100 protein-coding genes and 1 rRNA gene are annotated in these 109,922 nt (G+C 46.2%); 45 read left to right on the top strand and 56 right to left on the bottom strand.

Features of this window, described 5'->3' with window-relative positions:
- Positions 1 to 107 precede the first annotated feature (107 nt).
- Positions 108 to 1,073 carry a DMT family transporter gene (locus MSP8886_RS17340; RefSeq protein WP_067018785.1) on the bottom strand — a complete coding sequence of 322 codons (966 nt, stop codon included), beginning with the start codon at positions 1,071 to 1,073 and terminating at the stop codon, positions 108 to 110.
- 135 nt (positions 1,074 to 1,208) lie between these two features.
- On the opposite strand from MSP8886_RS17340, the gene MSP8886_RS17345 reads away from it, so the two are divergent.
- Genes MSP8886_RS17345 through MSP8886_RS17360 form a run of 4 tightly spaced genes read left to right on the top strand, consistent with a single transcriptional unit; the run spans position 1,209 to position 5,758 of the window.
- Positions 1,209 to 1,685: an Lrp/AsnC family transcriptional regulator gene (locus MSP8886_RS17345; RefSeq protein WP_067018787.1), complete on the top strand. Its 477-nt coding sequence runs from the start codon at positions 1,209 to 1,211 to the stop codon at positions 1,683 to 1,685.
- A gap of 45 nt (positions 1,686 to 1,730) precedes the next feature.
- Entirely contained in the window at positions 1,731 to 2,984 is a 1,254-nt protein-coding gene (gene codA / locus MSP8886_RS17350; RefSeq protein ID WP_067018789.1) for a cytosine deaminase, read from the top strand.
- A complete protein-coding gene (locus MSP8886_RS17355) occupies positions 2,985 to 4,394 on the top strand; it encodes a DUF2868 domain-containing protein (protein ID WP_067018791.1) in 1,410 nt (469 codons plus the stop codon).
- 2 nt (positions 4,395 to 4,396) lie between these two features.
- Positions 4,397 to 5,758, top strand: a complete 1,362-nt coding sequence (locus tag MSP8886_RS17360) for a DUF3482 domain-containing protein (protein ID WP_067018793.1) — start codon at positions 4,397 to 4,399, stop codon at positions 5,756 to 5,758.
- Here the strand turns inward: MSP8886_RS17360 and MSP8886_RS17365 are convergent.
- Positions 5,755 to 6,474 carry a 1-acylglycerol-3-phosphate O-acyltransferase gene (locus MSP8886_RS17365; RefSeq protein WP_067018795.1) on the bottom strand — a complete coding sequence of 240 codons (720 nt, stop codon included), beginning with the start codon at positions 6,472 to 6,474 and terminating at the stop codon, positions 5,755 to 5,757. The two genes, MSP8886_RS17360 and MSP8886_RS17365, sit on opposite strands and share 4 nt — an antisense overlap.
- Before the next feature lie 225 nt (positions 6,475 to 6,699).
- Between MSP8886_RS17365 and MSP8886_RS17370 the strand changes: the two genes are divergently transcribed.
- Positions 6,700 to 7,776 carry a PfkB family carbohydrate kinase gene (locus MSP8886_RS17370; RefSeq protein ID WP_067019006.1) on the top strand — a complete coding sequence of 359 codons (1,077 nt, stop codon included), beginning with the start codon at positions 6,700 to 6,702 and terminating at the stop codon, positions 7,774 to 7,776.
- Entirely contained in the window at positions 7,773 to 8,690 is a 918-nt protein-coding gene (locus MSP8886_RS17375) for a pseudouridine-5'-phosphate glycosidase (RefSeq protein ID WP_067018797.1), read from the top strand. Before MSP8886_RS17370 ends, MSP8886_RS17375 begins: the two co-directional genes overlap by 4 nt.
- Positions 8,691 to 8,720: 30 nt before the next feature.
- Here MSP8886_RS17375 and rlmF read toward each other — a convergent pair whose 3' ends face one another.
- Both rlmF and MSP8886_RS17385 read right to left on the bottom strand, forming a co-directional pair.
- Positions 8,721 to 9,707: a 23S rRNA (adenine(1618)-N(6))-methyltransferase RlmF gene (rlmF, locus tag MSP8886_RS17380; RefSeq protein WP_067018798.1), complete on the bottom strand. Its 987-nt coding sequence runs from the start codon at positions 9,705 to 9,707 to the stop codon at positions 8,721 to 8,723.
- A 66-nt stretch (positions 9,708 to 9,773) separates the two neighbouring features.
- Positions 9,774 to 10,727, bottom strand: coding sequence for a LysR family transcriptional regulator (locus tag MSP8886_RS17385; protein ID WP_067018800.1), 954 nt, complete (start codon positions 10,725 to 10,727; stop codon positions 9,774 to 9,776).
- A 120-nt stretch (positions 10,728 to 10,847) separates the two neighbouring features.
- On the opposite strand from MSP8886_RS17385, the gene MSP8886_RS17390 reads away from it, so the two are divergent.
- Positions 10,848 to 11,798 carry a DMT family transporter gene (locus MSP8886_RS17390; protein WP_067018802.1) on the top strand — a complete coding sequence of 317 codons (951 nt, stop codon included), beginning with the start codon at positions 10,848 to 10,850 and terminating at the stop codon, positions 11,796 to 11,798.
- Between the two features lie 129 nt (positions 11,799 to 11,927).
- A complete protein-coding gene (locus tag MSP8886_RS17395) occupies positions 11,928 to 12,344 on the top strand; it encodes a CBS domain-containing protein (protein WP_067018805.1) in 417 nt (138 codons plus the stop codon).
- A 59-nt stretch (positions 12,345 to 12,403) separates the two neighbouring features.
- Here the strand turns inward: MSP8886_RS17395 and MSP8886_RS17400 are convergent, their stop codons facing one another.
- From MSP8886_RS17400 to MSP8886_RS17440, 9 genes are all read right to left on the bottom strand, one after another.
- The gene (locus MSP8886_RS17400; RefSeq protein ID WP_067018807.1) at positions 12,404 to 12,757 is read right to left on the bottom strand and encodes a DUF6164 family protein; all 354 of its coding nucleotides are present in this window, start codon (positions 12,755 to 12,757) and stop codon (positions 12,404 to 12,406) included.
- Between the two features lie 443 nt (positions 12,758 to 13,200).
- On the bottom strand, positions 13,201 to 13,776 hold the full coding sequence (locus MSP8886_RS17405; protein ID WP_245659130.1) for a DUF3833 domain-containing protein: 576 nt from the start codon (positions 13,774 to 13,776) through the stop codon (positions 13,201 to 13,203).
- Between the two features lie 43 nt (positions 13,777 to 13,819).
- Complete coding sequence (locus MSP8886_RS17410; RefSeq protein ID WP_139063175.1) at positions 13,820 to 14,578, bottom strand: hypothetical protein; 759 nt, start codon at positions 14,576 to 14,578, stop codon at positions 13,820 to 13,822.
- Positions 14,571 to 15,101: a DUF2878 domain-containing protein gene (locus tag MSP8886_RS17415; protein WP_245659131.1), complete on the bottom strand. Its 531-nt coding sequence runs from the start codon at positions 15,099 to 15,101 to the stop codon at positions 14,571 to 14,573. Before MSP8886_RS17415 ends, MSP8886_RS17410 begins: the two co-directional genes overlap by 8 nt.
- Before the next feature lie 5 nt (positions 15,102 to 15,106).
- Complete coding sequence (locus MSP8886_RS17420; protein WP_067018814.1) at positions 15,107 to 16,375, bottom strand: SAM-dependent methyltransferase; 1,269 nt, start codon at positions 16,373 to 16,375, stop codon at positions 15,107 to 15,109.
- 43 nt (positions 16,376 to 16,418) lie between these two features.
- Positions 16,419 to 17,207, bottom strand: a complete 789-nt coding sequence (locus tag MSP8886_RS17425; protein ID WP_067018815.1) for a DUF1365 domain-containing protein — start codon at positions 17,205 to 17,207, stop codon at positions 16,419 to 16,421.
- Positions 17,198 to 18,451, bottom strand: a complete 1,254-nt coding sequence (locus tag MSP8886_RS17430) for an NAD(P)/FAD-dependent oxidoreductase (protein ID WP_067018818.1) — start codon at positions 18,449 to 18,451, stop codon at positions 17,198 to 17,200. The genes MSP8886_RS17425 and MSP8886_RS17430 overlap by 10 nt, the downstream gene beginning before the upstream one ends.
- A 48-nt stretch (positions 18,452 to 18,499) precedes the next feature.
- Entirely contained in the window at positions 18,500 to 19,240 is a 741-nt protein-coding gene (locus tag MSP8886_RS17435) for an SDR family NAD(P)-dependent oxidoreductase (RefSeq protein WP_067018820.1), read from the bottom strand.
- Positions 19,241 to 19,269: 29 nt separating this feature from the next.
- Positions 19,270 to 19,704, bottom strand: a complete 435-nt coding sequence (locus MSP8886_RS17440; protein ID WP_067018822.1) for a nuclear transport factor 2 family protein — start codon at positions 19,702 to 19,704, stop codon at positions 19,270 to 19,272.
- Between the two features lie 231 nt (positions 19,705 to 19,935).
- On the opposite strand from MSP8886_RS17440, the gene MSP8886_RS17445 reads away from it, so the two are divergent.
- The 5 genes from MSP8886_RS17445 (at position 19,936) to olsF (ending at position 23,807) form a co-directional block, all read left to right on the top strand.
- Positions 19,936 to 20,511, top strand: coding sequence for a sigma-70 family RNA polymerase sigma factor (locus MSP8886_RS17445; protein ID WP_067018824.1), 576 nt, complete (start codon positions 19,936 to 19,938; stop codon positions 20,509 to 20,511).
- 2 nt (positions 20,512 to 20,513) lie between these two features.
- Positions 20,514 to 21,254, top strand: a complete 741-nt coding sequence (locus MSP8886_RS17450) for a ChrR family anti-sigma-E factor (protein WP_067018826.1) — start codon at positions 20,514 to 20,516, stop codon at positions 21,252 to 21,254.
- A 117-nt stretch (positions 21,255 to 21,371) separates the two neighbouring features.
- Positions 21,372 to 21,554, top strand: coding sequence for a PFL_1563 family small protein (locus MSP8886_RS17455; protein WP_067018828.1), 183 nt, complete (start codon positions 21,372 to 21,374; stop codon positions 21,552 to 21,554).
- Positions 21,555 to 21,714: 160 nt separating this feature from the next.
- Positions 21,715 to 21,906 carry a hypothetical protein gene (locus tag MSP8886_RS17460; protein ID WP_139063176.1) on the top strand — a complete coding sequence of 64 codons (192 nt, stop codon included), beginning with the start codon at positions 21,715 to 21,717 and terminating at the stop codon, positions 21,904 to 21,906.
- 188 nt (positions 21,907 to 22,094) lie between these two features.
- On the top strand, positions 22,095 to 23,807 hold the full coding sequence (gene olsF / locus MSP8886_RS17465; RefSeq protein WP_067018832.1) for a bifunctional ornithine lipid synthase OlsF: 1,713 nt from the start codon (positions 22,095 to 22,097) through the stop codon (positions 23,805 to 23,807).
- Between the two features lie 24 nt (positions 23,808 to 23,831).
- On the opposite strand, the gene MSP8886_RS22370 is transcribed toward olsF, so the two are convergent.
- On the bottom strand, positions 23,832 to 23,972 hold the full coding sequence (locus tag MSP8886_RS22370) for a hypothetical protein (protein WP_175365322.1): 141 nt from the start codon (positions 23,970 to 23,972) through the stop codon (positions 23,832 to 23,834).
- A 321-nt stretch (positions 23,973 to 24,293) separates the two neighbouring features.
- On the opposite strand from MSP8886_RS22370, the gene MSP8886_RS17470 reads away from it, so the two are divergent.
- The 3 genes from MSP8886_RS17470 to betA all read left to right on the top strand — a co-directional run bounded on the left by MSP8886_RS17470 (position 24,294) and on the right by betA (position 28,140).
- Positions 24,294 to 24,599: an isoamylase early set domain-containing protein gene (locus MSP8886_RS17470; RefSeq protein ID WP_067018837.1), complete on the top strand. Its 306-nt coding sequence runs from the start codon at positions 24,294 to 24,296 to the stop codon at positions 24,597 to 24,599.
- A 403-nt stretch (positions 24,600 to 25,002) separates the two neighbouring features.
- Positions 25,003 to 26,460, top strand: coding sequence for a betaine-aldehyde dehydrogenase (gene betB, locus MSP8886_RS17475; protein ID WP_067018839.1), 1,458 nt, complete (start codon positions 25,003 to 25,005; stop codon positions 26,458 to 26,460).
- A gap of 12 nt (positions 26,461 to 26,472) precedes the next feature.
- Positions 26,473 to 28,140: a choline dehydrogenase gene (gene betA, locus MSP8886_RS17480; protein ID WP_067018841.1), complete on the top strand. Its 1,668-nt coding sequence runs from the start codon at positions 26,473 to 26,475 to the stop codon at positions 28,138 to 28,140.
- A gap of 78 nt (positions 28,141 to 28,218) precedes the next feature.
- On the opposite strand, the gene MSP8886_RS17485 is transcribed toward betA, so the two are convergent.
- On the bottom strand, positions 28,219 to 30,471 hold the full coding sequence (locus tag MSP8886_RS17485; RefSeq protein ID WP_067018843.1) for a methyl-accepting chemotaxis protein: 2,253 nt from the start codon (positions 30,469 to 30,471) through the stop codon (positions 28,219 to 28,221).
- 272 nt (positions 30,472 to 30,743) lie between these two features.
- Here MSP8886_RS17485 and MSP8886_RS17490 point away from each other — a divergent pair, with 272 nt between their 5' ends.
- Positions 30,744 to 31,322, top strand: coding sequence for a DNA-J related domain-containing protein (locus MSP8886_RS17490; protein WP_067018844.1), 579 nt, complete (start codon positions 30,744 to 30,746; stop codon positions 31,320 to 31,322).
- A 312-nt stretch (positions 31,323 to 31,634) separates the two neighbouring features.
- On the top strand, positions 31,635 to 32,894 hold the full coding sequence (mltA, locus tag MSP8886_RS17495; protein ID WP_083201013.1) for a murein transglycosylase A: 1,260 nt from the start codon (positions 31,635 to 31,637) through the stop codon (positions 32,892 to 32,894).
- A gap of 54 nt (positions 32,895 to 32,948) precedes the next feature.
- Here mltA and MSP8886_RS17500 read toward each other — a convergent pair whose 3' ends face one another.
- Entirely contained in the window at positions 32,949 to 34,073 is a 1,125-nt protein-coding gene (locus MSP8886_RS17500) for an ROK family transcriptional regulator (RefSeq protein ID WP_067018852.1), read from the bottom strand.
- A 180-nt stretch (positions 34,074 to 34,253) separates the two neighbouring features.
- On the opposite strand from MSP8886_RS17500, the gene MSP8886_RS17505 reads away from it, so the two are divergent.
- The 5 genes from MSP8886_RS17505 to MSP8886_RS17525 all read left to right on the top strand — a co-directional run bounded on the left by MSP8886_RS17505 (position 34,254) and on the right by MSP8886_RS17525 (position 39,181).
- Positions 34,254 to 35,369 carry an ABC transporter ATP-binding protein gene (locus MSP8886_RS17505; protein ID WP_067018861.1) on the top strand — a complete coding sequence of 372 codons (1,116 nt, stop codon included), beginning with the start codon at positions 34,254 to 34,256 and terminating at the stop codon, positions 35,367 to 35,369.
- Positions 35,370 to 35,371: 2 nt separating this feature from the next.
- Entirely contained in the window at positions 35,372 to 36,232 is an 861-nt protein-coding gene (locus MSP8886_RS17510) for an ABC transporter permease (protein ID WP_067018863.1), read from the top strand.
- Positions 36,229 to 37,053 carry an ABC transporter permease gene (locus tag MSP8886_RS17515; protein WP_217491361.1) on the top strand — a complete coding sequence of 275 codons (825 nt, stop codon included), beginning with the start codon at positions 36,229 to 36,231 and terminating at the stop codon, positions 37,051 to 37,053. The genes MSP8886_RS17510 and MSP8886_RS17515 overlap by 4 nt, the downstream gene beginning before the upstream one ends.
- Before the next feature lie 44 nt (positions 37,054 to 37,097).
- On the top strand, positions 37,098 to 38,210 hold the full coding sequence (locus tag MSP8886_RS17520; protein ID WP_067019010.1) for an extracellular solute-binding protein: 1,113 nt from the start codon (positions 37,098 to 37,100) through the stop codon (positions 38,208 to 38,210).
- A 134-nt stretch (positions 38,211 to 38,344) separates the two neighbouring features.
- Complete coding sequence (locus MSP8886_RS17525) at positions 38,345 to 39,181, top strand: glycerophosphodiester phosphodiesterase family protein (RefSeq protein ID WP_067018868.1); 837 nt, start codon at positions 38,345 to 38,347, stop codon at positions 39,179 to 39,181.
- A gap of 117 nt (positions 39,182 to 39,298) precedes the next feature.
- Here the strand turns inward: MSP8886_RS17525 and MSP8886_RS17530 are convergent, their stop codons facing one another.
- The 7 genes from MSP8886_RS17530 to MSP8886_RS17560 form a co-directional block, all read right to left on the bottom strand.
- Complete coding sequence (locus tag MSP8886_RS17530) at positions 39,299 to 40,318, bottom strand: energy transducer TonB (protein WP_245659132.1); 1,020 nt, start codon at positions 40,316 to 40,318, stop codon at positions 39,299 to 39,301.
- The gene (locus tag MSP8886_RS17535; protein WP_067018872.1) at positions 40,315 to 40,743 is read right to left on the bottom strand and encodes an ExbD/TolR family protein; all 429 of its coding nucleotides are present in this window, start codon (positions 40,741 to 40,743) and stop codon (positions 40,315 to 40,317) included. The genes MSP8886_RS17530 and MSP8886_RS17535 overlap by 4 nt, the downstream gene beginning before the upstream one ends.
- A complete protein-coding gene (locus MSP8886_RS17540; protein WP_067018873.1) occupies positions 40,740 to 41,162 on the bottom strand; it encodes an ExbD/TolR family protein in 423 nt (140 codons plus the stop codon). Before MSP8886_RS17540 ends, MSP8886_RS17535 begins: the two co-directional genes overlap by 4 nt.
- Entirely contained in the window at positions 41,152 to 41,919 is a 768-nt protein-coding gene (locus MSP8886_RS17545; RefSeq protein ID WP_245659133.1) for a MotA/TolQ/ExbB proton channel family protein, read from the bottom strand. The genes MSP8886_RS17540 and MSP8886_RS17545 overlap by 11 nt, the downstream gene beginning before the upstream one ends.
- A 116-nt stretch (positions 41,920 to 42,035) precedes the next feature.
- Positions 42,036 to 42,620 carry a LysE family translocator gene (locus MSP8886_RS17550; RefSeq protein WP_067018874.1) on the bottom strand — a complete coding sequence of 195 codons (585 nt, stop codon included), beginning with the start codon at positions 42,618 to 42,620 and terminating at the stop codon, positions 42,036 to 42,038.
- Positions 42,621 to 42,694: 74 nt separating this feature from the next.
- Complete coding sequence (locus MSP8886_RS17555; protein WP_067018875.1) at positions 42,695 to 43,522, bottom strand: AraC family transcriptional regulator; 828 nt, start codon at positions 43,520 to 43,522, stop codon at positions 42,695 to 42,697.
- Positions 43,523 to 43,612: 90 nt separating this feature from the next.
- Positions 43,613 to 44,584: a DMT family transporter gene (locus MSP8886_RS17560; protein ID WP_067018877.1), complete on the bottom strand. Its 972-nt coding sequence runs from the start codon at positions 44,582 to 44,584 to the stop codon at positions 43,613 to 43,615.
- Between the two features lie 117 nt (positions 44,585 to 44,701).
- Here MSP8886_RS17560 and MSP8886_RS17565 point away from each other — a divergent pair, with 117 nt between their 5' ends.
- On the top strand, positions 44,702 to 45,571 hold the full coding sequence (locus tag MSP8886_RS17565) for a LysR family transcriptional regulator (RefSeq protein WP_067018878.1): 870 nt from the start codon (positions 44,702 to 44,704) through the stop codon (positions 45,569 to 45,571).
- Between the two features lie 140 nt (positions 45,572 to 45,711).
- Here the strand turns inward: MSP8886_RS17565 and MSP8886_RS17570 are convergent, their stop codons facing one another.
- From MSP8886_RS17570 to MSP8886_RS17585, 4 genes are all read right to left on the bottom strand, one after another.
- Positions 45,712 to 46,095, bottom strand: coding sequence for a response regulator (locus MSP8886_RS17570; protein ID WP_067018881.1), 384 nt, complete (start codon positions 46,093 to 46,095; stop codon positions 45,712 to 45,714).
- 543 nt (positions 46,096 to 46,638) lie between these two features.
- Complete coding sequence (locus MSP8886_RS17575; RefSeq protein WP_067018886.1) at positions 46,639 to 47,955, bottom strand: MATE family efflux transporter; 1,317 nt, start codon at positions 47,953 to 47,955, stop codon at positions 46,639 to 46,641.
- A gap of 63 nt (positions 47,956 to 48,018) precedes the next feature.
- On the bottom strand, positions 48,019 to 49,269 hold the full coding sequence (locus MSP8886_RS17580) for a multidrug effflux MFS transporter (RefSeq protein WP_245659134.1): 1,251 nt from the start codon (positions 49,267 to 49,269) through the stop codon (positions 48,019 to 48,021).
- Positions 49,270 to 49,397: 128 nt separating this feature from the next.
- Positions 49,398 to 50,645, bottom strand: coding sequence for a multidrug effflux MFS transporter (locus MSP8886_RS17585; protein ID WP_067018889.1), 1,248 nt, complete (start codon positions 50,643 to 50,645; stop codon positions 49,398 to 49,400).
- A gap of 95 nt (positions 50,646 to 50,740) precedes the next feature.
- On the opposite strand from MSP8886_RS17585, the gene MSP8886_RS17590 reads away from it, so the two are divergent.
- The 4 genes from MSP8886_RS17590 to MSP8886_RS17605 all read left to right on the top strand — a co-directional run bounded on the left by MSP8886_RS17590 (position 50,741) and on the right by MSP8886_RS17605 (position 55,180).
- Positions 50,741 to 51,685, top strand: a complete 945-nt coding sequence (locus MSP8886_RS17590; protein WP_067018891.1) for a LysR family transcriptional regulator — start codon at positions 50,741 to 50,743, stop codon at positions 51,683 to 51,685.
- A gap of 222 nt (positions 51,686 to 51,907) precedes the next feature.
- The gene (locus MSP8886_RS17595) at positions 51,908 to 54,274 is read left to right on the top strand and encodes a TonB-dependent siderophore receptor (RefSeq protein WP_083201016.1); all 2,367 of its coding nucleotides are present in this window, start codon (positions 51,908 to 51,910) and stop codon (positions 54,272 to 54,274) included.
- A gap of 56 nt (positions 54,275 to 54,330) precedes the next feature.
- Positions 54,331 to 54,786 (top strand): hypothetical protein, encoded by a 456-nt coding sequence (locus MSP8886_RS17600; RefSeq protein ID WP_067019016.1) that lies wholly within the window; start codon positions 54,331 to 54,333, stop codon positions 54,784 to 54,786.
- Complete coding sequence (locus MSP8886_RS17605; RefSeq protein WP_067018892.1) at positions 54,773 to 55,180, top strand: hypothetical protein; 408 nt, start codon at positions 54,773 to 54,775, stop codon at positions 55,178 to 55,180. Before MSP8886_RS17600 ends, MSP8886_RS17605 begins: the two co-directional genes overlap by 14 nt.
- 105 nt (positions 55,181 to 55,285) lie before the next feature.
- Here MSP8886_RS17605 and MSP8886_RS17610 read toward each other — a convergent pair whose 3' ends face one another.
- The 7 genes from MSP8886_RS17610 to chvE all read right to left on the bottom strand — a co-directional run bounded on the left by MSP8886_RS17610 (position 55,286) and on the right by chvE (position 64,274).
- Positions 55,286 to 56,791, bottom strand: coding sequence for an aldehyde dehydrogenase (NADP(+)) (locus MSP8886_RS17610; RefSeq protein WP_067018893.1), 1,506 nt, complete (start codon positions 56,789 to 56,791; stop codon positions 55,286 to 55,288).
- Between the two features lie 84 nt (positions 56,792 to 56,875).
- On the bottom strand, positions 56,876 to 58,636 hold the full coding sequence (gene araD, locus MSP8886_RS17615) for an L-arabinonate dehydratase (RefSeq protein WP_067018894.1): 1,761 nt from the start codon (positions 58,634 to 58,636) through the stop codon (positions 56,876 to 56,878).
- Positions 58,633 to 59,403 (bottom strand): SDR family NAD(P)-dependent oxidoreductase, encoded by a 771-nt coding sequence (locus MSP8886_RS17620; protein ID WP_067018895.1) that lies wholly within the window; start codon positions 59,401 to 59,403, stop codon positions 58,633 to 58,635. Before MSP8886_RS17620 ends, araD begins: the two co-directional genes overlap by 4 nt.
- The gene (gene araD1 / locus MSP8886_RS17625) at positions 59,400 to 60,380 is read right to left on the bottom strand and encodes an AraD1 family protein (protein ID WP_083201017.1); all 981 of its coding nucleotides are present in this window, start codon (positions 60,378 to 60,380) and stop codon (positions 59,400 to 59,402) included. Before araD1 ends, MSP8886_RS17620 begins: the two co-directional genes overlap by 4 nt.
- A 15-nt stretch (positions 60,381 to 60,395) precedes the next feature.
- A complete protein-coding gene (mmsB, locus tag MSP8886_RS17630; RefSeq protein ID WP_067018897.1) occupies positions 60,396 to 61,601 on the bottom strand; it encodes a multiple monosaccharide ABC transporter permease in 1,206 nt (401 codons plus the stop codon).
- Between the two features lie 13 nt (positions 61,602 to 61,614).
- Entirely contained in the window at positions 61,615 to 63,138 is a 1,524-nt protein-coding gene (gene mmsA, locus MSP8886_RS17635) for a multiple monosaccharide ABC transporter ATP-binding protein (protein WP_067018899.1), read from the bottom strand.
- A 74-nt stretch (positions 63,139 to 63,212) separates the two neighbouring features.
- Positions 63,213 to 64,274: a multiple monosaccharide ABC transporter substrate-binding protein gene (gene chvE / locus MSP8886_RS17640; protein ID WP_067018901.1), complete on the bottom strand. Its 1,062-nt coding sequence runs from the start codon at positions 64,272 to 64,274 to the stop codon at positions 63,213 to 63,215.
- Positions 64,275 to 64,617: 343 nt separating this feature from the next.
- Between chvE and MSP8886_RS17645 the strand changes: the two genes are divergently transcribed.
- The 3 genes from MSP8886_RS17645 (at position 64,618) to MSP8886_RS17655 (ending at position 68,092) form a co-directional block, all read left to right on the top strand.
- Complete coding sequence (locus MSP8886_RS17645) at positions 64,618 to 66,201, top strand: cation:proton antiporter domain-containing protein (RefSeq protein ID WP_067018903.1); 1,584 nt, start codon at positions 64,618 to 64,620, stop codon at positions 66,199 to 66,201.
- 223 nt (positions 66,202 to 66,424) lie between these two features.
- Positions 66,425 to 67,279, top strand: coding sequence for a helix-turn-helix domain-containing protein (locus tag MSP8886_RS17650; RefSeq protein ID WP_067018905.1), 855 nt, complete (start codon positions 66,425 to 66,427; stop codon positions 67,277 to 67,279).
- 78 nt (positions 67,280 to 67,357) lie between these two features.
- Positions 67,358 to 68,092, top strand: a complete 735-nt coding sequence (locus MSP8886_RS17655) for an SDR family oxidoreductase (protein WP_067018909.1) — start codon at positions 67,358 to 67,360, stop codon at positions 68,090 to 68,092.
- Between the two features lie 101 nt (positions 68,093 to 68,193).
- Here MSP8886_RS17655 and MSP8886_RS22165 read toward each other — a convergent pair whose 3' ends face one another.
- Both MSP8886_RS22165 and MSP8886_RS17660 read right to left on the bottom strand, forming a co-directional pair.
- Positions 68,194 to 68,364 carry a DUF6435 family protein gene (locus MSP8886_RS22165; RefSeq protein WP_139063177.1) on the bottom strand — a complete coding sequence of 57 codons (171 nt, stop codon included), beginning with the start codon at positions 68,362 to 68,364 and terminating at the stop codon, positions 68,194 to 68,196.
- A gap of 39 nt (positions 68,365 to 68,403) precedes the next feature.
- A complete protein-coding gene (locus MSP8886_RS17660) occupies positions 68,404 to 68,616 on the bottom strand; it encodes a DUF1289 domain-containing protein (protein ID WP_067018912.1) in 213 nt (70 codons plus the stop codon).
- 158 nt (positions 68,617 to 68,774) lie between these two features.
- Here MSP8886_RS17660 and MSP8886_RS17665 point away from each other — a divergent pair, with 158 nt between their 5' ends.
- The 5 genes from MSP8886_RS17665 to MSP8886_RS17685 are packed head-to-tail and all read left to right on the top strand — an operon-like array spanning position 68,775 to position 74,525.
- Positions 68,775 to 69,659, top strand: coding sequence for a carbohydrate ABC transporter permease (locus MSP8886_RS17665; protein WP_067018915.1), 885 nt, complete (start codon positions 68,775 to 68,777; stop codon positions 69,657 to 69,659).
- Between the two features lie 11 nt (positions 69,660 to 69,670).
- Positions 69,671 to 70,564 (top strand): carbohydrate ABC transporter permease, encoded by an 894-nt coding sequence (locus tag MSP8886_RS17670; protein WP_067019019.1) that lies wholly within the window; start codon positions 69,671 to 69,673, stop codon positions 70,562 to 70,564.
- 5 nt (positions 70,565 to 70,569) lie between these two features.
- Positions 70,570 to 71,856 carry an extracellular solute-binding protein gene (locus MSP8886_RS17675; protein WP_067018919.1) on the top strand — a complete coding sequence of 429 codons (1,287 nt, stop codon included), beginning with the start codon at positions 70,570 to 70,572 and terminating at the stop codon, positions 71,854 to 71,856.
- Positions 71,857 to 71,902: 46 nt separating this feature from the next.
- Positions 71,903 to 73,339 carry a CehA/McbA family metallohydrolase gene (locus tag MSP8886_RS17680; RefSeq protein ID WP_067018922.1) on the top strand — a complete coding sequence of 479 codons (1,437 nt, stop codon included), beginning with the start codon at positions 71,903 to 71,905 and terminating at the stop codon, positions 73,337 to 73,339.
- 55 nt (positions 73,340 to 73,394) lie between these two features.
- On the top strand, positions 73,395 to 74,525 hold the full coding sequence (locus MSP8886_RS17685; RefSeq protein WP_067018925.1) for an ABC transporter ATP-binding protein: 1,131 nt from the start codon (positions 73,395 to 73,397) through the stop codon (positions 74,523 to 74,525).
- A gap of 81 nt (positions 74,526 to 74,606) precedes the next feature.
- On the opposite strand, the gene MSP8886_RS17690 is transcribed toward MSP8886_RS17685, so the two are convergent.
- From MSP8886_RS17690 to MSP8886_RS17725, 8 genes are all read right to left on the bottom strand, one after another.
- Positions 74,607 to 76,028 carry a glutamate synthase small subunit GltD family protein gene (locus MSP8886_RS17690; protein ID WP_067018928.1) on the bottom strand — a complete coding sequence of 474 codons (1,422 nt, stop codon included), beginning with the start codon at positions 76,026 to 76,028 and terminating at the stop codon, positions 74,607 to 74,609.
- A gap of 106 nt (positions 76,029 to 76,134) precedes the next feature.
- Complete coding sequence (gltB, locus tag MSP8886_RS17695) at positions 76,135 to 80,586, bottom strand: glutamate synthase large subunit (protein ID WP_067018931.1); 4,452 nt, start codon at positions 80,584 to 80,586, stop codon at positions 76,135 to 76,137.
- Between the two features lie 472 nt (positions 80,587 to 81,058).
- Positions 81,059 to 82,627 (bottom strand): SPOR domain-containing protein, encoded by a 1,569-nt coding sequence (locus MSP8886_RS17700; RefSeq protein WP_067018933.1) that lies wholly within the window; start codon positions 82,625 to 82,627, stop codon positions 81,059 to 81,061.
- A gap of 26 nt (positions 82,628 to 82,653) precedes the next feature.
- A complete protein-coding gene (gene aroB / locus MSP8886_RS17705; RefSeq protein ID WP_067018935.1) occupies positions 82,654 to 83,745 on the bottom strand; it encodes a 3-dehydroquinate synthase in 1,092 nt (363 codons plus the stop codon).
- Positions 83,726 to 84,295, bottom strand: a complete 570-nt coding sequence (locus MSP8886_RS17710) for a shikimate kinase (RefSeq protein ID WP_067018938.1) — start codon at positions 84,293 to 84,295, stop codon at positions 83,726 to 83,728. Before MSP8886_RS17710 ends, aroB begins: the two co-directional genes overlap by 20 nt.
- Before the next feature lie 41 nt (positions 84,296 to 84,336).
- Positions 84,337 to 85,506 (bottom strand): secretin GspD/PilQ domain-containing protein, encoded by a 1,170-nt coding sequence (locus tag MSP8886_RS17715; RefSeq protein ID WP_067018941.1) that lies wholly within the window; start codon positions 85,504 to 85,506, stop codon positions 84,337 to 84,339.
- Positions 85,499 to 86,212 carry a hypothetical protein gene (locus MSP8886_RS17720; RefSeq protein ID WP_067018943.1) on the bottom strand — a complete coding sequence of 238 codons (714 nt, stop codon included), beginning with the start codon at positions 86,210 to 86,212 and terminating at the stop codon, positions 85,499 to 85,501. The genes MSP8886_RS17715 and MSP8886_RS17720 overlap by 8 nt, the downstream gene beginning before the upstream one ends.
- Positions 86,184 to 87,158 (bottom strand): hypothetical protein, encoded by a 975-nt coding sequence (locus MSP8886_RS17725; protein WP_067018946.1) that lies wholly within the window; start codon positions 87,156 to 87,158, stop codon positions 86,184 to 86,186. Before MSP8886_RS17725 ends, MSP8886_RS17720 begins: the two co-directional genes overlap by 29 nt.
- Before the next feature lie 149 nt (positions 87,159 to 87,307).
- Between MSP8886_RS17725 and MSP8886_RS17730 the strand changes: the two genes are divergently transcribed.
- On the top strand, positions 87,308 to 89,764 hold the full coding sequence (locus MSP8886_RS17730) for a penicillin-binding protein 1A (RefSeq protein WP_067018951.1): 2,457 nt from the start codon (positions 87,308 to 87,310) through the stop codon (positions 89,762 to 89,764).
- 125 nt (positions 89,765 to 89,889) lie between these two features.
- On the opposite strand, the gene MSP8886_RS17735 is transcribed toward MSP8886_RS17730, so the two are convergent.
- The 4 genes from MSP8886_RS17735 to rpmE all read right to left on the bottom strand — a co-directional run bounded on the left by MSP8886_RS17735 (position 89,890) and on the right by rpmE (position 93,007).
- Positions 89,890 to 90,450, bottom strand: coding sequence for an LOG family protein (locus MSP8886_RS17735; RefSeq protein ID WP_067018954.1), 561 nt, complete (start codon positions 90,448 to 90,450; stop codon positions 89,890 to 89,892).
- Between the two features lie 145 nt (positions 90,451 to 90,595).
- Complete coding sequence (locus MSP8886_RS17740; protein WP_067018957.1) at positions 90,596 to 91,864, bottom strand: malic enzyme-like NAD(P)-binding protein; 1,269 nt, start codon at positions 91,862 to 91,864, stop codon at positions 90,596 to 90,598.
- Between the two features lie 124 nt (positions 91,865 to 91,988).
- Entirely contained in the window at positions 91,989 to 92,783 is a 795-nt protein-coding gene (locus MSP8886_RS17745; RefSeq protein ID WP_067018960.1) for a thermonuclease family protein, read from the bottom strand.
- Between the two features lie 8 nt (positions 92,784 to 92,791).
- Positions 92,792 to 93,007, bottom strand: coding sequence for a 50S ribosomal protein L31 (gene rpmE / locus MSP8886_RS21975; RefSeq protein WP_083201018.1), 216 nt, complete (start codon positions 93,005 to 93,007; stop codon positions 92,792 to 92,794).
- A gap of 283 nt (positions 93,008 to 93,290) precedes the next feature.
- On the opposite strand from rpmE, the gene MSP8886_RS17750 reads away from it, so the two are divergent.
- The 6 genes from MSP8886_RS17750 (at position 93,291) to MSP8886_RS17775 (ending at position 99,494) form a co-directional block, all read left to right on the top strand.
- Positions 93,291 to 95,525 (top strand): primosomal protein N', encoded by a 2,235-nt coding sequence (locus MSP8886_RS17750; protein ID WP_067018963.1) that lies wholly within the window; start codon positions 93,291 to 93,293, stop codon positions 95,523 to 95,525.
- Positions 95,526 to 95,627: 102 nt separating this feature from the next.
- The gene (locus MSP8886_RS17755) at positions 95,628 to 96,266 is read left to right on the top strand and encodes an SPOR domain-containing protein (RefSeq protein WP_067018966.1); all 639 of its coding nucleotides are present in this window, start codon (positions 95,628 to 95,630) and stop codon (positions 96,264 to 96,266) included.
- Positions 96,267 to 96,505: 239 nt separating this feature from the next.
- Positions 96,506 to 97,096, top strand: a complete 591-nt coding sequence (gene hslV / locus MSP8886_RS17760; protein WP_067018970.1) for an ATP-dependent protease subunit HslV — start codon at positions 96,506 to 96,508, stop codon at positions 97,094 to 97,096.
- 10 nt (positions 97,097 to 97,106) lie between these two features.
- Positions 97,107 to 98,429 (top strand): ATP-dependent protease ATPase subunit HslU, encoded by a 1,323-nt coding sequence (gene hslU / locus MSP8886_RS17765; protein ID WP_067018973.1) that lies wholly within the window; start codon positions 97,107 to 97,109, stop codon positions 98,427 to 98,429.
- A 24-nt stretch (positions 98,430 to 98,453) separates the two neighbouring features.
- Entirely contained in the window at positions 98,454 to 98,840 is a 387-nt protein-coding gene (locus tag MSP8886_RS17770) for a gamma-butyrobetaine hydroxylase family protein (RefSeq protein WP_067018976.1), read from the top strand.
- A 30-nt stretch (positions 98,841 to 98,870) separates the two neighbouring features.
- Positions 98,871 to 99,494, top strand: coding sequence for a ubiquinone biosynthesis accessory factor UbiJ (locus tag MSP8886_RS17775; protein ID WP_067018979.1), 624 nt, complete (start codon positions 98,871 to 98,873; stop codon positions 99,492 to 99,494).
- Between the two features lie 95 nt (positions 99,495 to 99,589).
- On the opposite strand, the gene MSP8886_RS17780 is transcribed toward MSP8886_RS17775, so the two are convergent.
- The 4 genes from MSP8886_RS17780 to ilvA all read right to left on the bottom strand — a co-directional run bounded on the left by MSP8886_RS17780 (position 99,590) and on the right by ilvA (position 105,055).
- Entirely contained in the window at positions 99,590 to 100,453 is an 864-nt protein-coding gene (locus MSP8886_RS17780; protein ID WP_067018982.1) for a DMT family transporter, read from the bottom strand.
- A 118-nt stretch (positions 100,454 to 100,571) separates the two neighbouring features.
- Positions 100,572 to 101,537 carry an asparaginase gene (locus MSP8886_RS17785; protein WP_067018985.1) on the bottom strand — a complete coding sequence of 322 codons (966 nt, stop codon included), beginning with the start codon at positions 101,535 to 101,537 and terminating at the stop codon, positions 100,572 to 100,574.
- A 141-nt stretch (positions 101,538 to 101,678) separates the two neighbouring features.
- A complete protein-coding gene (argS, locus tag MSP8886_RS17790; RefSeq protein ID WP_067018988.1) occupies positions 101,679 to 103,412 on the bottom strand; it encodes an arginine--tRNA ligase in 1,734 nt (577 codons plus the stop codon).
- 134 nt (positions 103,413 to 103,546) lie between these two features.
- The gene (gene ilvA / locus MSP8886_RS17795) at positions 103,547 to 105,055 is read right to left on the bottom strand and encodes a threonine ammonia-lyase, biosynthetic (protein ID WP_067018991.1); all 1,509 of its coding nucleotides are present in this window, start codon (positions 105,053 to 105,055) and stop codon (positions 103,547 to 103,549) included.
- 329 nt (positions 105,056 to 105,384) lie between these two features.
- Between ilvA and rpiA the strand changes: the two genes are divergently transcribed.
- Entirely contained in the window at positions 105,385 to 106,056 is a 672-nt protein-coding gene (rpiA, locus tag MSP8886_RS17800) for a ribose-5-phosphate isomerase RpiA (RefSeq protein WP_067018994.1), read from the top strand.
- Positions 106,057 to 106,119: 63 nt separating this feature from the next.
- Here rpiA and MSP8886_RS17805 read toward each other — a convergent pair whose 3' ends face one another.
- On the bottom strand, positions 106,120 to 107,088 hold the full coding sequence (locus MSP8886_RS17805) for a zinc transporter ZntB (protein WP_067018997.1): 969 nt from the start codon (positions 107,086 to 107,088) through the stop codon (positions 106,120 to 106,122).
- Between the two features lie 163 nt (positions 107,089 to 107,251).
- Here MSP8886_RS17805 and MSP8886_RS17810 point away from each other — a divergent pair, with 163 nt between their 5' ends.
- The gene (locus tag MSP8886_RS17810; protein WP_067018999.1) at positions 107,252 to 108,211 is read left to right on the top strand and encodes a class 1 fructose-bisphosphatase; all 960 of its coding nucleotides are present in this window, start codon (positions 107,252 to 107,254) and stop codon (positions 108,209 to 108,211) included.
- Between the two features lie 126 nt (positions 108,212 to 108,337).
- Here the strand turns inward: MSP8886_RS17810 and MSP8886_RS17815 are convergent, their stop codons facing one another.
- From MSP8886_RS17815 to rrf, 3 genes are all read right to left on the bottom strand, one after another.
- Positions 108,338 to 109,024, bottom strand: coding sequence for a DUF4336 domain-containing protein (locus tag MSP8886_RS17815; RefSeq protein WP_067019002.1), 687 nt, complete (start codon positions 109,022 to 109,024; stop codon positions 108,338 to 108,340).
- Positions 109,025 to 109,420: 396 nt separating this feature from the next.
- Entirely contained in the window at positions 109,421 to 109,606 is a 186-nt protein-coding gene (locus MSP8886_RS22170; protein WP_139063178.1) for a hypothetical protein, read from the bottom strand.
- Positions 109,607 to 109,845: 239 nt separating this feature from the next.
- Positions 109,846 to 109,922: ribosomal RNA gene (gene rrf / locus MSP8886_RS22860) — 5S ribosomal RNA — on the bottom strand; the annotation flags it as partial.

Here is a 109,922-nt window from a genome sequence, read left to right on the forward strand (position 1 = left end):
CCCTGCAAAAGACGTGGCCGACTTAACTCCAAGGCGCTGGAAGCACCTGTTCGCAGACAAGCCGTTGAAATCGCCATTGCTCTGAGTCAGTGGCTGTCAATGACTCCCTAGAATGAACGCTTACTTTTCAATATTCCGCTGGCGATGACAACGCCGATACTGACAAGTACCAGACCAACAATGGAATAGCCTTCTAGGCGTTCACCCAGCACAGGAATAGCGATCAATGCCGCGAGGACAGGAGTAAAGGCACCGATGGCCGCCATATTTTCTGCCCCCAATTTATGGATAGCGTAACCATAGGTGAAGCCTGTTAATAACCCCACTAATAGACTTTGCACAACCAGTTGACCCGCCAACATGTCCCAAGAAGCATCAGCCAAGCCGCTTGAAGCCAGTCCCGTAGCCCATAAGAAAGCCAACACAATTAATGAAACCAAGCCCATCAGCGCAGTGGATACCAAAGGCGGCAATCCCGCAATCCGTAAGCTTACGGTATACACCGCCCAAAAAAAGCTCGCGGCAAGCAGTAACAAATCGCCTTTCCATGTATTTTCTGAGGCAGTGAGTAATGACAAGCTGAGTAAGACCAATACACCAATGCTGACCAAGCTCAAACCTATCTTGCGCTCACGGCTGACTTTTTCTTGATAGAAAAGTACGGCTAACATGGTGACGAAGAAGGGAAAAGCCCCAAGAATCAACAAACCAGCATGGGACGCTGGCGCGTATTTCAAGCCTGTGGCGCTTAGGTAGAAAAACGGCAAACCTGCACCGCAGACAATACCCAATAATAGTATAGGTGATACGGCTTTGACTTGCGCTCTAGCGCGCCACAAAAAAGGAAACAGCAACAGAGCGGGCGGCGAGTATCGTAAAAGTCCAAGATCGAACGCCGTCAAAGTGTTGGTCATACCAGCACGCATGCTCACCAGCCAAGAGGCCCAAATAAAGATGCTCACCAAGGCGGCGACCAACCCAAAGCGAAAGCCCCAGCCTGTGGCGTATTGTTTGTATTTGGGTGGCTCTTGAGCCACATTTGATGACGTGTTGTGTGTGACGACCTGAGACATATCCACCTCGCTAAACTGAGTTAACGTATTATCAAGGTAGATGGGGGAGCATGTCCTTGCTATTCACACTCCAAAAAGTAAGATTTTTAGCATAAGATGCCTATATCTAATAGATAAAATACTAAGTGTGCCAAAATGGATAAAACTGACTTAGAAATACTCTCTCATCTGCAATCCGATGGACGGCTAACCAACGTGGCGTTGGCTGAGGAAATTCATCTTTCCCCCTCCCCTTGTTTGCGCCGTGTGAAGCAACTAGAAGACGCCGGTGTCATCAAGGGCTACCATGCTCGTATTGATCGGCAGAAAGCGGGCTTTTCCATGACGGTATTTGTCGAAGTACGCTTAAAAAGCCATGCGGACGACAAACACATTGCCTTTGAAAACGCGATTTTAGCAATGGACGACATTATCAGCGCACATTTAGTGTCTGGTATAGCAGATTATCGTTTGGAAGTGGTGGCAGTGGATTTACAAGATTACGAGCGCATTTTAAAAGCCTTGCAATCGTTACCCCATGTAAAAGACATTCAAAGTCATTTTGCCATTCGCTCAGTAAAAACAGCCGCCCCTTTGCCTTTAGCAAAAGCATCAGGTAAAACAAAAGCCTAGGCGACTAGGGTTACTAACAGTAACGATGTATCAGGAGAGTGGAAAGTGAAGATCATCAATGCACGCTTAAGACAGCAAACAGCACTTTATACCATCATAGTCGAAAACGGTCTGTTTGCTTCAATTCAACAACAAGACCAGCCCGTCGTTTTAGACGCCTCCACTGCTGGCGACGATATTGACGCCCAAGGTAAGCTGTTTTGTGCGCCTTTTGTTGAGCCCCATATCCATCTCGATGCCGCTCTGACGGCGGGGGAACCAGAATGGAACCGCAGCGGTACCTTGTTCGAGGGCATCGAACGTTGGTCGCAACGTAAACCCATGCTAAGCCCCGACGACATCCGTCGCCGCGTGAAAGACACCTTAGCCATGCTGATTGACAATGGCGTGCAGCATATTCGCACTCATATCGACACCACAGATCCCTCTTTGGTTGCCATGAGCACCCTGTGCGAACTGCGTGACGAACTAAAAGATGTGCTCGATATTCAGGTGGTCGCGTTTCCGCAGGAAGGCATCCATTCCTACCCCAATGGCGAAGCCTTGATGACAGAAGCCATGGAAATCGGTGCGGATGTGGTTGGTGGCATTCCGCATTTTGAATACACCCGCGAACTGGGCGAAAAATCTGTAAAAACCCTGATTCAACTCGCGCTCAAATACGATCGTTTGGTGGATGTGCATTGCGATGAAATCGATGATCCAAACTCGCGTTTCCTAGAATTTTTAGCCCATGAAGCCATGCAAGCAGGCATAGGCGACCGCGTGACGGCCAGCCACACTACCGCCATGCATTCTTACGATAATGCCTACTGCTCCAAACTGTTCCGCTTGTTAAAGCATTCCAGCATTCACTTTGTTTCCTGTCCAACGGAAAGCATTCACTTGCAAGGCCGCTTTGATTCCTACCCGAAACGCCGTGGTTTAACCCGTGTCAAAGAACTTACCGCCGCTGGCATGAATGTGGGCTTCGCACAGGATTCCATCTTCGACCCTTGGTATTCTCTGGGTAACGGCAAGTTATTACGCTCCTTGGATTTTGGACTGCATATCTGTCAAATGATGGGCTATGACGATTTCGTTCATGCATTAGATTTTATTACCGACAACAGTGCTAAACTGATGCAATTGAAAAGTTACGGTGTGAAAGAAGGTCATCCTGCCAACGGCATTTTACTCAGTGGGGAAGACGATTACAGCGTCCTACGCAATCAAGGAGAGGTATTATTCAATATGCGTCACGGTAAGATTTTGATGCAACGACAACCGTCTACTGTGATCCAACGAGTATCTTTGTAAATGGCTTTGTCTACACGTGGAAAGCTGTCTATCGCGGCTTGGTTAGAAAGTCACACCGACTTTCGCTTACCCAGTCGTGCAGCCAATCTTGAGGGTGCCTTAAGTAAACTGGATGATCCGCAAACGAAAAGCGCTCGTCCCTTTGGCAAGAACGTACAAGCAGAGACGAAGCCGACCAAAAGCTACTTGGCACAATGCGAACAACTACAACGCTATTTTAAACTGGGCCTTTATTTTCTGTTCGCTGTGACGTTTCTTTTGGGCCTATTGGCCGTTCCCCCAGCCTTCGCTGTGTCATCTTCTGGCAAGGTGAATATCTTTTGGTTATTGATCGTGATGCTGGGGTTTCATGGTCTTAACCTAATCATTTGGTTGATTGGCATGTTAGCACTGGGTAACAACACCAGACAGTCAAAAGGCGTGTTACTGACCAGCTTAATCTTCATTAATAATAAGGTCAGCAAGCACTCCAATATCAACACAGATGCCAGTTCGGCTTTTTGGCATTGGCAGTGTCCTGCTCATTCTAATAAATGGCTATTAAGTTCTATTTCACACATTGCTTGGTTCAGCTATTTACTGGCTGGTTTTTTAATGACCTTGCTGCTCCTGCTCACGAATCAAGTCAATTTTGTTTGGGAGACGACTCTATTAGGCGACCAGCAATTTCTCTGGATCACTCAGCAACTGAGCGCGCTACCTCATTGGCTTGGCATTAGCGTTCCCAACCAACTGGACATACTGGCCAGCCGTGTGGACATGGTGTCACAAGCCGCCAGCACTCGTCAGCATTGGGCGACATTGTTGCTTGCCAGTATCATGCTTTATGGTGTTCTACCTCGCCTTTTATTGAGTATTTTAAGTATCGTTATGTATCGAATAAAACGCTTAACCCTCCCTAAGAACAGCCAAGAACAAGCCATTGAACGACGCTATAAAGAACAAAGCGAAGCACGTGTGGTTGATAAAGAGAGAGCGGTTCCATCTCCTGCTTCAGTAAACAAGGCAACCCACTCTGAAAACCCGGTCATTCAGCCATTAGACGCCCATGCCCTTGGGCAAATTTGGGGCCTATTTGAATGGAGCCAAGCCATCCCAGAAAGCCTTTATGGGGCGGAAGAACAGATGGTATTGAACGATGCCACGCAGCAACAGGTCTTTTTACAGGCCACTTACCACAAGCCGCTTTATCTTTTGGTTGATGGTACACACAGCCCAGACCGAGGCTCACGACGCTTTCTTTCTCAAGCGGTCAGCGCGCACCCTAACGTGTCTCTGGTAATTCGCGAACACGCAGATGAAGGGGATGAAGGGAAAAGTACGTCACTGTTTGTCGACGCTTGGTTACGCACTGGATTAGAAGCAGGCATTCACCCTGATTCTATCTTTCGTTTCGCTGAGGAGGAATAGCCATGTCGATTTCACTGTTAGTCGTTGGTCACGCGAATACAGGCAAAACCTCGCTGATTCGAACCTTGCTACGCCAACAGAATTTTGGCGAAATCAGTAATCAAGCTGGCACCACACGCCATGTGGAAAGCGTCGCTATCAAGGTGAATAACAAAACCTTATTGACCTTAATTGATACCCCCGGCTTTGAAGACTCGATTGGCTTATGGGAAGCGCGCCAACAAGCCCCCTTTGATCAATACCCAGGGAACCGTTGGATCGCCCCCTTCTGTCAAAGTCATTTAGCAGAAGACCACTTCGAACAAGAAGCCAAGATTCTTAAACAGCTCAACCAATGCGATATCATCCTCTACGTGATCGACATTCGCCAAGCACCGCTGGGGAAATATCTTGACGAACTCACCCTACTCGCCAGCGCCAGTAAACCCATTGTGCCCATTTTAAACTTTAGCGCCTCCGATAGCGTGCACTTAGCATCATGGCGACAAGTATTAGCAGAGCGCCACCTTCATGCGGTTGTGCGTTACGATTCTGTCGCCTTTTATTTTGAAGATGAAAAACGCCTTTATCAGAGTTTACAAAGCTTGATGCCAGACCACTATGATGACATAGAAACACTGCTCATCAGCCGAGAAGAAGCCGCACGTTCACGCAAAACCTTCGCCATCGACAACCTTGCCAATTTACTGATTCAGGCCGCTAGTAGTCGCAAAGTATGTGACCGATACCCACCAGCACCAGACGATGCCACAGCCTTTGAACAACAGATTCGCCAACTAGAAAGTCAATTTATCCATTCATTATTAACTCTCTATGAGTTTCGTGAAGAGGATGTCATGCCAGCGGCATTCTCTGTGCAAAGTGGCCAGTGGCAACAGGATATCTTTGCGCTCGATACACTCAAAGCATGGGGCGTGAGCACGGGGGCTAGCGCCATGACGGGGGCCGCCATTGGCGCGGGGGTGGATGTGATGACCGGCGGCTTATCCCTTGGTGCCGCCACTTCCTTAGGGGCGATCCTTGGTGCCTCATGGCAAACGGGACGACACTATAAAGACACACTGAAAAGCAAGTTTACCAAGCGCCATTATTTGTGTGCAGACAGTGCTACATTGAGCCTCTTGTGTTTACGCGGCCTAGCCTTAATTGCTCATTTAGACCAACGGGGTCATGCCTCACAACGCGCCTTTACGCTCAATAAGCAAGACGATAACGACACCAACAAAACCATTATTAACGCGATAAAACCGCTGTGGAAAAAAGCGCGTCAACATCCAGAATGGGCGACACAAAGCTTACCAGCGAATCACGCTCTCAAAGCCGCCATGACGGAACAGCTTCTAGAGATAGCAAAAAACCACTAACGCTTGGCGAGCTCCTCGTCCAAACGCGCTTTTGTTTCATGCATTTGTGACTCACATTGCTTCATGAGCTTCACCACATCGGTTTCCTTTAATCCCTCCGTGCTAATAGGTGGCAGCATCTCAACAATCACTTTCCCATTATGCCAACGGTTTAGTTTCACCTGTTCATGGGTATTACTGCACACCACAGGGATAACAGGCACGCCCGCTTGAACCGCCGCATGAAAAGCACCACGTTTAAAAGGCAACCAGCCACGCCCTCGACTACGGGAGCCTTCTGGAAACATCCAGATAGACAATCCAGTCGATTTCATACTGTCCACTACTTGATCAATTGTTTTGATGGCTTTTTTGCGGTTATTACGGTTAATAAGAATATTGCCACTCGCCCAATACAAGGCTCCAAAGAAAGGAATCCAACGCAGGCTAGTTTTCCCTACCGTCACCGTACCTTTAGGAAAAACCGCAGCCACAGTGAACAGGTCAAAGTTATTCTGGTGGTTGGCAATATACACAGCTTGCGAAACGACTTCAGCTTCTGGTGCTACTCGCCCCTCTACGGATAAGCCAAACAAGGTCGCCACTTTAGAGAATATCTTACCTAAACGATACACCCTATCTTTTGAGGTTAAGGTACACAGGCACATAATAATACCGCCCAGTGTCACCCCAAGAATTAGTAGGCATAATAAAAATATCCGTATTAGAAACAACATAATAACGTTTACCTTACCCTAAAATAATAATGAATCTGATTTTATCCTGTAGGCGTCTGAAAGCAACCCAAGTCTAGGGAAGGTTTCTATCGTAATGGATACTTTTCAACCACAGCAGAACCCCTTCCACTATCATAAAACGGGTTATTTTTTATTCTTTTTACTTGACCTTAATAGAGATATTAACTTATGTTTAAATCAATAACATTAGTTAATGGTGCTAATATGACTGAAATAGAGTCTCGCGTTTTTGATGCCGTAAAGCGTCACCCCATGGCGTCTCAACAACAGCTCGCCGATATGCTTGGCATGAGTCGAGAGTCCATTGCTGGCCACATTATGCGTCTGACTCGACAAGGGCTCATTTTGGGAAAAGGCTATATAGTGCCGGAGCAAGACAATATCGTGGTTGTCGGCGGGAGTAATCTGGATATTCATGGTAAAAGCGCCACGACACTCCTACCACACGATTCCAACCCAGGAAGTGTGTCGCAAAGTCCAGGTGGTGTGGGGCGCAATATTGCAGAAAACTTGGCAAGGCTTGGACTCAATGCCTCCCTCGTGTCTATAGCTGGCTTAGATGCCTCTGGTGATTGGATGCTGGAGCAAACACGACTTTCCGGCGTCAATACTCAACATGTGATTCGTCACCCCGATTATCCCACCAGCACCTATTTGGCCGTGAATGATCACCAAGGTCAATTGGTTGCTGCTATCGCCGATATGCATATTATTGATGCCCTCGACGAACCGTTACTCAGCAGCAAGTCCCCTCTTTTTCACGCCTCCCAATACATTCTGATCGAAGCCAATTTAAGCCTCAGTGCCATTGAATGGTTCAGCGAGCAAGACTTTCAAGCCTTTTTGATTGCCGATGCGGTATCCGCAACCAAAGCGCCACGGCTCCGGTCTGTGTTATCAAAACTCGACTTGCTCAAGGTCAATCAAGACGAAGCACGTGCCATTTTAGAAAGTTCGGAAGACGATCCTAAAAATCTTGCTCAAGCCCTGCAAGCCAAAGGAGTCAGCGCCGTGTTACTCAGCTTAGGTAGTCAGGGACTGCTCTATCAAGATGCCGAGCAAAGTCTTCTAGTACCTTGCTATAGCACGTCACCGATTAGTGATACAGGTGCCGGCGATGCCCTGTTAGCAGGCTTTATGTACGCTCAAAGCCAAAGCTGGCCACGCCAACAACAGCTGGAATTCAGCCTTGCCTGTGCAGGTATAACCTTGGAATCTCAGCACGCTAACCACCCCCATTTTACCCCACATAACATACAAGAATGGATTAAAACGCGATGAATACGTATTTAGACATTAGCCCTGAAGTGGCTCACGCACTTGCTAACAACCTGCCCGTCGTGGCTTTGGAAAGTACTATTATCTCCCATGGTATGCCATGGCCTGAGAACGCCCAAACGGCGAAACAAGTGGAGCAAATCATTCGCGACAACGGCGCCGTTCCCGCCACCATTGCGATTATTGATGGCCGTTTAAAGGCGGGGTTAAGCGAAGCGGAAATTGATGTATTAGGCCAAGCAGGTTTATCGGTAACCAAATGCTCACGCCGCGACTTGCCTTATGTGGTCGCCACGAAACAACATGGCGCCACCACCGTCGCTGCTACCATGATTATCGCCGCCATGGCGGGCATTAAGGTCTTTGCAACCGGAGGCATTGGTGGCGTGCACCGTGGCGCTCAGCAAACTTTCGATATTTCCGCTGACTTGCAAGAACTGGCACAAACCAATGTGGCTGTGGTGTGTGCAGGGGCAAAATCCATTTTGGATCTGGCGTTAACACGGGAATATTTGGAAACCCATGGTGTGCCCGTATTGGGTTATCAAACCGAATCCCTACCTGCGTTTTACACACGCGAAAGTGACCAAACAGTCGACTTTACGATGCCTACACCGGAAAGCATTGGGGAATTCCTGCAGGCAAAATGGAGCATGAATCTGCATGGAGGAGCGGTCATTGCCAACCCGATTCCAGAAGAATTCGCCATGGACAAAACGACCATCGACAAGGCCGTTAATCAGGCACTGAGCGAACTAGACGAACAAGGGATTTCTGGCAAGGATTCCACCCCTTTTTTATTGGCTCGGGTGGCAGAGTTAACCGGTGGGAACAGTTTAGCGAGCAATATTCGCCTTGTGTTTAATAACGCGCAACTGGCCACTAAGGTTGCTAAAAAACTTTGCGCTTATCACTAAACACGCCCATTTATCGACTCGGCAAGACCATTAGCTTTTCCAGTAGTTGTCTTGCCAATACGCCATTTGATTCTCATCCAAAAAGCTCCAGGCGACAAACCGACTGACTTTTTGACCCTGTGCCATCTTAATGGTGCGTACTTGTGTCGCGCCAACGTCTTTTAACACCCGATAAATTGTCTCTAGATGACTCTGCCGTGCTACCAAGGAGGTAAACCAAAAACAGCGATCAGCGTATTGCACACTTTCTTTGACCATACGTGAGACAAAACCCGCCTCACCGCCTTCACACCATAATTCAGCCGCTGTACCACCAAAATTCAACACAGGCTTTTCCGTTTTGGAAGCGTCACCTTTCACTCCACGCCATTTGCGTTTGGTTTCCCCTACCATCGCCGATTCACTGGTATGAAATGGTGGATTACAAAGCACAAGATCAAAGCGCTCTTTGCCTTGCCAAATACCATCAAATAATTTACTTGGTTGGGATTGCAGACGGATGCTGACCACGCCTTTTAAACAAGAGTTGGATTTTACGATGGTTTCCGAGGTGACAACGGCCACAGGGTTCACATCGGAGCCGACAAATTGCCAGCCGTATTCTTGATGGCCAATAATGGGGTACACACAATTGGCGCCCACTCCCACATCCAACACCTTGACGCCCTTCCCTCGTGGTACCACACCGTTATTACTGGCTGCCAGCAAATCAGCCAAGTAATGAATATAATCTGCTCGCCCAGGAATCGGCGGGCAAAGATACCCTGGTGGAATATCCCAGAACGACACCCCGTAAAAGTGACTCAACAGAGCCCGATTGAGCATTTTGACCGCCTCGGGATTAGCAAAATCGATGGACTCATTACCATATTGATTCACCCGAACAAAAGGGGCTAACTCAGGGCATGAGTCGGCCAGTAGCGCAAAGTTATAACGCGCTTGATGGGGATTGCGAGGGTGCAGTTCTAACTTATTCGAACGTTTACCCGATAAGGATTTGTTTTTCGAAAACGCCATAATACCGTCAATACTGGAGCAAAAAATCAGTATACCCGAAATTACCCCGTACAGTGAAAGACGGCCTTAAATCTCTCCTTCATCTCTCACGGATTCAGGATAAGGAATCAAGCTGGTTGCCACCTCTCTCACCAGCTGACGGAACCAAGTAGCCGCAGGGTCTTGCGAGACAAATTTTGACCAACCAATAAAATAGCGAATATCGGGAAACGCAACGGGCAAAGGCTTCATAACCAAGCCAAACTGTTCTTGAAAACGTTCAGGTAACAGGCCGCTGGTACTCATCAGTAGCTGTGTCCTGCCAACGGTTTCTAACGCGGCCAGAAAATAAGGCGTACGCAAAGCAAAACGTCGTTCTTGAGCGCGCTCCCCTAGCACACTGTCACTGATCACCCATCCAGAGCCACCCATGGTGACCAGTATGTGCGAATACGCCAAATAGTCGTCCATACTAATGCTGTCCTGCCTTGCCAACGGGTGATCTTTTGCCATCAAACAGCGAAACGTTTCATAACCCAGTAGCTTGGTTTCAAAATACGTCGGCACTTGCACATATTCACTGCACAACACCACATCCACACGGGGTTGTGCTGGGCTTAATAAGCTCGCTTCTGTGAGGGTACTGGTTTCTAATATGGCATGGGGCGCGGCTTGATAAAAACGCTCGGCAATCGCAGGGACATAAGCTTGAGCCTGATAATGGGTGGTTTGCAGACGAAACACTCGCTCACTGGAATGGGGGGAAAACGCATAGCTTTCGTCTAAGCTGGCTATTTTTTGTAGCATTTGCCTGATCGGCGTCTCTAACGTCATCGCCTTAGCGGTGGGCACCATGGCTTGAGCGGTGCGAATAAACAAAGGATCGTCAAATGCTTCTCGTAACCGATTCAATAAGCGACTCATCGCCGATTGACTCAGATTAAGCCGGGCGGCGGCTCGACCAACATGCCGTTCCTCCAACAAATACAACAGCCCAGTCAGTGTTTTTAAATCCAATTGTTGTAAGGCGTTCGATAACATTGAGCAAAACCCGATTTATGCATAATAGTTAGCATGATTATGCATTGGATTTCATCAATAAAGAAAGTCATGATGGTGATAAGAAAACATGACTGACACTTTTCTGACCAAGGATTCCCAATGCAAACGCCAAAACAGCTTTTTTTATATGGACTTTTTTTCAGCGTTATTACCATTCTATTTTGGGGCATGTTGGCGATTGCACTCAAGCTCACCTCTGGGTTTGCTGATCCCATTACCTTGACTTGGCTGCGCTTTTTCGTGGCGGGAATTATTCTTGGCCTATGGCAATGGCAACGGGGTAAACTGTCTGAGTTTCGCCACTTAACACGTCGTGATTACGGCAGACTCATCGCCACAGGCAGTTTTTTAATCATCAATTACACCAGCTTCGCTTGGAGCTTGCGGTATTTACTGCCTGGTTCGGCACAACTGAGTTTTCAGTTCGCCCCCTTGTTTCTCGCACTGGGCGGTCTTTTCTTTCTCAAAGAAAAAGTCAGTGGGTTACAGTGGCTGTGTTTTCTTACCTTAGGCATCGGCATGCTGACCTTCTTCCACCCTGTTTTTGGGACACAACAGGCCGATACCATTTGGGTGGGCTTTGCGATCATACAGGTCTCCGCCATGGCTTGGTCCATCTACGCCTTGCTCCAAAAATCGTTATTTAGCCGCTTATCCCCTTCCAATATTTTATTGGGGGTCTATGTCTATGCCGCCATTGTGATGCTGCCATTTACCTCACCAAGCCAGTTTTCTGGCATTTCGCTAAGCGATTGGCTGGTAACAGGGTTTTGCTGTCTCAACACCTTGATTGCCTATGGCGCATTCGCCCAGGCATTACGCTACTGGCAAACGGTACAGGTGAGTGCCGCTATCGCCCTCACTCCTGTTACGGCGTTTGTGTTAACGGAATTGTGTGTGTTACTCGGCTGGTGGCCTTCTCTTATCACCTCATCCCATGCGGATGCACTGAGCCTATTCGGGATGTTAATGGTCGTGGCCAGCGCCATCAGTGTACAGTTTTTAAGCGTGTCCATGGCACGACGCAAACGCACACTCGCCACCAGTTAACAAAGACAACAAAATGTTAAAGAAAAACAACAATTTTTATCTCGATGAACAGAGCGGGATAAAGCATCTACCACTAGACTGAAAGGAGCAGCAAAATCGTTTGGTGTTGAGTCAACTGGAGAGAGCCATATGAAGGGGAAAACACTGTTAGTCAAAGACGTGATGTCAAAAGACGCTTTCTTTGTGCATCCAGAAACCAGCATTACACAGTGTGTATTAGGGCTGGCTCAACATAAGTTATCTGGCGCCCCCGTGGCTGATAACTACGGGCAATTAATCGGTTTTGTCTCGGAGCAAGATATGCTTCCCGCCCTAGTACAAAGTGTGTATTACTGTGACGAGCCTAGGCGGGTCGGTGATGTCATGCAAAGCGAGGTGCTAACAGTCAACCCAAACGAACATGTATTACAGGTGGCAAAATTAATGCTTGAAGCCAAGCCAAAAGTCTATCCGGTAATAGAAGATAATCGCTTAATTGGCATCATAACCCGTCGACAAGTCACCACCGCACTGATTCACAGTCAGGAAAAATGTGTGCCTGTCTAAATGACTCAGCAGATAACACTTTCACAACACAGGAAAGATCGATAAAGCCCCTTAGATGATTATTTGAGTAACGCCCAAAAAGGCAAAATCGTCAGCGCAAGCACCAAAATAACACTGATCAAAGTAACAAGGCTTTCTGCGGGGTTTTGCCGAGCGTGTTGGCAATAACCTAAAATCCACTCCCACATAGTCGGTGGCGGTCGATTACTCATGCGCTTGATCTGATCTTCCCGTATCAACGCCAAGGCTTTCTGTGCTTGCTCTTTATCTCTCACCCAAATCCCTGCTAAAGAGATCTGCCAGCGTCCTGCCGAGGTTTCATAAAATGGAATATCGTGCTCTGCTAGCAGCTGACGAATATCATCCGCTTCTTCTTCAGGCACAAATTTAAGTCGAAACACAAGAGTGGCCATTACACGCCTTTCATCAGAAAAAATAGAAACATTAGACACAACGCAGCAAGGATAAGAAAAGGCAGAGGTAAATACAACTTACAAACAACTTTTACAAGCAGCAACGCACCAATAAAAAACCACCCAAAGGGACAATGCCACTCTTTTACAGAGAGTGCCCTAGCCCTAGGGGTGGCCTTTTATTATACATTGCAAGGCTTTCAAATAACTAACGTCAGAACAAAACATCGCGCTACTTTGTTTTGACAACATCCATTTTCTTAGATAGTGCGAATGAAGCTGAATGCAAAATTAGCCATCATCAAACCGCCAGTGATAATTGTTGGTAATCACTTACACTCTTCCTTGAGTGCTAAATTAACTATAGCGCCAGCACAACAAAAGGAAAAATAGATTAATATAATAAAACCAATAGTTAGCTTTTAATAAGTTGGTTATTCGCCCTAGGATTCCGGTGACGTTCTTTTCTCAATGACTAGAGTAAGATAACCGACATCAAAGCCAAACTTACTTAATACGGATTCGTTAATCACCACATTTGGATTCACCATATACATGCGATCATCCACATTGACATTGATTACGTCACCATCATATGGCACCTGCAGAACGTATTTCATAAAGAGCGCATTACCAGCCATGTTTAGCGACCCTTTTCCAACAACATCACCGGCAGTCGATTCGTATTGACCATTTTTTGTGGGAGTGAGCGTCCAAGTGCGTTGCTGTTTTTCCCCATCATTAAAGAGGAAATGCTCCTTTAACGTCCCCACACCATTTTTCCATGAACCAACAAGATCGGCATTGAAATAACGGATCACCTCACCACTGCGGTTTTTGACAATGCCATGGGCCGTTAAAGGCCCATTAAAGAACTGTTGTAATTTGAATTCTGGTTTATTTTTCGCGTAAAGCTCTACATTTGGGCTAGAGCAAGCACTCAACGTCCCCAAGGCCAATAGCCAAAAGCAAACTCGCCATTTTTTGTCTATTAGGGTTCTGGCCATCACTTTCACCATGTCTATCTCCTTATTGGGTTGGTCGAATATTTATCACCACCTCCTAAGACGTGACCTTTTGACCACTGTCTTTTACTGGGGCTTTTAAATATTGATATTGGATATCCACATCTGGATAGTCACCATTTTTATTCGCTACATTGCCACGGCCGGTATAGCGTAATAAGCGCTTATCACTTGGATCATAGGCAACGACAATCGGATCAACTAACAATTTCACCCACCACGCCCGAGGCGTCATGGAAAAGCACTCAGCCCCTTTTTGCGTCCCAGGTTTACATTGGCTGCGGGCAATCGTGAAACCAATATCTGTCTGACGACTCGGCACAATGAACTTCACATCCATCTTGGTACCGTTACTCAATGCCTGCCAATATTCTTTTATGAAATTATTAAAACCAGCGTCAACCACCATACCTTGCTCAAATTGTAAGCTAGTCACTTCTGGCTGTGATTCACGATTCTTTTGATATGAAATAGTGATCTTCTGCGGATTAGAGACCACTTTTACAATTTCTCCATTGCGTTCATTCACTTGAGTATAACTAGGCGCTGTTTTCGACTGACTGTAGTCAATCTTCTTATGACCGAACACTTGGCCATCTGGCTCGGAATATTCCACATTCTGAATTTCATTATTCAGGGTATGTGTTTCACGGTACAAAAGTGCTCCTGTTTTTAGGTCATAGGCTTTGCCTACGACTCGATCCACAGATGCATCCGCTAATACCCACTGACTACTTGTCAGCCCTAATAAAAGAGCAATAACAAACCGAAAACGACCAGCGTATAACCTAATCATGAATACGACCTTCATTAGAATATAATCCCCATTGATCACACAAAAAGACACCCAACGGCAAAATAAGCGACCACACAGCACCTATGCTGACCAGCGTTATCCACAAAGGCTTTGCTAGTTCAATATCAGACATATTCGATCCTGTTAAGTAGCTTAATACTGGCCCAACAAATCCCAAGCCAGCACTCAACCAATATCGCCCTTGTAAAAAAGACAAGCTATGAGCAAACAAGGTCGCCACACAAATCCACAAACATAATAGCCATAGCGGTGGAAGCACCGCTAATTCGGTCTCTTTATGAGCGGATAAAAAGACATGGAAGTGGAAAAACAAGCCGTCGACAATGACACCCAGGGTGAAAAACAATAGCATCAATTGCCATTCTTTACGTTTCTTTAAAAAGTAATGATCATGTAAAAATAAATACAATAAAGTCGCTAACACCCCATAAACACTGCCACCAAGTACACAAGCAAACCAGGTTGCTTGAAACAAAATGGCTTGCCACAAGGTTTTCATCATGCCCTCTATTCACTCATATTCGCTAGGGCAACACGGTAGTTTGGCTTAGCAAACACAAACTGCCCCGTACTGATAGCTCTTTCTTTAAACCCGCCTTCACAATAGGCAAAGTAAAAGTCCCACATACGGAAAAAGACATCATCAAAGCCCATGTCCATCACCTCTCGTCGAGCGGCGTGGAAACGTTCACGCCAATCCGCCAAGGTTTTCGCGTAATGCTCTGTGATATCCTCTAGGGCAATGATTTGCATATCGGTCTTTTGTGCAATTTTATGGGCAATGACTTGGTTAGAAGGTAAACAACCTCCAGGAAAAATATACCGTTGAATGAAATCCACGGAGCGGCGTGCGTAGTCATAGCGCTGATCAGCAATGGTGATCGCCTGAATCACCATCACACCGTTCGGCTTTAATAAATCACTGCATTTAGTGAAATAGCTGTCGTAGTATTCGTGACCAACGGCTTCAATCATTTCAATGGAAACCAGCTTATCGTATTGACCGGTGAGTTCACGGTAGTCTTTTAGTAATAAGGTAATTTGACCGCTTAGGCCTTCCGCTTCGACTCGTGCTTTAGCAAAGTCATACTGTTCTTGGGAAATGGTTGTGGTGGTCACGTTACAGCCATAATATTTGGCGGCATGAATCGCCATGCCTCCCCAGCCAGTCCCAATTTCTAACAGATGATCTTGCTCACTCAAGTGCAGCTTCTGACAAATCCGATCCAGCTTGTGCGTGGCAGCGTCTTCCAAGGAGGCGTCACGATCTGGATAGACTGCAGCCGAATACATCATGGTAGGGTCTAAAAATAAGGAGAAAAAATCGTTGCCAAGATCATAATGAGCTGAAATATTTTTCTTTGAGCCCCGCTGGGTATTGGCATTAAGCTTATGGGCGATTTTAGCAGCAAGTCGGCTCCAAATGGGGCGTTTGGCATCCATTTGATTGATTAAACTTAAATTTGCAACCATCAAGCGAATCACGCTCACAATATCAGGGCTGCTCCACCAGCCTTTCATGTAGGCTTCACCCGAACCAATGCTGCTATTTAAACAAATATCACGATATGCACCATTATCATGTACTTTTATATGCGCAATGTAATCAGCGTTGTCTTTTATTTGCCCAAACTCATATAGCTCACCTTCCTCTTCAAGCGTTAGGTGGCCAACTTCCAATTTATTTAACATGGCAAACACCATGCGTCTTGCAACACCGTCAAACCAAGTAGGACGACGCTTTACTTTTTGGTTACTCATACTCACTGTACTCATTCACCATGCCTCTTGTTAAATGCCATTTCTTTGCTGGGCGTTTCTATTTCGGAGCCTTCTCCGACGGAGCGCCTGGATGGGAGTAAAAAGGCACCCGTTTCCACCATAGTTTAGCGGCTTGCCAATAAATACCTGCGGCGACTTTCATCGTCATCATGGGGTAGTGAAACAACACTCGAGCCAATGATGAAGTTGTCACAGGGATGCGCTTTAACGATAAGGTCGCATCAAACACACAGCGCTGTTTTTCGCTTTGTTCTTTATTTTGCATGTGGATCGCCAATTTTTTATCGGGGGTCGAACTACGCCAATCATAGAAATGATTCATCGGATGAAATGGCGACACATGCATCTGCTTGTTAAATTGAATACGTTGCGTATTGCAACTCGGATCACAAGATAAGACATACGCAATACGTTCTCCCCAAGGCGTATTCGTTACTTCTACTAACATGGCATTTAATTGCTCATATTCATCAAAGCAGTAGTAGATAGTGATGGGATTAATAATGAACCCGAAATAGCGGCAGTTGGTGAGCATGCGCACCGCTCCCTGTAAGCTCGTCCCTAGCGTCTCATTCACTTTCTCTAACACACAGGCTTTCAGTGGTCGCTGTTCATCACCAAAATAATCGGCTCGGTTAAAACGCGCCAAATGCCAAGGTTTCGCAGACCACCAAGGGCTCAAGGACAATACACTGTCTAACTCATCCAGATCCAAATACATCATGAACACTTGATAACGAAATTCATGATGGCGGGGGGAGAAACGACGGTGACGCACCATCCCTTGATAAATGCCACTGTGCTGAATAAGCGAAGTTACGTCCATTCGACCCCCAAGCCTTGCGCAACGCGAACCCCACTCCAACATCCATCTTCGTGGAAACCATTGCGCCAATAAGCACCACAAAACCAAGTACGATTGACACCGTTGATTTCTTGCCAGCGATTTTGAGCCTTAATACCTTCCAAGGTGAAAGTGGGATGCGCGTAATGAAAACGCCCTAGAATTTTACTGGCATCGATCAGGTCGGTTTGATTTAAACTCACAATGTAGGTGGTATCGCTGGCAAAGCGCTGCAATATATTCATGTTGTAGCTTAATGTTGCGGGTTTGCCTTGTTCGTGACCTAGGTAGTAATTCCAACTGGACCATGCCAACTTTTTCTTAGGCAATAGTTGCGTGTCAGAGTGCAATATCACTTCGTTATTTCGATATGGGATAGCCGATAGGATCGCCGTTTCATCTTGGCTTGGGTCTGCCAGTAAAGCCAAGGCCTCATCACTGTGACAAGCAAAAATCACTTGATCAAAGGTTTGCGCCTCGCCCTGCTCAAAATGCACAACCACTCTGTCTGAGAGGCGTTCAACTTGGCGAATTCTCGCATTGAGAACAATCTTATCGTTAAAGGCCGCCACTAAGGGGGTTAGATAAGCCGAAGAACCACCCTTGATCACCCGCCACTGAGGGCGATGATTGACACTCAATAATCCATGATTTTTGAAAAAACGGACAAAGAATAACAACGGAAAATCCATCATCTCCTCTAAGGTAGACGACCAAATCGCACTCCCCATGGGAATCAAATAATGACTGGCAAACAGGTCGCCATAGCCTTTTTCCTTCAGATATTCCCCTAACGTCACACTTTCTTCTAAACGATGACTTTCCAGATCGGCAATGGCTTCCTTATTAAAACGCATGATGTCTTTTAGCATCCCCAAATAGGGCAGATTAAAAAGATTACGACGCTGAGCAAACAAAGTATTGAGATTATTTCCGCCGTATTCCAATCCGGTTCTTTGGCAGCTCACACTAAAGCTCATTTCGGTGGGAATAGACTCGACACCTAACTCATCCATCAGGCGAATAAAATTTGGATAAGTCCAGTCATTAAAGACAATAAAACCCGTGTCGATATGCCGTGTTGTATTACCCTCTTTCACCTGAACCGTTGCGGTATGGCCACCAATACGTTCTGCCGACTCAAATACGGTCACCTCGTGCTCTTGCTGCAGTAAGTAAGCACTGGTTAAACCAGAGATCCCCGAACCAATTATGGCAATTTTCACTCATTCTCTCCTCATACACTTTCCAATCAGTGAAAGTGCAATCAATCATTATTCTTTAGGGGCCGTTAACGCCGACCAAAGTTTTGGGAAGTGTCGTCCAAGCCAAAGCATGACACTTAAACGTTTAGGAAACGCGTATTCGTATGGACGTCGCTCTATGGCACGTTCAATGCGAGCGGCCGCTTGCTCTGCTGGCATCAAAAACGGCATTGGAAAGGTGTTTTTTTGCGTTAATGGGGTATCGACGAAGCCGGGTAAAATGCAAGTTACGTCGATATTTTCTTTTTTCAAATCGATACGCAACGACGATAAAAAATAGCGAATAGCCGCTTTGCTGGCACCATAGGCCTGAGTTTTAGTAAACGCCGCTTGCACCGCTTGGGAACTGACCCCCACAATATGCGGATTCGCTGCTTTACGTAATAATGGCAAGCAGGTTTCAACACAATGCACCAAACCCAAATAGTTCACTGACATAATGCGCTGCATCATGTCCCAGTCTGGCGAATCAATTTCAAAATATTCGCAGGTGCCCGCGTTAAGAATGACACAATCTAAATGATCAGTATGAGATAACAATGTCTCACGAACAGACTCGATCTGTGTGTTATCAGACACATCAAACGGAATAAAAGTTAACTCGTCATTTTGTTCAAGTAAGGGCGCCAGTTCCCCTTTATGGCGAGCGCTGACAATCACCCGATAGCCATTATAGAGATAGCGCTTTGCCAGCGATAAACCGATACCGGAACTCGCCCCGGTAATCCAAACCACACCTTTGCTACTCATCCTATCCTCCTTATTATCCGAGTTAACGTTTAGGATGGCATCGCTAAGCGTTTTTTAAGTCCTTTTACCGCACGCCCCAATAAAGGAATGTGCTCGTACAACATAGAGCCTAGGTCATAAACGTCTTCATGGTAATAAATCCGATCATGAAACTCGATCTGACTCATACCTCGTACCGTGAGCGTCTGATTACCAAGTTTAGGATGCTTAAAGTGCATATTCCATTTTATATAGGCCTTATTTTCACTAGCCTGTTGATCTAGATACTCAAAACGGCCACTTTGAACACTCAAACATAAATCAGACATGTAGGCATGCAACTTCTCGATACCACGAACCTCTTGTACCGGATCTTTAAAAATCACATCATTGGCGTATAGCTCACCGATATCCGCCAAAGGAACCTGTTTAATATCCAAATAAAATGCTTTAAATCGATTCATTAATGCCTGTTGAGATTCCATTGGAGCATCCGCCCTTATCTGTTAATCGGTCCACAGTGGGTCGAATCACTATGGTGTTATCTATATAACGTAGCGCATAAAAAGCTGGATCACTTTTTAGCTAAAACAACAAAAAGAAAAAAGCATCAACAATGTGATCCCTTTTTAAAACGAGCGCGTACAATGGTAATAAGCGCGATGCTTGTTTAAGCAACGGCATCAACCTCAACTTCAATAGACTGGGAGTAATGAATGGACACCGTCAAGCAGATTGACTCTGATGACCACATGGTTCAAGACATGCTCGCCATTTCGCAAAACCGCGACCAAGAGGCGCTGAATCGGCTGTTCGATCACTATGTTCCTAAAATCAGGGCATTTTGTTTAGCCGCTCAGCCCGGTGCTAACCTGATGGCTGATGACATAGCGCAGGAAGTGATGATTCGGGTTTGGCGAAAAGCACATACCTATAAACCAGAAACGGCGTCACTCAATACATGGATTTTCACCTTGGCACGTAATGCTCGTATCGACTATTTGCGCAAAAACAGTCGCCATCAATCGAATATTGACCCGGAATATCTGTGGCGCGATGTAATAGATGAGAATGCAGATCCGTTCAAAGACGCCCAGCAAAAACGCGATCAAGAACGTATCCAGATTGGGCTAGCAAAATTGCCACAGGATCAACAACAGGTACTCGCTAAAGTGTATTTAGAAGGTAAAACGCACAAAGAAGCAGCGGAAGAACTTTCTCTGCCTCTAGGCACCATTAAGTCTCGTGTACGCTTAGCGCTTCACAAACTGACGATTTATATTAAGAGGTAGTTATGACGATTCACTACCACCCAAGCATTGAAATGCTGACGGATTATGCTGCGGGCTCATTGAGTCTGACTCACTCTATGTCCATTGCAACACATATCGAGCAATGCCAAGAGTGCCAACAACAAATACGCAAGCTCACCACGCTTGGCGGGCAACTATTTACTCAGACGACCACAGAAGACGCCAATATCGTCGATCTGAAAGCGTCATTTTTTGACAAATTGCGTGAACAAGACCGTTCTGAGAGCATGAGTTCGACAGTAAAAGAGCAAGGGCGTCGAGATCAGTCAACAGACCACATGACGAGCGAAGAGACACTCCTCTCATGGGAACAAGACTACCAAGTCCCGAAAAGCCTTCGCCAGTTTGTTCCCTTTGGCTATGACAAACTCAAGTGGATGCCGTTATCCCCTTCGGTCAAAATCGCCACCTTGTGTCAAGAAGAGGGTGGCGCACAGGTCGCGTTAACTCGAATCAAAGCGGGTGCCAGTATTCCAACCCATACTCACACTGGTGATGAAATCACGCTGGTGTTGGAAGGGGCCTTTTCTGATAAAAGTGGCATTTACCGTCAGGGAGATTTTATTACCCGAGATGCGAGCCACAAGCACAAGCCCATGGTCACCAAAGACGCCGAATGCATTTGCCTCACGGTGCTGGATGCGCCCATTGAGTTCACTGGCTGGCTGACACGCTTATTCAACCCTATTATGCGACGCTATCATCCCCATTCAAACCACTGAGGAGGGCAAAACTAAAAGCCGTAAAATAGCGACACGTTTTCCGACGTTAGGCCATAGCAAGATTTCATTTTTAAAATATGGTATACTCTTTGCTCAACTCATATAAGGATTAGCACTATGGCGACGAAAAAGAAGCAACCCGCTGCATCGGAAACCTCGGAATCCATTGAAAAGCAAATGCAAGAATTTCTTGCTCGTGGTGGACAAATTAACAAAATTGACTCCGGTGTCAGTGGTCAATCCCAGCTAACGGGCCCTCGCCATATTTCCCTTGGTAACAGCAAAGCGAAAAGCCAATAAGCTTTTCGTTTTTCTTTGTTTTACCAACGTTTATTTATGGTTCTCTCCATGTTATTTCCCCCTAGAATCGGCTACTCTTCGTTGCTAGGTACGACTGTCTTTTCATCTACAGTCCGTTGAAATCCCCCCTTCTGTGTCGATGGATAAAGGAGTCTCAATAGTGAACACCTCTGAGTATAATTTTATGCGCCCACTATGGCGCCGTATCGCAGCAACCCTAGTGGCTCTGGGCTGGGCATACATGGAATGGTCTAGCGGCAACTCATTTTGGGGCGTAATCGCATTAGGCTTTATGGGCTACTGTCTATGGAACTATTTCTACCGTTTCAAGCCTGATACAACACCAGAGTAATAGTTTTATCTTTAGCTGCAACACCACTCATCTGAGCTCAGTCATACATTCATCCCTTCTCGCCTCTGTCTTTATGAGATCTTAAAAAAGACGCTAGGATCAGTCGATTACTTTGTCATATTACTGTCACCTGATTAATCTATGCTCAATAGTATTCTCCAAAAATCCTGTTTGAACGGAGCAACACTGTGATAGAAGTCGAGCAATTGATTGCCAATAAATCGCCACAATTTTTTGATAAAAGCCCACTAATTACTCGCCCTACTTTGAGCTTTTTAAAACGCTTATTCCACGAGAGTGAAGTGAATCAGTTTTTAGAAAAAAATAAAGACTCCGTCGGTTTTGAGTTTATTGATCGCGTCTTGGATCACTTCAATTTTAGCTATCAAGTCAGCCAAGTAGATCGCCGTAATATTCCTGCTATTGGTCGTGTCATGATCATCGCCAATCACCCTCTTGGCGCCTTAGATGGTCTGGCTTTATTGCGCTTGATTGGGGAAATACGCCCTGATGTCAAAATCGTCGCCAATGACTTATTGATGAGTCTAGATGGTTTAAAAAGTTTAGTGTTACCAGTGGATAATATGGGTGGTAAAACAGGACGCCAGCAACTAAAAGCCATCATGAACAGCCTACATAACGACGAAGCCGTGATCATTTTTCCGGCTGGTGAAGTCTCTCGTATCTCACCCAGCGGCGTAAAAGACCAGCGCTGGAATGAAAGCTACTTAAAACTTGCGAAAAAGAGCAATAGCCCGATTTTACCCGTACACATTGGTGGTCGTAATTCCATGATGTTTTACACCAGCTCTATTCTGTATCGTCCTCTGTCTACGATTCAATTACCAAATGAAATGTTTCGTCAGCGCAATCGTAAGATTCCAATGCAAGTAGGTCAGGCAATACCAGTTCAAGAATTATCCAAGCTGCCGCTGAGCGATAAAGAGAAGAATAAACTGGTCAAACGCCATTTATACCGTATTGCCAAAGGTAAAAAACCCTTATTAAAAACAGAAAAGACAGTTGAGCACCCACAAAATCGCCAGCTAATTAAAACCGAATTGAAACAAGCGGAGCATCTGGGCTCAACCAAGGACAATAAACAAATCTTCTTAGTGGATTACGACCCGATGTCCGTCACCATGAAAGAAATCGGCCGCTTACGTGAGATCGCGTTTCGCAAGGTCGGAGAAGGCACCGGTGAACGTTCAGATTTAGATAAATATGATCAATACTATCGCCACCTTGTTTTATGGGATGAAGAAGCTCTCGAAATTGTTGGGGCTTATCGCATTGGCGAAGTCGCTCGCTACATGAAAGAAGACAATCAAAACCGAATTTACAGTGCTGAACTCTTCTCTTACTCCTGTGATATGGAAGCCTATTTTGAGCAAGGTATTGAACTAGGTAGAAGCTTTGTACAGCCCAAATACTGGGGCATGCGCAGTCTGGATTACTTATGGTATGGCATTGGTGCTTACTTGAAACGCCATCCTGAAATTCGTTACATGTTTGGCCCAGTGAGCTTAAGTAATAGCTACCCCCAAATAGCGAAAGACTTGATCGTCAGTTTTTATAAAAAATATTTTCCTGACGCAGAGTACCTAGCCCGCTCTTTTAACCCCTACCAAGTGTCCCAAGAGCACCAAGACATCATCTCGGGACTATTGAAAGGCGAGCGCTACGAAGAAGATTTTCGCACACTAAAAGAGCAATTGGGCCATTTAGGCGCCAGCGTTCCGACTTTATTCAAGCAATATTCAGAACTGTGTGAACCCGGTGGCGTTCGCTTCTTAGACTTTGGCGTCGACGTCGACTTCGGCTATTGCATTGATGGGTTGGTGTTAGTCGATCTTACCAAAGTCAAAGAGACCAAACGTAACCGCTACTTGGGCGATTAAGGACAATTGCTTAATGCCTTAGCATCAATGATGACCATGCTTGTGGTGATGTTGATCATGACCATATTTATTATCATGATGATGACGTTTGGCCGCAATCTTATAGGTGATTTTGATCAGCAACATTAAGACTAATACAATGAGGACAATGGCTTCAGGGCTCATGATATGACTCCTCTTACACTAATTGTTTTTTTACTTCTCACATAGTAAGTGTAGTCGAAAAAACGCCCTATATTGTTTATTTTTTGAACTACCATGCACTAAGTCATGGCAAAAACGTTATTTGTTTATAGACTATAAAAGATCTTTGACGAGGTCGCGCGTAAAGGTCTCCTAGGGATGTGGTGCATAATAGTGAGGCCTAAAGCATGATTCTCACTTCTTTATTTCTTAACTTGGCAGTGAATACTATCTGGCGCAGGTCTTGCTAGATTTTGTTCGATACCTTAGCTGTCACTTCAAAAATGGACACAGGAGCTGGAAATGATTGAAAAAACCTATTTAAAGACAAAACCAGAATGTAAAGTAAAATTTGCACTTCCCGCTGACAAAGTAGGCGGAGCAAAGTCCGTCTCAGTGGTCGGTGATTTTAATAACTGGGATAGCAAGGCCAACCCAATGCGCAAACAAAAGTCAGGGCTATTTGCTTCTACCCTAAACTTACAAGTGAATAATGCTTATCAGTTTCGCTATGTCATCGACGATGAAAAATGGCTTAACGATGACATGGCTGACGATTATGTTCCCAGCCCTGTCAGTCTTGATCACAACTGCGTGCTCAGCCTATAAGGCGACAAAATGTATGTTTTTTTTATGCCTTTCTTGTTAACGATACTAAGAGAGGCATAAAGTACTATCCTACTGTTTAAAAAAATGTTTTTTCATTTTTTTTGGACTTTCTTGCGCCTTTTTCTCTATTCCCTCCCTCTCTTCATTAACACCCCCTCACAAAGACGGGCTGCAATTTATAGCTAAAATGTGTACAATTGCTTTTTATTAAACGCGCGTTTAATAAAAAATAACGTGCGATTCTTTTTATAGAAAACAAAGTACCTGTGAGACTAAAGAACAAGGTGTTTATCCTCCAGTACGAGAAAACACTATTAATTTTTTTGAGACCTTTTTCGAGGTAGCCAACGCATCCGTTAGAAAGTCGTCTCTACGATAAACCAAACTACAAGAGAGGTTTACCATGGCACATCAGCAGCAATACATTCACGGTCGCTATTATGCATCCACCAGTGGAGAGCACTTCGATACCCTGAACCCTGCAACGGGTGAAGTGATCGCCACCATAGAGCATGCAGGCCAAGCAGAGCTTGATGCCGCCATTGCATCAGCAAAAGAAGGCCAGAAAGTATGGGCAGCGATGAGCCCTGTTGAACGCGGCCGTATTTTGAAAAGAGCCGCTGAACTACTACGTGAGCACAACGAAGAGCTGGCTCGTTTAGAAGTGCTAGACACGGGTAAACCACTTCAAGAAGCCATTTGTGTTGATATCGAAACCGGAGCGGATGTCATTGAGTATTACGCCGGACTAACCGATAAAATCCAAGGCGAATACCAAGACTTAGGAAACGGTAGCTTCTACTACACACGTAAAGAGCCATTGGGCATCTGTGCGGGAATAGGCGCTTGGAACTACCCTATTCAAATTGCCTGTTGGAAATCTGGCCCAGCCTTGGCGGCGGGCAATGCAATGATCTTTAAACCATCAGAAGAAACCCCATTAACCGCCCTGAAACTGGCCGAAATCTATACGAAAGCAGGTTTGCCCGATGGTGTATTCAATGTCCTCCAAGGGGATGCTCGTACTGGTCAGCTGATCACCAATCATCCTGAGATCGACAAGGTTTCCTTTACGGGGGAAGTCGGCACAGGTAAAAAAGTCATGTCAGCGTCAGCCCAGTCTCTAAAAGACGTGACCATGGAATTAGGCGGAAAGTCGCCGATGATCATCTTCCCAGACATGCCGATCGACCAAGCCGTTTCAGCCGCCATGTTGGCAAATTTTTATACACAAGGTGAAGTCTGCACCAACGGTACTCGAGTGTTTGTCCATGCAGACATACTAGACGCGTTCACCCAAGAGCTGAAAGCCCGAACTGAAGCCATGATCATTGGCAACCCAATGGACATGGAAACCCAAGTGGGCGCGTTGATCTCTAAAGATCACATGAAGAAAGTTCTTGGTTATATCGATGCGGCAAAAGAAGCCGGAGCCACCCTGCTGTGCGGCGGCTACCAAGTCACGGAAAATGGTCTAGAAAACGGAGCATTTGTTGCACCAACCGTCTTCACGGATTGTACCGACGACATGCCACAAGTGCGTGACGAAATTTTTGGCCCTGTGATGTCCGTGCTGAGCTTCACCGATGAAGACGAGGTCATCGCCCGTGCCAATGACACCGAATATGGCTTAGCCGCTGGCGTTTTCACCAAAGATATTGCTCGTGCCCATCGTGTGATTGCACAGATGCAAGCTGGTATCTGCTGGATTAACTCATGGGGTGCCTCTCCTGCAGAAATGCCGGTTGGCGGCTATAAGAGTTCTGGGGTAGGACGTGAAAACGGTATTCAAACTCTATACCACTATACCCAAACCAAGAGTGTCTTTGTGGATTTGAACGACATCCCCAACCCATACTAACCTGGAGGAAAAATGGCAAACGAAATGTATGACTACATCATCGTCGGCGCAGGCTCCGCAGGCTGTGTGCTGGCGGATCGCTTAACCGAAAGCGGCGACAACAAGGTTCTGCTATTGGAAATGGGCGGCTCTGATAAGAGCGTCTTCATCCAAATGCCAACCGCCTTATCGTACCCGATGAATACAGAAAAATACGCTTGGCAATTCCACACAGAAAAAGAACCCGGCCTGGACAACCGTGAGATGCATTGTCCTCGCGGTAAAGTCTTAGGTGGCTCCTCGTCCATTAATGGCATGGTCTATGTTCGAGGTCACGCTTGCGATTTTGACCAATGGGAAGAAAACGGTGCCAAAGGCTGGAATTACCAAGCCTGTCTGCCCTATTTTAAAAAAGCCGAAACTTGGTCCGGTGGAGCGGATTTATACCGTGGTGGCAATGGGCCATTGCATACCAACAACGGCAATGACATGACCTATAATCCGCTTTACCAAGCCTTTATCGAGGCTGGTGCCGAAGCAGGTTATGGCAAAACAGACGATTACAATGGTCAACGCCAAGAAGGCTTTGGCCCCATGCACATGACGGTCAAAAACGGTGTGCGTGCTTCCACCTCAAATGTCTATCTGCGGCGCGCTCTACAACGCCCCAATCTCACGCTAAAAACAGGTGTGTTGAGCCACAAAGTCATCTTTGAAGGCAAACAAGCAGTTGGTATCGAGTACAGTAAAGACGGCAACACTCAACAGGTTCGCGCCAATAAAGAAGTCATCTTGTCAGCGGGTTCCGTTGGTTCTCCGCAATTGTTGCAGCTGTCTGGAGTGGGTCCAAAAGACGTGCTTGAAAAAGCGGGCGTACCATTGGTTCATGAGCTGCCTGGCGTCGGTGAAAACTTGCAAGACCACTTGGAAGTTTATTTCCAGTACTACTGCAAAAAACCGGTAACGCTAAACAGTAAGCTGGGCTTGATCAGCAAAGGGTTGATTGGTACTCGATGGATGCTATTTAAAACTGGGCTTGGGGCGACCAACCACTTTGAATCTTGCGGCTTTATTCGCTCTCGTGCTGGTCTTAAATGGCCAAACATTCAATACCACTTTTTACCAGCGGCCATGCGTTATGACGGCCAAGCAGCGGTAGAGGGCCATGGTTTCCAGGTTCATGTTGGCCCTAATAAACCTGAAAGTCGTGGCAAAGTATGGATTGAGTCTGCTGACCCTGCGGCCAAACCTCGCATCTTGTTCAACTACATCACTACCGAGCAGGACAAACAAGATTGGCGCGATACCATCCGTCTGACCCGTGAAATTCTGCAACAATCTGCCTTGGATGAATATCGTGGCGATGAAATTCAGCCAGGCATACATATTCAGAGCGATGCAGATATCGACCAATGGGTGAAAGAGAACGTGGAAAGCGCCTACCATCCCTCTTGTACCTGCAAAATGGGCGACGCGAATGACCCTATGGCGGTACTGGACGAAGCTTGTCGAGTGCGTGGCTTAGAGAACCTACGTGTGGTGGATTCCTCTATTTTCCCAACCATCACTAACGGTAACCTAAACGCTCCGACGATTATGGTCGCGGAAAAAGCCGCGGATATGATTCTGGGCAGAGAGGCCTTACCCAGTTTGGATGCACCCGTTTGGATTCATCCAGAGTTTGAAAGCAAACAGCGCTAGCGCTTTATTTGTCTAGAGAAAAAGAGGGAAGGTCACGTATGTGCACCTTCCCTCTTTTTGATAGCAAAGACTTACCTGTTAAGATTTAAGCTTAAAGCGCATCACCAAATCATTCAGCTCCGTCGATAACTGAGCAATTTGCTCACTGGACTTAGATATTTCAAGAACCGCTTGTTCATTCTGTGCCGACGCCTCGTTGACGACTTCAAGGTTTTGGCTGATGTCATTTGCTACTTGACTTTGCTGCTGGGAACTACTGGCCACTTGAATGGTCATGTTATCCACTTGATCCACATAGAACACGGCCTGTTGCAGTGTCTCTACGGTTTGCGTTGCTTGCCTTGAAACCACCTCCGCTTGCTCAACATTGTTGTTAAGTACCGTTTGAGACTCACGAGCCCCTTGCTGTAAAGCAGTAATAATAGTAGCGATATGCTCAGTTTGCTCTTGGGTATTTTGAGCCAACGTACGCACTTCATCTGCCACAACCGCAAAACCTCGACCAGATTCCCCTGCTCTGGCGGCTTCGATCGCTGCATTCAGCGCCAGTAAATTTGTCTGATCTGAAATGCCTTGAATACTGGTGATCACAGCGGAGATATCATCCGTACGAAGATTTAACTCATCCATACTTTTTTGTGACACGCGCAACCCTGCCGCCACGTCACTCATTTGTTTGGATGCTTGCTGCACCGCTTCCACACTGTCATTGACATACTGCTTTGCTTGGTGAGTGTTTTGCGCCGCTTCTTGGATTGTGCTATCGACTTGGGTAACGGAAACGGACATTTCACTCATTGCCGTCGCCACTTGTGCCATATTTGAATGTTGGCTTTGGATATTCGCACTGGCTTGCTCAGAAATGGCAGCCAGTTCTTGCGAGGTGGCGGCTTGAGTATCTACCCCATTACGAATCCCCCATACCAACTGATGAAGGTTATGGGACATAGTCCGCATGGCACCATATACACTCTGTGCTTTCACCTTTTCTTGAAACTCTAGTGTTAAGTCCCCATCCGCAATACGTTCAGCAATTCTCTGCATTTCCTTGGGCTCTGCCCCCAGTGGATCTAACACCATTCGCACCATTTTAATGGCAATCAATACCACTACAATAATGAGCGCCCCAATCACCAGAAACACCACTGTCATCAGCTTATTCACATTCGCTAATGCTTCGGCTTTATCCATTTCCGCAATCAAAACCCATTTCAGTCCGTCCATCGTCAAAGGGGTAAAGGCAGATAACACCAAACCACCTGTATAGTCTTTTATCATGGCTATCGCTGTTTCACCCTGTAAGCCACGCTTTACAGCATCCGTCTCCACCAAGCCTTTGTCACCATTTTTAAATGACGCCTCAATGGAGTGATTAATAGGGTCTAAAAAGGAGTCCGAGCGCATACGCCCATCACTGCCCACCAAATAGGTTTCACCCGTTTCCCCCAAACCGGATCGCTGTTTCATTAAGGCATTTAGTTGATCAATCGGAAACTGAGCCACCAACACGCCCAAACGTTGACCATTATCGCCAATAATAGGCGTCGCAATAAATCCTGCGGGGGCATCATAGGAAGGCAAATATAAGGTGAAATCACTAAAGATTCGTGTCCCTTGCGGCGCCTTTAAGGCGGCATTAAATGCAGCGGCTAAACCGCTCGTTTTATATGGTCCTTTGGTTAACGAGGTCGCAAAATCCACTTCCTTATAAACCGTGTAAACAATATCCCCTTGTGGATTGATTAAAAACAAATCATAAAAGCCGAACAGCTTTTGTACATAGGAGTAATAAGGGTGTATTTGAGCATGCAGCTTATCATAGGGAAAATTCGTATCCGGCATGGACATAGCATCTTTTTTCCCCACTGCATTCGGGTTGTTCACAATATAACTGTATTGCATTAATACACTGTTATCAGATAGTTGACTCAAAATAGACGACATGGTCGGGATAGCTGTTTTATTGGAAGCATTTTTCTCAAGGGGGGGTAGGAGATTCTGTTGATAGAAGGCTAAAAGCGCCTGACGAGCCTCGGCAGCAGTAGGTAAACGCCCTGCAGCGGCGGCTTGAAAAGACTCAAACGCCTGACTCAGGCTCGTCATGTATTGATGAGTTTCTGGACTACGAGCCAAAGCAGATACTTCATTTTCTAGCCCATTCAAGTATTCCTGTACGGCTTCTTTTTTCGTATCACGTACAGTAGATAATTGGTTATAGGCCATATTGAGCATGGAGGAAGACGAAATATAAAATGCAATACCAGTCACGATTAACGCAGGAATCAGTCCTACCAACATCAAAATAATAAGAACTTGTTTTTTAAATGTCATATTCGACATCCTTGTTATTGTAAACTGAAATAACCTCTACCGACCTAATCAAACAAAAACAAAGGCCAATTCATCACGCATACAGTTTTAACTTAGACCATTTTTTCGTTTTATAAAGCTAAAATATAATCTTGAATAGCTCTCGCTACGATTATTAAGCGGACTTATACCTACCTTCCTTAACCGAGTGAAACATATTGTTGCATGGTCGGCTTTGACCCACTGCTTAGTCATCACCTACACTGCTAGTATTTGTATGAAAGTGATTTAGTATGAGAAATCCGTTAATAGGCCCGATACTCAGCATATTGCGAGACCATCCCCAAGGGGTTGGCGAGTTTTATATTCTGAAAAACCTTAGAGAGCAGGTACCGGAATTACATCACTTAGCTGACGACCCCAATCTACAGTTGTTCCGTCAACACTTTTTGATCATGAATGCCTTATACCAACTACAAACGAATTTATGGCAAGAAGAGTCATTGACACTGTCGATCAACGCCATGCACATTCGCCTAATGGCAAATCATGATAGGTCCATCTCCTCAAGCCAAGATGTGAGTGATAGCGTCGATGCCAAGCTTGCCGCTTATTACCTTGATTGGAGTGAGTACGAAAAAACCAGTGAAGACGATGTTATGCGCCTTTTGGATAGCTTTTATAATGGTATTAATAACCTAGATAACAAAGCTGCGGCACTAGAAATACTGCATATTGACAATAAAAACCCGACGAAAGAAGAAATCAAAAGACAATATCGAAAGCTAGCCCATCAAGCTCACCCAGATCGTGGTGGCGATACGGAACAGTTTATTTCGTTAAGGCAGGCCTACGAGTGTCTTATCTACTGACAGATATTATGTGAGACCTTTTCATGATGTCACGAGCGACGCCAAAACACGGCAAAAACAGACGAGAAAGCGGAGTTTATCGCGATAAATGAGCATTTTGAGTCTGTTTTTAACAAAGTATTGGCAAGCGCAGTAGTCGTGTAAAAGTCTCTATGTACTGACAAAGTAGCGTTAACTCTCTCTAGCATTCAAAGAGTGTGAGATAAAAGTGTAAACCCTATTGTTTAGATGACTAACAAGCATCAAGATGACCGCTTACTGGTAGCGATCTAAGGAAGCTACGTTTTACTCAAAAATCATAAGATATTGGTTATGCTGTCAATTTTTCCATTATATTTTTCGCTTTACTCAGACGCTGTAAAAACAGTATGCAAAACCCTCGGCATATTTTCCGTCATTACGCTAGCTGGCTGTAGCCAACTTGAAATCGATCAATCCAATGCCTTTGATAATAATGGCCGCGATAAAAATGGCTTAAAACGCGATACGCTCTATTTAAAAGAAAGCTTACCACCTGGCTTACCCTATCCCGATGCCATTTTTGAGAAGGGGCTCAAACAGCAAGAAACCTACTTAGCCCGATTACCTAAAAAGACCGACTATCACTTAGATAACACCACAGTGAGTGTGGATCAGCTGAAAACTGTCACTCAAGAAATCCAACACTGGCTCACCAACCCAAAATACTTTCCCAAACTAGAAGCCTTACAGCTGGCAGGGCAGGATCAACGAGGTAATGTCCAGATAACAGGCTATTATGTGCCCATTATTGAGGTACGCCGCAAGCCAGACAGTCTGTATCGTTACCCCTTATATCGTAAACCACCCAAGACCGATGCCAATGGCCAATTACCCACTCGCGAGCAAATTGATTTTGAAGGGGCTTTAAAAGGTCAGGGTCTAGAAATTGCTTACAGCAAAAGTTTAGTGGATAACTTTTTCCTGCAAGTTCAAGGCTCTGGTGTGGTGGAATTTAAAAATGGCAAACGAGAACTGCTCTCTTGGGGTGGCGTCAATGGGCGCGCCTATCGAAGCCTTGGCAAGGAATTAATCGAGCGCGGAGAAATTGATAAAGCCAAGATCTCCGCACAAAGTATTCGCCAGTGGCTAAAAGCTCACCCTGATCAGGTCCGCGAACTGCTCTCTACCAATGAGAGCTACTTGTTTTTTTCTGAAGGACAACCCGATCCAATTGGTGCTGCCAATGTTCCGTTAACACCGCTTTATTCTGTTGCCGTTGATCCAGCCGTGATTCCACTGGGTTCGATTCTATTGGGAGAGCTGCCTAAATTGGATAAGAAAGGCAACCTCATCGGCCACGAATATCATTTACTGTTAGCGCAAGACAAAGGCGGGGCCATCAAGGGCCCAGGTCATATCGATTGGTATCAAGGTATCGGCAAAGAAGCCCAAATTCACGCAGGGCAACTCAAGCACTTTGGCAAAATATGGCTGTTACTGCCAAGACAGAAAGAAATAATCGAAAAAGCAGCGACAGACACACCCGTTACAAGCCAAGTCGCCACCAACAGCAATACATCCAATCAAGCTACGCCAGTAGTGAAAAAATAGTGCGTAAAAGGGGCGATATCATAGGCCCCTTAGCACTCACATCCGTACACCCCCTTATTTACGAAAAAAGGTTTGCCTCAACGGTTGAAGGGCAGCCCCTAATGTTGCGGAATCGCCTTTTAATTCACTAACGATCATCTGGGGCCAAACAGAAATATCTTGTGATGAGGTCATCCCACACCGCTCCAAAGAGTCCAATAACATATGGGCAAGCGACTTGGGAATTTCTCCACCCAATACAATTGCATCAGGGTCAATCACACCACGTAACGCATTGATAGCACGTAAAAAATACGGCGTGGTTTGTTCAACCCACTCAGCAACCCCAGGCCATGTGGGATCAAACTGCGTCTTCAGTTTCGCCACTGATGGCACATCAATCCCCTGCCGAGCCAGCGCTTTTATCAACATAGACAATGCTGGGCGCTGCGGGGCCTCTTCCGTTGTAAAAATACGGCCAATCTCCCCAGCATTCCCATAGGCGCCAAAAAATGGCTCACCATCAATCACAATACCGCCACCAAAACCAAAGTTAAACGATAAATAGCCAAAGGTCTGATAGGTCAACCCCGCACCGTGAAATGCCTCTCCAATCGCACCAGTCGTCGCATTATTGATCAAAATAACGGGCCACCCCAATAGTGCTTCCAGCTCTGCTTGAAGATCCACCCCAGACCAATCAAACAGTGGATCAGGTGGACGAATGTGCCCTTTTTCTTTGATAAAATACCCCGTCATGGCAAAACCAACCCCAACAATACGACTCTCAATAGAAGGGTTCTGTTGACACCACCGCTCAAGCAAGGCTTTTAACCAGGCTTGTGTCTCAAGACGCTTAACTGGAGCAAAAGGAATGTTTTCCTCCAACAGGGTTTCGCCACAGAAATTCACCAAACTCACCGACATATCATCGGTGTTGAGCGACACACCGATACTAAAAAATGCCTCAGGGTTAAGGCTCACGTGTGGGCTTGGCTGGCCCCGTCCCTGAATAATAGGCTCACCAAGCTGTAAAAACTCAAGCTTAACTAAATGATCAATGATGCGGTGAACCGATTGTTGCGTAAGATTGGTTTGTCCTGCTATGGCAGAGCGTGCAAGGCCTTTCGAGCGACGCACTATGTCTAAAATCATGCGTTCGTTGGCTGATACTGTCTGTTCTTTTTCTATTTCATTCATCTAATAGCGTTTTTCCCTTAGTCATTGTCCTTTTCATAATTTACCGACTTAGTATCGAGAAAACAAATACTAAACTTAGTTTGTAATAATATTGCCACATTAGTACTCTATAAGTGTATTAATAAGGCTTGGTTGAAAATCAACCTGAGCTAAACCAACAAGAAACAATACGAGAATGTCATGACTAGCGTACTAATTGACTCAGTGAACGTCAGGTTTGGTGACTTTGAGGCCCTTCGCAACATTTCTTTAAACATTGATAGCGGTACATTTGTCACCTTGCTTGGACCATCGGGCTGTGGCAAAACCACCTTGCTCAAAACCATTGCAGGCTTTACCCCGTTGTCTTCAGGAAAAATGCTCATCGGGGGCAAAGAAACCCATAACCTGCCACCGGAGAAAAGAGACACAGCCATGTGTTTTCAATCTTACGCCCTCTTTCCCCACCTCTCTGTTGCCAATAATCTACTCTTTGGACCCAAACAAAAAAAGCTTTCAAAGCAAGACCAAGCCACACGACTACAAGACATTGCCTCACAGGTCTCGCTCACCTCTCAACTGGATAAATTCCCTCCGGAATTGTCTGGAGGTCAACAGCAGCGGGTTGCCTTAGGGCGGGCGCTCGCCATTCAGCCTGGCATCATGCTATTCGACGAACCGTTATCAAACCTTGATGCAAAATTACGAGATTCAGTGCGTTTTGAGATCCGCCAATTACAAAAACAACAAGGTTTTACTGCGATCTATGTCACCCATGACCAAGCCGAAGCGTTGGCCATGTCGGACATTGTTGTCGTCATGAACAAGGGTGCCATTGAGCAAATAGGCTCACCAAACGACATTTATCATCGTCCGATTAATCGCTTTGTGGCCGACTTTGTTGGTGCCGCGAACATTCTTCCAGCCCAAGTACTAGAACAACATGGCAACCTTTACCGGGTACAAACAGCACTTGGCCAGTTACAGGTTCAATCGGATCAAGCCCCTATTGCCAAACAAACGTATATCTTCTGGCGACCAGAGGATATGTGCTTTGACGGTGCAAACACCAGTCCTAATGGGCAAGACAATATTTTTGAGTCACGCATTATTGCCAAAACGTTTCTCGGCAATATTACCGAGTGCCTCCTTGACCCACTTCCCCACTCTCACGATGATGCCAACACCGCCCTAACCTGTGATAAAAAACCCAGTATTAGAATTCAAAACCTGGGTTTTCAACGTGCCGAGGAAGGTGAGCAAGTTATTATTAGAGTTCCTTCGTCGAACATTCGATTTCTGGCGGAGGCATTTTAAACATGAATAAGCAAACCTTACTGGCTTATTGTCTGCTACTGCCAGGGCTTGGGCTCATCATCGTTTTTATCTTTGTCATTATTTCGATGGCTCTGGCCCAATCAGTTGGTTATTTTAATTTTTCTGGTAGCAGTAAATTTACCTGGCAGTTCTGGCAACAAATATTGGCAGACAATCAGCTCTCACGGGCTTTTTTCTATTCCTTAAAAATCGCCACCATCAGCGCCATCCTATCCGTCAGTTTTGCTTATCCATTGGCCCTATGGCTTCGCGATCCTTTTCGGGGGGCGCAATTCGTCAGCAGCTTACTCAAGGCCCCGTTACTGGTACATGGGCTTGTAGCAGCCTTTCTGTATGTGAACTTCATTTCTTTCAATGGCTTCTTAAATCAAATATTCGTACACCTAGGCTTGGTTTCCCGCCCTATACGGATGCAAAACGATTCCTATGGTATAGGGGTCATTATTCTACAAGTCTGGAAACAAATGCCCTTCGCTCTATTACTGTTAACTGGGGCAGTGCAATCCATCGGCCATGACATAACCGATGCGGCAAAAGATCTAGGGGCTGGCGCTTGGACTCGTTTTGTCAAAATCATTTTACCGCTCACTCTGAAAGCGTTACAGGCGGCTCTTATTATCATTTTTATTGGGGCTGCGGGCGATTATTCCTTTCAGGTTGTCGCAGGCCCTATCAGCGTCAGTTCACTTTCCCAGCTCATGCTGAGAATACAAGCTAACGATGCAAACGGCTGGAACCTCTCTGCAACGGTTGCCATTCTCCTTATGTTAACAGCATTAATTGGCTCAGCCTTACTGGCACTCATCACCCAACAAGTCATCAAATGGGGAGCGAAACGATGAATAAGCCTTGTACGAACCGCCTTATCATCCTCTTAGTGATAGGCTTTTGTTGCATCAGCCTCGTGCTCCCTTTTTCTCTAGCCATGCTCTGGTCCTTGGTAGACCCAGGCCATCCTTGGTCTTATCCACATATTTTACCACCCGTTTTATCCTTGCAGCGTTGGGTAGACATTTGGACCACAACGTCATTGCCTCAAGCCTTGCTACACAGTTACCTACTAGCCCCTTGTGTCGCTTTATGCTCGGTATTACTGGCGCTTCCCACCGCTTATGCTTTTGGACGTTTAGAATTTCCCGGCAAACAGGCCGCTCAATTAATCTCCCTGTTGCCACTGATTGTGCCCAGTTTTGTTGTGGCACTATTCTTCTCTTCTCTATTAAACGTCTTAGGTATTTACTCTCGCTTTCTGGGCATATTAATAGGTCAAACCGTATTATTTATTCCCTATGCAATTCGTATCCTCAGCGTGTCGTTTTCATTAATTCGTCAAGAGATTATTGATGCCACCAGAGACCTAGGGGGTGGCCCCATCACGGTTTTCAAAACCGCCTATTTACCCGTTCTCAAACCCGGTTTATTAGCCAGCATCATCATGATTTTTATTCTCAGCATTGAAGAGTTTGCCATTGCGTTTGTGGTGGGATCACCCGATTTTGTCACCGTACCGACCATTTTGTATTCCTACCTAGGTTATAACTTTATTCGCTCAAACGCTGCGGTCGTCTCACTTATTCTCGTGGTACCCAATATCTTTTTGATGTTGCTAATGGAGCGTTTCCTAAAAGCAAGAAACACAGCGGTCATCACTGGCAAGGGATGATGTTGTATCAGTTACTTTATTCACTCACTCAAGAGGGCTTTATTATGAAATCGTTACTTTTGTCTTTGACTGTCGCGACATTAACCTTTGCTACCACAGCACAGGCCAGCGATGATTTGTCTAACATGACGTGGCCACAGATTGTTGCTCAAGCCAAAAAAGAAGGAACCGTCGTTTGGTATAACTGGTTTTATCAAGACCGTTTTCGAGGGGAAGTAAAAGACTTTGAAAACCACTACGGCATCAAGGTTATCATTCCTGACGGCAGTCACGATGCCAATATGAACAAGTTTCTCGCCCAATCATCCCGTCCAACAGGCGACATTGACGTGCTCTCTCTAGGAGGCAGTGATCTTGCCAAGTTCAAGCCAGAGAAAATGCTCATTGGCCCCTTATCTAACCTACTGCCACAAAGCAATACACTAAAATATAAAATGGAAGGCGTTGACTCAAAAGGTTATGCCGTCTCCTATTGGGGAAACCAAACTGGCATCGCTTATAACCCAAGTCTAATAAGTCAAAAAGACCTGCCTCAAACCCTGTCTGATTTTTCTGCTTATTTTGCCAAACATCCTGGCATGTTTGGCTTCAACTATGAAAAAGGCGGTTCAGGCCCCGCCTTTTTCCAATCTACTGTCCGCAATGTGGTGCCTGATATTGATTATCAAACGGCACAACCCACAGCCACTACCATGGCAAAACTGACACCTGCTTGGAAATGGTTTAACCAGCGCAGAGGTCAATACATTATCACCGCCTCTAACTCAGACAGTATGACACGTTTAAATGGCGGCGAGTTCGCCATGGTCGCAAGCTGGGAAGACCTCACCGCCTCTTTACAAAAAGAGGGAGATATTTCCAAAGCCATAAAATTCTACATCCCTAAAATGACCATGCCAGGAGGCGGTAATGTTGTGATGATTCCAAAGAATGCGCCACACCCAGCAGCCGCCTTACTATTTATTCACTGGTTAACCAGCGCGAAAACACAAGTAACCTTCAATAAAGACTTCGGCTCTGTACCACAAAACACCGGGTCCAACAGCCACTATGCCTTAGTCAATAAGGCAGAACGTAAAAACAGCAGCCTCTGGCCTGATAAGCCATTATCGGATGCCATAAATAAAGCGTTTATCAATCACGTTATTTTCCATTAGAGACCTTTGCACGATGTCACGAGCAACGCCAAGACGCGGCAAGCGCAGTAGTCGTGCAAAGATCTCATTAATTTATTTTTATGTTGCTCATGATCGTCCATGAGCGACATTCATTACTCTCGATAGGAACCATTATGACAACCCATTCTGAGCTGTTTACTATTTCACGTACCAACCCAAAAATCATGACCATCGCCCATCGGGGCGCTTGGAAAAACGCCCCTGAAAACTCATTATTGGCCGTAGAGCATGCCATCATGGCAGGTGCTGATATGGTCGAGATTGACACGCAAAAGTGTTTAACAGGTGAGTTTGTGGTCATTCATGATGACACCTTGGACAGGACCACAAATGGTAAAGGGCTCGTGTCTGAGACCACACTTGAGCAGATACAAACACTGCACCTTCGCCAAGGTGCTGGCGGTGAAGGCAGTGAAGTAACGACTCAGCCCCTGCCACTATTGTCTGACTTACTGGCCTATGCAAAAGGCAAAATTCTGGTCAACATTGATGCCAAGCACCCAGAAGACTTACCGGATATTATTATCGAAGTTGAACGTCTTAATATGCAAGACATCGCCGTCGTTAAATCACCGTATGATCCCGAGCAGACAGAATGGGCAACACTGACGGATACCGTCAAACACATGCCCATGATGCATGCCCGACGGGGACATTTCCTCGATGATTTACAAACACTCGCCCCAAAACGCCCTATTATGATTGAATTGTCTTTTGATGATTTGAATGAATTACAACAAGCTAAACCCTTATTAGAAAGTATGGACTGTCGTATTTGGATCAACACCTTAGACCCCGTCCATCCTCTCGATATGATGGATTCAACCGCGCTCATTAATCCTGAAAAAGTATGGGGAACGCTCATTGATGCAGGCGTGGGAGCCATTCAAACCGATCTTCCTGAATATCTGGCACAATGGCTTAAACAACGTGATGTTTTCGGAGAATAAAACGTCAAAATGAGACAAGACCATCTGTGATAGATGGCTTGTCTGCCCGCTTTTATACCTGCTAGCCTTTTGCTTAGCGCCATCGGCTTCTCTTTTAAAGATAAAGAGCGGGAGCCATCAGTAGTCACTCAACTTATAAGATACTGGCAGTGTAATCGTTAATGATGACTTGTTCATATCTGGTGAAAACTTAGGCAGAGGGCTTGCCCGTTTTAGCATATCTAACACAGCATCGTCTAAACGACGATAACCTGAGCTCTTAATGATATTCGTATTCGTCACCTGACCATCGGCATGAACAACAAAGGAAACCGTTACCACGCCTTCCTCATGACGACGCCTCGCCGCTCGTGGATAGCGCTTATGCTGAGCCAAAACCGCTGCTAATTTGCTGTAATAGGAGGTTATCGCACCTTTATGCCCTCCCGAAGAAGCGGCATTACCCACGCCTGTTGTGGCTTTTTGACTAGCTTGCGATCTAGCGCCTGAATTTTTCAAATTTTGTGATGTCGACTGTTGCGATATCGGCTTTGAGGCAGTGGTCGATGCCGCTTGTTCTAACGTTTTTTTAGGTTCAGCCTTTTTAGGTTTTAGTTTGGGTATTACTTTCTTTGGCTCAACCTTTTTAACCACTTCTTTTTTGGGCTCTTTTTTAGGTATTTTTTTAGGCTCTTTTTTGGGGACGACAATAGGTGACTTTTGCTTCTCTTTCACCACAGGTTTCGGTTTGATAACAGGCTTTTCTTTCACCACTTTTTTTGGTGTAGGTTTAGGTTCTGGCTTGGGCTCTGTCTTAGGTAATGGGGCTTTTTCAGGCTTAGGAATCGGTTTTTTTTCAACGACAGGTTTGGGCTTTTTTTCTACCTTTTCTTGTTTAGGTTCTGGCTTAACCACCTCTTTTTGCGTCTTTTCTACTTTCGCAACCTGCTTTTTATCTTTGTTATCTGAGTCACTCTGCACACTGTTGGTTTTAGAGGCTCCCATGTCCCCCATCATACCAAGATCGAACTCAATACCTTGCTGACCTGGCGCTTTACTACCTTCGGAAGGCTGATAAAAAAAACCATAAAAAGCCGCCGCATGAAGAGAAACCGCTATCCCTCCAGCCACTAACCAATGACGTTTGGAAATCATCATGACCCTTTTGCTAATTGTGTTGCTAAACTGACTTTTGTTAACCCAGATAAACGAATCTGGCTAAACACAGGGCGTAATGCATCAACAGGGATAGAGCCATCCGCTTTGATTTGTACCCAGAATGTCTCCTTATTAGATGATTGTGCGAACTTCTTCTCTAAATACGGTTTAATCGCATCGATCTTTACCAAGTTGTCATCCAAATAAATACGCTTATCCGTACCAACAACGATCAACACGTTCGGATCCGATTTGGGACGATTCTCATTAATGGAAGTCGGAGGAACAATGGGGATCGGATCAGCTTTACGAATTTGCCCCGCCACCATAAAAAATACCAGCATCAAGAAAACGACATTGATCAAAGGCACCAAACTGTCGTCATCAGACTTGTTTTTTAACGCAAACGTTTGATCTATTTTCATGGCGTAGCCTGACCCGAAAAGGCATTGGCAATGGATACGGTTTTCGCCCCATTGACTTTCAAGCGATCAGCCAAGTTCATTAAACTTTGCAAGCTCACCTCATTGTCGGCCTTAATCGCGAACACGCCCTTTTTATGCTCTTTAATCATCGAGCTTAACCAAGCTGTGTCCGCTAAAGAATGAGCAACACCATTCAGCCAAACTCGCCCATCATTTTGCTTGAGCGTCAGTACCAAAAAGTCATCTTTATCTGGCTTGGCGGTATCATGAGCAGGCACAGAAAGCGGCGTATCCACACTACGCCATGGCACAAAGCTAGACGTCAACATGAAAAACAGTAATAAAATGAACACCACATCAATGAGTGGCGTTAGACTAATCGCCTGCTTACGCTTTGGCTGACTCAGGTTAAGCGGCATGCAAAACCTCTTTGGCGGCTTTCGCAACCAAACGCTCCGCTTCCTTACTGGTGAATACCTGCGTTACGGCATCATTGATATTATGGGCAATACGCTCGATTTTACGTTCAAGCCAACTATGTAAACTCACCACAGGGATCGCTACCGCCAAGCCAACCGCCGTCGTCAACAGGGCCTGCCAGATACCGCCAGACAACACCGAGGGATCAACTTGGTTACCCGCTCCTTGCATTTGCTGGAAGGCCGTAATCATCCCCAGAACCGTTCCGAGCAACCCCAATAAAGGACTCAAACTGGCGATAATCTCTAAAGGACGAAGGTAGGAACGTAGCTGATTTAATTGATTCATCGCCAAGCGCTCGACTTCTTCTCGAATCAAGTTCACATCCATATTGCCCGCCCGTAAGGAGCGCATGGAGAAACCTACCAACGAGTCGATTGGGCGTTTTTCATCAAGCAATTCAAGAGCTTGCTCGCCCTCTTTTTTACGCCAAGCAGCCAACGCTTGATCTACCGTTTTTCGGCTTTCCGCTCGTAATGACGACAGCTGCCATAATTTCAACAGCACAATGGTCAAAGCGATAACGGAAAACCCGATTAGAATCCAAACAACAGGCCCGCCGACCTGCAAAAAATCGATTACTTTCTGCTGTACTGAACTTTCCACGACTGGCTCCGGAGTGATAACAAAACATAACAAATGATATTCATTATCAATATCGTTTTCAATGTTTAATTCTGTAAATACTGAGACCACTCATGGTCGCCATGGGTTTTAGATAAGGTCTTTTTGATAGAAGAAGGTTATCATCAGGGTAAGCCAAATAAACAAGAAGTATTTGTGGTGAACCTAGTTCATAGAAAGTAAATAGCTTACTGAGCGAAGAGGAACCGATAAGCCACATAGAAGAGTAAACAGGCCATCACACGGTTGACCCAAGCCATCACTTTCGGGTTCATTGCCACTCTTTTAAGACGCGCCCCCGCCAACAAATACACACTCGGCGCGCCACAAGCCATAATGGAAAGGCCTAATGACCAAAGTGCTATCTGTCCCCCTTCAATGTGCGCTCGCGGGAACTGTACAGTAACAATGGGCACGATGGCGACCAGCGATTTGGGGTTACAAAGCTGCAATACCAATCCCGTTTTAAAACTCACCGACGTCTCTTGGGCTGTAGACGACTCTTTTTGGAAGCTCGCTTTAAGGATTTTTACACCAAGGTAGGCAATATACATTCCGCCTACAACAGCAATAACCGATTGATATTCTTTAGGAATAATCTCACTACCAAGATAGCCGATCAGTAAAAACAAGATCAACATGGCAAGCCCCACACCAACACAATACAGAAAAGCACGCCAGCCTTGACCATTAATTCCAGCAAAAAGCGCGAGCATATTGGCCGGACCAGGACTGTACATAACCCCAAAGGCGTAGATGATGATTGCGAGCATAGGAATCCCTCAAACAGACATTTGATAAAAATAACGAATAGAAAAAAGAATAAGAGCTAAAGCGAGTATGGCTGCTAGCTACGCAGCAAAGTTCGCCTGAATTGATAAGGTGTGAGCCCAAACATGGGCTTAAAACGTCGATTAAAGTAACTCAAATCGGTAAAGCCAAAAGCAAAGGCCACATCAGCCAATGGAATCCCCAGTTCCAATGCCTCTCTGGCACGGTTAATTCGATAATTCTGCCAATATTGATGGGGTGTCATACCAAAATAATCCCGAAAGCAACGCAACAAATGGTATTTCGACATATGCGCCACTTGGCTTAATTCATCGAGGGAGAACTCCTCACTAACATGGGCATGCAAATAGTCTCGGACTCGCTCAAAAACAGGGTCTTTCACCCGTCGTTTCGCTTCCATCACCACTCCTTTTCGGCGCGCTAAATATTCGGCAAATTCAAACAGCACAGACGAATATTCGAGCGCAGATGACATGTCGTTTTCAACCAAAGCAGCCAAATACAAAATATGATGCTTTAACAAAGGGTCGTTTTGCACCGGATGCTCGATACGAACGTCCTTTGCTCTACGCACGCCAGCACTTTCCAGCATGGGATTTAACTGATCAGGATGAATGTACAACATTTTGTAGTGAAGCGGATCGTCAGCCCCAGAATGACCGTCGTGGGCGTCCTCTGGATTAAACACAATCACATTGCCAGAATAACTTTTATGATGTTCGCCTAAAGCAAAAAAGTCCTGACGCCCCGATAATGTCACCCCAAAAGAAAACTCCTCATGGGCATGAGTACCATAGGAAAAATCGCTCATAGAGGCTTCCAGCAACATCACCTCATCGAGGGCCGCACTTTTAGCAAACTGAAACCGATTTTCTGCCGACATCACAAGCCTCTTTGAATAACCCGAAACAACAGTGACAGATTACCCAATTATCATAGGAAAAGATTGGACAATATTGCGAAATACGCTTTCTTAGCTCACTTTTTGTTTAGCCACGACCACCGCACCATGACGTTCAGAAAGTGCTAAAACAACAACGGATGACATTAAAATAATGACACCAAACACCGCGATAGGCGTCAGTATCTCGCCCAAAAATAGCACGGCAATCAGCGCCGCCGTAACAGGCTCAATAAGAACCATCACCGATGCCGTTGTGGCCCGGACAGAAGAAAGACCCGCATTGAATAGTATATAAGCGGCAGCGGTCGGCACCACACCTAGATAACTGAGAAAAACCACACTCTGAAAAATAGTGCCTGAGCGAGAAGTTAGCCCCTCAAATAAAGCAACTGGCAGCAGACAAAGGGTTCCGATAACGATGCCAAAAAAGGTCACATTAAACCGATCAATATAAGCATGCCTCCCCATCGCTCTGGTAATAAGTGTCACACAGGTGTAACAAATAGAAGATAGGACAGCAAAGGCCAATCCTAATAGTGAATGAGGTCCAATCTCTCCACCCCACGTTAACAAACCGAGGCCAAGAATCGCAAAGGCCATGATCAGTGCCCCCGTCCTGCTAATTCGTTCATTCATTGTTAGGTAAGAACCAATAGCCATCAAAACTGGCCCCAGCCCTAACGTCACTATGGTGGCCACCGCTAAACCGCTGTATTGTACTGCGGCAAAATAAGCCGTCTGGTAAATCGCTAACCCCATACCAATAACTATCATCTGCCCCCAGCGTTCACGAATGAAAGCGCCCATGGCACGTCTTTTCTCTTTCGAGTTCATAATAACTGCCACAATAGCAAGAACGAACATACCAATGGCGAAACGCCAAAACGATACAGCAACTGGCCCAAGCCCATTGCGATAAAGAATAGCCGCGACAGCCCCACCCGTGCCCCACGCAATGGCGGCAAAGCACACATAGAGCAAGCCTCGACTCACCGATAAAGTCGAAGAAATCGCTTTTACACCTGCCGCTTCAGAAACCATGTTAACCCCTCCATTTGTTTATTCCTTTTGTCTTGCGGCAAGCGTCGCTCAGTTATATAAAAGAGTAAAACGCATAATTTACTAATCAATCATTTGAAAAACGAATAGGTGGTATCGATGAATTACCCTGACTTACAAATAAGCTGGTTACGAACCTTTGTCGCGGTGGTCGATACGGGGTCTTTATCCGCCGCCGCGCCTTTAGTTCATCGTTCTCAATCCGCCGTCAGCATGCATATCAAAAAGTTAGAAGACATTATTGGTACGGCTATTTTATCCAGAGGGCCTCGCCATTTAGAGGTCACATCCAAAGGCATTGAATTACTCGCTTACTCACGACGCATGCTCGAATTACAGTCTGAGGCCTATGACGCCCTGTTTGGCACACAATTGACGGGACTAATTCGCATCGGTGTTCCAGATGACTATGCCATGTACCTAGCCCCCATATTGCGCCACTTTACTAGCCGTTATATGGGCGTAGAAATCGAATTAACCTGTGAGCAATCCACCTCTCTTATTCCACGTATCAAGAGCAACGAACTGGATATCGCACTGGTCTCTCGCGACAAACCAGAGCATGGAGAACGGCTTTTTCACGAGCCGCTCGTTTGGGTGGGGGCTTCAAAATACGAAGTGTGGCGGCGCAGCCCTCTACCTATTGCGGTCTACGAAGCAGGCAGCATGGCGCAAATTGAAACATTGTCAGCCTTAAATAAGGCTAACAAAGCGTATCGCATCGTCTATAAAAGCTCTGGGCTTGCAGGCCAGCTTACCGCCGTGGAAAGTGGATTAGCCGTCGCCGCCTTGACTCGTTGCAGTGTGCCTACCGAGTTGCAAGTCTTACAAAACTTACCTGCTGAATATGACTTACCCAAATTGACAGCAATGGACGTGGCCGTCTTTCGTAGCAAGCGATCACAAAAATCGGCTGCAGTGGATGTGATGTACGAGCAAATAGTTCAGGCTTTGAAAGTAGACATTTAGTCTCTCCCAAGGCATTGGAATCAAATCAAAAGACTAGAGGTTTTAGAGTTCCTTATATCATCACATTAGCAGTCGAAAACATTTCTTGCGGAAACCATGAATAAGGCGTTTTTGACCTGTCTCCACACACTAAACTCGACTCACGTACGTTCAAATATTTTTCGCAATTCGGTTTCAAGTTTCTCAGCATTAAAGGGCTTAATAATATAACCATTTGCACCAGCATTAACCGCATGGATTATTGTTTCCCTGTAAAACCCTTTCTCTAGGACAATTAATATCAAGATGTCCTCTAAATTAGGGTCAGATTTTATTGCTTTAATCATATCCATGCCATCCATATCTGGCATAGGCAAACTCATCATCAGGAAATCGACATTACCTTCTTCCACCATTGTTAAGGCCGTCTCCCCGTTATCTGCTTCCTGCACTTTACTGTAACCAATAGATCTCAGTAAATGCTTTGTCATTCGGCGCATTGTTGGATTATCATCAACAACAAGAAATGTCATATTTTTATTCAAAACAACCTCCAGTTTGAGCTTTTAAAACTCGTCTAAATCACAGTCAGTGTTGGAGTCAGCTCAAGAATTTTGATCTAACTCGAAAACTATCGATTTTGATCAGTCCCTATTAGTCTGGCTATGATAGAAACTAGTGTCATGGGATAAATACATTAAATTTCTAACAGCAACGATACAACATCATAAGCAAAGGTGTGCATGGCCAGATTACCCAGAGGTCATTAAAATATAAGGCTTAATCCATTCAAATTGTTACTATTTAGATTGTTACTATTTAGTAAGTGATAAGAATACAATTTACCTGAGACTTCCTTGTCTGTTTTTAAAATCAGAAAAAAACAATCAAAGCAAATAAGCGCCCATTTTAGATGATGCTCAAATACGATCAAGCAATCTATCCTGAGAAAATAGGCACATCAATTACACGGAATAACACCAAATTGGTGATTCAGCTTATCGAAGGGATACCCTAATATTAGGAAAAGATGGAGCGTCATCCATGACGATGGAAAATCAATTTAGAAGAAATAAGAAGAGGAAATATTAAACTCTATTCTCAATTTGAGTCAGCGCTCTTTGGTACATAAACCAAGCACAAATACCCGCAAGAATGTTGCCAATAAGAACTCCGAAGAAAAGACCTTTTAATCCAGCTATTTGTGAGCCGATCCATAAGCAGGGTAAGAAGAAGGCAAACAGGCGTAAGGCTGAAATGGTGAGCGCAGTGTAGGATTTGCCCAATGCATTGGAAATGGAGACCATCAGCATGCAAACACCCAATGCCCCTAAACTCAATGGAATGATCATGAGATGCCAATGTAAAATCCCCGACACCTCTTTATCGCTAGTCATTAAACCAGCTAGCACTCCTGAAACCAAGAAGGTCACCACCGCAATAAACAATTGAAACGCCAATACAAAGCGACATGCTAGGCGCACGATATAACGCACATCACCTAAACGCCCTTCCCCTAATAATCGCCCAACCATTGGCGGCATGGACATCGTCAGCGCTAGCACTGAAACAATGGAGAAAAACTCAAACCTTGAGCCCAACGCCCAAGACGCCACAGCAGCGGTACCAAAGCCCGCAATCAATTTCGTCGCCAACATAGACGAGACGGGAGGCAGTAGCTGACTCACCATGGCAGGCCCCATGATATGACCGATATCAGCCAAGCTTTTGCTGACTTTAAGATCTTGCCAGTCAAAGGTAATCCAACGCTTACGAGCCACTTGGGGGGCAACAATCAATACCCCAATGCCGAAGGCAACGGTGGTCGCGATGGCGGCACCATTAATTCCAAAATGCAATGTAAAGATAAAAATAGGATCCAACGCCAAATTCAATAAACTGGTCACAATCATCATGATGCCAGGCAAGAGTGTATTGCCATTGGATCGACAAATGCTGTAGTAAAAATAAATCAAGGCGCCCACCCAAGCACTGAGTAACCAGTGGGGCCAGTAAGAATCAATCACTGGGTAGACAGAATCGGGGGCACTTAATAAGGTTAAAATGGGATGGCGTAATAGCCAAATCAGTACCGAAAAAAAAGCGATTCCCACGCTTCCCATCATCAGTACTAATCCCCCTAGTTGCTTAGCATAGCGAGTATTTTTCGCTCCTAATGCGCGGGAGATAATCGCCGTGGTTGCGATTCCCAGCCCCACTTGCAAGCCAATCACAATCATTTGGATAGGTAAGGTAAAGCCTTGAGCCGCTAAGGGTAATACCCCCAACTGACCAATAAAGGCACTGTCCACCAGCTGAAAACTCATTAGTGACAACACGCCAAAGAGCATTGGCCAAGTCATATGGAAGAGTTCGCGGGCGAGGGAAGAAAAATGAGAACGCATAGTAAGAGAGTTACCAGATTCGAAAAAAGAAGTAAGGCCCACTATTATACGCGAAAAAAATGACTATTTCGCTTTATCTCGATATATCTCTTCTAACCAATAAGCATGACTGATGGATACGACCGAGCCTTGCTTGGCAACCTTAAGAAACAATAAGGCCAAACTGGTAAACAGGACGAACCCTGCAGCTAACGGCATGACACTAAAGTGATAAAATTGACCAACAAAGGCCGCCGCAACAATCGCGGTGAAACTGGATAATGAAGAAATCATTGACGCCCCTAGTCCTGCTATTTTACCTAATGGCTCCATCGCCATGGCATTCACATTACCGAATACCATTCCAAGGCAGGAAAACATTGCGGCACCTAGCCCCATAAACAACCAAAATGGTGGTTTGCCTGAATAGAACAAAGTCGCGAGAAACAATAAAAAAGACGAACATAACAATACAGATAAAGCACTAACAACACATTTCATCATGCCAATTTTCTGTACAATGCGTCCGTTGAAGAAATTACTCACCCCTGAAAACCCAGCAAGCAAGGCAAAATACCAAGTAAACTTGTTACCTACTTGATACACATCCTGAAAGAGTGACTGAGCAATACTCAGATATAAAAATAACCCACCCAAAATACAACCTGAGACCAAAGTGTAAGCAATCACATCGCGGCGCGATAAAATAAAGCGCGCATCTTTTATCAAGCGCGATCTATCTAGGGGAATCCGACTCCCACAGGGCAAGGTTTCCATTTGACGGCAAAACAACCAAATTGAAGCCATTAAGGCTTGTACGATCAATACCACAAACATCCAGCGCCAACTCGACAGCGACATAATGAATTGCCCAAAAATGGGTGCCAACATAGGCACTAGGATAAACACCATCATCACATAGGATAAAATGCGTGCCATGGCAGCACCGCAATATAAGTCACGAATCAAGGCCCGAGAAACGATTTTTGGCCCTGCCAAGCCAATCCCTTGAATCGCTCGACCAACCAACAACATGGGTAAACTGGTCGAAAACACCACAATAATGGAGCCACTAATAAAAATACCGACACCAAGAAAAATACTGTTCTTACGACCAATAGCATCGGACAGCGGCCCAAACAGAATATCCCCAAATGACATTCCTAAAATCAGAACCGTGATGATCCATTGAGTGTGTTGATGGTTTTGAATGTTCAGATCAGAAGAAATAGAAGAAAAAGCAGGAAGAATGGCATCCATGCTCAATGCGGTCAGTGACATGATTAAAGCAAACAAGGCGACAAACTCTTGTTCTGGCAAACGTCTTATTAGCACAAACTCAACCTCTTCCTTGGTAAGCGTTTATAAAATCAACCGATTAAAAAGTAGTAACCTAGATAACGTTTTTAATCCTTGAAAACTTTATCTTAGTCAATTTTCTCAAGTTATGATAAATATCATGATCACTTAAAGAAACCTTGAAAAACATATTTAACATCATATTTCGCGAAAACCAATAATACCAGCGCAATACTTGCGGACAATGTAAAGCCCGCCGCTAGTGGTATAACGGTGAAATGATAAAACTGCCCCATAAAGACTGAAAAGACAATCGCAACCAAGCTAGAAATAGACGAAATCATCGATGCACCAAGGCCTGCCATATGCCCTAATGGCTCCATTGCCATAGCATTTACATTACCAAAGATCATGCCAAAACAAGAAAACATCAGTATGGCGATGCCCATAAATAAAATAAAAGGCGGCTTGCCAGAATAACTCAAGGCAATCATGAGCAGTAAAAACGATGAAAAAAGTAACACGCTTAACGCCGCCACCAAACAACGCATCATGCCAACACGCTGCACGATTTTGCCATTAAAAAAATTGGTTAAGACAGAGCCTGCAGCAAGCAAAGCAAAATACAAAGGAAAGCGGGTACCAGCCTGATAAATATCTTGAAAAATAGACTGAGCAATACTCAAATACAACATCAAACAGCCAAAGATACCACCCGCGATACAGGTATATGCCATCACTTCTCGTTGCGAGAGAAAAAATCGAGCATCTTTTCTTAAACGAGCCCACTGGAATGGATGCCGCATGGCTGGCGGCAAGGTTTCCGGTTGTCGAATGGCCAACCAAATCACAGCAATCAAAGCTTGAAAAATCAAGACCCCAAACACCCAACGCCAGTTTCCTAGCAACATCACCAACTGCCCAAACGCTGGCGCTAACATAGGCACTAAAATAATAATCATCATGGTGTAAGACATAATGCGCGCCATGGCTGTGCCTTTATACAAATCACGAATCAAGGCGCGCGAAGCGATTTTCGGTCCGGCCAAACCAAACCCTTGAATACAGCGGCCTATTAATAAGCCGGTCAGTGACGTTGCCCATAAAGCCACGACAGAGCCGATAATAAAAATACCGATGCCTAAACTAATGCTTTTCTTTCGACCAATCACATCGGATAAAGGGCCAAATGTGATTTCACCAAATGCCATACCAAAAATCATCGCTGAGATTATCCATTGCGTTTTTTGGTAATCAATAATCCCTAAGGCATGGGCTATTTGCGAGAAAGCCGGTAAGACGGCATCGGTACTTAATGCAGTTAATGACATCATCAGAGCACATAAAAGAATAAATTCTTTTTCAGGCAAGTGTTTTTGTGTTGTTTTTATTTCCCCTTGCGATAACGCCATATAAACTTTCCCTACAATAAAGACATCTAAAACAAGTAATATACGATATCGATAAAACAACAAAATACCAGAACAATAATAATGGAGCTCGTTACATGGACATTGGTCTAGCTAAGCACTTAAAGCTCAACCAACTGCGTTTGATTTCGGTGATTGCCGAGCATGGAAAAATCAGTCTAGCGGCGGATGAAATGGCCATGACACAACCCGCCGCTTCCCGCATGTTAAGCGACATAGAACACACCCTAGGGACGCAACTCTTTACCCGTCACGCCAAAGGAATGGAACCCACCCTAGTGGGTCAATCGGTCGCACGACGCGCCCATAATTTATTAGTTGAGCTAAGAGATCTTTCCCGCGATGTAGAAGAACTTAAAGAAGGCGGTGGCGGCACCACCGCCATCGGAGCGGTAACGGGGGCAGCCGTGGGCTTTGTTATTCCTGCCATGCATCAACTTAGAGCCATTGCCCCTAAAGCCGAAATCAACATCAATGTTGACACCAGCGATACCCTTGTAAAAGACCTCATTGCGGGGAACAACGACTTTGTCCTCGCTCGCATTCCCAAACAATACGATGCCAATATTTTTCACGTCTACCCAGCGCGAACCGAGTCCGTTACCTTGGTAGCTCGCAAAGATCATCCGTTAGCAGGTCAGGAGCATGTCAGTGTCCATGATCTCGCCCATTTCGAATGGGTCATGCAGTCACATCGGGCCCCCATACGTGAAGCGGTTGAAGCGGCCTTTATGGAAGAAAGTGCGGAATTACCCATTAGCATCATCAACAGCACTTCCCTACTGGCCCTCATCTCCATACTGGTGTCTTCCAACGCCATCGCCCCCATGGCGCGGGAAGTCATCGACCTACTCACCAGCGACCTAGTCGATGCCAACCTAAAAGCCCTAAAGCTAGATCGACAGATCATTATGAGCCCATACTATTTATTGCAAATGCGAGACCGCCAACTCTCCCCGCTTGCTAACCAACTTAAACGCTTGGTGCTCGCGGAATTAGAGCAAAAACCAACCAATAACTAACACACTTTGAATGGAGGATGAGAGATGACGATAAAGTACTACCTACCCATAGAAAGACACTTCTACATAACAGAATCATGGCAATTAACTACACAATACAGACAAAAATGTTGAGATATATACATTTGGCCTAAATGAATAATAATCTGGCCCAATTTCGCCATCACATCCATGCTGTTTCATTATTAAATAAGGAGTCTAAACGCAAATGAGTATCATTTAATGTCCTATTTTACAACTACTGGGAAGTTTCATTGGTCAATTGATAGCCGTACAGAGTCCACTGTCTACCCTTATCTGGATGTGCCGTACAAAAACACAGCAAAGAGTGTACCTCGTACTCTGCTGAGCTCAGCTGTTGCAGCGGCCGTTTTTATCAGCGCCCAGAGCGCATTCGCCGCCGAGTCAGTGCAACCCCAAACTAAGTCAGCGCAAACCCAAAACCAAAACCAAAACAAAACAGCGCAACCCCAAACTAAAGCAGAGAAAACCTCTCAAGATGAAACCGCCTTGCCGACCATTACCGTAACAGGGCGCTCGGATGCAGCGACAACTGAAGGTACGGGCTCCTACACGACTGGCGAGACATCTGCGGCAACAGGCCTGTCGCTGTCACCGAAGGAAACACCGCAGTCAGTGACAGTCGTTACGCGTCAACGTATGAACGATCAACACTTGGATTCCGTTCAGCAGGTGTTAGAGAACACCACGGGGATCTCGGCAAGCCAAGCTGATACCGAGCGAACAAGTTTCTATTCACGTGGTTTCTTAATCAACAACGTTCAGTACGATGGCATCCCAACCATCGTCGGCAACATTGTCAATGGAAGTGGAATTGGCTCTATCGATACCGCATTCTATGATCGCATAGAGGTAGTCGGTGGGGGCTCCGGCTTGCTGACCGGTACTGGTAATCCCTCGGCCGCCATCAACCTAGTGCGCAAACGGCCTACCCGTGACTTCTCTGGGTCTGCATCACTCAGCGCGGCGAGCTGGGACACCCATCGAGGCATGGCCGACATATCAACTCCGTTAACCAAAGATGGCCGTGTTCGTGCCCGTATAGTGGGGACATTCCAGAACGGACATTCATATTTAGATGGTTATAAACCGAAGAGAAAAGGCTTCTACGGTATTATCGAGGCGGATCTGACCGAGGACACAACTCTGAGCCTAGGTTATGACTATCAGGACATCACACCGAAAGGTTCAACTTGGGGCGGCTTACCACTATGGTTCAGCGACGGCACACAGGCTGATTATTCACGCTCCAAGAACTACGCCCAAGACTGGAGCCACTGGAACAACACCCTTAAGACAACATTTGCCGAAATCGAGCACCATTTTGACAACGGCTGGAAGGTCCGAGGGATTGCTAACCAATACCGTACGGAGTTCGATACTCAACTGCTCGGCCTAGTCGGCCGCCCTGATCGCGCCACGGGGCTGGGCACTTTCCCAAACGGAGCCTACCCAGTCGCGTTGTCGTCTGACGGCCATAGCCGCCAAAATACCTTCGATGTGATGGCGAGTGGTCCCTTCGAACTGCTAGGTCGCCAACATGAGCTAGTGGTAGGAGCATCGAGTTCCCACCGTACATCCAACCGAGAGGATATCGCACCGTATTATCCAGGCCTTGTACCAGTCAATGTCTATACGCTAAGCCCAGCCTATCCTCGTCCTAACTTCGCAGCCAAGACACCAATACCGACTAACACTCGGATCAAGCAGAATGGTATCTATAGTGCTGCTCGGTTTTCACTGGCTGATCCGTTAAAACTCATTATCGGTGGTCGCCTCAGCAGCTACGAAGTCGACGACAAGGTCAACGGTACACCATCACACTACAAAAAGAGCAGTGAATTCACTCCGTATGCAGGCTTAGTCTACGACATTAACAAGACTTACTCGGCCTACGTGAGCTACACAGCTATTTTCAATCCACAGACAAACTATCGGAACAAAAACGGCAACCTGCTCACGCCATCAAAGGGTAAAACCAAAGAAGCTGGCCTTAAAAGCACTTACTTGAACGGTCGCCTGAATGCCTCGGTAGCTGTGTTCGAGACAGATCTAAACAACGCGGCACAGTTCGTCGCCGGATCCCGTACACCAAGCGGTGCACAAGCTTACAAAGGATCAAATGGGACGAAATCACGCGGGTTCGAGCTGGATTTGCAAGGTCAACTGGCGCAAGGCTGGAATGTCTACGCGGGTCTCTCTCACTTCACCGCACATGATGGCAATGACGTCCGTTTGAATTCGCAAATTCCACGCACCACGGCCAAACTTTTCACCACCTACCAGTTACCTGGAGAGTGGAATAAGTTAACGCTCGGCGGTGGGGTGAGATGGCAAAGCCGCTTCTATCAGGCTCCCAATACTGGCACTAGCACACAAGGTGGGGAACAAGCTTCCTATGGTTTGGTATCACTGATGGGGCGTTACGATATCACCAAGAAGATCAACGTAGCAGTTAACGTCAATAACCTGTTCAACAAGAAGTACGCGCTACAAAAAGGCGACTTCGACACCGTGAGTTATGGCGCACCGCGCAATGTAATGCTAACGCTGAACTATAAGTTGTGAGTGTGCCATGGCACATACACTTTTACTAATACCTTAATGTCATAGGAGAGAAAACTATGTCATCCGAATCTAAACCATACCAAGGTTCCCCCGTGGACCATCACCAGCAGAACAGGATCACCCTGTTCTGGCTGACCACTGGTGTCGGTGCCGTACTTTATGTCACCTTCCAGTTGTTCTTTTACGTAAACAACTTTACAAGAGCGCATGGCGCCACCCCCGCGATTACGTTTGACCCAAACATACTGTGGGTGTTTTCCGCATTCTATGGTTTTTGGATTGTCACGGTGCTTCTCGCTCTTATCGGAACCCAAAAGGCACAATGGGCCGCACTGATTTTTGGGACTCTGATGGTCGTTTTAAATACCCTCGGCGGGATCTCCGACGGATTACGCGACGGTTGGTATGTTACCTTTTCAGCCGTATTCTTTATCACCTTACCAGGTATATTCGCCATTGTGGCCACCTGGCGACACCTCAAGAGAAAAGGAGCACATTATGTCAATGAATAGCGCAAACTTTCCCTTCGTATGGATGAGTTTTTCACATGAGCCTGGGCATGACCACGAAGAGGACTTTGCAGCGTTCGAGGCCACGTTGCAACGTGGGGAGCCCTTCGTGATATTGACCGATAGTGCACCGGAGGAAGGCCACGAACATTCTCCAGCAGAGAAAAAACGCACCGCACTCTGGATGAAAAAGCACAAGACCGAGTTACGCAAGCTGGTTCTGGCCATGATTCTAATCGAATCCAACTCAGCAAAACGTCTTGGTTTCAAGGCGTTTGCCGTGCTCTTCGCCAAGTTCTGGGGTTACCCTTTGCTGCTTGCTTCGTCGCGCGATGAAGCGATGGAGATTGCCAAGGGACTGCTATCTGGGCAATCCGCGTCAACCCCTGCGTCATAGAACACAGTGGTTGACCCATCGCCCAGCCACTGATCTCTAGTTGCTATCCAGTGGTTGGGCAATATTACCCAGAGTCGTCGAGATCTCGACAGAAATGCTAAAAGCCTAATCTAGGTCTTTCGGTAGTAATGCTTTGGGAATATTTTGATAACACACTGGTCGCAAGAAACGACGAATCGATAACGTCCCCACGGAGGTTGCCCCAAAGTTCGTGGACGCAGGGTAAGGACCACCATGTACCATGGTGTCATTGACCTCCACTCCTGTAGGGAAACCATTCGCCAATAAGCGTCCGGCTTTGCGCTCCAATATTGGTAAGAGTTTCTGACACGCGGCATAATCGCCGTCATCAAGGTGTATCGTGCAAGTCAGTTGACCTTCCAAATGACGAGCCAGCTTGACCATCTGCTCAACACTGTCTGCCAATACAACCAAGCCTAATGGACCAAACACTTCATGGTGCAATGTCGGATTATCCAACCAAGTCTGAGCAGACACGGTAAACAGGTTCGGTAATGCGCTACGTCCTCGACTATCTTCAGTACGCAGCACGGGCTTGATACCACTTTCATCCATCGCCGCCACCCCAGAACGATAGGCATCGGCAATACCGTCCGTTAGCATGGTTTGCACAGGTACCTCTGATAGTGCAGCACTCGCCGCTTCAATCATGGCGCGAGAGTCAGCGTTATCCAACATCACTGCAATACCTGGATTGGTACAGAACTGCCCTGCGCCCATGGTTAATGAACCGGCCCAGCCTTTACCTAGCTCTTGCGCACGATTTTTCAGCGCTTCTGGCATCACAAACATAGGATTCACCGACCCCAGTTCACCAAAAAAAGGTATCGGTTCAGGACGCGCAGCACATAAATCAAACAAGGCTCGACCACCTGCTAAACTGCCAGTAAAGCCTACCGCTTTGACAAACGGATGCTGCACCAGTGCCTGCCCGACTTGGCGATTACCGCCTTGAATCAACGAGAATACACCGGCTGGCATATTACAACGTTTGATGGCCGCTTCTATCGCCTGCGCCACCAGCTCGCCAGTGCCAGGATGCGCCGAGTGGCCCTTCACAATCACCGGACAACCTGCCGCTAACGCCGCAGCCGTATCGCCACCTGCCGTTGAAAACGCCAACGGAAAGTTGGATGCCCCAAACACGGCAACAGGGCCAATCGGGCGTTGTACCATATACATATCAGGGCGCGGCAGTGGCGCACGATCTGGCAAGGCTTCATCAAAACGACGGTCTAAGTATTCGCCGGACACAATACGCTCTGCGAACAAACGCAGTTGTCCTGTAGTACGACCTCGCTCCCCCTGCAAACGCGCAACAGGTAAACCTGTTTCTTGTACACCCATGTCGGTAATTTGATCACCTAACACATCGATTTCGTCAGCAATGGCATGCAAAAAAGCCGCTCTGTCTTCACGAGAGCTATAACCATAAATCTCAAACGCTGCTTCGGCGGCTTCCGCTGCCACGTTAACATCCGCTACCCGACCCACAGCAAACTCATGTGCGGAGCCCGTGGCCGGACTGGAAGAAAATGTTGCGTCGCCTTTTACCCATTTACCGGCAATAAAATGCTGTCCTGTTAACATACTTGCTCCTTCTCTTTTTAAAATGAACCACCCCGCCCAAAGGGGCAAGGTATCTGTGTTTTATTGGAATTACACTCAAAGAGATTAATGACTGTCTTTCGGCACCGCTGCACCACGGCAACCTTTTAAGAAATCAAAATCGGCTCCAGTATCCGCCCCTTGCACATGGTCGTGAAACAGCTTGATATAACCGCCTTTGGGGTTTTCCAAATGACTTTTCCAATTGGCTAAGCGCTGTGCCATTTCTTCATCAGAAATATCCACATGCAAACGACGATTCTTAACATCCAGTTCAATCATATCGCCATTTTGAATCACAGCTAATGGCCCGCCAGCGGCGGCTTCCGGCGTAGTATGCAACACTACTGTGCCATAGGCCGTCCCCGACATACGCGCATCGGAAATACGCACCATGTCTTTAATGCCTTTGCGTAACACTTTTGGCGGCAAGCCCATATTGCCCACTTCCGCCATACCTGGATAACCTTTCGGACCACAGTTTTTCAACACCATGACGCAGTTTTCATCGATGTCGAGATTCTCATCGTTGATTTTCGCTTTGTAATCGTCAATGTCTTCAAACACCACCGCACGACCGCGATGTTGTAACAAATGCTCAGACGCCGCAGACGGTTTTAATACTGCGCCTTTAGGTGCCAAATTCCCTTTCAAAACGACAATACCGCCTTTCTGGGTTAGGGCTTTGTCGACAGGCAAGATGACATCAGGGTTCCAATTTTTGACGTTTTGCACTTCTTCCCAGATGGATGAGCCCGATACCGTCAGCGCGTTATTATGCAGTTTGCCTGCTTCGGCGAGGTGCTTAATCACCACGGGTAAGCCTCCTGCATAGAAGAACTCTTCCATCAAATATTTGCCCGATGGCATCAGGTTCACAATGGTGGCAATGTCTTGGCCAAACTTATCCCAATCGTCTAAGGTGAGATCCACCCCCACACGACCCGCAATCGCTAGTAAATGGATCACGGCATTGGTCGAGCCGCCAATGGCACCATTGACGCGAATAGCATTTTCAAAGGCCTGACGGGTCAAAATGTCCGACGGTTTCAAATCGTCTTTCACCATATCGACAATACGACGCCCCGTCAGGTGCGCCATGACTCGACGGCGACTGTCCACGGCCGGAATTGCCGCATTGCCAGATAACGCCAAGCCCAAGGCTTCTGCCATGGATGCCATGGTACTGGCGGTGCCCATGGTGTTACAGGACCCTACGGAGCGAGACATGGACTGCTCGGCTTCAAGGAAATCTTCTTGGGTCATTTTGCCCGCTTTGATGTCTTCGGACATTTGCCACAAAGCAGTCCCTGACCCTACTCGCTCACCTCGAAAGTAACCGTTTAGCATAGGGCCGCCAGACACCACAATGGCAGGAATATCCACACTGCATGCCCCCATAATCAAAGCAGGAGTGGTTTTATCGCAGCCAGCTAAAAGCACCACCCCATCCAATGGATTGGCTCGTAGCGCTTCTTCTACATCCATGGCCGCCATGTTGCGATACATCATAGCCGTTGGGCGAAGGGAGCTCTCCCCCACGGAAAACACAGGAAACTCCAAAGGCAAACCACCCGCCTCATAAATACCGTGTTTGACCCGCTCAGCAAGATCGCGAAGATGGGAATTACACGGTGTTAATTGCGACCAGGTATTACAAATACCAATCACAGGACGACCGTCAAATAAATCCGCTGGCAAGCCTTGGTTTTTCATCCAACTACGGTGATATATATGATCCCGCGAGGTACCACCAAACCATTCTGTTGAACGTAATTTGCGTGGCCATTCTTTTGGTACGAACTTGTTTTTTTCAGAATCCGTCATACCCAACCTCCATCTACAATAAAGTTCTGGGCAGAGCACATGGCTGACGCATCAGAACCTAAAAATAACGCCATATTGGCAACGTGCTTAGGCAGTACTTTGCCCTTTAAACACTGACTTTGTTTGATCTTCTCTTCAGCGGCGTCATCCACCCACAGGCGCAGCTGCTTTTCTGTCATCACCCAGCCCGGCACCAAGGTATTCACGCGAATACCATCGCCGCCTAAATCTCTTGCTAAACAACGGGTTAAACCATGGGCTGCCGCCTTACTTGCGCCATAGGTTGGATAACCTGCCGATGCCATCATCCACCCCACTGAGCCAAAATTGATAATCGAGCCACCACCTAGCTCACGCATCATGGGTGCCACCGCCTGTGCGGCAAACATGGCATGTTTCATATTAACTGCCACCAGTTCATCAAAACGTGCTTCGGTAAGGGACTCTAGAGAATGACGCACGTCATTGGCGGCATTATTGAGCAAGACACTGATCGGCCCAAACACCTCTGCCGCATCACGAATCGCCCGTTGATAGTCTGTTACCTTGGTAATATCACAGACCTCAAAACGCACCTCGAAACCTTCTTTTTTAAGGCGTTTCTCTAACGCTTTGCCCGCCGTTTCATCCAAATCGACAAACGCCGTTTTGGCACCTTGTAACGCATAGGCCTCAACAATCGCCGCACCGATGCCCGTTGCGCCACCAGAAACAAATACGGTGCGGCCTTTTAAATCTGGGTAAACCGCGTCATTTTGCTTATTCATAATGGGGTAACCTCTGTGTCCAGCTCGTCTGCTTTCGCCAGTGGATTACGCAACGGTAAGCCGAAGCTGGGTGACGAAATTTCAAACACATCCCCTTCTTTTGCTTGAACACCATCGGCAAACGACAAGGTGGCTGTACCAAACATATGCACATGCAAATCCCCCGGTTGACGGAAGATGTCGTATTTAAAATGATGATGCTCAAGGTTTTTAAAGGTGTGCGACATATTCTCTTCGCCGGATAAAAAGCCTTTTTCCCATAAGGTTTGCTCACCTCGTTCAATACGCGAATGGCCTTCTATATGTTCTGGCAAGTCTCCCACCAGCAATTCAGGACCAAACGCCGCCGGACGCAGTTTCGAATGGGCTAGGTATAAATAATTCTGGCGCTCGGTGACATGGTCCGAAAATTCATTCGCCAAGGTGTAGCCAATGCGATGGACCTTACCGTTTTTACCAATCAGATAAAAACCGGCGATTTCCGGCTCTTCGCCGCCATCCAATGCAAACGCAGGGGATGGCAATGCTTCACCCGGCGCGATGACGCCTGCGCCATTCCCTTTGTAAAACCATTCTGGTTGCACCCCCACTTCGCCGTTGGCGGGTTTGCCACCTTCAACCCCCATTTGAAAGATCTTCATGGAATCGGTTAACTCTTCGCTTTTGGCATGCATGGCGTTACGTGTGGCGGCCGACCCTAAGTGAGTCAAGCCTGTTCCCGTCAGATACATATGTGCGGGGTCTGGATGACGCACTGGGCAATCCAAGCGATTGGCGTTAGCCAGCTCAGCTAAGTTCACTTCTTCACCTAAGCCTAATTGCTCAACCAGAGTCGCCAACGAAATACCTTGCTCTATGGCATCGCACGCCAATTGATAGATACTGGTTGCATGGTTCACTTGATGGGCCATACCATTTGTATCCTCTGGATAGCGACACGCCACCCCGCCTTGTTTGATTTGGGATAAAAACATCATTTAATCACTTCCTTATTAGCGTGCTTTTTGTTTGTTGTAGACATCGAAAATCACCGCTAACAAAAGCACTAAGCCTTTGATAACTTGCTGCCAATCGATCCCGATTCCCATAATCGACATGCCATTGTTCATGACCCCCATGATAAAGGCCCCAATCACCGCACCGATGATTTTCCCCACCCCGCCAGACATGGACGCCCCACCGATAAACACGGCTGCGATCACATCCAGCTCGAAGGCAAAGCCTGCTTTGGGGGTGGCGGTATTCAGGCGCGCGGCAAAAATCAATCCTGCGGCGGCGGCGAGCATCCCCATGTTGGCAAAGGTCAAAAACGTCAATCTCTCAGTATTAATACCAGACAGTTTGGCGGCTTTTTCATTACCCCCCAGTGCATAAATACGACGTCCAATAACGGTGCTATTGGTCACAAAGGTATAAATAGCAATCAAAACGCCCATCGTGATCAATACATTGGGTAAACCACGGTAAGTACTCAGTAAATAGCACAGGTAAATAATCGCCCCAGCAATCAGCACATTTTTGACGATAAAGAAAACAAACGGCTCATCTTGAATGCCATACTTCAAGGCGCGAGAACGGGTACGAGCCGCGAGAAAAACAATAATGCTGGATGTGATCACACCGAGAGCAATCGCCGTGACATTAGGTCGACCAACCCCAAATACGTCCGGAATAAACCCTGTGCTTAATAATTGGAAGCTGCTTGGAAAGGGCCCGACGGATTGGCCTTGCAGTAAGGTGAGCGTCAAACCACGAAATACCAACATACCAGCCAGAGTGACAATAAAGGCAGGAATGCGCCAATAAGCAATCCAGTAGCCTTGGATTCCTCCGATGATCAAACCGGCAATGAGGCAAACAGGCACAACAACGATGGTTGGCAGGTGGTAATTCACCGACATCACGGCAGCAAGCGCGCCAATAAAGCCCACCACAGACCCCACTGACAAATCGATATGACCGGCCACAATCACCAGCAACATACCAATGGCCATAATAATGATGTAGCTGTTTTGTAAGAATAAATTCGTCAGGTTCGCCGGACGCATCAGGGTGCCATCGGTGAGAAACTGAAACATGCCCATAATGACAATTAACGCTATCAGCATGCCGTAGTCACGCATGTGCGATTTTAAATAAGTTCCAACAGTCGGTGCCGCTTGCGCCTCTGTGGAGATGGTTTCTTTTGTTGTATCCATTGGTTTACTCCCGTTACGCATTCACAATCATCGACATGATTTTTTCTTGGCTGGCTTGTGCTTTGTCGAGCTCTCCCACAAAGCGACCTTCGTTCATCACATAAATGCGATCACACATCCCTAATAGCTCCGGCATTTCGGAAGAAATCATCACCACTCCTTTGCCATCATCGGCCAATTGGTTAATGATGCTGTAAATCTCAAACTTGGCCCCCACATCTATGCCACGAGTGGGCTCATCAAGAATCAACACATCCGGTTGCGAATACAGCCATTTACTGAGCACCACTTTTTGTTGATTCCCACCGGAAAGGTTCATGACTTTTTGAAACACACTGGGAGTGCGTATGCGCATGGCTTTGCGGTATTCTTCCGAGACTCGGCGCTCTATGGTTTCGTCAATCACACCTCGGGAAGAGACACGTTCTAAATTCGCCAAGGTGGTATTGGTTTGAATGGTTTCTTCGAGAATTAAACCCAGCTCTTTACGGTCTTCTGTCACATAAGCCAAACCACACTGAATGGCTTTCGGGACGGTTGATACATCGACCTCTTGGCCTCGCAGGCTCACCTTACCCTGAATGTTTTTGCCATAACTTTTGCCAAACAAACTCATTGCCAATTCGGTTCGCCCTGAGCCCATTAGCCCTGCAATGCCCACCACTTCACCCGCACGCACATGGAACTCAATGTCATGGATCATTTGTCGATCAAGGGAATCTGGATGCCATACATTCCACTCACGAACCTGCATTAATAATTCGCCTATGTGGCTGTCTCGTGCTGGGTATCGGTTGGCGAGATCTCGGCCCACCATGTCACGAATAATGTCGGCTTCGCTGATGTCGTTAACTTGGCAATCTAAGGTGGATACTGACGCACCGTCGCGAATCACCGTGATGCTGTCTGCCACGCGACTGATTTCATTAAGCTTATGGGTAATCAAAATAGAAGAGATGCCTTGGGCTTTAAACTCCAACAACAAATCCAGTAGCTTGGCGCTGTCGTTTTCTTGCAAGGCGGATGTGGGCTCATCCAGAATCAACAGCTTCACGTCTTTCGCCAATGCTTTGGCAATTTCCACAAGTTGTTGTTTACCAACGCCCAGACGCCCAACCAAGGTGGCTGAGGATTCTTTTAAGCCGACTTTTTTGAGTAACTCTTGAGTTCTTTTAAAAGTATGCGGCCAATTAATGATGCCGCCCTCAATATTTTCATTGCCTAAAAAGACGTTTTCAGCAATGGATAACAGCGGCACTAATGCCAGTTCTTGGTGAATGATAATAATGCCTTGCTTTTCGCTGTCGGCGATGCCAGAAAAAGCCATTACTTCGCCATTAAACAGAATATCCCCGTCATAGCTCCCATAGGGATAAACGCCACTCAGTACCTTCATTAAGGTGGATTTACCCGCGCCATTTTCACCAACCAAGGCGTGAATTTCTCCCTCCTTGACCTTGAGATTGACATTATCGAGCGCTTTCACACCAGGAAACGTCTTGGTAATGCCGCGCATTTCCAAAATAATATTTTCCATAGGAACCCCGTGAGCGGACCCCTTACGGCGTCCGCTGCTTTCTTGTTGTTATTGTTAAACGATGAGGTGAATACTTATTCGATTTGACTTTTCGTGTAGTAGCCGCTGCCTAGCAGGACTTTTTTCCAGTTGGATTTATCAACGGTAACCGGCTGCAGTAAATAACTGGGCACAATTTTCACGCCATTGTTATAGGTTTTGGTATCGTTGACTTGGGGTTTCACACCATGCAGTATGGCTTGAGCCATATTGACCGCTTCATTTGCCAAAACGCGCGTGTCTTTAAAAATTGTGGAATATTGCTCGCCAGCAATGATGGATTTAATAGACGGAATTTCCGCATCTTGTCCTGTCACAATCGGCATGGGCATATCGCCGGAACCGTAACCCACCCCTTTTAAAGAGGATAGGATACCGATAGAAATACCATCATAAGGGGACAAGACACCATCAATACGCTTATTGGTATAATCAGCAGAAAGTAAGTTATCCATACGAGCTTGAGCGGTCGCCCCGTCCCAACGTAAGGTTCCTACTTTATCCATGCCCATTTGGCCTGATACAACCTTGACTTTACCGGAATCAATCAGAGGCTGAAGCACCGACATGGCGCCGTTATAAAAGAAGTAAGCATTATTATCGTCTGGCGAGCCACCAAACAGTTCAATGTTGTATGGCCCTTTACCACGTTTTTCCATGCCGCTCATCAAGGATTTAGCCTGTAAAACGCCTACTTTAAAGTTATCGAATGTCGCGTAGTAATCCACATAAGGAGAGTTTTTGATCAGACGATCATAAGAAATGACTTTGACTCCAGAGGCATGAGCATCAGCCAAAACATTGGTTAAGGTTGTACCGTCAATTGGGGCAATGACCAATACATTGACTCCTTTGACTATCATGTTTTCAATTTGCGCAAGTTGATTGGGAATTTGGTCTTCCGCGTATTGAAGATCTACCTTGTAACCAGCGTCTTCAAATAGTTGCTTCATAGAAGAGCCATCGGTAATCCATCTTGCAGAGGATTTGGTTGGCATCGCAATACCTACATATTCTTTCGCGGCTAGCACACTACTGGTGCCGAAAGTACTTGCCACCATGATCAATCCGGCGGCTATTTTTTTTAAATAGTTCATTCGCTTCTCCTATCACAACCTAAAAGACGGACTAACCACCTTCACATCAAGGTCATGTTGCGTTTGTTATCATTATTTTGAGCTAAGTCTGGAGCACCTTGGCTATTAAGAGCCTGTTTGGTCATAAGACCAAGCTACACATTAGGAGCTGTTTGCATACCATTCAAATAGAATATAGGTCACTTTATATACCATTTTTGGTATGTGGCACTGTCTACGATAGAAAACCAATGGGGTCTACATAAAACAACGCTTTACCTAATGAGCTTTGAAAGGATATTTCGTATCATGTGGGCATACTTTTTCCGATCTGTTTTATTCTCCCATTTAGTAGAAGGACACTATGGAATTTACTTGGATTTTATTCGCTTTTGTCTGTGGTCTGGCCGTTAAAATGATTAACTTGCCACCCCTTATTGGTTTTTTGCTAGCAGGCTTTTTATTAAATTATCTTGGTATGCAACCAAGCAGTATTTTAGACTCTCTCGCTAGTCTAGGTATTACCTTGATGCTGTTTAGCATTGGTTTAAAACTCCATGTAAAAGATTTATTAAAGCGCGAAGTCTGGGCCTCTACTCTGGCTCATATGGGGATATGGTCGATACTCTTTGCAGGCATCGCCCTGCTACTCGGCATTCTGAGTTTGCCTTACTTTCATATACTTGATTTCAAAACCGCCGCTTTGCTTGGATTCGCGCTTAGCTTCTCAAGCACCGTGTGTGTGATCAAACTACTAGAAGAAAGCAGCGAACTAAAAACACGTCACGGACAATTGTCCCTTGGCATTCTGGTCATGCAAGACATCGTCGCGGTGATCTTCTTAGTCGTAGCAACGGGAAAAATTCCCTCGATTTGGGCTCTGGGTTTATTTGGTTTGTTACTGATCCGTCCGCTTATCAACAAAATTGTCGACAAAGCGGGGCACGGCGAAATGCTCCCTTTAACAGGGCTGTTTCTTGCATTAGGCGGCTACGAACTCTTTTACCTAGTCGGCGTTAAAGGGGATTTAGGGGCGTTAATTATGGGGGTACTGCTCGCGTCACACCCTAAAGCCTCAGAAATGAATAAATCGTTGATGAATTTTAAAGACTTGTTTCTTATCGGCTTTTTCCTATCCATCGGCTTTACCGCGCTGCCGAGTTTAAGCATGGTCGCCATGAGCTTGATTATTACCCTGATCATTCTCGCCAAGTTCGCCCTCTTTTTTGGCGTGTTTACCAAGCTAAAGTTACGCAGCCGAACCGCTTTCTTGTCGTCTGCCGTCCTATCTAACTACAGTGAATTTGGCTTAATTGTCGTGGCGCTCAGTGTGGCAAATGGCTGGCTAGCCAAGGAGTGGCTGGTGGTCTTGGCGCTTGCCGTGTCTTTCTCCTTTGTCATCACCAGCGTACTCTATCGAAACGTGCACCGAGTCTATCGTAAGAATAAGGAGATCATTCGTCGCTTTGAAAGTGCAGACTGCCTACCTGAGGATCGTTTCACGCAGCCTCCCAATGCCGAAATTCTGGTGGTCGGCTTAGGCCGTGTCGGACGCGGAGCCTTCGATTCGTTAAAAGGACTGGTGGGTGGAACGGTTGCAGGGATGGATGCGGATCGTAACCGAATTAATCAGATGCAAGACGCACAAGAAAATGTCTTCTATGGCGATGGGGAAGACGCCGATTTATGGGAGCGTTTAGACACCTCGCATATTCACCTTGTTCTGCTTGCCCTACCAGCGGCAGAAGACACCACCAATGTCGCTATACAGCTACGTAAAGCCAACTACACAGGGCAAATTGCCGCCATTGCCCGTTACCAAGATGAGCGAGAAATTCTCATAAACAGCGGCATCAATAACGTCTTCAACTTCTACACAGAAGCGGGTACAGGTTTTGCGGAAGAAAGCTTGGCATTGATTCGGCCACCAGAAAACGCTACGGCGTAATGACGGGGTAACTAGCCTCTCAGGCTGTTTCTTTTAAGACTCAAAAGGCAGTATCTAAAAAGAAATACTGCCTTTTATCATAGCGGCTCTGTATGTTCTGAATAAGGCTTGATACCGCCGTTGGGGTGTTAAACTTGCACGCCGCGACATAATGATGAATGATACCAGCTGAACATAAAGCATTTTATCTTTTCAAACACATTATCTTCTATTTCGAGCGACGATGACGACGCCTTTATATGATCACGTTTCATTTGAAGCTTCAGGCATTAGCCTGTGGTCTCATCTCGACTCGCCATTGACAGAAGAGATGATTCAGAAACTGTTAAAACCCCATACCAGCACCAACTATTTTCTGATGTTCGTCAATCACGGCCTTGTTCATTATTGCGTGGATTTAAAAAATATCACGGTATCTGCAGGGCAAGTGCTATTCATCAAACCAGGACAAATCCGCATTCCCCCAAGCAGTAAAAACAAGGCCGAATACTACAAAGTTATTTTCAATGAAGAAATCTATGGCCTATTACCTAGCCCTTGCCGTTTTTGGTTGGATCCGCTGAATGAGCAAAAGGTGGCTATGTCAACGCAGGCATGGCAACGAATGAATGATGCATTAATGCTCTTGCGCACTGCTATCCAAACAGCAGCGACCTTAACTATCAGAATGGCGTATTTAAATTCGGTGTTACAGGAATTAGAGCATGCTTATTTTTCTAACGTTGAAAAGGAACCCAAGAAACGACAGGTTCAATCATTCCTTCAGTTCCAAACCCTGATTAAAAACGAGTTCATCGCACAACCTGCCATTTCTGAAATAGCAAAGACCCTTGCACTGAGTGATACCAGCCTATATCAGCTGGTAAAAGAATGGGCTGGAGTATCACCGAAAGAATACCTTAATCGTCGAGTTGTTTTAGAAGCTCAACGTCTACTGATTTACTCTAATCTATCGGTAAAAGAGCTAGCGGTACGGCTAGGCTTTGCCGATGAAAACTACCTGTCTCGTTTTTTCCGTAAGCAAACAGGGCAATCGATTACAGACTTTTTAGTGAAATTTAACGATATGTCTAGCTAGCACAATGATCTGTCTCTGTGTCATGTCCGCCCGTTTTTCTACACTACCTCTATACACAATGTATCAAGAGGTGTCGTAATGAAGAGGGTATTAATCACTGGCGCAAATCAGGGAATAGGGTTGGCAACAGCGAAGCATTTGGCTCATCAAGGATATTATGTTTACTTGGCATGCCGTAACCCAGATGCCGGAGCATTTGCCGTTGAAACGCTAAAATCGGAAGGGATTGAAAATGCCTCCTGTGTCCTATTAGACGTTACCGATCAGGCATCAATTGATTTAGCGGTAGAAGAGGTGCTAAAGCAGTCAAATAGCCTAGATGCGCTCATCAATAACGCGGGTATTCTGGGTAACGTCAACTCAGATGGAAGCGTCTCCATTGAAGAAATTAAACGCGTTTTTGAAACCAATGTTTTTGGCGTGATAAGCGTCACACGTGCTTTTCTTCCCTTGTTGCTACAGTCTGAGGCGCCACGTATTGTCCATATTAGCAGTGGACTTGGATCACTTACGAATCAAAGCGACCCAGACTGGTTGTTTGCTCAATACAAAAGTGAGGCTTACTTTCCCTCTAAAACAGCCCTTAATGCTTATTGTGTGGCACTCGCCGCCAAACTTAAATCAACGAGGTGTAAAGTTAACCTTGTTGATCCAGGCTTTGTCAAAACCGCCTTTAATGGCTTTCAGGGATTACATGACCCAGCTAAGGCCGCGAAATTTATAAGCTATGCAGCAACGCTTCCCGAAGATGGTCCAACGGGTTGCTTCCTCTCAGAGTCAGAAGGATCATCAAATGGCATAATGCCTTGGTAAACCCCACCCAATCAGACGCTATCAGCGCGGCTTAAAAATAAAAAAATGCCATAAAAAACACGGAATCATTCACATGACACCGTGTTTTTTATTCCATCTAGTTACGCTGATTTCGCCTCATCTATCTTGGCTTTTACGGCTTCCGCCTGTTCAGTGAGTTCTGAATAACGTTTGATGTCGCCGCCACGTTGGGCTTGCATGGCTTTTTCCAACAATACGCCATACTCTTTATCGAGTTTTTTGATGGGGTTGAACTTGAGAAAAGAAAACATACTTGGCCCTTTTATCATGTGTGTCGAGTTCATACGCACCTAAAGGGTTTTTAGATGTTTTAATTTGTTTGCATCAAACTCTAAAATGGGTTGGTGTTGTTTGCGATTCTCTGCTCTTTCAAGAATGCGCAACTTATTCACTTCATCTACAGTATGCCAATCTAAAATATCCTGTAAGGACCGATGGCAACCAATACAAATATCGTCTGCGTTCAAGCAGCATTGCCGGATACAAGGTGTTTGGATCGTCATAAAAAATCATCCCTAATTTTAAAATACAGCACAAATAAGTTATCCCATCAATAGTGACACATGATCAAAAAATAAACAAAAAAAATCCCCATAATAAAACATCTAACTGTCATAAATGCTCTCTAGAATGTGGCCAAACAAAGTTGTAGGCAGGTTGTATGCTGAGCGTTAATAATAAAATGAAACAGTATTGGCAGTTGTTGTTTTTCCTTTCTCCCTTGTTGCTGCCTTTGCTTTTATTCTGGGTATTGCCTTTTATTTGCAGCATCTACATCAGTTTTACGGACTGGGATTACATCTCTCCCACCTACGATTGGGTGGGGATGGATAACTACCGTTATATGCTTGATGATAGCCAATTCCTACAAGCCCTTAATAATACCCTTGTCTTTTCATTAGCCGTGGTGATTCCCACCGTCGCCATCGGTTTAGGGTTTGCTCTGCTTTTGCAAAAGCGCTTCGCGGGCAGCAGTTTCTTTCGTGCTATTATTTTTTCACCTTGGATCACACCCACCGTGGCGGTTTCCATTGTTTGGTCTTGGGTATTTGATAGCAAACATGGCCTTGCTAATGAACTACTAGGGCTAATAGGTGTTCCTTCTGTGAGTTGGTTTGAACACGGCAATACGGCCATGTTTGTTGTGGTATTGGTGACCATCTGGCAAGCCGTTGGCTGGACCATGCTGTTTTTTATCAGCGCCCTTAACAAGATTCCTTCAAGCATTTATGAAGCCTCGTTAATCGACGGTTGCTCTGCTTGGACACGCTTTCTAAAAATCACGCTCCCTCTTGTCTCACCAACTACTTTTTTCCTATTAATCGTCAATATTATCAATGCCATACAAGCCTTTGACCAATTTCAAATATTAACCCAAGGCGGGCCTGGTGGTGAAACGAGAACCCTACTTTACTGGTTCTATCAGTTGGCTTTCCAACAATATGACATGGGATCAGCCACGGCCACAGCGGTCATCATCTTCCTTATTACTGCTTTCTTAACCTCTCTGAACGTCTGGATTGGTAAGCGTTGGGTTTATTATTAAAGGGCATTCTTGTGACAACATCGATTCAAGCAAACACTCAACAGGTTCATTTAAGCCACAAAACACCTTGGCTGACACTAAAGCACGTCCAACAAGCCGCAAAGTACCTATTCCTGTCGGCCTGCGGCCTTTTTATGGTGTTTCCTTTTCTGTGGATGTTTTTTGGCTCACTCAAGACCAATGATGAGATTTTTTCCAATCCTCTCGAACTGCTCCCCCAACATTTTCATTGGTACAACTTTGTTGAAACCATGCAAAGTGCTCCTTTTGGCTTGTATATTTTTAACAGTTTCGAGGTCGCGCTCTTTACCACTTTATTGGTATTAGCCAATTCCTCGTTGTTTGCCTACGCCCTAACGCGATTTACCTTCCGTGGTAAAACCGCCATGTTTAGCTTAGTGATGGCCAGCTATATGCTGCCTGCGGCGGTCACCTATGTGCCGTCTTACATTGTGCTCGCTAAACTGGGTTTATTGGACACCCATGCTGGGTTAATACTCTCAAACGCTGCCAGTGTTTTCGGCGTGTTCTATCTTCGTCAGGTGTTTCTTAAAATCCACCCATCGCTAATCGAAGCGGCTCGGATCGATGGTGCGAGCGAGTTGAAAATCCTCTGGGCCATTGTCCTTCCCCAGTGCAAAGCGGCGCTAACGACCTTAGGTCTGATCACTTTTATCACCAATTACAATAGTTATATGTGGCCCAGTTTGGTCATCAATACTGCGGATAAGAACCTCATCGCGACAGGAATACGCCAATTTTTTATTGCGCAAGGGAACTACGGGTTGAACTGGTCTCATATCATGGCGGCAAGCACCATCGCCGTTGTTCCACTGCTGATTCTGTTCATGATCAGCCAAAAAATCATCCTGTCTGGCATCGCCGATAATGGCATTAAAGAGTGACTTTTATGATTCGAAATACAGTAACTTGGATTGGCTCCGCGTTGATCGCCTCATCGTTATTAGTAAGCCAAATGGCACAAGCCAAAACAACGGTCGAATTTTGGTATTCTGGCGGCACCAAACCACAAATCATGATGAAAAAATTGATCAAAGAGTTTAACCAAAGCCAAGATCAATACACTATTGTTCCGTCTCTACAGGGCAATTACACGGAGACCTATCAAAAACTGCAAGCGGGGCTGGCTTCTGGTACCGCACCAGCCTTGACGCTATTACGTGGCGACCGTGCCAAAATCATGAACGATCGTCATTTGGTCGAAGATTTGCGCCCATTAATGACGCCGTCTTTTCACTGGGATGATTTTTTGGGCGCCTTTCGTAAGCAGGTAACAGACAAAGACGGCATGATCTTTGGCTTACCCGCTTACGGCACCACACAAATTTTGTACTACAACAAACACATCTTAGCCAAATATGGCTTCACTAAAAAAGACCTATCAACCTGGCAAAGTCTGGCGAAAGTTGCTAAAGCCGTCACACAAAAAAACAGCGATGGCCAAGTGACCTTCTACGGCTGGGAGCCGATGTGGGGCGCGGGTAACCTCATGGATGCGGCTTATTCCAATGGGGGTCGTGTGATTAGTAAAGATGGTAAAAAAATCCTTTTCGACTCTCCGCAATGGATTACCGTATGGGACAGTTTCCGAAAATGGATACATAAAGACCACATCATGCGCATCCATAGCGGCGGTCAAGGTTGGGAATATTGGTATAAAACCATTGATGATGTGATGAAAGACAGAGCATTAGGATACACTGGGTCATCGGGGGACCAAGGGGATTTGAACTTCAACAAACTGGCGGCAACCATTCAACCTGGTTGGGGCAATCACCCTGCGGCACCAGAAGCCAGTGCATTAGTATTACAAATTCCCAAGGGGACCAGTAAAGCCAAAGCCAAAGGGGCTTTCGCCTTTATGACCTTTTATACCGATGCCAAAAACACCGCTGCTTGGTCTATGTACACTGGCTATATTCCCGTTCGCAAAAGCGCAGAAAAAGATGCCGATTACCAAGCGTTTGTGAAAGATCATCCCCAAGCTTTGGTACCGTTAGAGCAAACGAAATTGGCCACTCCTCTCTTTACCGATCCAACCAAGGGTAAAATTATAGATGCACTGAGAATCGCGGCCGATCAAGTGGAGGTACAAAATATTCCTGCGGCAACCGCACTCAAACAAGCGGCTAGAACAGCACAACGGGCTTTAGATCGTGCTAATCGCCAACATTAGTCGTATCAGGCAGGCCTCTGGCCTGCCGATTCTCGGGAGATAAATTATGCTGCAATTCTCTGATGACGTTAGTTTCGGACGTCACACGCAAACCTTCACCGTCGCTGACCCCATCTCGACACTCACCATTGAAGGCTCGACCGTTAAACGCGGCTTTCTTTACCTATTGGTTATTGATCCCAATGGGGCATTACGGGCCAATATTTTATTAGAAAAAAGACGCAAACGATTGGCCATGAGCGAGGCACAAGCGAGTGTCGGGGCGATTAAAGGCGAATTACCAACGGGCACTTGGCGTTTAGAGTTTGTTAACGTAGAAGGCGAGTTCCGACAACTTAAACCTATGCAATACAGCCTAGACATCACTTTTGATCGACCAATAGACAATGCCTTTGTTGGTGTCGAATCGCTCAAGGGCGACCAACACATTCACTTCGATATGCAACGTAGCTTGTCGTCTGAATCTCGTTGGTATCGAGGCGACTTACATGCTCACACCAACTTGTCTGATGGACAAAATCCTTTAGAGGACGTTCTGCCCATCGCCAAGTCTCAAAAACTCGATGTTCTCTTTATCACTGAGCACAACATGTGCCATGGTCAATTACCCGAAGACCCAGACTGTCTTATTTTACCAGCGATGGAAGTCACCACAGATTTAGGGCACTGCAATATTCATGGCCCAGCCAGAACCTTGAATATGTTGGGTTCTGACATCACCAGTCAAACCTTATTAGATCAAGCCATTGCCATCAAAGAACAACGGGGCAACTTAAGCATCAACCACCCAATGATGCTGCCCTGGCACTGGCATTACGACCGTCTCCCTTTAAGGGCGATTACCTCCTTGGAAATATGTTGTGACCCCACTTGGTCCACCTCCCCTCAAGCTACAGAAAAAGCCTTGGCGTTATTAACCCTCCTATGGAATGCAGGGCATCGTGTGACCGCCGTTGGCGGCAGCGACAGCCACCTCACGCCAGAACAACGTAACCCCAAAGCGACTGAGCCTTCTATCTATGGTGATCCATCGACCTATGTTTGGGCAAATACCTTAAATGGCGAAGCTATTTTGTCTGGTATTCAGGCTGGGCACGTGTATTTTGAACGCACCTGCAAACTGCATGTCGCCATCAACCAAGGTAACGTGCTCCCCGGTGATGATGTGGGTGATGGGACGGTGACTTGGCAAATTTCTGTCGATAACCAAGACCATGAGTTTTATGGCCAATGGATTGCTGATGGAGACCTCATCGCAGAGCATGACCTCACAAATGAGGCGCAAAACATCCAAGTGTCCATGGAAGATTATGCTTGGGTACGAGTAGACATTCGTCGTCGAAACCGAGAGAAACATGACGGGCAAGGCGACATTGATGGCGTCATCAATGCCGTTTACAACGGTAACCGTCCCTGTTTCCACCAGCCGACGGCCTCTTACTGGTCCGATCTCAACCTAGCGAACACCATTAGTCTGTTTTAGATGTCTGAGATAAACAACATCCTATTTTGGTCTTAATCGTACACGGGAAATTGACATGGCAGCTGTCACGCTCAATCAAATAGAAAAAACCTACCCAAATGGCTTTCAAGCCGTTCATGGTATCGATCTGCACGTTCAAGATGGCGAATTTATGGTACTGGTAGGGCCATCGGGTTGCGCTAAATCGACCACTCTTAGAATGATTGCAGGCCTTGAAGACATCAGCTCAGGAAAGCTCAGTATTGGCGACAAGCAAGTTAACCACTTACCTCCGAAAGACCGCGGTATTGCCATGGTGTTTCAGAACTATGCCCTTTACCCACATATGTCTGCTTATGAGAATATGGCCTTTGGCTTAAAGCAGCTCAAATTACCTAAAGAAGAAATACAGGCGCGCATTGATCAAGCGGCACAAAGCTTGGAGATCACCAATTTATTACAGCAAAAGCCGAATGAAATGTCGGGAGGTCAACGCCAACGTGTCGCATTGGGCAGAGCCATCGTTCGCAAGCCGGATGTCTTTTTGTTTGATGAACCGCTGTCTAATTTGGATGCGAAACTACGTGTATCCACTCGCATTGGTATCGCCAAATTACATCAAGATCTAAAAGCCTCTGGACAACAGGCCACGATGATTTACGTCACCCACGATCAAGTGGAAGCCATGACCTTAGGGGACCGCATTTGTGTACTTAATGCGGGTAAAATTATGCAAGTGGATAAACCCATGCATTTGTATCATTACCCTGCGAATAAGTTTGTGGCTGGGTTCATCGGCTCACCCGCAATGAATTTGGCCAAAGCCATGCTAGAGCGTAAAGACCAACATTGGTTTATTACGATTGGCTCCCTCTCATGGCGCTTACCGGATGTGTTGACGACACGTTTGACCGTAGACAGTTCTCAGCCTGTTTGGCTGGGTATTCGTCCTGAGCACATTCGTCAGGCAAAAACAGAAGCGAGGCATGACAACACCATCGATGTGGTCATTAGTGTGGTAGAATCCATGGGGAATGAGCAATACCTCTACTTTGAATGGTTAGGACAAGAATGGATCTCTCGAATGGGACTGGAGGGCCTAGAGCATATTCAAATTAACAGCTCACAGGCACTCACTTTTGATCTGACCAATATACATCTATTTGATCAAGATACGGAACAAAGCTTACTTCGCCCCACTTTCTAAACATTAAAAAAGCCTCTCCCAATCAGGAGAGGCTTATTCATTACTCTGACCCATCCAGAAGCATGGACAAATCGAAACAGCTTATACGTCGAGAAAATCCATGATGCCTTCAGCGGCTTTACGGCCTTCATCAATGGCAGTAACCACCAAATCTGAACCTCGCACCATATCACCACCGGCAAAGATTTTCTCATTGGTCGTTTGGTACATAAAGGCGCCTTTTTTCGGTGCCACCACACGACCACGGGAATCCGTCTCAATGCCAAAGGTTTCAAACCAAGGCGCTGGGCTGGCTTGGAAACCAAAAGCAATCAATACCGCATCCGCAGGAATAATCTGCTCACTGCCTTCGATCACTTCTGCGACTCGACGACCATTTTCATCTGGCTCGCCCATTTGGGTCTCAACAACTTTTACGCCTTCCACTTTGCCATCACCAATGATTTCAATTGGCTGACGATTGAAGACAAATTGCACGCCCTCTTCGCGAGCATTTTTCACTTCGCGACGGGAACCAGGCATGCTTTTCTCGTCACGACGGTAGGCACATGTCACCCCTTTCACCCCTTGACGAATCGCCGTACGGTTACAGTCCATCGCGGTATCGCCCCCGCCCAAGACAACGACTTGCTTACCTTTTAGGTTGATGTAATCGTCTTCATTTTCCTCGAAATCGAGGCAGTGGTTGACGTTAGAAATCAGGTAATCCAAAGCATCATAAACCCCTGGCAGGTCTTCCCCAGGGAAGCCCCCTTTCATGTATTTATAGGTTCCCATGCCAAGGAAAACCGCATCATATTCTTCTAATACATGATCAAATGGCACATCTTCGCCAACAGATGTATCCAAAACAAACTCGACGCCCATTTCTTCAAAAATTTCGCGACGACGGGTCATGACGCTTTTTTCCAGTTTGAATTCTGGAATACCAAACGTCAGCAAGCCACCGATTTCCGGACGCTTATCAAACACAACGGGCTTGATGCCATTACGAACCAACACATCCGCACAGGCTAATCCCGCAGGGCCCGCACCAACAATGGCAACCGTTTTATTCACAGGCACCACGTGAGACATATCCGGACGCCAACCTAAAGCAAATGCGGTGTCGGTAATGTATTTTTCGACTGAGCCGATGGTTACCGCGCCAAAGCCCCCTTCCCCAAGGGTACAGGCCCCTTCGCACAAACGATCTTGTGGGCACACACGACCACATACTTCAGGCAAAGAGTTAGTTTGGTGGCTAAGCTCCGCCGCTTCAATAATACTGCCCTCACTGACCAGTTTTAGCCAGTTTGGAATGTAGTTGTGAACCGGACACTTCCATTCACAATAGGGATTACCACACTCTAGGCAACGGTGAGATTGATCCTTTGCATTGGTCTCTTCAAAGGGTCGATAAATTTCGACGAACTGAGACTTCCGAGTAATTAAAGGCTTCTTTTTCGGATCCTTACGGTCTACTTCGACGAATTGAAATGCGTTGTTCAAGCGCTCAGACATAAGCTGCTATCTCCTGTGGCCGCTTGCTTGCAAGCGGCACTGTTCTTCAAATGGGTCAAACTGATTTATATACGGTGTCCAATGACACCCCAACCAACAGCGTGTTTTATTCTGGACGTTGACGAGTATTCGCCAAAAGGGTACCCAAACTGGCGGCTTTTGGTTTCACTAGCCAGAATTTGCCAATGTAGTCATAGAAGTTCTCTAGGATTTCTTGGCCCCATTCGCTGCCTGTTTCGCGCACATATTCTTCAATAACACTACGAAGATGTGAGCGATATTCTTCGGTAATCTCAGTACCAACTCGTTGGATTTCTACCAACTCATGGTTGTACTTATCCACGAAGGTACGATCTAAGTCGAGTACATAGGCAAAACCGCCCGTCATGCCCGCACCAAAGTTATAGCCCGTATCACCTAGTACCGTCACCAAGCCGCCTGTCATGTATTCACAACAGTGATCTCCTGCACCTTCGATAACGGCATAGGCCCCGGAATTACGAACCCCAAAACGCTCGCCCGCCGTACCAGCGGCAAACAATTTACCGCCAGTTGCACCATACAAACAGGTGTTACCAATAATGGCGGATTGTTGCGATTGGAACATTGAGCCCTTCGGTGGACGAATGACCAGTTTACCCCCTGTCATGCCTTTACCAACATAATCGTTGGCATCGCCTTCAAGGTACATATTCAAACCACCCGCATTCCACACACCAAAGCTTTGACCTGCCGTTCCGGTTAACTTCAAGGTTAATGGCACATCGGACATCCCTTGGTTGCCATAACGTTTAGCAATTTCACCGGATAAACGCGCACCGATAGAGCGATCACAGTTCGTCACATCAAAAGTAAACTCACCGCCTTCTTTTTCTTCGACCGCGTCTTTAACCGATTCCCACATTTTAAGCGCCAATAGACCCTTGTCATGGGGTGGGTTAAACGGTGTCTGGCAATATTGTGCTTTTTCCGCCGGGATCAGATCATTTTGTAAAATAGGCGACAGATCTAAATTATGTTGCTTCTCCGTCTCTCCTGGCAAAATGGCCAATAGATCCGTACGGCCAATCAAATCTTGCAGACTGGCCACACCTAGCTTCGCCAACCATTGGCGAGTATCTTCTGCCATAAAGCGGAAGAAGTTTTTCAACATATCAACGGTGCCAATAAAGTGCTCGTCTCGTAACATTTGATCTTGAGTCGCCACCCCTGTCGCACAGTTATTCAAGTGACAGATACGCAAGAATTTACAGCCCATCGCGATCATTGGCGTGGTACCGAAACCGAAACTCTCTGCCCCTAGAATGGCCGCTTTCACAACGTCTAGACCCGTTTTTAAGCCACCGTCTGTTTGTAAACGAATCATGCCACGTAGGTCGTTAGAGCGCAGCGCTTGCTGTGCTTCTGCTAGACCGAGTTCCCATGGCGAGCCAGCATGACGAATCGAGGTGATGGGTGATGCAGCCGTGCCACCGTCGTAACCTGAAATGGTGATCAAATCGGCATACGCTTTGGCAACACCTGCCGCAATCGTTCCTACACCCGGCTCGGAAACCAGCTTCACTGAGACCAAAGCATCTGGGTTAACTTGTTTCAAATCGAAAATAAGCTGAGCCAAATCCTCGATAGAGTAAATATCGTGATGGGGAGGCGGAGAAATCAAGGTCACACCCGGTACCGCATAACGCAGACGAGCAATTAACCCGTTTACTTTACCACCTGGCAGCTGCCCCCCTTCACCCGGTTTGGCGCCCTGTGCCACTTTAATCTGTAGCACTTCTGCATTGACAAGGTATTCCGGTGTCACCCCGAAACGGCCAGAGGCAATCTGCTTAATCTTAGAACGACGTTCTGTTCCGTGGCGTGCCGGGTCTTCCCCACCTTCACCAGAGTTAGAGCGACAACCTAATTCGTTCATGGCCTGTGCTAAGGCTTCATGAGCTTCGGGCGATAACGCCCCTAAGGACATACCAGCCGAGTCGAAGAGTGGCAAAATTTCTTCAATCGACTCCACTTCATCAAGGGCAATAGGTTTGGCTTTATCAGAAATGGTAAACAAATCACGCAGCATTGACGCTGGACGGTTGTTCACCAGTTCGGTGTATTGAGTAAAGTCCTCAAAACGCCCACTGCCCACGGCAACTTGAAGGTTACGCACCACATCAGGGTTGAACGCATGATACTCGGCTTCATGAACGTATTTTAAGTAGCCACCCTGCTGAATGGGTTTACGCATCTTCCAAGCATTGTTGACGATCTTCTGCTGTTCTTTCTGGAAGTCTTCAAAACGCGCCCCTTTAATGCGGCTAGGTACCCCTTTGAAACACAGATCGACAACCTTGTCATCTAGGCCAACCGCCTCAAATAACTGTGCACCACGGTAAGAAGCAATGGTTGAAATCCCCATTTTCGAGATGATTTTCATCAGCCCTTTATTAATCCCTTTACGGTACTTCATGTGGCAGGCAATTGGGTCCCCCAACACTTCGCCTTTATCCACCATATCGTTGATTAAACGATAAGACAGATAAGGGTAGACAGCGGTGGCTCCAAAGCCCAGTAGCACGGCGAATTGATGGGGATCACGAGCAAACCCCGTATCAGCAATGATATTTGAATCGCAGCGTAGGCCTTTTTTGGTTAAATAATGGTGAACCGCTCCCACCGCCATAGGGGCAGGAATCGGTAATAAGCCTTTTTCCAAGTCGCGGTCTGTTAAAACGACAATTACCGCACCGTTACGTACCACCTCTTCTGCGCTCAACTGCAAGTTTTTAATCGCTTGCTCAAGAGAAATCTCTTCTGGATTGTAATAGGTGCTCAAACGTACTAAGCGAAAGCGATGGTCTTCCAATGCTAACAAGCGGCTGTATTTTCGTGCCGATAAAATGGGCGACGATAGAATAATACGGTTAGCGTGTTTGGGGGTTTCTTCAAACAGGTTACGTTCGACACCAATACAGGTCTCCAACGACATCACCACAGACTCACGTAATGGGTCTATAGGCGGATTCGTTACCTGAGCAAACTTCTGACGAAAATAATCCGTCACAGGACGCGTCTGGCTTGACATAACTGCCATGGGTGTATCATCCCCCATTGAGCCAACCGCTTCATGGCCGCTCTCGGCCAAAGGACGGAAAATCTGTTCACGCTCTTCAAAAGACACTTGAAACATCTTCTGGTAGGTAGACATTTGATCCTTGGTGAAAGGTTCAAACTCAAGAGACGACTCTTCCAACAAGGATTCGATACGAATGGCTTCTTGTTTCAGCCATTTTTTATACGGGTGCATGGATTTTAGACGACTATCAATATCGTCCGTATGCAGCATTTGACCGGTTTGTGTGTCAACCACCAGCATCTGACCTGGGCCAACGCGCCCTTTAGACACCACATCTTCTGGCTTGTATCCATAGGTGCCGACTTCTGATGCCAAAGTAATAAAACCATTTTTAGTGACCACCCAACGCGCAGGGCGTAGACCATTACGATCCAGCATACAAATGGCATGACGACCATCAGTCATCACCAAGCCCGCTGGGCCATCCCAAGGCTCCATATGCATCGAGTTATACTGGTAGAAAGCGCGCAACTCTGGATCCATGTTTTCGACGTTTTGCCACGCTGGTGGAATGATCAAACGAGCCGCACGGAAAATATCCACCCCACCGGTGACGAGAACTTCCAACATGTTATCCATAGAAGACGAGTCAGAACCGGTTAGGTTAACCAGCGGTTTAAGGTCTTGTAGTTCAGGAATCAGCGGCGTGCGCAACTTGCTACTACGTGCCAAAGCCCAATTACGGTTCCCTTCGATAGTGTTGATCTCACCATTGTGCGCCAGCATACGGAAGGGCTGTGCCAATGGCCATTTAGGCAAAGTATTGGTAGAGAAACGTTGGTGGAAAACACAAATCGCTGTTTGCATTTTTTCGTTGCCCAAATCTTTATAAAAGAAAGGCAAATCCACCGGCATCATTAACCCTTTGTAAGCCAACACTTTTTCGGACAAAGAACAGATGTAAAAGTTTTCGTACTCTGCAAGCGCCATTTCACTTTGACGACGCGCCACAAACAAGCGTGTTGAGAAGGTACGTGCGTCCATACGGTTGCTATCAACAAACACTTGCTCGATTCGCGGCAAGCATTCCATAGCGATCACGCCAAGACAAGATGCATCGATTGGCACTTCACGCCAACCCACGACGTTTAAACCTTCATCGGTCAGCTTTTGGGTTACGGTATCGCGTTGCTCACTAGCAAGCGCTTCGTCTTGATCAAGAAATACCATGCCAATGCCGTAAAGATCAGACAAAGTATGGCCAAATAAGGTTTGTGCCTCACCACGTAAAAACAGATCAGGCTTCTGAATAAGAAGACCACAGCCATCACCGGTTTTGCCGTCGGCTGCGATACCTCCACGGTGTGTCATACATGTCAAAGACTCAATGGCAGTCTTAAGCAATTCATGGCTCGTATTGCCTTCCATGTGTGCAATTAAGCCAAAGCCACAGTTGTCTTTGAACTCGCCAGGACGATAAAGGCCTGCATTCATACACCAACTCCCACAGTTGAAACGTAAATAATTTGAATAGAACTGAATTAAAAAATTGTTGGCCAGATGGACTTTAGTGAAGCTTTATTAAGGGTCAACACACGCTTCGAAATGATTATTATTGCGTCCAATCTGCCTAAAAGGAAAATCATACTACCTCGCGATGAGACGCGACTCAAATCATGATCGGCTCCTTTTCGCTTAATTTGGCGTTATTTAGCAGTGCTTTAACAGGAATTAGAGTGTCTAAAGAGAATTATCTATGGTTGGAGATTTTACAAACAGAAAAATCCTCTGTTCATTGAGCTTTTTCAGAGAAAAATGGTTTTTTACACTTTTTATTAGGATGGCGAATAAAAAACCGACGCAAAACTGACGCGAAAAAACGTCGATTCAGGCTAAAAACCTGCTGACTAAAAGAAGATTCCCAACTTCCTCAGACGTTTCGGCTAAGTTTGCCGTTACTAGCAGATTATTCTGCTTTTTTGATGTCTTTCTGAATGCCTCGCACACTTCGCGACCAAGGATCCAACTTGCGTAAGTCTTTTGGCAAAGACTCAGAGGCGCTAATCGCTTCACTGCGGTTGCTGTATAAACCATATACCACGACATACCAGTTACGCCCCTTGTGTTTCGTTTTAAAATAACTAAACACACTGATACTGCCCTGATCTTTAATAAAATCTTTCACCGTACTGAGGCTGTAGGTACCAAGTAACTGCAGAGTGTAATCTCTAGGATTTTGCGTCAGCCACCATTGGGTTTTATTAAATGGGTCTGTACTTTTGTCTACATCGACACTCTCTTGTGAGACAGCGATGGGAACGGGAGAGGATGCGACTGCCGAGTCCTCCGATTCAGATGACGGCGCAATCGTTGGCGCTGGTTTAGCTTGTGGCGCTTCATTACGAATGGGGGCAGTCGGCACAGACTGAGTCATTGAAGGTTGCACAGAAGTGACCTGATCCTCTTTAGGCTCGGCTGGAATGGGCGGTAAACTAATTTTCCCTTCCCCGATTTTGCGCTGCATTTCGTCAATCTTAGCCATAGTGGCTGATGCAGACTGTTTCTGCTGTGACGCCACTTTCGGCGGCGTAAGAGGAATCACATTGTTATCTTTCGATACGAATCCATCCTCGTCTTTGTCCGACCCTGAGCCATTAAATAAAACGGCGACCAGAATGCCCAACATCACCACGCACAATAGCGCCATGTGAACTAAGGGAAACCCAAGGGCGATATTAAAACGGCCTTTTTTCGGAGCTTTACCACCATTGCCCATCATGGCTTGAGCTATTTCATTAATAGGTCCTGGGTAACCGCCAGAGTCATGATGGATTTGTTTAATCTGCTTGTCATTAAAGGGCAAATTAATATTGCCCCCTACGGCGCGTACCCGATGCAGTAAGTACGCTCTCGTCTGCTCCAGTGAATAGGGCGTCATGGTCAAAGAATGGCTTAGCTGCTCATAACGAGTACGCTGATAGGCATCGAGGTTTCGTCCTAGAGAATGCTCCGTAAACAACGCCACGTGCGGCACGGATTGATTCTCCGTCGCCAAGGACATCATATCCAGTAACATAGTAACAGCATCAGTATTCAGCTCTTGGGCATTATCAATCAGCACCAGCGCTTTTTGTCCACGGGATTCCAAATCATGAGCAAATTTCAATAAAGGACCAAACGTTGCTTCATTTGGTGGCTCCTTCATGAACTTAGAAAAGCCCTCATAGATAGCTTGCAACAACTGCCCCGCCGTCATTAACATAGTGGCTTTGACTTCACTAATAATGGTGCTGTCATCCTGATTACGGGCAAACTCCATTAGAAAGCGGCTTTTACCACTCCCTTTTGGGCCCAGTACAACAGATAACAAATTACTGTAACGACTAAGGTGCTCCAAAAGCGCGAGCTGTTGGTTGCCTTCCTCACTAGCAAAGTAGGCAGAGGTGTCTTTCGAGCCGAAAGGATCCCTCAGCGTCGCTTTGGGCGGCTGATCAAGGGCTTTTTCTAAATCGAACTGAAAATTCGGCTCTGACATATTTGTCCTTTGGAGTCGATACTAAGTTACTGACTTGCCTCTATGGCATCACTTAAACAAGCATTAAAATCATCCATAGGGAAATCCGATGTGACCATCGCACTTCCTAACGTCTCTAATAGCACTAAACGCAAACTACCGTCTAAAACTTTTTTATCCAATGCCATGTGCGCAACAAAATTATCACGAGTCATCTCTCGTGGTGGCAACACAGGCAATTTGGCAGCGCGAAACAAGTTAACCGTGCGGCTGAGATCTTGCTCAGTAATGTTTCCCATACGCCAAGACAAATCGGCCGCTAACACACAGCCAGCCGCTACTGCTTCACCATGTAGCCAATGGCCATACCCCATTTGCGTTTCAATGGCATGCCCAAAGGTATGTCCGAGATTCAAGATCGCTCGAATCCCACCTTCTCTTTCATCTTGGGCGACAACGTTAGCCTTAGCAACACAGGAACGGTATATGGCCTCACTTATTTTAACAGTGTCTAATGACATTAAAGCGTCAATTTCTGTTTCTAACCAGTCAAAAAACAAGGCATCGCAAATCAATCCATATTTAATGACTTCTGACATACCTGCGGACAGTTCTCTCTGAGGTAAGGTTTCTAGGGTTTGCGTGTCAATAATCACGGCTTGAGGCTGATAAAAGGCCCCTATCATATTTTTACCCAACGGGTGGTTCACACCGGTTTTTCCGCCCACAGACGAATCCACCTGAGATAACAAGGTGGTCGGCACTTGAATAAAAGGCACCCCTCGTTGATAGGTCGCCGCAGCGAAACCCGCCATGTCGCCAACGACCCCACCACCTAACGCAATGACGGTGGTCGTACGGTTATGTTTAGCTTCCAATAAAGCCGTCATAATGCGGGCGTAGGTCTCTAGATTTTTATAGGCCTCGCCATCCGGTAAAATGCATGTATCCACTTTATAATCTGATGACAACAAATTGACCAAAGCATCCAAGTAAAGAGGGGCAATCGTCTCATTGGTGACCACCATCACCTGCTTGCCGTGAATAGCCGCATCAAAAAGCGCCTTTTGCTGACGAATACCATGGCCTATGTAAATAGGGTAACTACGATCACCCAGTTCAACGGTTAACGTTTGCATTGAAAAGTGTTTTCTCCGTTTTTAAATGACGTTTAATGGCATCTAACGCTTTATTAGCCACCGATTTGGGATGACGAGAGTCAGTTTCTACAATCACATTCGCCACCTCACGATACAAAGGATCTCGTACTTGAAACAGCTTTTTTAGTGTGGCTTTCGGATTGCCATTTTGTAAAAGCGGTCGATGATTACTTTTGGATGTACGATGTAATTGCTGTGCAACAGAAGCATAGAGATAAACCACCAGCGCATTGCTATCACATAGAAGTTTACGATTCTCGTCTCGCGTGACGATGCCACCGCCTGTCGCGAGCACGATACGGTCATCTTGATGGTTGAGCATTTGAACCAGTGTGCAGGTTTCACGCTTACGAAACCCCTCCTCACCTTCTTTGTCGAAAATCCATGGGATGTCAGCCCCAGCATTTTCTTCTATGACTTTATCGGAGTCATAAAACTCTCTGGCCAGAGACTGGGACAGTAAACGACCTATTGTCGTTTTTCCGGCACCCATCGGGCCGACTAAAATAATATTGGGGACGTTTGTCATTGTATTCAATTACATCGGAATTAGCTGATTCAGGCTATTGCCTAGTTAACTGACATTTGTAGCAGCTTTGGTGTAATAAATACAAGTAATTCAACCTTTTCTTCTTGTTCTGAGTGCTTTTTAAAAAGCGCCCCCAGATAAGGAATGTCTCCCAGCAAAGGAACTTGACTGTTGGTTGTGAACTTTTCTTTACGGAAAATCCCGCCTAAAACCAAGGTTTCTTGGTCTTTCACAACTACCTGAGTTCTTACGATGTTGGTTTTGATGCTTGGTACACCATTCACCAGATCTCCGACAGAATCTTGATGGATGGTGAGTTTCAAAGAGATGCGGTTCTTTTCCTTCACATAAGGCGTCACCTCTAACACCAAGGCCGCCTGACGGAACTCCACCTTCACATTATCATCGTCTACCGTTTGGTAAGGTACCTCGGTGCCCGATTCAATCCGCGCTTTTTCCCCTTCCGACGCCACCACTTTAGGCTTAGACAATACTTTTGCCAGCCCCTCACTCTCTAACATATCCAGCGTAAAAGACAATAATCCCAGCCCATTGTGATTAGCAAAAGACAGCTGACTTGTCGGTGCCAAGGCACCTAAATCCACAGCTCCACCCGCAGAAGTACGCACACTATCCGCCAGATTCGCTTGCCAATTCACCCCAAACTGCGATTGGGCTGAGGTGCTCACTTGAGCAATGCGAGCACTGATCTCAATTTGTCTGAGCGGCACATCCAGCCATGCAAGTGTTTTCGTCAACCCGCTCACCCCGTTACAGGAGTAGGTAATAATGGAGTTTGTCCTGTCATCCACCACAATAGACATTTTGGGGTACAAGGTTTTAAGCTGCTTGCCCACTTTTTTGGCTTTAGCATTGCGCAGCATCCAGAAAGAGCGTTGGCAAGATTGGGAGCTTGTTGTGGTCGCTTGGGACGTTGAGGCAGGCATCAGTACCGCCACGCCATTTTGCCACTGTAGCGAGATATCAGGTTCTTTAGATACAGCATTAATCACGTCTTTCCACGTGGCATTTTTGATTGAGAGGGTGAGTACATCATCAATCTTGGGACTGATCACCAAACTTTTATTCATTTTAGCCGCCAGCCACGGCAGCACTTCCTGAATAGGACGCGACTCAAAAAACACGTCCATCGCCTGCAGGGGTGAAAAACAATACAATCCCACCAAAAGTAGGAAGACCCGTTTAATCATGAGCCCCTCCTTGTGGATGGAGACGCAAAGTAGTTAAGGCTCCCGTTCGCGACATAAGACGCACCTGCTTTGACGAGATAGTCACCACGGAGGCTCCCAACTCAGGCAACCAACTCCCTTCTGTCACCCAAAGAGAATGATGATAGCTGTCTTTCATTAGCGCTGAGGCCTTACCCTGCTGCCTCATAATTGATACTAACTGCCAATTTGCTATCTGGAGAGGACGCCCCTCGACGCGCACTGGCAGCCAATTTTGATAGCGAGTATTGGCACGCTCTGGAAGGACGTCAAATCGTAGTCTTCCTTTCCATCGTCCATCATTTTGCAACCACCAGCTGACTGAACGAAGACGGAGAAAAACACGCTTCTGTAGCGTTTCTTGCAATGCTTGCCAATCCACCAAAGATGATGTTCCGGTTAATTGCCAATGGGCCTGATGGGTTGCCGGCATAATATGTAACTGGGTCTGAAAAAGCACCTTATCGATCCATACATCATGACGTAACTGTTGAACCTGCCAGTGCCATTGTTTTTTGTTATGTGCATCTTGGTGAACCCGCTGTTCCGCTCGAACTACCTGATCTAGCCGTGACCTAATCGGTAAATACCAAGCAGAAAGTTGTAACAACACCAGAAGACTTAATAGTGACCAACTGGGAGTGGGTAAGGACAGAGAGTTAGCCCGATGAAATCGAGATGCCCACATTAATAACCTCCTTGTTACCTCTCTTATTCGTACCTCTGACTTCGACTAAAGAGCGCCCTTCTTCTTGCACATTAAGTTGCCAATCAGGAAACTCCGTTTGCCAACGCGCCAATAATGATTTCATCTCTTCCGTGGATAAACTCAACGCGACAAATACCTTGTGGTCGTAACTCTTCAACGAGGATAAACGCACCCGCTCTGGTAAAGCACGGACCGCTGCTAATACTTTCGTCAACAAAGGCGAGGGAGAGTCATACAGAGAGATATCATGCGTAACTTGGTGATGCTCACCCGAAAGATGATCAAATTCTTTATTCAAATAATAATCATAAAGCAGCAACCCCACATTTAAGGCCACACAAACCGCAAAAAACGCCAACCATACGATTCGATGTCGATGACCAATGTCTCGATCGGGTTCAAACGGCAATAACGCCTGTTTTTGTAGACGAAATAGCCCGAATGGCAATGACTGATAAGCATTCCAATGGGAGAAGGACACCACACAGCAGCGTATGCCCACAGATTTGAAGGGACAGCATACTTGCTCAACTAAATTTTGATGGCAAGATAGCACGGCTAAATGAGAGCCTCGCCGATGTCGGGAGACCTGATAATGAAACCACAAGGTTTCGGGAGGCGAGAAATGTTTTTCCGCAGCACAAGCCAGTGCCGCCAACGAGGCCAACTCCTTTGGCACCGCATAATCTAAGTCCTGCTCAGTACTCGACAGCCACTCGTCGGGCAAGACAATAAGGGCAAACGCTTTATTTTTGTAGCTATCTGGGTCAACCTGTGACTGAAGTTCGGCTAGGCTATTCTCACTTGGTGGCAAATCAGAAAAGTCTAATTGAGAATTTTTTTGAACAGGAATATGCTCAATATCATAAAAACGACATGATGTGGCGCTATAAAACACCACACAATCTGGCGTAATCGGCTTCATTATTCATCCTTGACGTATGCAGCTCGTAATTTACTAGGTATCCTACCAAATACTAGCAAGATAACACGATTTGCTGCAAAGTTAAGCACCTACATTGTGATGAAGTTCGCTATAATGGCGCTTTTTTAATCCATCTGTATCGGATCTGTATGTTGAAAGCACTCAAAATTTTCCTATATTTAACGGTATTTGGCGTCGTCAGTGGTGCCATTGCCACATTTGTCGTCTATGAACACGTCAAAGACCGTATTCCCACGGTGGCAGAGCTCAAAGACATCAAGTTACAAATCCCATTACGGATATACACAGCGGATCACAAATTAATTGGCGAGTTTGGCGAACAGCGTCGAACCCCTATTACCTATGCCCAGTTACCACCAGGATTAGAACACGCCATTTTGTCTGCAGAAGACAGTAACTTCTATCACCACCCTGGAGTAGACATCATGGGCTTGGGGCGCGCCGCCATGCAATTGATTACCACAGGTCAAATTCAAGGTGGTGGTAGTACCATCACCATGCAGGTCGCCCGTAATTATTTTTTATCTTTCAAACAGACGTTTACCCGTAAATTCACCGAAATCTTTATTTCCTTAAAAATGGAGCGCGAGCTTACCAAGCACGATATCCTAACCCTTTACGTCAACAAAATTTATTTGGGTAATCGCGCGTACGGCTTCCAAGCCGCCTCTCAGGTTTACTACAACAAGCCCTTAAAAGATTTAGACATTGCCCAATATGCCATGTTGGCTGGACTGCCCAAAGCCCCATCCAGCTTTAACCCTGTGGCAAACCCATCGCGCGCTCTCATCCGCCGCAACTGGATTTTACAGCGCATGTTGTCCTTAGGCTACATCACCAAGGATCAGTATCAAACGGCAGTAGAAGCACCAATTACTGCGAAAGACCACGGTATTACACCCCAAGTGGATGCTGGCTATGTGGCTGAAATGGTGCGTTCAGAACTACACGATACCTATAAAGACGATCTCTATACGGCAGGCCTAACGGTCTACACCACCATTAATTCTAAAAAACAGAAAGACGCCAATGAAGCGATCTACAATGGCGTACTGGCATACAACACTCGCCATGGTTACCGTGGCGTACTCGACAAAAAACCAGACTTATTGAAAGAGCCTCAAGCTGAGCAGATGAAAGCGCTGAACAGCTATCCAGGATTACAGAAGTGGCGAACCGCTCTGGTACTCTCCACAACGGATCAAACAGCCAACTTATTATTGTCTGATGGCACCACCTACACCCTGCCATGGGATGGCATGAGCTGGGCCAAACCTTATATTGATGAAAACTCTCAAGGTCCAGCCCCCACTAAAACGACAGACATTATGCAAGCGGGTGATATTATCCGTGTCAGACCTGACAATCAGGGCTGGCAGCTTGCACAAATCCCCAAACTACAAAGTGCTCTGGTCTCTTTACGCAGCAAAGATGGGGCAATACAAGCTCTAGTCGGTGGGTTTAACTACTACGAAAGTAAGTATAATCGTGTCACGCAATCCAAGCGGCAACCAGGCTCTAACTTCAAGCCCTTCATTTACTCCAGCGCCCTTAGCCACGGCTATACCGCTGCTACAACCATTAATGATGCGCCTGTGGTATTTAGTGATACGGGGCTAGCAAAAGCTTGGCGTCCAACCAATGACGGTGGTAAGTTTTATGGTCCAACACGTTTACGACCCGCCTTATACCGCTCTCAAAACATCGTATCAGTTCGCCTGTTGGATGAATTGGGTATTACACCCACACTGAAGTTCTTACGTCGCTTTGGCTTTAATCCAGACAATTTACCGCATAACCTGTCCCTTGCACTAGGCACCGCTAACCTGTCGCCACTGCAGATAGCTACAGGGTATGCCGTGTTCTCCAATGGCGGCTATCAAGTCAAACCCTATTTGATTGATCACATTACGGATCGCCATAATAAAGTCATTTTCCAAGCCAACCCTGTCACGGTATGCGATAGCTGTACGCTGCTAGACAAGTCCTCTGATAGCGATCAGCAAATGGGCTTATTTAATACACCAGAAGGCGTGCGCAGTCTCCCTGTCGCACCGCAGGTTCTAGACCCAAGTGTCGATTACATCATGTATAGCATTATGCGAGACGTTATCAAACTCGGTACGGGACGTCGTGCTCGGGTTCTTGACCGTCCTGATCTTGCAGGTAAGACGGGTACCACCAACGATGGTAAAGATGCTTGGTTCTCTGGCTTTAATGGCAAGATCACCACAACTGTCTGGAGTGGCTTTGATAACTCCACCAGCTTAGGTCTGAATACAAATGGCTCAGAGGAATGGGGGGGATCCGTTTCCTTACCAACTTGGATCGATTATATGCGTCCCGCCTTAGCGGGCACACCGCCTGCATATATCTACAAACCGTCCTCGTTGATTACGGTTCGAATTGATCCAAAAACGGGACAACGAGCGTTACCAGGCCAGAAAAATGCTATCTTCGAGATCTTCCGTAAAGATCACGTACCACCGCGCCGCACACAAAGTAATTTAGGCTCAGACAGCGGTCAAGATAGTGATGCCCAGCAAGAAAAGCAAACCGATAACGCGCTGGAAAACCTTTTCTAACCAAGCGGTTATTAGGCTGAAGTTAAAGCATCCGCTCTACAGCAAAAACCAAGCTCATGGCTTGGTTTTTTTGTCTGTAGTGTTGGTAATACGTGATGCCTAGAGCGCACTGAGCCTAGACAGACTCAAGCCCACTTTTGTGCTGGGGCTTGATACCCTTCAAACGCCGCCAATAAATCTTCAGGAGTTTGAGCGCGAATCAACATGTCTACATAAGGAGCTTTGACAAAACCCGCTTCAAACATACGATCAACCATCGTAAATAAGGGATCATAAAAGCCTTCAATATTGTAAAAGGCACAAGGCTTTTCATGAAGACCAATCTGCGCCCAAGTCCAGACTTCAAAAATTTCTTCTAAGGTGCCAATGCCACCCGGTAACGCCACAAAGGCATCAGCCAATTCCGCCATTTTGGCTTTACGCTCATGCATGTCTTCAACCACGTATAAATCGGTTAAATTGGGGTGAGCTATCTCTTTATCTTCAAGGTGCTTGGTAATCACGCCAATGACGTTACCGCCTGCGGCAATCATTGCATCGGCCATCTCACCCATTAGCCCAACTTTCCCACCACCATATACCACTTCAATACCTTGCTCAGCAAAATAGGTGGCCAGTGCCTTCACACCCGCAACGAAATTAGGATTGTTTCCTTTCGCAGAGCCACAATAAATCGCAACTTTCATATCCATCCTCATTCTGTTGATGTTCTATTGAGTATCTTTTTTATTATGTTCACAAGTATCAGAAACAAAAAAGACGATGTTCATCAACATCGCCTTTTCATGGTGCCTGTCGCCTTGCTATAAAACACAAGACGAGACCTTCGGTTTACACACCAAATTGGTCTAGATTCTGCAACGGGTAAAAATCAGGGTAAGGTAAAGTTGCTACTCCCGATTCAATCGCGGCTTTTGCAACGGCATCCGATACGACCGTTAGCAAACGTGTGTCCATTGGTTTTGGCAGAATATATTCTTTACCAAAACTCAATGCAGCCCCACCATAAGCGGCCACGACATCAGCAGGCGCTTCTTCTTTGGCCAGATTCTTAAGTGCGTGAACAGCGGCGATTTTCATCTCTTCATTGATCTTAGTCGCACGTACATCTAACGCACCACGGAAGATAAAGGGAAAGCCCAAAACATTGTTTACCTGATTTGGGTAATCAGAACGGCCTGTCGCCATGATCAAGTCATCACGAGCCGCACGGGCAAGATCTGGATTAATTTCAGGATCAGGATTAGAACAAGCAAAGACAATTGGATTGGGTGCCATCTTAGCCAGCTGCTCGCCGGTTAAAAGATCTGGACCAGACACACCAATGAACACATCGGCGCCATCGATTGCGTCGTCCAATGTACGCTTGTCTGTTTCATTCGCAAACATCGCTTTGAATTGGTTCAAATCATCGCGACCAGAATGAATCACCCCCTTACGGTCAAGCACAAAGATGTTCTCAATTTGCGCGCCACAGGCAATGATCAGCTTCATACACGCCGTGGCAGCTGCTCCAGCACCAAGACAGACAATTTTTGCTGTTTCGATGTCTTTGCCTTGCAACTCAAGGGCATTCAATAAACCAGCAGCGGTAACAATTGCCGTACCATGTTGGTCATCGTGAAAAACAGGGATAGAGCAACGCTCAATCAACTGGCGCTCGATTTCGAAACACTCAGGGGCCTTGATATCTTCTAAATTGATACCGCCGTAGGTATTCGCAATACGTGCCACCGTATCGATGAAAGCTTGTGGACTTTCTGATTCGACTTCCACATCAACAGAGTTTACACCAGCAAAGCGCTTGAATAAAACGCCCTTACCTTCCATAACCGGTTTACTTGCTAATGGACCGATATTGCCAAGACCAAGAACCGCCGTGCCATCCGAAATGACAGCCACAAGATTCCCCTTACCCGTATAGCGGTACGCGGCTTCTGGATCCTTGGCGATTTCACGGCAAGGCTCAGCGACACCAGGGCTGTAAGCCAAGGATAAATCGCGAGCCGTTGCTGTAGGTTTGGTGATAGTGACGCTTAGCTTTCCAGGTACTGGATTTTCATGGTACTCCAGTGCAGCTTTTTTTAGATCTTCTGCCATTTTGATGTTTCCGTCTCTAATTTGGTGTTTTATTAAAAAATACAAATTGGGCCTTGATTTTGACGATATTACGCCAAAAAATGACACCTTATTATTATATACACAGAATAGCCTATCACATCTCTCATTCGGGCATACCCAAATCCTGTAAATCATTTGGGTGTTTGACCGACAAAACCCAAGATTTATAGCGTGATGAGCGGCTTTTTCTATGATGTTGCCAACCACGGACTTCGACGTTATGCCCTTTTAAAAAGTAGACTTTCTGGGCAGGCCAATAGTCCTCAGAACTGAGGGGTAAATGAATAACCAGATCATGATCTGTCGCCAGCCACCAGCCACCTCGGTTCTTCGTGATGGACGAGATCACTACCTGTGATACAACAAAACCGCTGTGCGGTCGCCACGCCAGTGATTGCGTCCAAACTCCGAGCCCCGCCTTACGAGCGGTTTGCTCTGCTTGAATAAAACAAGATTGATAAGCCACATTAGGTGGTATCGCAATACGATATCCAAGCCCTTTCGATAGTAACTGACTTGATAATGAAATACGATCTTTATCGAAAACGTAAAATAGATAACGTCCGTAATGATCACGAGGCTCTTTCCCTGCCTGCAAGTAGACATAGTTGCCCACTAAGGCTCGTAACGTCTGAGTCGCCGCTACGGCATAAGGCTCGTGATGACCTTTTTTATGGTCTAATTCTGGGGTATTAATGCCAATAAAGCGCACTCTTTTACCATCGCTAAGATAAAGAGTATCGCCATCGACTACGCGTTGTACTTTAGCACGTTCAAGCAGCCCTTTAGCGTGACATAAGGCATTATCTGGCGAGGTCTTGGCAACCCCAGTAGCGCAAAATACAAACAAAAAAAGCGCCAAGACAACTTGACGCTTTTTCTGGGAAAACACGTTCATTCAGCCAATTACTTAGTTGAACGACGCGCTCCGAAACGCTTCTTAAAGCGATCAACACGACCACCAGTATCCAACATTTTCTGTTGGCCTGTGTAGAAAGGGTGACATTGGCTACATACGTCGATGTGCATGTCTTTGCCAGCAGTCGAATTAAGAGTCAATGTGTTACCACAAGTACAAGTTGCAGTAATAGTTGCGTAATTTGGGTGGATATCTTTTTTCATTGCGTTTACCTCAAGTTTGGTGTGCCGCCACTTAGTCTAATAATTAGCTTTCGCCGTCTACAAATGGGCTTTCGCCTAGCCAAGCACCGCACGATTCGTTGTACAGACATTGTACAGTGGTTCCAAGAGCTGCGTATTTTAGGGATCAATTGACTAATCAGCAACCTTTTTATAGCGCTTTATCAATAAAATTCTCTCTCGCACCTACTAGCCAGAGTAACGTACACTAGAGAGACTAGGATCCATTAGATGTATTTTTCGATATAAGGTTACGATTCCAAGCATGCAAGAGTCGCTTCTTACTCCTTACCCATACGCTCAAGTGGCGCTACCTGTGCCCATGCGTACGCTATTTGACTATAAAATCCCTAAGGCCATGGCATTACGTCACGCCTTGCAGCCAGGCATGCGAGTGAAAGTCCCTTTTGGAAAAGGCAGTCGTCTAGGGGTCATCGTTACCTTCAGTCAGACAAGCGAATGGGACGAAAGCCAGCTAAAATCCCTCACATCTCTGAAAGATGAAGCCCCAGTTATTCCGGCTGAACTCATGGCCTTATCTGAATGGGCGGCACGTTATTACCACCACCCCATCGGCGATGTGATTTTTCATGCTCTGCCCGTTTCCTTACGAAAAGGCGAAAACGCTGAGTTTCGAACGGAAAACTGGTGGTTTGTGACTGAGGCTGGCCAAGCAATCGATATTGAATTGCTCAGTCGAGCCCCTCGCCAACAAGACTTCTTAAAAGCTGTACAACAACACCCAAATGGCATGAGCCAAAACGCCATATCCATACTCGGTCTCATGCCGAATGCTGGCAAGTCTCTTGAAGAGAAAGGTCTAGTCAGGCGCGAACAGCGCGCTTTCAATACGGCGGGCGAAAAGCACTCTCATCAAACGCAAGTCCCACCTGTGTTGAATCGTGAGCAAACCATGGCCATGGAAGAAATACTTGATATGCGAAATCGCTTTGCAGTGGCATTGTTGGATGGCATTACCGGCAGTGGTAAAACCGAAGTATTCTTACGTGTCATGGAGAAACTGATCGCCGAGGACAAACAAATTCTCGTTATGGTGCCAGAAATCGGCTTGACGCCACAAACCTTTAAGCGCTTTGAAAACCGTCTCAATACCAATATTGTACTGATGCATTCCAACATGACGGATCGAGAGCGTCTAGATGCCTGGCTGTTGTCCTCAAGTGGTCATGCCAAGGTCATTATCGGCACACGCTCGGCCGCCTTTGTTCCCGCCGCCAACCTTGGCATGATTATCATAGATGAAGAGCATGACGCTTCTTACAAACAACATGAAGGTTTCCGTTATCACGCACGGGACTTGGCCATCAAACGCGCCCAGAATCTAAGTATTCCGGTACTGTTGGCGTCGGCAACACCTTCCTTTGAAAGCCTCGCCAATGCCTTACAAAAGCGTTTTACTTGGCTAAAATTACGTCAGCGGGCTGGCAACGCCCACATTCCAGAAATGGAGCGAGTGGATTTACGAGGCCAAACGCTGGTTCACGGCTTCAGTGAACAGGCTCTACAAGCTATGAAGCGCTGTTTAGATCAACGTGAACAAGTGCTGATTTTTTTAAATCGCCGAGGCTATGCCCCAACACTCATGTGTCACGATTGTGGCTGGATTGCCAGTTGTGATCACTGTGATGTCAATCTCACCGTGCACAAACGCGCCAATAAACTCCACTGCCACCATTGTGATGCGCAAAAGGCGCTGATTCATACCTGCCCTGAATGCCAATCAACTGAGCTTTTCACCGTGGGCGAAGGGACAGAACAAATCGAGACGCAATTAAGCCCTTTATTCAAAGACGTACCGATTTTACGCATTGACCGAGACAGCACCCAGCGCAAATCGGCGATGACGCAACTAACACAAAAAATCCATGAGCACGACCAAGCCATCTTAATCGGCACTCAAATGCTTGCTAAAGGGCATCATTTTCCCAACGTGACATTGGTCATCATTATGGATGCCGACGCGGGGTTATTTTCAGCGGACTTTCGTGGCATGGAACGAACGGCCCAGCTCATCACCCAAGTAGCGGGAAGAGCAGGACGTGCGAAAAAGCCAGGTCATGTGTTACTGCAAACCTACCATCCTGACCACGCCGCCATCGAGTGCCTATGTACATTAGGCTATGAGCAGTTTGCTTTAAATGGCCTTTCAGAGCGTAAAGCGCTCTCTCTACCACCTTTCTACCATCAGGTATTAATTCGCGCCGAATCTGGCAATGAACAAGAGGCCATGCAACTCTTGACCAAGATGCGCCTAGAGCTTGAACCTCATATCCCTCAGGATATCTCTATGGTTGGCCCTTACACCGCTATTATCGTTCGTAAAGCGGGTCAACATCGCGCCCTGCTGTCGCTTAAATCGTCCCACCGCGCGCCACTTCATCAAGTGACCGCCATGATGACCACGTGGCTAGAACAAGCCACTCGCCAACAACATAAAGTTCGCTACGCGGTCGATGTGGATCCACTGGAAACCTATTAGAAAACGCTAAATCGTCAATCCACGAGGCATTTACTTTACCTAGACTGGAAACTTAAGGATCAAGCCAGCATAATGTGCCCTATTTCTAACAAAGCCTAAACTATGTTTACACCAATCAATATTGCTGCCAAAGGAAATCGACCGAAAAAGGGTGCAACTCGCCGGACGCCCCCTCCACCAAAACGTAAAACCCCTTGGTGGTTATGGATTATTGTTCCGGTGATTCTAATCGCCTTTATTTACGGTTTAACCAAACTAAGTCATGTAAAGCAAAAGCCGGTCACTCAACCTGTTCCAGCCGCGCAGCCAAGGATCGAAAGCAAAGCCGCGCCTAAAGCAGAAACGAAGAAAGCTGAGCCACAAAAAGCGGAGACAAAAGCGACGGCAAAAAAGAAAGAGTCGTTTGATTTTTATAGCATTTTACAAGATAGTGAGGTCAAAACAGGGCATGTTAAGGCCTATCAATACGAGCCTCGTGGTGAACAAGATTTCCTCTACATGCTTCAAGCGGCCTCCTTTAGAAACCCTAAAGATGCAGATCGTTTACGTGCCAAGCTGATTCTATCCGGTATTGTCGACACCAGCGTACGCAAAACCATTAGTACGAAAGATGGTAAACCTTGGTATCGAGTCGTCATTGGGCCATTCAATGATCGTTCTAGAATGAACCACATAGAAGACAAACTGGTCGATATGCGCATCGAGTCTTACCCTTACAAAATTAAAAAAGAAAACCAATAATCTTTGCTTATTACTTTCTTCTGGCGACGCGCTTTTAAGCATTGTCAGAAGAAAGTTTCCTTATCACAAATAGTGAGCTTGCGCTTACTGATCTACCCGCCTGACTAGAATCTAAAAATTAAGCAAAAGCCATTTCAAAAGTTCGCACATAACAAGGAAGACGCTTGTCGTAGTCTCCCCTGCTTGAAAAGCATCGAACTTGCCCCCACTTTGTTTAGAATCGAAACTGGAGTAGACCCATGACAACGATTTTAACGGTACGCAAAGGTAATCAAGTCGTCGTAGGCGGCGATGGACAAGTGTCTCTAGGCAACACAGTTATGAAAGGCAATGCACGTAAAGTGCGCCGCTTATATCGTGGTGAAGTCATCGCAGGATTCGCTGGCGGGACAGCCGACGCCTTTACTTTATTTGAACGCTTCGAAGGGCAGCTGGAAAAGCACCAAGGTCACTTGGTACGCGCCGCTGTCGATCTAGCTAAAGACTGGCGCTCTGACAAAGCATTGCGTCGCCTTGAAGCTATGCTAATTGTTGCCAATAAAGACAGCACTTTAATCATTACAGGAACAGGCGATGTTGTTGAGCCTCAACACGGTGCCTTAGCTATTGGCTCGGGTGGCAACTTTGCCGAGGCCTCGGCTCGCGCCCTAATTGACAATACTGACCTATCGGCGAAAGAGATTGTTGAAAAAAGCCTAAACATCGCCGCCGATATCTGTGTCTTCACCAACCATAGCTTAACCATCGAAGAAATTGTTATTGACCCTAAGCTGGAAGACAACTCAACTAAAAACATTACCTCAGAAGACACTTCTGACAAAGATAATTAAGAGAGCCAAGATGAGCAGCATGACCCCAAGAGAGACGGTTAACGCGTTAGACAATCATATTATTGGTCAACAAAAAGCCAAACGAGCGGTGGCTATCGCCTTACGCAACCGCTGGCGTCGCATGCAACTCCCTGAAGACATGCGTGCCGAAATCACCCCAAAAAACATCTTGATGATTGGCCCCACAGGTGTCGGTAAAACCGAAATCGCCCGTCGTTTGGCGAAACTGGCTAACGCCCCTTTTATCAAAATCGAAGCCACGAAATTTACCGAAGTGGGTTACGTTGGCCGCGACGTAGAGTCCATCATTCGTGACTTGGTCGAAATGGCGATCAAAATGCTCCGCGAGCAAGAAACCGCTAAATTGCGTCATAAAGCAGAAGACGCCGCAGAAGATCGTATTCTGGATGCACTATTACCGCCTGCTCGTGGCGGTGATCCTGAGTTGGAAGACAACAGTACACGTCAAGCTTTCCGTAAAAAATTGCGCGAAGGCAAACTAGACGATAAAGAAATTGAAATCGATGTGGCTGATACGCCTGTTGGCGTCGAGATCATGACCCCACCTGGCATGGAAGAAATGACCAGTCAGTTACAGAACATGTTCTCAAGCTTAGGTTCCCAAAAGACCAAAAGTCGTAACATGAAACTAAAAGATGCCCTTCGCCAAGTTCGCGACGAAGAAGCCTCTAAACTGGTTAACGAAGATGAACTGAAAGCTCGTGCCGTCGAAGCCGTTGAGCAAAATGGCATCGTCTTCCTAGACGAAATCGATAAAGTGGCAAAAAGCTCTGAGCGCTCTGGTGGGGAAGTGTCACGAGAAGGGGTACAACGTGACTTACTGCCTCTTGTAGAAGGTTGTACGGTCAGTACCAAATACGGCATGATCAAAACAGATCATATCTTATTTATCGCCTCTGGAGCGTTCCATTTAACCAAACCATCGGACTTGATTCCTGAACTACAAGGCCGCTTACCAATTCGAGTTGAGCTGGATGCCCTCACAGTGAATGACTTTGAGCGTATTTTGGTAGAGCCCAGCGCCTCACTGACTCAGCAATACATTGCCTTGGCAGCGACAGAAAACATTAACATCAACTTCACCAAAGAAGGGATTCATCGTATTGCGGAAATCGCTTTCCAAGTGAATGAGCGGACAGAAAACATCGGTGCCCGTCGTCTTCATACCGTGTTAGAGCGACTGTTAGAAGAAGTTTCTTACTCGGCCAGTGACATGCCTGATGGTCAAGAAGTGGATATTACCGCCGCTTACGTCGATGAACAGCTAGGCGAAATTGTTGAAAACGAAGACCTTAGCCAATACATCCTTTAATCCAACATAAGCAAGAGAGCATACATGGCAACCACACCCGCTCCAACCAAGGTTCACTATCATAAGCAGTCCCGTGAATTGGAGCTGGCGTTTGCTGATGGGCAAGTATTCCGCCTCAGCGCGGAATACTTGCGAGTGCACTCTCCGTCTGCGGAAGTGCGCGGACATGGCTTAACCATCCCCATCTTACAAGTTGGCAAAAAAGACGTCGCCATTAACAATATTGAAGGGGCGGGCAACTATGCCCTTAAAATCACCTTTGATGACGGCCACGACTCTGGCCTCTACTCTTGGGATTATCTCTATAATCTCGGCCAACACTATGATGAACTTTGGCAAATATACCTAGAGCGCCTTGAAAAAGAAGGTCAGACGCGAGAAACTTCCGTGATTCAAATTCATCAAGTTTAACCCGTTGTTTTATCATCACTAGGAATTGTCATGAGCTCGCTTAGTCTGTCTGCCATTAGCGCCATTGAACGCGCCGTCAATCTTGCCCTGAAACAAGATGAACCTTCTCAAGCACGTCTAAGCAAACTGGCTGGCCAGCAAATTTTCCTACATATCGAAGACTTTTCTCTGACATTGCAAGTTCATATTCTTGAACAAGGCGTTATGTTGCATCGTCCAGAAAGCTTAGATGAAATCAACTTGGATCCTCGTCTAGATACCCTAGTTCAAGGGCCCAGTTCAGCCTATCGTAAGCTGCTCGAAGGCGATGGTCTGTTCGATGGCGACTTACGTATTCAAGGCAACGCACAAGCCTTAATGACGCTACACAAAGTCATGGAAAATTTTGAACTGGATTGGGAAGGCTTACTTGCCGACCATCTTGGTGATCTGCCTGCTGCCGCCCTAGCTCGTCTACTTCGCAAGCAATGGTCCTGGGGCAAAGAAACCGCCACCACGCTTCGTCTACAACTGGTTCAATACCTACAAACCAATAGTCAACTACTGCCTAGCAAAATCGAATTCAACAGCTTCGTCGACGATATGGAACGCCTTGGCACACAACTCGACCGCACCGAAGCGAAAGTCCGACTATTAGATAAAAAACGCGCTTGATAGAACGCTTACCAGAGACAGGTAAACAGGTTTTCATGTTCTAGGAGGCTTGGTGTACGTCACCAGGCCTTTTTAATAACCAATATAAATGAACTCTAAGCGGGCTTCGCTCGGCTTAAATACACACCTGCAATGGTCACAACAAAACCCGTGATTTGTACCCATGTCATATGCTCATTAAATAAGAAGTAGCTTTCGACCGCCGCTAGGGGTGGAACCAATAGCATGACGGTGGTGACTTGTGAGGCTTTCACTTTGCGCAGTAGCCAAACCATTAAGAACACACCACCACACGATAAAACAATAATGCCCCATGCAATCAGTGCGAAGGTTTCAAGTTGTACTTTAAAAACATGTTCACCTAACACCAATGCAAAACAGAAGGTCACGGCGGCGGCAGCCAAGTTTTGTATTGCCATTGATGAGAATAAATCGGAAGAAGAAATCGACATTTTCTGGTAAGTCACCCCTAGGGATAAGGATAAAATACCTAAACACGCAAACAATAAGGTGAGAAAAGAAACCCCACCATGGCTCAAATCCAGTTCAAAAACTGGACTCAAGACCAACACTAACCCCACCATACCAATCAGCATCCCTATGATGCCTTTTATCGAGGTTTTTTCTTTGATCAGCAAGAAGGCAAGCAGGGTGACTAACGCTGGCTGTAGCGCTCCAATCAGCGCCATGATACCTGCAGGTAAGCCTTTCGCGATGGCCACATAGGCGAACGCTAAGTAAAAGCCGTTCATCAGCATCCCTGCGATAATGTGCTTAGGTAGTTCATTCCAACTAGGAAAGCGGCGCCTTTGAAACACAGCGATAAGAGTAAAAAGCCCTCCCACGCCCAAAAAACGGATAGTGAGGTAGATATTCGGATCAATTAGGCCGACTAAAAACTTACCGGTAATAAAGCCAGTCGACCAAATGAGAACCAAGAGTACATACAAGAGCGCCATATAAAATCCGTTTTAAAGAGAGTGTTCATTAGAAACAAAAGTTTACATAATCGCATTGTAAGTTTTTTATCCCGTCATTGGCTAGCCTCTCTCCCTTAAGATGGCCTATTTTATTTTTTTACCAAGCCGCGATAATTTGCTGACGCGACTGTCCTAGACCAATCAAAAAATGCAGTTTGACAAAAGCCGCTTCGTAAGTCATATCTAAACCCGAGATCACGCCCGCTTCAACTAACGCAGACCCCGCAGCGTAAGCCCCAGCTGCGACACTGCCCGCTCCACATTGACTAACGTTCACAATGGTCACACCACGGTCGGATGCGGTTTTTAGCAAGGCAAGTAATTCAGGGTCTTTATCTGGGGCGTTCCCCGCACCATAACTTAATAAAACAGCACCCTTCACCTTATCATTCAGCAACCCTTGCCAATGTATTGCTTGTACACCCGGAAAGACAGGAAGAATCGTCACCGCACTCTCCTGCATCGCTGGAATGTGAATACTCATGGGAGCTTGATGAATGTCTTCAGAACGCCAACGCCAATCAATGCCTAATACGCCACGTTCTGGGTAATTAGGAGAACTAAAGGCTTGCCAATCCGTGGTGTGAGCTTTGTGTGCTCGATCTCCTTCGATCAATCGACCAGCAAAAAAGAGAAACACACCTTGAACCCCTTCTTCACATGCTGAAATGGCCCCCATGACATTGATCATGGCGTCTGTACGCACTTTATACATAGGGACTTGTGATCCGGTCAGGATAATGGCCTTGTCACTATTGGCAAACATCAAAGACAAAGCACAGGCGCTATAAGCCATGGTATCCGTGCCATGAAGGACGATAAAGGCATCAAACTCATGCCATTTGCTTTTAATATCATGGGCGATATTTTGCCAATCTTTTGGTGTCGCGTTAGAAGAATCAATCAAGTTCTCATAACGTTGAATCACAAATTCATGCACGAATTCGTCCGATTCATTGAGGTGCTGGCTTAAGTGGTCGGCAAAAGCGGCGTCAGGCACTAAACCATTATCAGAAGGTACCATGCCAATGGTGCCACCAGTGTAAGCAATATAAATTTTCATATTGGTCTCAAATTATGTGATAGCCAAAGAAACACGAAAACAAAAAGGCGCGTTTCCCCATGAGAAAAGCGCCTTTTAACAAGGTATGAATACAACAATACTTCTACTTCATACCGTGACGGACAAACGCCTCGTTAGCGACTACATGCGCTCCAAGGTCTCAATACCCAACAAGTTCAAGCCTTGCTGCAACGTCGAGGCGGTCGACAATGCCAATTGCAAACGGCTGATTTTCACATCGCTTTGGGCATTCAAGATTGGGCAAGCTTCATAGAAGGTCATAAAAGTACCCGCCAAGTCGTATAAATACGCACTCAGAAAATGGGGCATCCCATCGCTCACCACTTGCTGAATGGCTTCTTCAAATTGCACCAATTGCATCGCAAGTGCCCGTTCTTGGGGCTCTTGGATCACGATCTCGCCCTGTAAATCGTCAATATTCATTTCTGAACGACGTACAATACTAGCCACACGAGAGTAGGCGTATAACAGATAAGGGGCGGTATTTCCCTCAAAGCTCAACATACTGTCCCAGTTAAACTGGTAGTCACTGGTACGATTTTTCGATAAGTCAGCGTATTTGACTGACGCTATGCCCACCACACGACCAATGTTACGCTGCTCGTCTTCTGGCATGTCTGGATTTTTAGACGCCACCAATTTGAAAGCACGTTCTTGCGCTTCTTCTAACAAAGCCGACAATTTTGCCACACCGCCAGAGCGCGTTTTGAAGGGTTTACCATCGCTGCCCATCACGGTACCAAATGGCATGTGTTCAAGACGAGCGTCCTGTGGAGCAAAGCCCGCTTTACGAGATAAGGTGAAGATCTGCTGGAAATGCAAGGATTGGCGAGCATCGACAAAGTACAAACAACGATCGGCTTTTAATGTATTGTAGCGGTAGCGCACGGCTGCCAAATCGGTCGTTGCATACAAGAAACCACCACCGCTTTTTTGCACAATAATCGGGGTAATTTCACCGTCTTTATTGGCAAACTCTTCCAAGAAGACACATTGTGCCCCATTGGATTCAGTTAATAACCCTTGTGCTTTTAAATCATCGACAACCTGTGGCAAATCATCATTATAAGCACTCTCCGGCATCACATCTTTTCGTGTTAAAGAGACACCCAACATGGTGTAGGTCTCTTCACAGTGATTCAGCGAGATATTGATAAACTCATCCCAAAGCGCTAAGCAGTCTTTATCGCCAGATTGCAACGCCACCACTAATTCACGGGCACGATTCGCAAACTCAGGATCGTCATCAAAGCACAGTTTGGCCGCTCGGTAGAAGGTTTCAAGATCGGACAGCGCCATACTGACTTGTTGGTTTTCAGCACGCAATCGCTCCATATACGCCAACAACATACCGAATTGTGTGCCCCAATCGCCCACATGGTTTTGACGAATCACCTTGTGCCCTAAGAATTCCAAGGTGCGAACCACTGCATCCCCAATCACGGTAGAACGCAAATGACCGACGTGCATTTCTTTGGCAAGGTTAGGCGCAGAGTAATCCACTACCACGGTTTCTTTGATGTCGGCCATCGGCACATCTAATCGATCGCTGTGACGCAAACGAATCAACGCTTCACTCAACCAAGTATTTTTTAGAAAAATATTAATAAAGCCTGGGCCTGCGATTTCGACTTTATCGGCAAGATCGTCCAGTTCAAGCTTTTCTAATACTTGCTCCGCTAATTGGCGAGGGTTCATCTTTAACTTTTTCGCCACCCCCATAATGCCATTAGCTTGGTAATCACCAAATTGCGCTTTCGCCGATTGACGAACCAGTGCGGGGGCGTCTTCAGGTGCACCAACTGCCACCATAGCCGCTTGAATACGTTGATTTAACAAAGTTTGAATGTTCACAGGAAACCTTTAATGCTCGACTTAATGCACAACATTTTGTGCCGAATCAGAACCACACAACCCGTGTTTTGCTCTGGCAAAACACGGGTTGTGTGGCATGTTATAAAATTAGCTTAATAATAACCGATTTTTGCCTAGTTAGCGAAAAACAGCTTACAAGCTGGGTTGTCATTCTCATCTTGGTAAGGATAACCCAACTCGTCTAAATAACGGGTCACATCAGTTTCCTCACCGACGGCTTGTAGTCCCACCAACACTCGACCATAGGCATCCCCATGGTTTCGGTAATGGAACATAGAAATATTCCAATGACCGCCTAGCGTATTGAGGAATTTCAGCAACGCACCTGGGCGCTCAGGAAACTCAAAACTGTAGATCAATTCGCCCTTATCGCTGTGCAGGTGCCCACCAATCATGTGGCGAACATGCACCTTGGTGGTTTCATCGTCGGTCAAATCGATGATTTCATAGCCTTTCAAATCAGCCAATAATTCTTTGCGGCTATGTGGACTGCCACCCAACGCCACGCCCACAAAAATGACCGCTTGGTTATCATCACCGTAACGGTAATTGAATTCTGTAATATTGCGCCCTACTAGCGCCTGACAGAAATCTTTAAAACTGCCGGGCTTTTCAGGGATCTTAACCGCAATGATGGCTTCACGTTTTTCCCCCAACTCAGCACGTTCTGACACGTGGCGCAAACGGTCAAAGTTCACATTGGCCCCGCTGTTGATCGCAATCAGCGTTTGTCCTTTCGCCCCTTCACGCTCAATATACTTTTTCAAACCAGCAAGCGCACATGCACCGGCCGGCTCGGTGATAGAACGGGTGTCATCATAGATGTCTTTGATCGCCGCACACATTTCATCTGTGGTCACGGTTATCACTTCGTCCACCGTATCTTTGGCAATGGCAAAGGTGTTTTTCCCGATTTCAGCCACGGCCACCCCTTCCGCAAAAATCCCCACAGTAGCCAAGCGAGTGGGCTCGCCTTTTTCCAAGGCGATTTTTAGGCAAGCAGCATCTTCTGGCTCAACGCCAATAATTTTGATCTCTGGACGCAGATATTTGATATAAGCGGAAATCCCTGAAATTAAGCCACCACCGCCAACAGGCACAAAAATCGCGTCAATGTTGCCTTCATGTTGATGCAAGATCTCCATACCAATGGTTCCTTGACCCGCAATGGTGTCAAGATCGTCGAAGGGGTGCACATAGACTTGGCCCGTCTTATCCATAATTTCGCGAGATTTGGCAGACGCTTCATCAAACGCATCACCGAATAACACCACTTCAGCGCCATGATTACGCACCGCCGTCACTTTGACTTCTGGCGTCGTCGCAGGCATGACTATTGTCGCTTGAATACCAAGTTTTTTGGCCGCTAAAGCCAATCCCTGTGCATGATTACCCGCCGAAGCGGCAATCACGCCACGGGCGCGCTCTTCGGGTGTTAACTGACAAATTTTGTTGTATGCCCCACGAATCTTGAAAGAGAAAACTGGCTGTAAATCTTCTCGCTTCAAAATAATCTCATTGCCTAATCGAGTCGATAATTGATTAGCACGAGACAGTGGTGTTTCCACGGCAACGTCATAAACGCGCGCCTGTAGAATCTTTTTGATCATGGTATGAGGCATAGTGTGTCCTAAATGAAAAATAAATCGACAACGCAACATTCTTGGTGAGGCCTACGTTGTCGCTGCTAGTCAAAAAACTGAGTAGGAAATATACTCTTTTGGCTCACTTCACGCAAAGGCCGATCCCCCCTTAGACACCATCAAAAGCGCAGAAAATCGGTAAATGCGAGGCTAACAATAGACAACTGAAGCACTTATAATACCCCCACCATCAGAGGAGGCTTATTTGTCATAATAATGCCCAAAATCAGGCGTTCTTTGCCCCCCTCACACGTGGCAAGAGCAAAGAACACTTATCTCTTATAATAAAAGACAAGGCGAAACGACCCATGACGCAAGATGAATTAAAACAAGCCGTCGCTGAAGCGGCAATCGAGCACATTCTCCCTATGCTACAAGCCGATACCATCGTCGGCGTCGGCACTGGCTCCACCGCCAATCTGTTTATTGATGAATTGGCCAAACACAAACACCGTTTTGATGGTACCGTCGCCAGCTCTGAAGCCTCAGCGCAGCGCCTAAAAGGCCATGGTATTCCTGTTTACAGCCTCAATGCCGTCAACGAAGTACGAGTTTATATCGATGGTGCCGATGAGTCAGATCATCATTTAAACCTGATCAAAGGCGGTGGCGCGGCGCTTACCCGTGAAAAAATCGTGGCCGCCTGTAGTGACCTATTCGTCTGCATCGCGGATGAGTCAAAATTAGTCGATGTGCTGGGAGCCTTCCCGCTGCCAATTGAAGTGATTCCAATGGCGCGCGGTCATGTTGCTAGAGAACTGGTCAAACTGGGAGGCACGCCTGTTTACCGTGCAAACGTCATTACCGATAACGGTAACCAGATTTTAGATGTCCACAACCTCGACATTCTTGATCCTGTGGCACTTGAGCAAAGCATCAACAACATCGTAGGCGTGGTGACCAATGGTTTATTTGCCGCCCGCCCGGCTGACGTATTGTTATTAGGAACTAAAGACGGTATCAAAACCCTGGAAAAATAAATCAGACAAAGCCTTAGGTTCTCTACCCAAAGGCTTTGATCTCTTTGAATTAGCTTGCTCTGTCTAGAACCAGCGGCTCTTACGCATTATCAAAAATTGAGTCGCGCCTAACAGAGTCAACACACCACAAAAAATCCAGAACGCGGCGCTATTATTTGTGCCAGGCATGCCACCGATATTGATACCAAACAGTCCAGTCAGAAATCCTAAAGGCATAAAAATACCTGACAATATGGACAGAACATACATACGCGCATTCATCTTCTCAGATTGCGCGTTCACGAACTCTTCTTGCATCAAAATACAGCGTTCACGCAGTGAATCTAACGCCTCAACATAACGTGTTAGTTCGTTAGCCGCCTCTTGTACCTGAACCAGCTGATCTCTTGTCATCCACGTCTGAAACTCCACTATCAATTTGTTAATGGCTTCCTTTTGCGGAACAAGAAAGCGTCGTAAACGAATCGACTCCAAGCGTCGCTGTACCAACTCACTACGCTGATCTGCTTCGATGCGCTGGCTCATATTCTCTTCTAAATCATCCAGCTCATCTTCGAGACCATCAATCACCGATGCCATGCGGCTAATCAAGGTATGCGTCAAAGTCGACACTAAATCTGACGTACTCTCTGGCCCTTCATTATTCTCTAAGTTTTCTATCACATCTTGGATCGATAACAAACGGCGCTTGCGAACGGAAATAATAAAGTGTGGCGTAACCCAAAGACGTAAAGACACCATATCGGATGGATCAGAACCGGGGTTGAGGTTAACGCCTCTAAGCGTTAACAGGATCCCCGCCCCCATTTTCACCAAACGGGGCCGAGTTTCATCTGCAAACAAGGCTTCCACCAAGCTGTATGGCACATCGGGCAATGAGGCGAACCAGTCTTGTGCTAAATCATCACTTCTGTCCACATGTACCCAACGACTCCCTTCCTGCGGCAACGCAACGGGAAGATCGCTTGCTGCTAATACCTTTGCCCCACCAGAACCATCCAACTCCAGATTATACAAAACAAACTCAGACATAGCGTTTCCTTAAACGATTCTTTCACCGTAACCCAGTCAAGATAGCCTAGTCGAAATACAAAGCCATGAACAATTATTTTACCGACAACTCATCACTTGGCTGACACCTCCCTCAGGCAATGGCATAATTTCTACATTCTCTAAAAACAAGGAAAAGCAGACCATGCAAAACCTATCTCAAGTTTTAGCAGCCAGCGCCACCCCTGAGTCGTTACAATCCGTTCTGAACATCACCATCAGTACCTGTGTCGATATTTCCAACGCTCTCAAAAAAGGCTCTCTTGCTGGCATTTTAGGCATGGCTGGCAACGAAAACGTTCAAGGTGAAGAACAGAAGAAACTGGATGTCATTTCCAACGACATGTTAAAAGACGCTCTTTTAGCTTGCCCTGCAGTACGCGCCATTGCCTCTGAAGAAGAAGACGACATAGTACCCGCCCACACCGATGGCGAATACCTAATCGCCTTTGACCCCCTTGATGGCTCATCCAATATCGACATTAACGCCATGGTCGGCACCATTTTCTCCCTCTACCGCCAAACTGGGGATAACCCTGCGACAGAACAAGACTTTTTGATCCAGGGCAAAGAACAAGTGGCCGCTGGCTATGTCCTCTATGGCCCATCTAGTATGCTAGTACTAACGACTGGGAAGGGCGTCAATATGTTTACCCTCGACCCTGATACTCATACCTTTTTACTCACCAGAGAAAACGTACAAGTCGCCCAAGACACCCAAGAATTTGCTATCAACATGTCCAACCAACGCTTCTGGGCAGACAGCATGCAAAACTACGTGAACAATCTTGTCGCTGGAAAAAATGGCAGTAGAAACAAAGACTTCAACATGCGCTGGGTAGCCGCTATGGTCGGCGATGTACACCGCATCTTATGCCGTGGTGGTATCTTTATCTACCCATGGGACAACAAAGACCCAAGCAAACCTGGCAAACTACGCCTAATGTACGAAGCCAACCCAATGGCCATGCTGCTAGAGCAAGCTGGTGGTAAAGCCCACACCCATACACAGCGTATTCTAGACATCCAACCAGAAGCCATTCACCAGCGCGTCGCCGTCATCTTAGGTGCTGCAAACGAAGTGGATAAGTGCCTAAGTTATTAACAGATCAGAAATAATAAGCGCTTTTGAGCTCATTGTGGATAGGTTTATTAAGATTGAAAAAGACGCCGAGGAGCGTCTTTTTTTATTAGGGATAGAAAATCAACATCAGATAAAACTAAGCCTATTTCACCTCAGCCATTTGAACGACTCAGCTAAAAATTGGTCGGCATTCTCCCTAACAATCTCACCATGAGACATGACCAATATTTTTGGACACCAATCGAATAACCGCTTGAAGTGTTTGCGAGCATCAGACTTACCAAATATAAAGCTCAAACGCCAATCTAAAGGAGTTTTTCCATTAGGAGCAAGAATACCAACGCATTTAGCAATCCCCCTTTGCCAATAAGTAAAGTCCTTACCTGAAAAGTTTTCGACCAAATCCGTGACAATTAACGTGCCTGAGCCTGTGTGGTAAAACACACACTCCTCCATTAAAGGAGACCCAGAAAATAACTCTTGCTCAATATCCGATCCCCAAGCCCAATCTTGAATAGTATTAAGAGAGCCATGGAAGGAAATATCACGACGTTTTTTGATTACCTCGTTTGTACCATAGACTTCTGCATTTGGATAAAACGCGATCCATTCAGGTAAGAAGAGGTGATGTAGATGATTAGGGGCAATCAAGTATTTAACACGACCTAAACCGTCGAGTTGCGCTTTGATTGAGTCCGACAGCTTAATAGGACTATGAACCCAAAGCTCACCGCTCGTTAATCGAACCACTGTCATCCGAGTGGAAAATGGCAACCCCAAGAATTGAACAGAATCACCATTAAATATCCATATGTCATCTGCTAAATTTTCCATACTCCTCCGATCCTATCTGCATAATAATTTATCATGAGAACTCGCCTCAGACTGCACCGATTAGCGTAAAGCCAGCGCCATGACATATCAAGTGGGGTAAGCTCTGCTTTGGTGTGGGGAGTCATGCTAACGCTCGCATAAACGGCGAGTAACTTGTTGTGAGCCCTGTACTTTACGTACCACGAAGCTGTGTATTTTAACGCTAGAAATTTCATGAATTTGTTAGATGGTCACTCATTCTCAGGCGGTGGCCTTTCAATTGCCTGCCTCATCAAATTCAAAAACGGAGGATTGAGCATTTTTATGGTAACCAATGCCTCCCCCTTGAAGCGAAAAAAGAGTCACTTCTGAGTTCCGAGATGGAACCCTTGATCTAACGCTCTATCTTTGAAAAGATTAACACAGATCAATCGTCACCTTGCTATTGGATTCGCGCAGACGCGTTGAGCCTGCGAAACAGGCGCAAGCGAATACAATGGCAAGGTGATCATCTAAAAAGGCTGCAAAGCAATGGATTACCGCCTTCGCGATAATGACGGCTGTGAATGCTTGTGCTATATGAGCGGCAAGAGACGTCCTCACGGATGTCTGCGTCTAATTTTTAGGGAGGTTGACTCCCCTTTTTACTTTTTTGGATTTTCTGTAGACGAAAAAAAGCCCCGACCATTTCTGATCAGGGCTTCCTATTTAAAATCTTGATAACGACCTACTCTCACATGCTTGTCTGTTATAGAGAGCCCCACACGACCATCGCCGATGGTGATGCTCCAGAACGAAAAAACCCCACCCTGCTTAGCAGGATGGGGTTTCTCTTAATTAAATCTTGATAACGACCTACTCTCACATGGGATCTCCCACACTACCATCGGCGATGGCACTTTTCACTTCTGAGTTCGGG

Source organism: Marinomonas spartinae, from assembly GCF_900089775.1.
GTDB classification, from domain to species: Bacteria; Pseudomonadota; Gammaproteobacteria; order Pseudomonadales; family Marinomonadaceae; genus Marinomonas; species Marinomonas spartinae.

What these genes read in the sequence shown, in the direction of transcription:
- rpmE (WP_083201018.1), bottom strand. Translation starts at nt 93,007, where the DNA reads ATGAAAAAAGATATCCACCCAAATTACGCAACTATTACTGCAACTTGT.
- MSP8886_RS17680 (WP_067018922.1), top strand. Translation starts at nt 71,903, where the DNA reads ATGCTGCAATTCTCTGATGACGTTAGTTTCGGACGTCACACGCAAACC.
- MSP8886_RS17610 (WP_067018893.1), bottom strand. Translation starts at nt 56,791, where the DNA reads ATGTTAACAGGACAGCATTTTATTGCCGGTAAATGGGTAAAAGGCGAC.
- MSP8886_RS17810 (WP_067018999.1), top strand. Translation starts at nt 107,252, where the DNA reads ATGCAAAACCTATCTCAAGTTTTAGCAGCCAGCGCCACCCCTGAGTCG.
- MSP8886_RS17750 (WP_067018963.1), top strand. Translation starts at nt 93,291, where the DNA reads ATGCAAGAGTCGCTTCTTACTCCTTACCCATACGCTCAAGTGGCGCTA.
- MSP8886_RS17730 (WP_067018951.1), top strand. Translation starts at nt 87,308, where the DNA reads ATGTTGAAAGCACTCAAAATTTTCCTATATTTAACGGTATTTGGCGTC.
- MSP8886_RS17665 (WP_067018915.1), top strand. Translation starts at nt 68,775, where the DNA reads ATGCTGAGCGTTAATAATAAAATGAAACAGTATTGGCAGTTGTTGTTT.
- MSP8886_RS17375 (WP_067018797.1), top strand. Translation starts at nt 7,773, where the DNA reads ATGAATACGTATTTAGACATTAGCCCTGAAGTGGCTCACGCACTTGCT.
- MSP8886_RS17410 (WP_139063175.1), bottom strand. Translation starts at nt 14,578, where the DNA reads ATGATTAGGTTATACGCTGGTCGTTTTCGGTTTGTTATTGCTCTTTTA.
- MSP8886_RS17590 (WP_067018891.1), top strand. Translation starts at nt 50,741, where the DNA reads ATGGACATTGGTCTAGCTAAGCACTTAAAGCTCAACCAACTGCGTTTG.
- MSP8886_RS17755 (WP_067018966.1), top strand. Translation starts at nt 95,628, where the DNA reads ATGTTTACACCAATCAATATTGCTGCCAAAGGAAATCGACCGAAAAAG.
- hslV (WP_067018970.1), top strand. Translation starts at nt 96,506, where the DNA reads ATGACAACGATTTTAACGGTACGCAAAGGTAATCAAGTCGTCGTAGGC.
- MSP8886_RS17395 (WP_067018805.1), top strand. Translation starts at nt 11,928, where the DNA reads ATGAAGGGGAAAACACTGTTAGTCAAAGACGTGATGTCAAAAGACGCT.
- MSP8886_RS17595 (WP_083201016.1), top strand. Translation starts at nt 51,908, where the DNA reads ATGTCCTATTTTACAACTACTGGGAAGTTTCATTGGTCAATTGATAGC.
- MSP8886_RS17725 (WP_067018946.1), bottom strand. Translation starts at nt 87,158, where the DNA reads ATGAAGCCGATTACGCCAGATTGTGTGGTGTTTTATAGCGCCACATCA.
- mmsB (WP_067018897.1), bottom strand. Translation starts at nt 61,601, where the DNA reads ATGGATACAACAAAAGAAACCATCTCCACAGAGGCGCAAGCGGCACCG.
- MSP8886_RS22370 (WP_175365322.1), bottom strand. Translation starts at nt 23,972, where the DNA reads ATGAGCCCTGAAGCCATTGTCCTCATTGTATTAGTCTTAATGTTGCTG.
- MSP8886_RS17365 (WP_067018795.1), bottom strand. Translation starts at nt 6,474, where the DNA reads ATGTTGTTTCTAATACGGATATTTTTATTATGCCTACTAATTCTTGGG.
- MSP8886_RS17390 (WP_067018802.1), top strand. Translation starts at nt 10,848, where the DNA reads ATGCAAACGCCAAAACAGCTTTTTTTATATGGACTTTTTTTCAGCGTT.
- MSP8886_RS17355 (WP_067018791.1), top strand. Translation starts at nt 2,985, where the DNA reads ATGGCTTTGTCTACACGTGGAAAGCTGTCTATCGCGGCTTGGTTAGAA.
- MSP8886_RS17740 (WP_067018957.1), bottom strand. Translation starts at nt 91,864, where the DNA reads ATGGCAGAAGATCTAAAAAAAGCTGCACTGGAGTACCATGAAAATCCA.
- chvE (WP_067018901.1), bottom strand. Translation starts at nt 64,274, where the DNA reads ATGAACTATTTAAAAAAAATAGCCGCCGGATTGATCATGGTGGCAAGT.
- MSP8886_RS17540 (WP_067018873.1), bottom strand. Translation starts at nt 41,162, where the DNA reads ATGCCGCTTAACCTGAGTCAGCCAAAGCGTAAGCAGGCGATTAGTCTA.
- MSP8886_RS17715 (WP_067018941.1), bottom strand. Translation starts at nt 85,506, where the DNA reads ATGATTAAACGGGTCTTCCTACTTTTGGTGGGATTGTATTGTTTTTCA.
- MSP8886_RS17780 (WP_067018982.1), bottom strand. Translation starts at nt 100,453, where the DNA reads ATGGCGCTCTTGTATGTACTCTTGGTTCTCATTTGGTCGACTGGCTTT.
- MSP8886_RS17700 (WP_067018933.1), bottom strand. Translation starts at nt 82,627, where the DNA reads ATGTCAGAGCCGAATTTTCAGTTCGATTTAGAAAAAGCCCTTGATCAG.
- MSP8886_RS17560 (WP_067018877.1), bottom strand. Translation starts at nt 44,584, where the DNA reads ATGGTTTCTGAAGCGGCAGGTGTAAAAGCGATTTCTTCGACTTTATCG.
- MSP8886_RS17585 (WP_067018889.1), bottom strand. Translation starts at nt 50,645, where the DNA reads ATGGCGTTATCGCAAGGGGAAATAAAAACAACACAAAAACACTTGCCT.
- aroB (WP_067018935.1), bottom strand. Translation starts at nt 83,745, where the DNA reads ATGCAAACGTTAACCGTTGAACTGGGTGATCGTAGTTACCCTATTTAC.
- mltA (WP_083201013.1), top strand. Translation starts at nt 31,635, where the DNA reads ATGCTGTCAATTTTTCCATTATATTTTTCGCTTTACTCAGACGCTGTA.
- MSP8886_RS17445 (WP_067018824.1), top strand. Translation starts at nt 19,936, where the DNA reads ATGGACACCGTCAAGCAGATTGACTCTGATGACCACATGGTTCAAGAC.
- MSP8886_RS17565 (WP_067018878.1), top strand. Translation starts at nt 44,702, where the DNA reads ATGAATTACCCTGACTTACAAATAAGCTGGTTACGAACCTTTGTCGCG.
- MSP8886_RS17710 (WP_067018938.1), bottom strand. Translation starts at nt 84,295, where the DNA reads ATGACAAACGTCCCCAATATTATTTTAGTCGGCCCGATGGGTGCCGGA.
- MSP8886_RS17360 (WP_067018793.1), top strand. Translation starts at nt 4,397, where the DNA reads ATGTCGATTTCACTGTTAGTCGTTGGTCACGCGAATACAGGCAAAACC.
- MSP8886_RS17515 (WP_217491361.1), top strand. Translation starts at nt 36,229, where the DNA reads ATGAATAAGCCTTGTACGAACCGCCTTATCATCCTCTTAGTGATAGGC.
- MSP8886_RS17520 (WP_067019010.1), top strand. Translation starts at nt 37,098, where the DNA reads ATGAAATCGTTACTTTTGTCTTTGACTGTCGCGACATTAACCTTTGCT.
- MSP8886_RS17785 (WP_067018985.1), bottom strand. Translation starts at nt 101,537, where the DNA reads ATGAAAATTTATATTGCTTACACTGGTGGCACCATTGGCATGGTACCT.
- MSP8886_RS17345 (WP_067018787.1), top strand. Translation starts at nt 1,209, where the DNA reads ATGGATAAAACTGACTTAGAAATACTCTCTCATCTGCAATCCGATGGA.
- betA (WP_067018841.1), top strand. Translation starts at nt 26,473, where the DNA reads ATGGCAAACGAAATGTATGACTACATCATCGTCGGCGCAGGCTCCGCA.
- MSP8886_RS17575 (WP_067018886.1), bottom strand. Translation starts at nt 47,955, where the DNA reads ATGCGTTCTCATTTTTCTTCCCTCGCCCGCGAACTCTTCCATATGACT.
- MSP8886_RS17505 (WP_067018861.1), top strand. Translation starts at nt 34,254, where the DNA reads ATGACTAGCGTACTAATTGACTCAGTGAACGTCAGGTTTGGTGACTTT.
- MSP8886_RS17685 (WP_067018925.1), top strand. Translation starts at nt 73,395, where the DNA reads ATGGCAGCTGTCACGCTCAATCAAATAGAAAAAACCTACCCAAATGGC.
- mmsA (WP_067018899.1), bottom strand. Translation starts at nt 63,138, where the DNA reads ATGGAAAATATTATTTTGGAAATGCGCGGCATTACCAAGACGTTTCCT.
- MSP8886_RS17435 (WP_067018820.1), bottom strand. Translation starts at nt 19,240, where the DNA reads ATGAGTAGCAAAGGTGTGGTTTGGATTACCGGGGCGAGTTCCGGTATC.
- MSP8886_RS17450 (WP_067018826.1), top strand. Translation starts at nt 20,514, where the DNA reads ATGACGATTCACTACCACCCAAGCATTGAAATGCTGACGGATTATGCT.
- MSP8886_RS17340 (WP_067018785.1), bottom strand. Translation starts at nt 1,073, where the DNA reads ATGTCTCAGGTCGTCACACACAACACGTCATCAAATGTGGCTCAAGAG.
- ilvA (WP_067018991.1), bottom strand. Translation starts at nt 105,055, where the DNA reads ATGCCTCATACCATGATCAAAAAGATTCTACAGGCGCGCGTTTATGAC.
- gltB (WP_067018931.1), bottom strand. Translation starts at nt 80,586, where the DNA reads ATGAATGCAGGCCTTTATCGTCCTGGCGAGTTCAAAGACAACTGTGGC.
- rpiA (WP_067018994.1), top strand. Translation starts at nt 105,385, where the DNA reads ATGACGCAAGATGAATTAAAACAAGCCGTCGCTGAAGCGGCAATCGAG.
- MSP8886_RS17690 (WP_067018928.1), bottom strand. Translation starts at nt 76,028, where the DNA reads ATGTCTGAGCGCTTGAACAACGCATTTCAATTCGTCGAAGTAGACCGT.
- MSP8886_RS17420 (WP_067018814.1), bottom strand. Translation starts at nt 16,375, where the DNA reads ATGAGTACAGTGAGTATGAGTAACCAAAAAGTAAAGCGTCGTCCTACT.
- MSP8886_RS17655 (WP_067018909.1), top strand. Translation starts at nt 67,358, where the DNA reads ATGAAGAGGGTATTAATCACTGGCGCAAATCAGGGAATAGGGTTGGCA.
- rlmF (WP_067018798.1), bottom strand. Translation starts at nt 9,707, where the DNA reads ATGGCGTTTTCGAAAAACAAATCCTTATCGGGTAAACGTTCGAATAAG.
- MSP8886_RS17510 (WP_067018863.1), top strand. Translation starts at nt 35,372, where the DNA reads ATGAATAAGCAAACCTTACTGGCTTATTGTCTGCTACTGCCAGGGCTT.
- MSP8886_RS17605 (WP_067018892.1), top strand. Translation starts at nt 54,773, where the DNA reads ATGTCAATGAATAGCGCAAACTTTCCCTTCGTATGGATGAGTTTTTCA.
- araD1 (WP_083201017.1), bottom strand. Translation starts at nt 60,380, where the DNA reads ATGATGTTTTTATCCCAAATCAAACAAGGCGGGGTGGCGTGTCGCTAT.
- MSP8886_RS17470 (WP_067018837.1), top strand. Translation starts at nt 24,294, where the DNA reads ATGATTGAAAAAACCTATTTAAAGACAAAACCAGAATGTAAAGTAAAA.
- betB (WP_067018839.1), top strand. Translation starts at nt 25,003, where the DNA reads ATGGCACATCAGCAGCAATACATTCACGGTCGCTATTATGCATCCACC.
- MSP8886_RS17425 (WP_067018815.1), bottom strand. Translation starts at nt 17,207, where the DNA reads ATGGACGTAACTTCGCTTATTCAGCACAGTGGCATTTATCAAGGGATG.
- MSP8886_RS17620 (WP_067018895.1), bottom strand. Translation starts at nt 59,403, where the DNA reads ATGAATAAGCAAAATGACGCGGTTTACCCAGATTTAAAAGGCCGCACC.
- MSP8886_RS17650 (WP_067018905.1), top strand. Translation starts at nt 66,425, where the DNA reads ATGACGACGCCTTTATATGATCACGTTTCATTTGAAGCTTCAGGCATT.
- MSP8886_RS17600 (WP_067019016.1), top strand. Translation starts at nt 54,331, where the DNA reads ATGTCATCCGAATCTAAACCATACCAAGGTTCCCCCGTGGACCATCAC.
- MSP8886_RS17415 (WP_245659131.1), bottom strand. Translation starts at nt 15,101, where the DNA reads ATGATGAAAACCTTGTGGCAAGCCATTTTGTTTCAAGCAACCTGGTTT.
- araD (WP_067018894.1), bottom strand. Translation starts at nt 58,636, where the DNA reads ATGACGGATTCTGAAAAAAACAAGTTCGTACCAAAAGAATGGCCACGC.
- MSP8886_RS17735 (WP_067018954.1), bottom strand. Translation starts at nt 90,450, where the DNA reads ATGAAAGTTGCGATTTATTGTGGCTCTGCGAAAGGAAACAATCCTAAT.
- MSP8886_RS17555 (WP_067018875.1), bottom strand. Translation starts at nt 43,522, where the DNA reads ATGTCGGCAGAAAATCGGTTTCAGTTTGCTAAAAGTGCGGCCCTCGAT.
- MSP8886_RS17550 (WP_067018874.1), bottom strand. Translation starts at nt 42,620, where the DNA reads ATGCTCGCAATCATCATCTACGCCTTTGGGGTTATGTACAGTCCTGGT.
- MSP8886_RS17745 (WP_067018960.1), bottom strand. Translation starts at nt 92,783, where the DNA reads ATGAACGTGTTTTCCCAGAAAAAGCGTCAAGTTGTCTTGGCGCTTTTT.
- MSP8886_RS17770 (WP_067018976.1), top strand. Translation starts at nt 98,454, where the DNA reads ATGGCAACCACACCCGCTCCAACCAAGGTTCACTATCATAAGCAGTCC.
- MSP8886_RS17675 (WP_067018919.1), top strand. Translation starts at nt 70,570, where the DNA reads ATGATTCGAAATACAGTAACTTGGATTGGCTCCGCGTTGATCGCCTCA.
- MSP8886_RS17815 (WP_067019002.1), bottom strand. Translation starts at nt 109,024, where the DNA reads ATGGAAAATTTAGCAGATGACATATGGATATTTAATGGTGATTCTGTT.
- MSP8886_RS17405 (WP_245659130.1), bottom strand. Translation starts at nt 13,776, where the DNA reads ATGGTGAAAGTGATGGCCAGAACCCTAATAGACAAAAAATGGCGAGTT.
- MSP8886_RS17530 (WP_245659132.1), bottom strand. Translation starts at nt 40,318, where the DNA reads ATGATGATTTCCAAACGTCATTGGTTAGTGGCTGGAGGGATAGCGGTT.
- MSP8886_RS17490 (WP_067018844.1), top strand. Translation starts at nt 30,744, where the DNA reads ATGAGAAATCCGTTAATAGGCCCGATACTCAGCATATTGCGAGACCAT.
- MSP8886_RS17805 (WP_067018997.1), bottom strand. Translation starts at nt 107,088, where the DNA reads ATGTCTGAGTTTGTTTTGTATAATCTGGAGTTGGATGGTTCTGGTGGG.
- MSP8886_RS17535 (WP_067018872.1), bottom strand. Translation starts at nt 40,743, where the DNA reads ATGAAAATAGATCAAACGTTTGCGTTAAAAAACAAGTCTGATGACGAC.
- MSP8886_RS17720 (WP_067018943.1), bottom strand. Translation starts at nt 86,212, where the DNA reads ATGTGGGCATCTCGATTTCATCGGGCTAACTCTCTGTCCTTACCCACT.
- MSP8886_RS22165 (WP_139063177.1), bottom strand. Translation starts at nt 68,364, where the DNA reads ATGTTTTCTTTTCTCAAGTTCAACCCCATCAAAAAACTCGATAAAGAG.
- MSP8886_RS17400 (WP_067018807.1), bottom strand. Translation starts at nt 12,757, where the DNA reads ATGGCCACTCTTGTGTTTCGACTTAAATTTGTGCCTGAAGAAGAAGCG.
- MSP8886_RS17775 (WP_067018979.1), top strand. Translation starts at nt 98,871, where the DNA reads ATGAGCTCGCTTAGTCTGTCTGCCATTAGCGCCATTGAACGCGCCGTC.
- MSP8886_RS17525 (WP_067018868.1), top strand. Translation starts at nt 38,345, where the DNA reads ATGACAACCCATTCTGAGCTGTTTACTATTTCACGTACCAACCCAAAA.
- MSP8886_RS17645 (WP_067018903.1), top strand. Translation starts at nt 64,618, where the DNA reads ATGGAATTTACTTGGATTTTATTCGCTTTTGTCTGTGGTCTGGCCGTT.
- MSP8886_RS17385 (WP_067018800.1), bottom strand. Translation starts at nt 10,727, where the DNA reads ATGTTATCGAACGCCTTACAACAATTGGATTTAAAAACACTGACTGGG.
- hslU (WP_067018973.1), top strand. Translation starts at nt 97,107, where the DNA reads ATGAGCAGCATGACCCCAAGAGAGACGGTTAACGCGTTAGACAATCAT.
- MSP8886_RS17370 (WP_067019006.1), top strand. Translation starts at nt 6,700, where the DNA reads ATGACTGAAATAGAGTCTCGCGTTTTTGATGCCGTAAAGCGTCACCCC.
- MSP8886_RS17455 (WP_067018828.1), top strand. Translation starts at nt 21,372, where the DNA reads ATGGCGACGAAAAAGAAGCAACCCGCTGCATCGGAAACCTCGGAATCC.
- MSP8886_RS17485 (WP_067018843.1), bottom strand. Translation starts at nt 30,471, where the DNA reads ATGACATTTAAAAAACAAGTTCTTATTATTTTGATGTTGGTAGGACTG.
- MSP8886_RS17660 (WP_067018912.1), bottom strand. Translation starts at nt 68,616, where the DNA reads ATGACGATCCAAACACCTTGTATCCGGCAATGCTGCTTGAACGCAGAC.
- MSP8886_RS17500 (WP_067018852.1), bottom strand. Translation starts at nt 34,073, where the DNA reads ATGAATGAAATAGAAAAAGAACAGACAGTATCAGCCAACGAACGCATG.
- MSP8886_RS17440 (WP_067018822.1), bottom strand. Translation starts at nt 19,704, where the DNA reads ATGGAATCTCAACAGGCATTAATGAATCGATTTAAAGCATTTTATTTG.